114 protein-coding genes and 6 tRNA genes (1 of these 120 running past the window's edge) are annotated in these 110,706 nt (G+C 63.3%); 81 read left to right on the top strand and 39 right to left on the bottom strand.

The annotated features are described in order from the left end of the window. Positions 1-78, bottom strand: the beginning of a protein-coding gene (moaA, locus tag NG898_RS14630; protein ID WP_252692990.1) for a GTP 3',8-cyclase MoaA. It extends 1,044 nt beyond the left edge of the window; only the first 78 of its 1,122 coding nucleotides appear in the window; its start codon is at positions 76-78; its stop codon lies off the left edge, out of view. Between the two features lie 183 nt (positions 79-261). After that, positions 262-3,258: an Rne/Rng family ribonuclease gene (locus NG898_RS14625; RefSeq protein ID WP_252692988.1), complete on the bottom strand. Its 2,997-nt coding sequence runs from the start codon at positions 3,256-3,258 to the stop codon at positions 262-264. A gap of 724 nt (positions 3,259-3,982) precedes the next feature. Here NG898_RS14625 and NG898_RS14620 point away from each other — a divergent pair. From NG898_RS14620 to NG898_RS14605, 4 genes are read left to right on the top strand one after another with little or no spacing between them, the layout of a single operon-like run. Then, positions 3,983-5,017, top strand: coding sequence for an RluA family pseudouridine synthase (locus tag NG898_RS14620; protein ID WP_252693449.1), 1,035 nt, complete (start codon positions 3,983-3,985; stop codon positions 5,015-5,017). Then, a complete protein-coding gene (locus NG898_RS14615) occupies positions 4,998-5,657 on the top strand; it encodes an HAD-IA family hydrolase (RefSeq protein ID WP_045204403.1) in 660 nt (219 codons plus the stop codon). The genes NG898_RS14620 and NG898_RS14615 overlap by 20 nt, the downstream gene beginning before the upstream one ends. After that, on the top strand, positions 5,650-6,051 hold the full coding sequence (locus NG898_RS14610) for a Rieske (2Fe-2S) protein (RefSeq protein ID WP_252692986.1): 402 nt from the start codon (positions 5,650-5,652) through the stop codon (positions 6,049-6,051). Before NG898_RS14615 ends, NG898_RS14610 begins: the two co-directional genes overlap by 8 nt. Before the next feature lie 39 nt (positions 6,052-6,090). After that, entirely contained in the window at positions 6,091-7,203 is a 1,113-nt protein-coding gene (locus NG898_RS14605; protein WP_252693448.1) for a S49 family peptidase, read from the top strand. A 16-nt stretch (positions 7,204-7,219) separates the two neighbouring features. Here the strand turns inward: NG898_RS14605 and NG898_RS14600 are convergent, their stop codons facing one another. Then, a complete protein-coding gene (locus NG898_RS14600; RefSeq protein ID WP_252692984.1) occupies positions 7,220-7,951 on the bottom strand; it encodes an SAM-dependent methyltransferase in 732 nt (243 codons plus the stop codon). Positions 7,952-7,954: 3 nt separating this feature from the next. Continuing rightward, entirely contained in the window at positions 7,955-8,551 is a 597-nt protein-coding gene (locus NG898_RS14595) for a Maf-like protein (protein ID WP_252692983.1), read from the bottom strand. Between the two features lie 195 nt (positions 8,552-8,746). Here NG898_RS14595 and NG898_RS14590 point away from each other — a divergent pair, with 195 nt between their 5' ends. From NG898_RS14590 to nagZ, 22 genes are all read left to right on the top strand, one after another. After that, positions 8,747-9,283 (top strand): YceD family protein, encoded by a 537-nt coding sequence (locus NG898_RS14590; protein ID WP_252692981.1) that lies wholly within the window; start codon positions 8,747-8,749, stop codon positions 9,281-9,283. A gap of 116 nt (positions 9,284-9,399) precedes the next feature. Continuing rightward, entirely contained in the window at positions 9,400-9,579 is a 180-nt protein-coding gene (rpmF, locus tag NG898_RS14585) for a 50S ribosomal protein L32 (RefSeq protein WP_003268823.1), read from the top strand. A gap of 190 nt (positions 9,580-9,769) precedes the next feature. Beyond that, complete coding sequence (plsX, locus tag NG898_RS14580; protein ID WP_045204397.1) at positions 9,770-10,831, top strand: phosphate acyltransferase PlsX; 1,062 nt, start codon at positions 9,770-9,772, stop codon at positions 10,829-10,831. Positions 10,832-10,864: 33 nt separating this feature from the next. Beyond that, positions 10,865-11,845: a beta-ketoacyl-ACP synthase III gene (locus NG898_RS14575; RefSeq protein ID WP_112185277.1), complete on the top strand. Its 981-nt coding sequence runs from the start codon at positions 10,865-10,867 to the stop codon at positions 11,843-11,845. A gap of 32 nt (positions 11,846-11,877) precedes the next feature. After that, positions 11,878-12,807: an ACP S-malonyltransferase gene (gene fabD / locus NG898_RS14570; protein WP_252692979.1), complete on the top strand. Its 930-nt coding sequence runs from the start codon at positions 11,878-11,880 to the stop codon at positions 12,805-12,807. 14 nt (positions 12,808-12,821) lie between these two features. Next, positions 12,822-13,571, top strand: a complete 750-nt coding sequence (gene fabG / locus NG898_RS14565; protein ID WP_252692978.1) for a 3-oxoacyl-ACP reductase FabG — start codon at positions 12,822-12,824, stop codon at positions 13,569-13,571. Positions 13,572-13,757: 186 nt separating this feature from the next. Further along, positions 13,758-13,997: an acyl carrier protein gene (acpP, locus tag NG898_RS14560; RefSeq protein WP_004635650.1), complete on the top strand. Its 240-nt coding sequence runs from the start codon at positions 13,758-13,760 to the stop codon at positions 13,995-13,997. 113 nt (positions 13,998-14,110) lie between these two features. Then, positions 14,111-15,343: a beta-ketoacyl-ACP synthase II gene (gene fabF, locus NG898_RS14555; RefSeq protein WP_092971575.1), complete on the top strand. Its 1,233-nt coding sequence runs from the start codon at positions 14,111-14,113 to the stop codon at positions 15,341-15,343. A gap of 600 nt (positions 15,344-15,943) precedes the next feature. After that, entirely contained in the window at positions 15,944-16,543 is a 600-nt protein-coding gene (gene rpoE, locus NG898_RS14550; protein ID WP_004635646.1) for an RNA polymerase sigma factor RpoE, read from the top strand. A 107-nt stretch (positions 16,544-16,650) separates the two neighbouring features. Beyond that, a complete protein-coding gene (locus NG898_RS14545; RefSeq protein ID WP_252692976.1) occupies positions 16,651-17,283 on the top strand; it encodes a sigma-E factor negative regulatory protein in 633 nt (210 codons plus the stop codon). Positions 17,284-17,294: 11 nt separating this feature from the next. Further along, complete coding sequence (locus tag NG898_RS14540) at positions 17,295-18,392, top strand: MucB/RseB C-terminal domain-containing protein (RefSeq protein WP_252692974.1); 1,098 nt, start codon at positions 17,295-17,297, stop codon at positions 18,390-18,392. Positions 18,393-18,475: 83 nt separating this feature from the next. After that, positions 18,476-19,987 carry a DegQ family serine endoprotease gene (locus NG898_RS14535; protein ID WP_252692973.1) on the top strand — a complete coding sequence of 504 codons (1,512 nt, stop codon included), beginning with the start codon at positions 18,476-18,478 and terminating at the stop codon, positions 19,985-19,987. Beyond that, positions 19,984-20,259, top strand: a complete 276-nt coding sequence (locus tag NG898_RS14530; protein ID WP_252692971.1) for a glutaredoxin family protein — start codon at positions 19,984-19,986, stop codon at positions 20,257-20,259. Before NG898_RS14535 ends, NG898_RS14530 begins: the two co-directional genes overlap by 4 nt. A gap of 217 nt (positions 20,260-20,476) precedes the next feature. Next, entirely contained in the window at positions 20,477-22,276 is a 1,800-nt protein-coding gene (gene lepA, locus NG898_RS14525; RefSeq protein ID WP_232042407.1) for a translation elongation factor 4, read from the top strand. Between the two features lie 30 nt (positions 22,277-22,306). After that, positions 22,307-23,200, top strand: coding sequence for a signal peptidase I (gene lepB, locus NG898_RS14520; protein ID WP_252692969.1), 894 nt, complete (start codon positions 22,307-22,309; stop codon positions 23,198-23,200). A gap of 62 nt (positions 23,201-23,262) precedes the next feature. Beyond that, a complete protein-coding gene (locus NG898_RS14515) occupies positions 23,263-23,631 on the top strand; it encodes a DUF4845 domain-containing protein (RefSeq protein ID WP_252692967.1) in 369 nt (122 codons plus the stop codon). Position 23,632: 1 nt separating this feature from the next. Continuing rightward, on the top strand, positions 23,633-24,403 hold the full coding sequence (rnc, locus tag NG898_RS14510; protein ID WP_024976097.1) for a ribonuclease III: 771 nt from the start codon (positions 23,633-23,635) through the stop codon (positions 24,401-24,403). Positions 24,404-24,411: 8 nt separating this feature from the next. Next, positions 24,412-25,350 carry a GTPase Era gene (gene era / locus NG898_RS14505; RefSeq protein ID WP_004635627.1) on the top strand — a complete coding sequence of 313 codons (939 nt, stop codon included), beginning with the start codon at positions 24,412-24,414 and terminating at the stop codon, positions 25,348-25,350. A 30-nt stretch (positions 25,351-25,380) separates the two neighbouring features. Then, positions 25,381-26,202 (top strand): DNA repair protein RecO, encoded by an 822-nt coding sequence (gene recO / locus NG898_RS14500; RefSeq protein ID WP_252692966.1) that lies wholly within the window; start codon positions 25,381-25,383, stop codon positions 26,200-26,202. After that, positions 26,199-26,990 (top strand): pyridoxine 5'-phosphate synthase, encoded by a 792-nt coding sequence (gene pdxJ, locus NG898_RS14495; protein WP_012435233.1) that lies wholly within the window; start codon positions 26,199-26,201, stop codon positions 26,988-26,990. Before recO ends, pdxJ begins: the two co-directional genes overlap by 4 nt. Continuing rightward, positions 26,987-27,430 carry a holo-ACP synthase gene (gene acpS / locus NG898_RS14490; protein ID WP_252692965.1) on the top strand — a complete coding sequence of 148 codons (444 nt, stop codon included), beginning with the start codon at positions 26,987-26,989 and terminating at the stop codon, positions 27,428-27,430. The genes pdxJ and acpS overlap by 4 nt, the downstream gene beginning before the upstream one ends. After that, positions 27,427-28,476, top strand: a complete 1,050-nt coding sequence (nagZ, locus tag NG898_RS14485; protein WP_252692963.1) for a beta-N-acetylhexosaminidase — start codon at positions 27,427-27,429, stop codon at positions 28,474-28,476. Before acpS ends, nagZ begins: the two co-directional genes overlap by 4 nt. Before the next feature lie 75 nt (positions 28,477-28,551). On the opposite strand, the gene efp is transcribed toward nagZ, so the two are convergent. Continuing rightward, positions 28,552-29,121: an elongation factor P gene (gene efp / locus NG898_RS14480; RefSeq protein WP_252693447.1), complete on the bottom strand. Its 570-nt coding sequence runs from the start codon at positions 29,119-29,121 to the stop codon at positions 28,552-28,554. A 122-nt stretch (positions 29,122-29,243) separates the two neighbouring features. After that, positions 29,244-30,437, bottom strand: coding sequence for an elongation factor P maturation arginine rhamnosyltransferase EarP (gene earP / locus NG898_RS14475; RefSeq protein ID WP_252693446.1), 1,194 nt, complete (start codon positions 30,435-30,437; stop codon positions 29,244-29,246). Positions 30,438-30,528: 91 nt separating this feature from the next. Between earP and uvrC the strand changes: the two genes are divergently transcribed. The 12 genes from uvrC (at position 30,529) to NG898_RS14415 (ending at position 41,620) form a co-directional block, all read left to right on the top strand. Then, positions 30,529-32,502: an excinuclease ABC subunit UvrC gene (gene uvrC, locus NG898_RS14470; RefSeq protein WP_252692961.1), complete on the top strand. Its 1,974-nt coding sequence runs from the start codon at positions 30,529-30,531 to the stop codon at positions 32,500-32,502. 67 nt (positions 32,503-32,569) lie between these two features. Beyond that, positions 32,570-33,145: a CDP-diacylglycerol--glycerol-3-phosphate 3-phosphatidyltransferase gene (pgsA, locus tag NG898_RS14465; protein WP_232042414.1), complete on the top strand. Its 576-nt coding sequence runs from the start codon at positions 32,570-32,572 to the stop codon at positions 33,143-33,145. A gap of 135 nt (positions 33,146-33,280) precedes the next feature. Beyond that, a tRNA-Gly gene (locus tag NG898_RS14460) sits at positions 33,281-33,356 on the top strand. Positions 33,357-33,409: 53 nt separating this feature from the next. Continuing rightward, positions 33,410-33,485: transfer RNA gene (locus NG898_RS14455), tRNA-Gly, on the top strand. Positions 33,486-33,577: 92 nt separating this feature from the next. Beyond that, positions 33,578-33,651 (top strand) — tRNA-Cys (locus tag NG898_RS14450). A 240-nt stretch (positions 33,652-33,891) separates the two neighbouring features. Further along, a complete protein-coding gene (locus NG898_RS14445; protein WP_420803694.1) occupies positions 33,892-35,124 on the top strand; it encodes an MFS transporter in 1,233 nt (410 codons plus the stop codon). 394 nt (positions 35,125-35,518) lie between these two features. Then, positions 35,519-36,232 (top strand): response regulator transcription factor, encoded by a 714-nt coding sequence (locus NG898_RS14440; protein WP_252692958.1) that lies wholly within the window; start codon positions 35,519-35,521, stop codon positions 36,230-36,232. Continuing rightward, entirely contained in the window at positions 36,216-37,895 is a 1,680-nt protein-coding gene (locus tag NG898_RS14435; protein ID WP_252693445.1) for a FecR domain-containing protein, read from the top strand. Before NG898_RS14440 ends, NG898_RS14435 begins: the two co-directional genes overlap by 17 nt. Continuing rightward, positions 37,888-40,221, top strand: coding sequence for a CHASE2 domain-containing protein (locus NG898_RS14430; protein WP_252692956.1), 2,334 nt, complete (start codon positions 37,888-37,890; stop codon positions 40,219-40,221). Before NG898_RS14435 ends, NG898_RS14430 begins: the two co-directional genes overlap by 8 nt. 176 nt (positions 40,222-40,397) lie before the next feature. Beyond that, on the top strand, positions 40,398-40,601 hold the full coding sequence (locus NG898_RS14425) for a hypothetical protein (protein ID WP_252692954.1): 204 nt from the start codon (positions 40,398-40,400) through the stop codon (positions 40,599-40,601). A gap of 34 nt (positions 40,602-40,635) precedes the next feature. Next, a complete protein-coding gene (locus tag NG898_RS14420; protein WP_252692952.1) occupies positions 40,636-41,343 on the top strand; it encodes a response regulator transcription factor in 708 nt (235 codons plus the stop codon). Between the two features lie 25 nt (positions 41,344-41,368). Further along, on the top strand, positions 41,369-41,620 hold the full coding sequence (locus NG898_RS14415) for a GlsB/YeaQ/YmgE family stress response membrane protein (RefSeq protein WP_252692950.1): 252 nt from the start codon (positions 41,369-41,371) through the stop codon (positions 41,618-41,620). 306 nt (positions 41,621-41,926) lie between these two features. Here NG898_RS14415 and NG898_RS14410 read toward each other — a convergent pair whose 3' ends face one another. Beyond that, a complete protein-coding gene (locus NG898_RS14410) occupies positions 41,927-42,682 on the bottom strand; it encodes a FadR/GntR family transcriptional regulator (protein ID WP_252692949.1) in 756 nt (251 codons plus the stop codon). 89 nt (positions 42,683-42,771) lie between these two features. Here NG898_RS14410 and gudD point away from each other — a divergent pair, with 89 nt between their 5' ends. The 5 genes from gudD (at position 42,772) to NG898_RS14385 (ending at position 50,182) form a co-directional block, all read left to right on the top strand. After that, positions 42,772-44,142: a glucarate dehydratase gene (gudD, locus tag NG898_RS14405; protein WP_092971556.1), complete on the top strand. Its 1,371-nt coding sequence runs from the start codon at positions 42,772-42,774 to the stop codon at positions 44,140-44,142. 87 nt (positions 44,143-44,229) lie between these two features. Beyond that, positions 44,230-45,522, top strand: coding sequence for an MFS transporter (locus NG898_RS14400; protein WP_252692947.1), 1,293 nt, complete (start codon positions 44,230-44,232; stop codon positions 45,520-45,522). Positions 45,523-45,532: 10 nt separating this feature from the next. Next, a complete protein-coding gene (locus NG898_RS14395; RefSeq protein WP_252692946.1) occupies positions 45,533-47,944 on the top strand; it encodes a glycoside hydrolase family 31 protein in 2,412 nt (803 codons plus the stop codon). Positions 47,945-48,038: 94 nt separating this feature from the next. Then, a complete protein-coding gene (locus tag NG898_RS14390) occupies positions 48,039-49,247 on the top strand; it encodes a porin (RefSeq protein ID WP_252692944.1) in 1,209 nt (402 codons plus the stop codon). Further along, a complete protein-coding gene (locus NG898_RS14385) occupies positions 49,247-50,182 on the top strand; it encodes an aldose 1-epimerase (protein WP_252692943.1) in 936 nt (311 codons plus the stop codon). The genes NG898_RS14390 and NG898_RS14385 overlap by 1 nt, the downstream gene beginning before the upstream one ends. Positions 50,183-50,196: 14 nt before the next feature. On the opposite strand, the gene NG898_RS14380 is transcribed toward NG898_RS14385, so the two are convergent. Then, positions 50,197-51,111, bottom strand: a complete 915-nt coding sequence (locus tag NG898_RS14380) for a LysR family transcriptional regulator (protein WP_252692941.1) — start codon at positions 51,109-51,111, stop codon at positions 50,197-50,199. Positions 51,112-51,238: 127 nt separating this feature from the next. Here NG898_RS14380 and leuC point away from each other — a divergent pair, with 127 nt between their 5' ends. The 3 genes from leuC to NG898_RS14365 all read left to right on the top strand — a co-directional run bounded on the left by leuC (position 51,239) and on the right by NG898_RS14365 (position 54,753). Continuing rightward, complete coding sequence (leuC, locus tag NG898_RS14375) at positions 51,239-52,675, top strand: 3-isopropylmalate dehydratase large subunit (RefSeq protein ID WP_252692939.1); 1,437 nt, start codon at positions 51,239-51,241, stop codon at positions 52,673-52,675. Continuing rightward, the gene (gene leuD, locus NG898_RS14370) at positions 52,668-53,330 is read left to right on the top strand and encodes a 3-isopropylmalate dehydratase small subunit (RefSeq protein ID WP_252692937.1); all 663 of its coding nucleotides are present in this window, start codon (positions 52,668-52,670) and stop codon (positions 53,328-53,330) included. Before leuC ends, leuD begins: the two co-directional genes overlap by 8 nt. A gap of 100 nt (positions 53,331-53,430) precedes the next feature. Then, the gene (locus tag NG898_RS14365; RefSeq protein WP_252692935.1) at positions 53,431-54,753 is read left to right on the top strand and encodes a 2-hydroxycarboxylate transporter family protein; all 1,323 of its coding nucleotides are present in this window, start codon (positions 53,431-53,433) and stop codon (positions 54,751-54,753) included. 143 nt (positions 54,754-54,896) lie between these two features. Here NG898_RS14365 and NG898_RS14360 read toward each other — a convergent pair. Then, a tRNA-Lys gene (locus NG898_RS14360) sits at positions 54,897-54,972 on the bottom strand. Between the two features lie 39 nt (positions 54,973-55,011). Further along, positions 55,012-55,938: a LysR family transcriptional regulator gene (locus NG898_RS14355; RefSeq protein WP_252692933.1), complete on the bottom strand. Its 927-nt coding sequence runs from the start codon at positions 55,936-55,938 to the stop codon at positions 55,012-55,014. Positions 55,939-56,030: 92 nt separating this feature from the next. On the opposite strand from NG898_RS14355, the gene NG898_RS14350 reads away from it, so the two are divergent. Both NG898_RS14350 and NG898_RS14345 read left to right on the top strand, forming a co-directional pair. Beyond that, the gene (locus tag NG898_RS14350; protein WP_252692931.1) at positions 56,031-57,134 is read left to right on the top strand and encodes a YeiH family protein; all 1,104 of its coding nucleotides are present in this window, start codon (positions 56,031-56,033) and stop codon (positions 57,132-57,134) included. A gap of 148 nt (positions 57,135-57,282) precedes the next feature. Continuing rightward, positions 57,283-58,017, top strand: coding sequence for a DUF899 domain-containing protein (locus tag NG898_RS14345; protein WP_252692929.1), 735 nt, complete (start codon positions 57,283-57,285; stop codon positions 58,015-58,017). Between the two features lie 42 nt (positions 58,018-58,059). Here the strand turns inward: NG898_RS14345 and NG898_RS14340 are convergent. The 5 genes from NG898_RS14340 to NG898_RS14320 form a co-directional block, all read right to left on the bottom strand. After that, positions 58,060-58,150, bottom strand: a tRNA-Leu gene (locus tag NG898_RS14340). A gap of 79 nt (positions 58,151-58,229) precedes the next feature. Continuing rightward, positions 58,230-58,305 (bottom strand) — tRNA-Asn (locus tag NG898_RS14335). A gap of 109 nt (positions 58,306-58,414) precedes the next feature. Then, positions 58,415-58,744 carry a ferredoxin FdxA gene (gene fdxA, locus NG898_RS14330; RefSeq protein ID WP_004626101.1) on the bottom strand — a complete coding sequence of 110 codons (330 nt, stop codon included), beginning with the start codon at positions 58,742-58,744 and terminating at the stop codon, positions 58,415-58,417. A gap of 178 nt (positions 58,745-58,922) precedes the next feature. Beyond that, positions 58,923-60,617 (bottom strand): single-stranded-DNA-specific exonuclease RecJ, encoded by a 1,695-nt coding sequence (gene recJ, locus NG898_RS14325; RefSeq protein ID WP_252692927.1) that lies wholly within the window; start codon positions 60,615-60,617, stop codon positions 58,923-58,925. A gap of 12 nt (positions 60,618-60,629) precedes the next feature. Further along, positions 60,630-61,709, bottom strand: coding sequence for a hypothetical protein (locus tag NG898_RS14320; protein ID WP_252692925.1), 1,080 nt, complete (start codon positions 61,707-61,709; stop codon positions 60,630-60,632). A 71-nt stretch (positions 61,710-61,780) separates the two neighbouring features. Here NG898_RS14320 and NG898_RS14315 point away from each other — a divergent pair, with 71 nt between their 5' ends. From NG898_RS14315 to ftsB, 14 genes are all read left to right on the top strand, one after another. Continuing rightward, the gene (locus tag NG898_RS14315) at positions 61,781-63,031 is read left to right on the top strand and encodes a lipoprotein-releasing ABC transporter permease subunit (RefSeq protein ID WP_024976057.1); all 1,251 of its coding nucleotides are present in this window, start codon (positions 61,781-61,783) and stop codon (positions 63,029-63,031) included. Beyond that, a complete protein-coding gene (lolD, locus tag NG898_RS14310; protein WP_092971541.1) occupies positions 63,024-63,752 on the top strand; it encodes a lipoprotein-releasing ABC transporter ATP-binding protein LolD in 729 nt (242 codons plus the stop codon). The genes NG898_RS14315 and lolD overlap by 8 nt, the downstream gene beginning before the upstream one ends. An 84-nt stretch (positions 63,753-63,836) precedes the next feature. Continuing rightward, a complete protein-coding gene (locus tag NG898_RS14305; RefSeq protein WP_252692923.1) occupies positions 63,837-64,649 on the top strand; it encodes a TatD family hydrolase in 813 nt (270 codons plus the stop codon). Positions 64,650-64,658: 9 nt separating this feature from the next. After that, a complete protein-coding gene (locus tag NG898_RS14300) occupies positions 64,659-67,181 on the top strand; it encodes a DNA internalization-related competence protein ComEC/Rec2 (RefSeq protein WP_252692921.1) in 2,523 nt (840 codons plus the stop codon). A 103-nt stretch (positions 67,182-67,284) separates the two neighbouring features. Then, positions 67,285-68,769, top strand: a complete 1,485-nt coding sequence (locus NG898_RS14295) for a circularly permuted type 2 ATP-grasp protein (RefSeq protein WP_092971538.1) — start codon at positions 67,285-67,287, stop codon at positions 68,767-68,769. 65 nt (positions 68,770-68,834) lie between these two features. Next, the gene (locus NG898_RS14290) at positions 68,835-69,785 is read left to right on the top strand and encodes an alpha-E domain-containing protein (protein ID WP_092971878.1); all 951 of its coding nucleotides are present in this window, start codon (positions 68,835-68,837) and stop codon (positions 69,783-69,785) included. Positions 69,786-69,842: 57 nt separating this feature from the next. Next, on the top strand, positions 69,843-70,688 hold the full coding sequence (locus NG898_RS14285) for a transglutaminase family protein (RefSeq protein WP_252692919.1): 846 nt from the start codon (positions 69,843-69,845) through the stop codon (positions 70,686-70,688). Between the two features lie 83 nt (positions 70,689-70,771). Beyond that, positions 70,772-71,674: a proteasome-type protease gene (locus NG898_RS14280; protein WP_252692917.1), complete on the top strand. Its 903-nt coding sequence runs from the start codon at positions 70,772-70,774 to the stop codon at positions 71,672-71,674. 18 nt (positions 71,675-71,692) lie between these two features. Further along, on the top strand, positions 71,693-72,514 hold the full coding sequence (locus NG898_RS14275; RefSeq protein ID WP_252692915.1) for an alpha/beta fold hydrolase: 822 nt from the start codon (positions 71,693-71,695) through the stop codon (positions 72,512-72,514). A gap of 91 nt (positions 72,515-72,605) precedes the next feature. Next, entirely contained in the window at positions 72,606-74,270 is a 1,665-nt protein-coding gene (locus NG898_RS14270; protein ID WP_252692914.1) for a CTP synthase, read from the top strand. A gap of 21 nt (positions 74,271-74,291) precedes the next feature. Next, complete coding sequence (kdsA, locus tag NG898_RS14265; protein WP_092971533.1) at positions 74,292-75,146, top strand: 3-deoxy-8-phosphooctulonate synthase; 855 nt, start codon at positions 74,292-74,294, stop codon at positions 75,144-75,146. A gap of 93 nt (positions 75,147-75,239) precedes the next feature. Further along, positions 75,240-75,530 carry a DUF1330 domain-containing protein gene (locus NG898_RS14260; RefSeq protein ID WP_252692912.1) on the top strand — a complete coding sequence of 97 codons (291 nt, stop codon included), beginning with the start codon at positions 75,240-75,242 and terminating at the stop codon, positions 75,528-75,530. A gap of 54 nt (positions 75,531-75,584) precedes the next feature. After that, entirely contained in the window at positions 75,585-76,868 is a 1,284-nt protein-coding gene (gene eno / locus NG898_RS14255) for a phosphopyruvate hydratase (protein WP_045204335.1), read from the top strand. 91 nt (positions 76,869-76,959) lie between these two features. Then, positions 76,960-77,295, top strand: a complete 336-nt coding sequence (gene ftsB, locus NG898_RS14250) for a cell division protein FtsB (protein ID WP_252692910.1) — start codon at positions 76,960-76,962, stop codon at positions 77,293-77,295. 57 nt (positions 77,296-77,352) lie between these two features. Here ftsB and NG898_RS14245 read toward each other — a convergent pair whose 3' ends face one another. From NG898_RS14245 to NG898_RS14235, 3 genes are all read right to left on the bottom strand, one after another. Next, complete coding sequence (locus tag NG898_RS14245) at positions 77,353-77,763, bottom strand: hypothetical protein (protein WP_252692908.1); 411 nt, start codon at positions 77,761-77,763, stop codon at positions 77,353-77,355. A 104-nt stretch (positions 77,764-77,867) separates the two neighbouring features. Further along, a complete protein-coding gene (gene hslO, locus NG898_RS14240) occupies positions 77,868-78,881 on the bottom strand; it encodes an Hsp33 family molecular chaperone HslO (RefSeq protein ID WP_252692907.1) in 1,014 nt (337 codons plus the stop codon). Beyond that, entirely contained in the window at positions 78,878-79,405 is a 528-nt protein-coding gene (locus NG898_RS14235; RefSeq protein ID WP_004626140.1) for a gamma carbonic anhydrase family protein, read from the bottom strand. The genes hslO and NG898_RS14235 overlap by 4 nt, the downstream gene beginning before the upstream one ends. Positions 79,406-79,520: 115 nt before the next feature. Here NG898_RS14235 and NG898_RS14230 point away from each other — a divergent pair, with 115 nt between their 5' ends. Together NG898_RS14230 and NG898_RS14225 are read left to right on the top strand one after the other, a co-directional pair. Then, positions 79,521-80,363 carry a ferritin-like domain-containing protein gene (locus NG898_RS14230; RefSeq protein WP_252692905.1) on the top strand — a complete coding sequence of 281 codons (843 nt, stop codon included), beginning with the start codon at positions 79,521-79,523 and terminating at the stop codon, positions 80,361-80,363. A 79-nt stretch (positions 80,364-80,442) separates the two neighbouring features. Further along, positions 80,443-81,360 carry an alpha/beta fold hydrolase gene (locus NG898_RS14225; RefSeq protein WP_252692903.1) on the top strand — a complete coding sequence of 306 codons (918 nt, stop codon included), beginning with the start codon at positions 80,443-80,445 and terminating at the stop codon, positions 81,358-81,360. A 9-nt stretch (positions 81,361-81,369) separates the two neighbouring features. Here the strand turns inward: NG898_RS14225 and NG898_RS14220 are convergent, their stop codons facing one another. Genes NG898_RS14220 through NG898_RS14210 form a run of 3 tightly spaced genes read right to left on the bottom strand, consistent with a single transcriptional unit; the run spans position 81,370 to position 83,390 of the window. After that, complete coding sequence (locus NG898_RS14220; RefSeq protein ID WP_252692901.1) at positions 81,370-81,759, bottom strand: thiol-disulfide oxidoreductase DCC family protein; 390 nt, start codon at positions 81,757-81,759, stop codon at positions 81,370-81,372. Beyond that, positions 81,756-82,301, bottom strand: a complete 546-nt coding sequence (locus NG898_RS14215) for a DUF4166 domain-containing protein (RefSeq protein ID WP_252692899.1) — start codon at positions 82,299-82,301, stop codon at positions 81,756-81,758. The genes NG898_RS14220 and NG898_RS14215 overlap by 4 nt, the downstream gene beginning before the upstream one ends. Before the next feature lie 9 nt (positions 82,302-82,310). Next, a complete protein-coding gene (locus NG898_RS14210; RefSeq protein WP_252692897.1) occupies positions 82,311-83,390 on the bottom strand; it encodes an NAD(P)/FAD-dependent oxidoreductase in 1,080 nt (359 codons plus the stop codon). Between the two features lie 150 nt (positions 83,391-83,540). Here NG898_RS14210 and NG898_RS14205 point away from each other — a divergent pair, with 150 nt between their 5' ends. The 8 genes from NG898_RS14205 to NG898_RS14170 all read left to right on the top strand — a co-directional run bounded on the left by NG898_RS14205 (position 83,541) and on the right by NG898_RS14170 (position 90,662). Continuing rightward, positions 83,541-84,401 carry a 3',5'-nucleoside bisphosphate phosphatase gene (locus tag NG898_RS14205; RefSeq protein ID WP_252692896.1) on the top strand — a complete coding sequence of 287 codons (861 nt, stop codon included), beginning with the start codon at positions 83,541-83,543 and terminating at the stop codon, positions 84,399-84,401. Between the two features lie 13 nt (positions 84,402-84,414). Further along, positions 84,415-85,038, top strand: coding sequence for an L-threonylcarbamoyladenylate synthase (locus tag NG898_RS14200; RefSeq protein WP_252692894.1), 624 nt, complete (start codon positions 84,415-84,417; stop codon positions 85,036-85,038). 66 nt (positions 85,039-85,104) lie between these two features. Continuing rightward, the gene (locus NG898_RS14195; protein WP_252692892.1) at positions 85,105-85,770 is read left to right on the top strand and encodes a site-2 protease family protein; all 666 of its coding nucleotides are present in this window, start codon (positions 85,105-85,107) and stop codon (positions 85,768-85,770) included. A gap of 21 nt (positions 85,771-85,791) precedes the next feature. Next, positions 85,792-86,994, top strand: a complete 1,203-nt coding sequence (locus tag NG898_RS14190) for a tryptophan--tRNA ligase (protein ID WP_092971522.1) — start codon at positions 85,792-85,794, stop codon at positions 86,992-86,994. A gap of 10 nt (positions 86,995-87,004) precedes the next feature. Beyond that, positions 87,005-87,571: a class I SAM-dependent methyltransferase gene (locus NG898_RS14185; RefSeq protein WP_252692890.1), complete on the top strand. Its 567-nt coding sequence runs from the start codon at positions 87,005-87,007 to the stop codon at positions 87,569-87,571. A 118-nt stretch (positions 87,572-87,689) separates the two neighbouring features. After that, entirely contained in the window at positions 87,690-88,574 is an 885-nt protein-coding gene (gene dapA, locus NG898_RS14180) for a 4-hydroxy-tetrahydrodipicolinate synthase (protein ID WP_252692888.1), read from the top strand. A gap of 71 nt (positions 88,575-88,645) precedes the next feature. Further along, a complete protein-coding gene (bamC, locus tag NG898_RS14175) occupies positions 88,646-89,842 on the top strand; it encodes an outer membrane protein assembly factor BamC (protein WP_092971519.1) in 1,197 nt (398 codons plus the stop codon). A 34-nt stretch (positions 89,843-89,876) separates the two neighbouring features. Beyond that, complete coding sequence (locus NG898_RS14170) at positions 89,877-90,662, top strand: MBL fold metallo-hydrolase (protein WP_252692886.1); 786 nt, start codon at positions 89,877-89,879, stop codon at positions 90,660-90,662. Between the two features lie 156 nt (positions 90,663-90,818). Here the strand turns inward: NG898_RS14170 and NG898_RS14165 are convergent, their stop codons facing one another. Together NG898_RS14165 and NG898_RS14160 are read right to left on the bottom strand one after the other, a co-directional pair. After that, a complete protein-coding gene (locus NG898_RS14165) occupies positions 90,819-91,073 on the bottom strand; it encodes a hypothetical protein (RefSeq protein WP_252692884.1) in 255 nt (84 codons plus the stop codon). A gap of 238 nt (positions 91,074-91,311) precedes the next feature. Beyond that, positions 91,312-92,541 carry a ribosomal protein uL16 3-hydroxylase gene (locus tag NG898_RS14160; RefSeq protein ID WP_252692882.1) on the bottom strand — a complete coding sequence of 410 codons (1,230 nt, stop codon included), beginning with the start codon at positions 92,539-92,541 and terminating at the stop codon, positions 91,312-91,314. 11 nt (positions 92,542-92,552) lie between these two features. Between NG898_RS14160 and NG898_RS14155 the strand changes: the two genes are divergently transcribed. Further along, complete coding sequence (locus NG898_RS14155; protein ID WP_092971515.1) at positions 92,553-93,080, top strand: FKBP-type peptidyl-prolyl cis-trans isomerase; 528 nt, start codon at positions 92,553-92,555, stop codon at positions 93,078-93,080. Positions 93,081-93,129: 49 nt separating this feature from the next. Here the strand turns inward: NG898_RS14155 and NG898_RS14150 are convergent, their stop codons facing one another. Beyond that, a complete protein-coding gene (locus NG898_RS14150) occupies positions 93,130-94,206 on the bottom strand; it encodes a metallophosphoesterase family protein (protein WP_252692880.1) in 1,077 nt (358 codons plus the stop codon). Positions 94,207-94,210: 4 nt separating this feature from the next. Then, positions 94,211-96,790, bottom strand: coding sequence for a DNA mismatch repair protein MutS (mutS, locus tag NG898_RS14145; protein WP_252692879.1), 2,580 nt, complete (start codon positions 96,788-96,790; stop codon positions 94,211-94,213). Between the two features lie 243 nt (positions 96,791-97,033). Here mutS and NG898_RS14140 point away from each other — a divergent pair, with 243 nt between their 5' ends. Next, positions 97,034-98,323 (top strand): tyrosine-type recombinase/integrase, encoded by a 1,290-nt coding sequence (locus tag NG898_RS14140; RefSeq protein WP_252692877.1) that lies wholly within the window; start codon positions 97,034-97,036, stop codon positions 98,321-98,323. On the opposite strand, the gene NG898_RS14135 is transcribed toward NG898_RS14140, so the two are convergent. From NG898_RS14135 to NG898_RS14070, 14 genes are all read right to left on the bottom strand, one after another. After that, a complete protein-coding gene (locus NG898_RS14135) occupies positions 98,320-98,538 on the bottom strand; it encodes a helix-turn-helix transcriptional regulator (RefSeq protein ID WP_252693444.1) in 219 nt (72 codons plus the stop codon). The genes NG898_RS14140 and NG898_RS14135 overlap by 4 nt on opposite strands. A 96-nt stretch (positions 98,539-98,634) precedes the next feature. Then, a complete protein-coding gene (locus NG898_RS14130) occupies positions 98,635-99,288 on the bottom strand; it encodes a hypothetical protein (protein ID WP_252692875.1) in 654 nt (217 codons plus the stop codon). A gap of 16 nt (positions 99,289-99,304) precedes the next feature. Then, on the bottom strand, positions 99,305-100,102 hold the full coding sequence (locus NG898_RS14125) for a PRTRC system ThiF family protein (RefSeq protein ID WP_252692873.1): 798 nt from the start codon (positions 100,100-100,102) through the stop codon (positions 99,305-99,307). Then, positions 100,099-100,884, bottom strand: coding sequence for a PRTRC system protein A (locus NG898_RS14120; protein WP_252692872.1), 786 nt, complete (start codon positions 100,882-100,884; stop codon positions 100,099-100,101). The genes NG898_RS14125 and NG898_RS14120 overlap by 4 nt, the downstream gene beginning before the upstream one ends. A gap of 1 nt (position 100,885) precedes the next feature. Next, the gene (locus NG898_RS14115) at positions 100,886-101,611 is read right to left on the bottom strand and encodes a PRTRC system protein B (RefSeq protein WP_252692870.1); all 726 of its coding nucleotides are present in this window, start codon (positions 101,609-101,611) and stop codon (positions 100,886-100,888) included. A gap of 8 nt (positions 101,612-101,619) precedes the next feature. Next, complete coding sequence (locus tag NG898_RS14110; protein ID WP_252692868.1) at positions 101,620-102,666, bottom strand: PRTRC system protein F; 1,047 nt, start codon at positions 102,664-102,666, stop codon at positions 101,620-101,622. Further along, the gene (locus NG898_RS14105; protein ID WP_252692866.1) at positions 102,663-103,067 is read right to left on the bottom strand and encodes a PRTRC system protein C; all 405 of its coding nucleotides are present in this window, start codon (positions 103,065-103,067) and stop codon (positions 102,663-102,665) included. Before NG898_RS14105 ends, NG898_RS14110 begins: the two co-directional genes overlap by 4 nt. 12 nt (positions 103,068-103,079) lie before the next feature. After that, the gene (locus NG898_RS14100; RefSeq protein ID WP_252692865.1) at positions 103,080-103,655 is read right to left on the bottom strand and encodes a PRTRC system protein E; all 576 of its coding nucleotides are present in this window, start codon (positions 103,653-103,655) and stop codon (positions 103,080-103,082) included. A 23-nt stretch (positions 103,656-103,678) separates the two neighbouring features. Next, a complete protein-coding gene (locus NG898_RS14095) occupies positions 103,679-103,918 on the bottom strand; it encodes a hypothetical protein (RefSeq protein ID WP_252692863.1) in 240 nt (79 codons plus the stop codon). Beyond that, on the bottom strand, positions 103,915-104,466 hold the full coding sequence (locus NG898_RS14090; protein ID WP_252692861.1) for a deoxynucleotide monophosphate kinase family protein: 552 nt from the start codon (positions 104,464-104,466) through the stop codon (positions 103,915-103,917). Before NG898_RS14090 ends, NG898_RS14095 begins: the two co-directional genes overlap by 4 nt. Before the next feature lie 18 nt (positions 104,467-104,484). Continuing rightward, a complete protein-coding gene (locus NG898_RS14085; protein WP_252692859.1) occupies positions 104,485-104,700 on the bottom strand; it encodes a hypothetical protein in 216 nt (71 codons plus the stop codon). Between the two features lie 146 nt (positions 104,701-104,846). Continuing rightward, positions 104,847-105,005 carry a hypothetical protein gene (locus NG898_RS14080; protein ID WP_252692857.1) on the bottom strand — a complete coding sequence of 53 codons (159 nt, stop codon included), beginning with the start codon at positions 105,003-105,005 and terminating at the stop codon, positions 104,847-104,849. A gap of 183 nt (positions 105,006-105,188) precedes the next feature. After that, a complete protein-coding gene (locus NG898_RS14075; RefSeq protein WP_252692855.1) occupies positions 105,189-105,623 on the bottom strand; it encodes a hypothetical protein in 435 nt (144 codons plus the stop codon). Next, the gene (locus tag NG898_RS14070) at positions 105,607-106,362 is read right to left on the bottom strand and encodes a S24 family peptidase (protein ID WP_252692853.1); all 756 of its coding nucleotides are present in this window, start codon (positions 106,360-106,362) and stop codon (positions 105,607-105,609) included. The genes NG898_RS14075 and NG898_RS14070 overlap by 17 nt, the downstream gene beginning before the upstream one ends. A 382-nt stretch (positions 106,363-106,744) precedes the next feature. Here NG898_RS14070 and NG898_RS14060 point away from each other — a divergent pair, with 382 nt between their 5' ends. The 7 genes from NG898_RS14060 to NG898_RS14030 all read left to right on the top strand — a co-directional run bounded on the left by NG898_RS14060 (position 106,745) and on the right by NG898_RS14030 (position 110,623). Beyond that, positions 106,745-107,317 (top strand): phage regulatory CII family protein, encoded by a 573-nt coding sequence (locus NG898_RS14060; protein ID WP_252692851.1) that lies wholly within the window; start codon positions 106,745-106,747, stop codon positions 107,315-107,317. A gap of 11 nt (positions 107,318-107,328) precedes the next feature. Further along, on the top strand, positions 107,329-107,712 hold the full coding sequence (locus NG898_RS14055; protein ID WP_252692849.1) for a hypothetical protein: 384 nt from the start codon (positions 107,329-107,331) through the stop codon (positions 107,710-107,712). Positions 107,713-107,879: 167 nt separating this feature from the next. Beyond that, the gene (locus NG898_RS14050) at positions 107,880-108,119 is read left to right on the top strand and encodes a hypothetical protein (RefSeq protein WP_252692848.1); all 240 of its coding nucleotides are present in this window, start codon (positions 107,880-107,882) and stop codon (positions 108,117-108,119) included. A gap of 8 nt (positions 108,120-108,127) precedes the next feature. Further along, positions 108,128-108,328: a hypothetical protein gene (locus NG898_RS14045; RefSeq protein ID WP_252692846.1), complete on the top strand. Its 201-nt coding sequence runs from the start codon at positions 108,128-108,130 to the stop codon at positions 108,326-108,328. A 539-nt stretch (positions 108,329-108,867) separates the two neighbouring features. Further along, positions 108,868-109,356: a hypothetical protein gene (locus NG898_RS14040; protein WP_252692845.1), complete on the top strand. Its 489-nt coding sequence runs from the start codon at positions 108,868-108,870 to the stop codon at positions 109,354-109,356. A 297-nt stretch (positions 109,357-109,653) separates the two neighbouring features. After that, positions 109,654-110,076 carry a hypothetical protein gene (locus NG898_RS14035; RefSeq protein WP_252692843.1) on the top strand — a complete coding sequence of 141 codons (423 nt, stop codon included), beginning with the start codon at positions 109,654-109,656 and terminating at the stop codon, positions 110,074-110,076. Between the two features lie 109 nt (positions 110,077-110,185). Beyond that, positions 110,186-110,623 (top strand): HNH endonuclease, encoded by a 438-nt coding sequence (locus tag NG898_RS14030; RefSeq protein ID WP_252692841.1) that lies wholly within the window; start codon positions 110,186-110,188, stop codon positions 110,621-110,623. Positions 110,624-110,706 lie beyond the last annotated feature (83 nt).

Here is a 110,706-nt window from a genome sequence, read left to right as displayed (position 1 = left end):
ATTGGGGACATTGGGTACCGTGGCGCGATGGTGCTGCCCATCACGCAGATCGTAGAGGGGGATGACGGTTTCGGTCATGGTGTGGTGCGGTGCGTCAATCCGCAAAGCGGGACTGTTGCACTCGATACAACTTCGAGTGTAGCGCAGCCCCCGTTCCGCGCGAGCGGTGGGGTCTCATACTCGATATATCGCGCACAGGAAAAAGGGCGGCCGAAGCCGCCCTCAAGTGTTTGTCCCGGCGGTTACCCGCCGGTGTGCTGCTTACTGCTGGTCTGCACCAGCCGCCGGGCGGTTGGTTTCGACCAAAACCATCGGGCCGTGCTGGACCGGCGGCAGAGGCTTGCGCTCGCGCGGCACGCGCGGTGCCGTAACGGTGCGCGCAGCTTCTTCCTGCGAGGCGCGCAGCTTCTGACCGTCAGTGTGGACCCATGTCATGCCGGCGTTGTCCAGCACGCTCTGCAGCGTCTCGATCGGCAACGGAGAAGCCTTTGCGATCGTGCTGACCGGAGCCGGAACTTCCGCAAAGGCCGTCACGATGGCCTCTTGAGGCGCCTGCGCTTCCGCGGCGGCAGCGGTTGCAAGGGCGGGTTCCGTGGGCTGCACTTGCGGCAGGGCCGACACAGGTGCGACGGCTTCCGCATGCACCGGTTCGTGTACCACGGGAGCCGGGTTCTCAACCGGTGCGAACGATGTCGTCTGCACCGGTTCCGTCACGGTCGCGGGCAGTACCGGCTCGGCATGCATTTCGGCGACGGCTTCGTCTGCGCTTTCAGCGCCTTCGTTTTCGCCTTCACCTTCCGCACGGACGCCTTCCGCGCCCTCGCGGTCGCGGCGATAGCGGTTGCGGCCACGGCGGCCACGGCGGCGGCGCTCTTCACCTTCACCGTTGCCTTCTGCGCCCGGAGTCACGCCTTCGTCCACGACGCCTTCTGCCGGAGCAGCGGTGTCGAGCAGCGGTTGCGGCACTTGCGATGCGGCGGTTTGGTCGATCAGAGCTTCGGTGGCCACGGCTGCGGCTTCCTTGGCTTGTTGGTCGCGCTCGCCACGGCTTTCGCGCGGCTCGCGGTTTTCACGCGGCTCGCGTGGTTCACGACCCTCGCGGGCTTCACGCGGCTGGCGCTCGCGGCGTTCTTGACCACGCTCGCGGCGGCCTTGGCCCTGGTTCTGACCGTCGCCGCGCGCTTCCTGGCCTTGCTGCGGCTGACGGGCTTCTGCCGTCTCGCGAACACCGCCCTCGACCTGGGCCGGTTGACGGTTGCGATCGCGGTTGCCGCGCTGACCGTCACGTTGACCTTCACGCTGGACTTGTTGCTGACCTTCGCGGGCTTCGTTGCGCTCACGGCCCTGGCGGTTGCCGTCACGGCCGTTCTGGCCCTGACCTTGGCGCTCACCACGTTCGCCGCGCTGGCCACGGCCACCACGGTCCTGGCGATTGCCACGGCCTTGGCGGTTGCCTTCTTCAGCACGTTGCTTCGGCGTTTCGACGGGCGCTGCCACCACCGGCTCGGCCGGCTTGGCGCCAAACAGCGATTTCAGCCACGAAACAAAACCACCCTGGGCGGGCACCGGAGCCGGCGCCTGCGGTGCCGGAGCGGCTTCAGTACGAGCCGGACGCTCAGCGCGCGGCACCGACACGGGTGCCGGTTGGTCCGGCGTGATGCCCTTGACGGCGGCTTCCTGGCGCGGCTTGGCAGCTTCCTTGCGGGTGCTGTAGGCGGTGTCGGCTTCCAGTTCCTTGGCGGCCTCTTCGGCCATCTTGTAGCTGGCCTTGTCGTCGTCCAGGCGCGGATCGTCGTGGCGCAAGCGCTCCAGCTTGTAGTGCGGCGTCTCCAGATGCTTGTTCGGGATCAGCAGCACGTTGACCTTGAAGCGCGTCTCGATCAGGTTGATGTCCGGGCGCTTCTCGTTGAGCAGGAACGCAGCCACTTCCACCGGCACCTGGCAGTGGATCGCGGCGGTGTTTTCCTTCATCGCCTCTTCCTGGATGATGCGCAGCACCTGCAGGGCAGAGGATTCGGTATCGCGAATATGGCCCGTGCCGTTACAGCGCGGGCAAGTGACGTGCGAGCCTTCCGACAGCGACGGACGCAGGCGCTGACGCGACAGTTCCATCAGGCCGAAACGGCTGATCTTGCCCATCTGCACGCGGGCGCGGTCATGGCGCAGCGCGTCTTTCAGGCGGGTTTCGACGTCCTTCTGGGCCTTGCTCGACTCCATGTCGATGAAGTCGATCACGATCAGGCCACCGAGGTCACGCAGGCGGAGCTGGCGAGCGATTTCGTCGGCAGCTTCAAGGTTGGTGCGCGCGGCGGTTTCCTCGATGTCGGCGCCCTTGGTGGCGCGTGCCGAGTTCACGTCGATGGCGACCAGCGCCTCGGTGTGGTCGATCACAATGGCGCCGCCCGAGGGCAGCATGACCATGCGCGAGTACGCCGATTCAATCTGGTGTTCGATCTGGAAGCGCGAGAACAGGGGAACGTCGTCGCGGTATTTCTTCACCCGATTCATGTTGTCGGGCATCACCACGCTCATGAAAGCGCGGGCCTGATCGTAGATATCGTCCGTATCGATCAGGATTTCGCCGATATCCGGCTGGAAGTAATCGCGAATCGCGCGGATGACCAGGCTGGATTCGAGATAGATCAGCAGCGGGGCCTTGTTGTCGACGGCGGCGCCATCAACAGCCTTCCACAGCTGCATCAGGTAATTCAGGTCCCACTGCAGCTCTTCAGCCGAGCGGCCGATACCGGCGGTGCGGGCGATGATGCTCATGCCGTCCGGCACTTGCAGTTGCGCCATCGTCTCGCGCAGTTCCTGGCGGTCTTCGCCCTCGATGCGGCGCGACACGCCACCGCCACGCGGGTTGTTCGGCATCAGCACCAGATAGCGACCGGCCAGCGAAATGAACGTGGTCAGGGCTGCGCCCTTGTTGCCGCGCTCTTCCTTTTCAACCTGGACAATCAGCTCTTGGCCTTCAGACAGGGCGTCCTGGATGCGCGCGCCGCGCACGTCCACACCGTCCTTGAAATAGGCGCGGGCGACTTCCTTGAAGGGGAGAAAACCGTGCCGCTCTTCGCCGTAGTTGACGAAGCACGCTTCCAGCGACGGTTCGATGCGGGTGATGACACCCTTGTAGATATTGCCTTTGCGCTGTTCGCGCCCGGCGGTTTCGATGTCGATATCGATCAGTTTCTGACCATCGACAATGGCGACGCGCAGTTCTTCTTGCTGCGTCGCATTGAACAACATGCGTTTCATTGCAACCTCACTCCAATGCCGTGCAAGCACGGCGCTTCATGGAGCACGCAAAGGCGGAGCGGGTGGTCAACGAATTGCCGAGGTGTCGGCCAACAAAAAAGGCGCGACGGGGCACGAGTGAAAGAAATGAGGGCGTCACGGATGGCAGGGCGGAGTCCGCGGACGCGGTTGGCGTCCAGTTGCGCGTCCTGTCACTCGTGCCACGGGCCCGGTGCATTTGCAGGCGGGCCGGCGGCGGCGAGTCGCGTGAAGCGACCACAAAGAGCGAATTGACGGACGGCCTGTCCGGACGAAACCCGCGGCGGGGCGAATCGGGCGGCGTGCTGCTTTTTGGAGTTTTGCCGCCGGACCGCCATGGCAACGCGGTAACCGGATGTTCAGCCGGCCGGCACCAATCTGGTGCGGCAAGGGCTTCTTTCACCAAGCGGGCGCCGTATGGATGACCATGTGGCGCCCGCCTTTGAATTCTGTTCTACCAGCTGCTCGTTCTACGCTGGCCGACGTTGCCGACGTGATCTTTGGTTCACGTCCTGCGCGGTGGGACAGCGGTGCGTGCTGCTTTCGTGCCGATTAGTCGGCCACGTGATTAGCTTTGTAACACAAGTGGGCGAGAGATCGGCGCGTTCCGGACCGAAACGGTGGCTGTGTACAATACCTGTTGTTTCGTTCCGACCGGCTGTTGCTGGCGCCTAAACGACTGTCCAGCGAGAAAATTATATTGAAAATGAATGAGTTACGCCATCCATTTGATGGCCGCATTCAACAGGCCGGACGTGGCACACTCGGCGATGCACTCGACGGCAAGTCGGTCGCCTATGTTGAAATCGGCGAGGACGCTGAAGGTCAGCGCATCGACAACTTCTTGATGCGCGTGGCCAAGGGCGTGCCGAAAAGCCATATCTACCGCATCCTGCGTTCTGGTGAGGTGCGTGTTAACAAGGGTCGCATTGACGCGGAATATCGCCTGAAACTTGGCGATCTCGTCCGTATTCCTCCCCTCCGAATCGCCCAGCAGGCCGAAGCGCCGCGTGTAGTTCCTGCGGCAGAATTCACGATCCTTCACGAAGATACGCACTTGTTGGTGATCGATAAGCCCGCAGGGGTGGCCGTGCACGGTGGCTCCGGGGTGGCGTTCGGGGTGATCGAACAATTGCGCCAATCTCGCCCGGACGCGAAGTTTCTGGAGTTGGTGCACCGCCTCGACCGCGAAACGTCGGGGGTTCTGCTGCTCGCCAAAAAACGCTCTGCGCTGGTAGCACTGCATGAGCAGATCCGTGAAGGACAGTTGGACAAGCGGTACTTTGCGGCTGTGAAGGGCGTCTGGCCGCACAAGCGTCAACACATCAAGTCGCCCCTGCACAAATACACCACGCCCGAAGGCGAACGCCGGGTGCGTGTGCAGGCCGACGGGCAGGCATCGCACACGATCTTCAACAAAGTAAGGGTGTTTGGTCCCTATACGTTGCTGGAGGCCGAGCTTAAGACCGGGCGTACGCACCAGATTCGTGTGCATCTTGCGCACGCCGGTTTCCCTATTCTGGGCGACGACAAGTACGGCGATTTCGCCCTGAACAAGGCGCTGTCACGTGCGAATGCTTCGCCGCGACTGGCGCGGATGTTCTTGCACGCGCATCGCCTGCAGCTGACGCATCCGCAAAGCGGAGAAACCGTCACGTTCAATGCGCCGTTGCCGGCCGAGTGTGCCGATTTCCTCAACGCTTTCAAGGGCCCCGATTCTGATGCCGCAGCAGCGTTTTGACCTGATCGTCTTCGACTGGGATGGCACGTTGATGGATTCGACGTCGGCCATCACCCGCTCGATCCAGCTTGCATGCCGGGATCTTGACCTCCCGGTCCCGGACGATACACGGGCGAGCCATGTGATCGGTCTGGGCCTGCGGGATGCCCTTGAATACGCCGTCCCGACGCTCGATCCTGCCGATTACGGCAAGCTGGCTGATCGATATCGCTTCCATTACCTCAGCCGCGACGCCCACCTTGTGCTGTTTCCCGGCGTGCGTGAAATGCTGGAGGCTCTGCGCCGCGAGAACTATCTGCTGGCTGTGGCGACGGGCAAGTCCCGCGTTGGTCTGCAACGTGCGATGGAAGCGACGAATCTGACGGGCGTCTTCGACAACACACGCTGCGCCGATGAGACGTTCTCAAAGCCGCACCCCGCGATGCTGCTCGAACTCACGCGCGATCTCGGCATGGAGGTCGAACGCACGGTGATGATTGGCGACACGACTCACGATTTGCAGATGGCGGCCAATGCGGGCGCCGCTGGCGTAGCCGTCACATACGGCGCGCATCCTGCCGATGTGTTGGATTCGCTTACGCCGCTGTATAGCGCCAAGTCGGTTCCCGATTTACACAATTGGCTGACGCAACATGCCTGATATGGCGGAACAGATCCGTGTGTGCGAAAGCACTGCGCTGGAAGATGGCGGCCTTGGGGTCCGGTTTCAGGTGGAGGTGCGGGGGCGGCTCGTCAGCGCGTTTGTTGTCCGTTACGCGGGTGGCGTCCATGGTTATTTGAACCAGTGCGCGCACGTGCCGATGGAAATGGATTGGCAGGAAGGCCAGTTTTTCGAAAGCTCGGGCCTGTATTTGATGTGTGCAACGCATGGCGCCATTTACGAACCAGATACTGGCCGGTGCGTCGGCGGCCCGTGCCGGGGCTCGCATTTGTCCAAACTTGAGGTGGCGGAGCGCGACGGCGCAGTCTGGTGGCAGCCGGATGCGCTATTTCGGGTGCCCGTGTCCGCGCCGGAGCCAACGCCCTCCGCCTAGCAGCGCAGTTCTTCTTCTCGACCGTTTTTCTCCTTGTCTATGACCGACTCGATTCCGCCGAAAGGGCCAGACGACGCCCCAAATGAAGGTGCAGGCAAACCAGAAGCGCTGGAAGTCGCCCAGCACGCTGATCATCCGCTTGAGGCTGAATTGCGTAACCCGGCCGCAGGCAGGCCGGCCTCGGCATCTGCGCCAGCAGCATCCGCGCAGAGCGGCGGCTGGGAGCGTGAGGTGCTGGAAAAAGTCTTGATGGCAACCGTCCGTGAGCAGCGCGCCGCGCGCCGCTGGCGCATCTTTTTCCGCTTCGTGACGCTGGGCCTGATCGGGGTGCTTATTTACGCGTTCGCCAGTTTGGAAGGCGAAACCGTTAGTACGGGCCGCCACACGGCGGTTGTCACGCTCGATGGTGAAATTGCGGCCAACACAAACGCCAGCGCCGAGAACATCAACGCATCGTTGCAGGCTGCCTTTGCGGACGACAACACCGTCGGTGTGATCCTGAAGATCAATTCGCCGGGCGGCTCGCCGGTGCAGGCGGGCATGATCAACGACGAAATCCGCCGTCTTCGCGCCAAGTACAAGAAGATTCCGCTGTACGTCGTGGTCGAAGAGATGTGCGCGTCAGGCGGTTATTACGTGGCCGCCGCGGCAGACAAGATTTACGTCGACAAGGCCAGCATTGTCGGCTCGATTGGCGTGCTGATGGACGGCTTCGGCTTTACTGGGCTGATGGACAAGGTGGGCGTCGAGCGCCGCCTGCTTACGGCCGGCTCAAACAAGGGGATGCTTGATCCGTTCTCGCCCGTGTCGCCCCAGCAAAAACAGTATGCGCAGGAAATGCTCGATCAGGTGCACCAGCAATTCATCGATGTGGTGAAGCAGGGCCGCGGCAACCGTCTGAAGGACGATCCGACGCTGTTCACCGGCCTGTTCTGGACGGGCGCCAAGGCTGTGGATCTTGGCCTGGCTGATGCGATCGGCAGCTCGGACTTTGTGGCGCGTAGCGTTATCAAGGCGCCGGACGTGGTCGACTACACCGTCAAGGAAAACTTCGCCTCGCGTGTAGCGCGCAAGCTCGGCACGGCGATGGGGGCGGGCGCGGTGAAGGCGCTGGCCGCTACGGGCCAGCTTAAGCTGCTGATGAAGGAATAAAGAAGGAAGAGGCGCGCTATCGCGCCAGCAGCGAGAAGATCGCCGGCCGCTTGTGCAGGTTCATGCGGTCGGCGCGCCAGTCGCTCACGGGCAGTGTGACGACCTGCTCGTCGGGCAGCGTCAGGTCCACCGCAATCGAGAGCAGCGTACTCGGCGAGCAGCCAGCCTGAATGGCCTCGAGCAACGCGCCATTTCGGTACGGCGTCTCGATAAACACCTGTGTTTGCCCTGCAGTGCGTGAAAGCTGTTCCAATGCGCGCAGCTTGGTCTTACGCTCAGCGGCGTCGACGGGCAGATAGCCGTTGAACGCAAAGCTCTGGCCGTTCAACCCGGACGCCATCACCGCCAGCAGAATCGAACTCGGCCCCACCAGCGGCTTTACGCGCACGCCTCGCCGATGTGCGAGACGCACGAGATTTGCACCCGGATCGGCCACCGCCGGCACTCCGGCTTCCGACATCAGCCCAGCGTCCTGGCCGGCAACCACGGGAGCCAGCAGCGCTTCCAGTTCCGATTCCGGCGTTTTGACGTTCAGTTCGCGGATGGTGATTTCCTGCAGTGGGCGCGCCAGCGGCGTAGTCTCGGCCAGCTTTTTCAGCAACGCACGCGCCGTCTTGGCGTGTTCAGCGACGAAGTAATCGAGTCGCGCGGTGATTTGCTGCACGCCAGTCGGAATTACGTCAGGGAGCGGGTCAGCCGCATCGCGTGAGCCCAGCGTATTTGGAATGAGGTAAAGCGTACCGGCCATGGTTCAGGCGAAGAGCGGGTAGTGAACGTTGCGCAGCATGCTGGTCAGGGCGATCAGCGGCAGGCCAACCAGGGCGGTCGGGTCTGACGACTCCACGCGTTCAAGCAGGGCGATGCCCAGACCTTCTGATTTGGCGCTTCCCGCAACGTCGTACGGGTGTTCCAGGTGCAAGTAGGCGTCCAATTCCTCGTCGGAAAGATCGCGGAAGGTCGCCAGCGTGCGAATGTCCTCGCTCTGGTGTTGCCCCGTCCGCCCGTCGTACAGGCACAACGCTGAATGGAAAGTGACGGTGCGTCCACGCATCCAGCGCAGTTGTGCCAGTGCGCGGGCGTGGTCACCCGGCTTGCCGACCTGCTCACCGTCCAGCGTGGCGACCTGATCGGAGCCGATGACCAGCGCGCCGGGATAACTTGCTGCGACCTTCTCCGCCTTTTGCCGGGCCAGGCGCAGTGCGGTCTGGTCGGGCGACTCGTCCGGGGCGGGGGTCTCATCAATGTTCGGTACCACAATCTCAAACGGCAAGCGCAGGCGTTCAAGCAATTCCCGCCGATATGGCGAGCTGGAGGCCAGAATGAGCGGCGGACGCGATGCAGAAGTCATAAGTGCTTGAAGATGCAGTAGATTTTGAGCAAAACCTTTTGACGTCAGAGGTTTCTGCCCGCTATAATCCCGCGTTTCGCGGTTTGGCCGCGCAGTGTCGCAAACCGAGCGCCCAGGCGCAAGGTGTTGTCGGGCGCTGCAGGGCGGTCGATCCGGTTCGCGCACCAACAGCAACGCGTTTAGCAGGTTCGATTCGTGGATTTTCGTGCATTCGATCTTTTCGCGTTCATTCGCGCGGGTGAGCCGGCAAGCGGCGCAGTCAATCTGACCGATATGCCCCGCCTGCTGGCCGAGCAGGCCGCGGATGCTCCCGCTGATGCCAACACGCAATTCCGTTGGCAGTTGCAGGGTCTGGTGCGTGAGGAGGCTACCGCCGGTCAGTTGCTCCGCCAGCGTCTCTTCGTGGATCTGGAAGTGGATGGGGCGGTCTGGCTGCAATGTCAGCGGTGCCTCAAGGCTTACGAGCAGCCTCTGCCGGTGCGCACGCGCCTGGAAGTCATGCGCTCGGAGGCCGATGCCGATGCCGCTCCGCTGGATGACGATGAGGCTGATGTCATCGTCGGCTCGCGCAACTTTGATCTGATCACGCAGATCGAAGATGAGCTGTTGCTGGCGTTGCCAGTGTCGCCGCGTCATGCAGTCTGCCCGGATGAGGTGTTGCCGGAAGAGGCTGAAGCAGAAAAGAAGCCGTCGCCGTTCGCGGTGCTGGCTAACCTGAAGACCAAACATTAGGCGTGCGCGAGTATTTGCGCGCGCTGATGGCAGTACGTTTCACACGCCTACCGGAATGGCTACGCTCCGGCTCCGTGTGATGTGATAAAATCGATCAAATTGCTTAGGAGTCAGTCATGGCTGTTCAACAAAACAAGAAGTCGCCGTCCAAGCGCGGCATGCATCGTTCGCACGATTTCCTGACGACGGCCCCGATCGCCGTCGAGCCGACCACCGGCGAAGTGCACCTGCGTCACCACGTGAGCCCGAACGGCTACTATCGTGGCCGCAAGGTTGTGAAGACCAAGAACGACTGATGCGATTTGCCAGTTTTCTGGCAAGCGTGTTGGATTGGTCTGAACGCACAGGTTCATGATGCAAGCAAAAAAGCGGCAAGCCAATTTGCCGCTTTTTTGTTGAGCGAAATTCGGCAATGCGTGTACCGGTTTGTGTACCATACGCGCGCCAACGGCCGGAGCCGCACGTGAAACCGCAACTCAGACTCGCATGACCATCAAGCTTGCCATCGACTGCATGGGTGGTGATCACGGCGTTGGCGTGACAATCCCTGCAGCGATCCATTTTCTCGCCGCACACGAAGACGTCGAAATGCTGCTCGTCGGGCAGCCCGATGCCATCGCGGCGCAGCTCAAGCGACTCCACGCTACCGCGAACCCGCGCGTCCACATCGTTCCCGCCTCCGAGGTGGTGTCGATGGACGATCCGGTCGAGGTGGCGCTGCGCAAGAAGAAAGATTCTTCGATGCGCGTGGCCATCAATCAACTCAAGGAAGGCGCAGCTCAGGCGTGCGTTTCCGCTGGTAATACCGGCGCATTGATGGCGGTGTCGCGTTACGTTCTCAAGACGCTGGACGGCATTGATCGCCCTGCAATCGCTACCGCCATTCCGAACGAGAAAGGTGCCGGCACCACTGTGCTGGACCTTGGTGCCAACGCCGACTGCGAGCCCGAGCACCTGCTGCAGTTCGCGCAGATGGCCTCGGCGATGGTGTCGGTCGTTGAGCAGAAGCCTCGCCCGACGGTTGGCCTGCTGAACATCGGCGAAGAAGTCATCAAGGGCAACGAGGTCGTCAAGCAGGCGGGTGAGTTACTGCGCGCCTCCGATCTCAACTTCTTCGGTAACGTTGAAGGCAACGACATCTTCAAGGGCACGACCGACATTGTCGTCTGCGATGGCTTTGTCGGTAACGTGGCGCTCAAGAGCACCGAAGGCCTGGCCAAGATGATCGGTGAGATGCTGCGCCAGGAATTCAGCCGCTCGTGGTTCACAAAGCTGCTCGCCGTCGTGGCGCTGCCAGTGTTGACGCGTTTCAAGCGGCGCGTAGACCATCGGCGCTACAATGGCGCCGCGCTGCTTGGCCTGCGTGGTCTGGTCATCAAGAGCCACGGCTCGGCCGACGCCTACGCGTTCGAATGGGCCATCAAGCGTGCCTATGACGCTGCGGCCAACGGCGTGATCGCCCGCATTGCGCAGGCGTTCGAATCGCACCATGACGCAGCGGGCGCTGCGCCGGTCTCCACTTCCACTCCGGCCGCCGACGCTGCTTGAGCGTCGCTCCCGAGTCAGATCACCCCACCGCACATGACACGTTTCGCAAGGATCATCGGCACGGGCAGTTACCTGCCGCCCAAGCGGGTTACCAATGACGAACTGGCGGCCCAGTTGGCCGAGAAGGGTATTGAGACGAGCGACGAATGGATCGTCTCGCGCAGCGGCATCCGGGCGCGTCATTTCGCTGAACCCGATGTTACGTGCAGCGACCTCGCAGTAAAGGCCGCTGAACGCGCGATCGAAGCCGCCGGCATCGATCGTTCCGAACTCGACCTGATCCTGGTGGCGACGTCCACGCCGGATTTCGTGTTCCCGAGCACGGCGTGCCTGGTGCAGCAAAAGCTTGGTATTACCAACGGCTGCCCTGCGTTCGACGTGCAGGCTGTGTGTTCCGGCTTTGTCTACGCGCTGGCGACCGCCGACAAATTCATCCGCTCGGGCGCGTACCGCAATGTGCTCGTGATTGGTTCGGAAGTCTTCTCGCGCATCATCGATTTCAGCGACCGCACCACCTGCGTGCTGTTTGGCGATGGCGCCGGCGCTGTGGTGCTGCAGGCGTCTGACGAGCCCGGCATCCTGTCGACCGCACTGCATGCTGACGGCAGTCACGCCAACATCCTGTGCGTGCCGGGCAACGTGGCCGCAGGTGCAATCCAGGGCAGCGCCTTCCTGTACATGGATGGTCAGGCTGTCTTCAAGCTGGCCGTCACGGTGCTCGACAAGGTTGCCCGTGAAGCGCTGGCGGCAGCGGAGCTCGAAGCCTCTCAAGTCGACTGGTTGATTCCGCACCAGGCGAACATCCGCATCATGCAGGGCACGACCAAGAAGCTGGGTCTCTCCAACGAGCGCCTGATCGTGACCGTCGACGAGCACGGCAACACGTCGGCTGCCTCGATTCCCCTGGCGCTCGACGTTGCGGTGCGCGATGGCCGTATCCAGCGTGGTCAGCACGTGATGCTCGAAGGCGTGGGTGGCGGCTTTACCTGGGGCGCCGCGCTGCTGCGCTTCTGATCGACGAATTTCCAGAACGAACAATACGAGCCATGACATTCGCTTTCGTCTTCCCCGGCCAGGGTTCGCAATCGGTCGGCATGCTCAATGCGTTTGCCGATCATCCGGCCGTGGTGGCCACGCTGGCCGAGGCGTCCGACGCGCTGGGCCAGGACATCGGCAAGCTGATTGCCGAAGGCCCGGCTGAAGAACTGAACCTGACGACCAATACGCAACCCGTCATGCTGACGGCGGCTGTTGCTGTCTATCGTGCATGGCAGGCCGCCGGTGGCCCGACGCCGACTGTCGTGGCCGGCCATAGCCTCGGCGAGTATTCGGCGCTGGTCGCCGCGGGCGCCATCGCGTTCAAAGATGCCGTACCGTTGGTCCGTTTCCGCGCCAAAGCGATGCAGGAAGCGGTGCCGGTGGGCGAGGGCGGTATGGCTGCGATCCTCGGTCTGTCGGACGACGACGTGCGCGCAGCATGCGCCGAAGCTTCCGTCGCGGGTGTGGTTGAAGCCGTGAACTTCAACGCGCCGGCCCAAGTGGTGATCGCCGGTACCAAGGCAGCTGTCGAGAAGGCTTGCGAAATCGCCAAGGCCAAGGGCGCCAAGCGCGCGCTGCCGCTGCCGGTGTCGGCGCCGTTCCACTCGTCGCTGCTCAAGCCGGCGTCGGATCGTCTGCGCGAGTATCTCGCCAACGTGACGGTCAACGCCCCGGTGATTCCTGTCATCAATAACGTGGACGTGGCTGTGGTGAACGACCCGGCTGCCATCAAGGATGCGTTGGTGCGCCAGGCGGCATCGCCCGTGCGCTGGGTCGAGACTGTCCAGAAGATGAAGGCCGATGGCGTTACCCGCGTGGTCGAGTGCGGCCCGGGCAAGGTGCTGGCAGGTCTGGTCAAGCGTATCGACGGCGAGATCGTCGGCGACGCGATCTTCGATCCGGCGTCGCTGGAAGCAGTGCTGGGCCAACTCAAATAATCAACGGGATCCGTATGACCCAAGCATTGAACAATCAGGTTGCTCTCGTTACCGGTGCTTCGCGCGGCATCGGCCGTGCCATTGCGCTGGAACTGGCGCGCCAAGGTGCGACGGTGGTCGGTACGGCCACGTCGGAAGCCGGCGCGCAAGCCATCACCGCGTACTTTGCCGAAGCCGGCGTGAAAGGCTTGGGGGTGGTGCTCAACGTGAATGACGCCGCGCGCTGCGAGGCCGTCATCGACGAAACCATCAAGACGCACGGTGGCCTGAACATTCTCGTCAACAATGCGGGCATCACGCAGGACAACCTGGCGATGCGCATGAAGGACGACGAATGGGTGTCGGTCATCGATACGAACCTCTCCGCTGTGTTCCGTTTGTCGCGAGCTGTGCTGCGCCCGATGATGAAGGCGCGCGGAGGCCGTATCATCAACATCACTTCGGTCGTCGGCTCCGCTGGCAACCCGGGTCAGGCGAACTATGCTGCGGCCAAGGCCGGCGTGGAAGGCATGGCTCGCGCGCTGGCGCGTGAGATCGGCAGCCGTAACATCACGGTCAACTGCATCGCGCCGGGCTTTATCGATACCGACATGACCAAGGTCCTGTCGGAAGAGCAGCATACCGCGCTGAAGGCGCAGATTCCGCTGGGCCGCCTTGGCGCGCCTGAAGATATCGCCAGCGCGGTTGCCTTCCTGGCGTCACCGGCGGCGGGCTACATTACGGGCTCGACGCTGCACGTCAACGGCGGCATGTACATGGGATAAGGAAGCCGTCCCGGCGGCGGTCGTGCGAGGCTTTGCGCATAAGCAAAATTCTGTGCGATCGCTGATTTAACTGGCTTTTAGCATCATGATGGGCGCATTTTTTGCATGGATTCCGGCGCGGTTTTTCACCGCGCAAACCTGCTAGAATGCGCGCACTTTTTGTCGAATACTTCCCTGGAGGGTTAAATGGACAACATCGACGCACGCGTTAAGAAGATCGTTGCTGAGCAACTCGGCGTGGCCGAAGCGGACATCAAGAACGAATCGTCGTTCGTGAACGATCTGGGCGCGGATTCGCTCGATACGGTTGAGCTGGTGATGGCTCTGGAAGACGAGTTCGGTATGGAAATCCCGGACGAAGAAGCCGAGAAGATCACCACGGTGCAGCAAGCTATCGATTACGCGACCGCCCACGTCAAGGCGTAAGCGTCAATCGATCTCTTGACATCGCGGGCCACAGAAAGGGCGGTTGTCCGGTTTGACCGGGTGGCGCGTTTTCTGTGGCCTTTGTCGCTGATACAGAGTTGCAGGAAAGCATAGTGAGCCGTCGTCGCGTAGTGGTAACCGGCCTGGGGCTGGTCTCTCCGGTAGGGAACTCGGTCGCCGAGGGGTGGGCCAATCTGGTCGCCGGCAAGTCCGGGATCGCCACCATCACCAAATTCGATCCGTCGAACCTGGCCGTGCATTTCGCTGGCGAGGTGAAGGGTTTCAACGCTGAGGATTACATCCCGGCGAAGGAAGCCCGCAACATGGACACCTTCATCCATTACGGCATTGCTGCCGGCGTGCAAGCGCTGAAGGACAGCGGTCTGGAAGTGACCGAAGCCAATGCGGAACGTATCGGCGTGTTGGTCGGTTCCGGTATCGGCGGTCTGCCGATGATCGAAGATACGCACCAGACCTACGTCGACCGCGGTCCGCGCCGGATCTCGCCGTTCTTTGTGCCGGGTTCGATCATCAATATGATCTCCGGCCATTTGAGCATCATGTTCGGTTTGAAGGGCCCGAACCTTGCAGCCGTCACGGCTTGCACGACTGGCCTGCATAGCATTGGTCTGGCCGCGCGTCTTATCCAGGCGGGCGATGCTGACGCAATGGTGGCCGGCGGTGCCGAATCGACCGTTTCGCCGCTAGGCATCGGTGGTTTTGCTGCTGCCCGCGCGCTGTCCACGCGCAATGAGGATCCGGCCACCGCGTCGCGCCCCTGGGACAAGGACCGTGACGGTTTCGTCCTGGGCGAAGGTGCAGGTGTGATGGTGTTGGAGGAATACGAGTCGGCCAAGGCACGCGGCGCCACGATCTACGCGGAAGTCGCAGGCTTTGGCATGAGCGGCGACGCGTTCCATATGACGGCGCCGAACATGGACGGCCCGCGCCGCTGCATGCTGAACGCACTGCGCGATGCAGGTATGAATGCGGATCAGGTCCATTACCTGAATGCGCACGGCACCTCCACGCCGCTGGGCGACAAGAACGAATCCGAAGCCATCAAGGCGGCTTTCGGCGATCACGCCGGCAAAGTCGTCGTGAACTCCACCAAATCAATGACCGGCCACTTGCTTGGCGGCGCGGGGGGGCTGGAGTCGGTGTTCACGGTGCTGGCGCTGCACAATCAGGTGTCGCCGCCCACCATCAACATCTTCAACCAGGATCCCGAGTGCGATCTCGATTACTGCGCCAATACCGCGCGTGACATGAAGATCGACGTGGCCGTGAAGAACAACTTCGGCTTCGGCGGGACGAACGGTACGTTGGTGTTTAAGCGCCCGTAAGACAGAGCGGCACGTAGCCTCACGGCGCTTGCCGCTTCGCTTTTGCCTTGGTTATCCAGCACATTGTCTTTCCAGCGTCGTATCGGCTCCTGTGCGCGATCGGCCGGTTTGGCATAGCCGCTCTTGTTTGCTCGGTTGTGCTCTGGGCGATCAAAACATGGGGCGCCGCATTACCTTGGATTACCTGGGGCGCCATCGGCGGGTTGGCGGCGGCCGCGTGCCTGCCGTTGATGGTGAACCGTTCGCCGCTCACGATGGAACTGATGTGGCGCGCTCGTCTCAAAGAAGACGGGGAGCCCGGCCGAGCCGTGTGGCAGGTCCGATTGGAAGCGCCAGAAGCGGTCCAAAATGCGCCTCTGTTATGGTCGTGGCCGTTGGGTGAGCGCGTCTTGGTCCTCGGGGTCGCACGTCGCGGATGGTGTCCACAGATTTTCGTGCTGATGCCGCCGTGGTTTTCCGCCGGGACGCTACGTCGTATGCGAAGTCTGTTGCGCCTGGGGCCTCCGCGGGTGGTTTCTCAGGTATCCGGTGTGTCGTAGGTAAAATACAACGTTTCCAAGTCACATAAATTCAAGGCGATACACTGCAGGTGAAGAATCCGTGAGCGAACGCGAAGCCGACCAGATCCTCGTCGAACGCGTCCAGCAAGGCGACAAGCGAGCGTTTGAGCTGCTGGTGGTCAAGTACCATCGGAAGATCATTCGGCTCGTTTCGCGCCTGATCCGTGACCCGGCCGAAGTCGAGGATGTGGCACAGGATGCCTTTATCAAGGCCTACCGTGCGTTGCCCCAATTTCGGGGGGAATCCGCGTTCTATACGTGGTTGTATCGCATCGCCGTCAACACGGCGAAGAATTACCTGGCGACTCAGGGGCGGCGCCCGGAATCGTCCAGCGACATCGACACCGAAGAGGCTGAAACTTTTGCCGACGGTGAGCTACTAAGGGATATCAATACGCCGGACTCCATGCTGCACACCAAGCAGGTGGCCGAAACGGTCAACCGTGCAATGGAAGCGCTACCCGAAGAATTGCGTACCGCAATCACACTCCGGGAGATCGAGGGTCTGAGCTATGAGGAAATCGCTGAAGCGATGGAATGCCCGATCGGCACGGTCCGGTCCCGCATCTTCCGGGCGCGCGAAGCGATTGCCGAGAAATTGCGCCCCCTGCTGGGAACAGTGGAGGGCAAACGGTGGTAGCCAGCCGATATGACAAGCCGGCGGCCGCATGCGGCTGCAAACGGTGAAACCTCGGGAAGTCTTCTCTCGGATCGTTGATTGGACGTTGGAGTTTTTGGGGTCGGGAAATGGGTCAGGCTCAATTGCAAACGGCAGAAGTGGAGTTCGCACAACGCATCTCTGCCTTGATGGACGGTGAAGTTGCAACGCACGAGGTGTCGTTTGCCGTGGAACTCGCCACGGATGGCGACGGCGCGGCGCATTGGCGCGAATATCAACTGATCGGCGACGTGCTCCGGTCGGAAGATCTGCTGAACACGCGTTCCTCTGAAGATTTCCTCAGCCGGTTCTCGGCCAAGCTCGACGCCGAGCCGCATCTCTTGGTGCCGGCTGTAGCGCAGCGTGCCAAGGCCCAAGAGAGGCACCGCTTCCTGGTCAGCCCTGCTTGGGTCCGCCGGATTATGCCTACGACCGCCGTGGCTGCGGCGGTGGCGGCCGTTAGCTGGGTCGTCGTGCCGCAACTGCGCGGTACTGCCGATGGCGTTGATGGTGCCCCCGCATTGGTCGCCAAAGCGACGCAAGCTACCGGTGCACAGGCACTGACCGTGGCGGCCACTGACAATACGCCGATGATCCGCGACGCCCGTCTGGATGAATACCTGAGCGCCCACCGGCAATCAGCAACCAACGGTATGGTGGTTCCGTATCTGCGTGCAGTGGCCAATGGGGTGGCGAACACCCAGGACTCCAATCAGGAATAATGCGGGCATCCATGTCGAAGGTGTGGCACCCCGTTGCCGGGGCAGGCGCCCGCAAGCTGCAGGCCGTTCGTCGGTCGGTTTTTCTTCTTCTGTGTGTTTCGGCGCTGGCGACAGCTGCTCAGCCGCAGCCCGATCTCATGCCGCGCAAGGAGGCTGCCTCCTGGCTTGCCAAAATCCATCGCGCAGCGCTCAAGCAAAACTATGTCGGGACGCTCACGTACCAGCGTGGCACCGGCATGCACTCCACTCGTATCCAGCACTACGCTGATCTTTTCAACAACGAGTACGAGCGCGTCGAAGCGCTGGACGGCAAACAGCGCGAGATGTTGCGCCAGAATGATGTTGTCCGGAACCTGATTTACGACGTCAAACTCGTTGTGACGGAGAAGCAGGAGCACAAGGACAGCTTCCCCGCGCTGCTCGCCACCACCAACGGCGATGTGCTTGATCAATACGACATGCGCCACCTGCCGACCGAGCGCGTGGCAGGCATGGATTGCGAAGTCTTCCAGCTCGATCCGAAGGACGGCTACCGTTATGCCTACCGAATCTGGGCGGAGCGCAACAGTGGTTTGTTGATGCGCGCCCAGACCATCGGTGAAGACGGCAAGGTGCTTGAACAGGTGGCCTTCTCGCAAGTTGAGTTGGGTGTGCCGTCGGAAAAGCAGAAGATCGTCACTGCGCTCAAGAACCTGAACGGCTGGAATCAGTACGAGATCGTGACGCAGCCGACTAATCTGGCCGAGCAAGGCTGGACGATTGGCAACCCCGTCAAGGGCTTCCAGAAGATCCGTGAGGTGCGCCGTCCGCTGGGCGATATTGCGCCAGCCGGAAAGAACAGTTCTGGTTTCGAGGTCCAGCAAGTCGTGTTTAGCGACGGATTGGCAGGGCTGTCGCTCTTTATCGAGCCGGTATCGGAAAAGCGCACGCGTCGCGAAGGCTTTATCTCGCAGGGTGCCACGCATGTGATGGTGCGACGTGTTGCCGATTTCTGGCTGACGGTCGTGGGCGAAGTCCCCTTTGCTACCATCAAGCAGTTTGGCGCAGCAGTCGACTACAAGCCGGTGTCCGCCAACGCGACCAACAAGCCGGCCAACGCGCCGCAGTAGCCAAAGAGCCGGCATCTCTCTTGAGTGCGCGACGTGATCGCGCAGTACCATTTTTCTATCTGTTCTTGTTCCGGGGAGCTTTCATGCGTACCGCTCGATCCGTTCACGCCTTGCGTCTGCTGTGCGTTGCCGCCGCTGTGGCGGTTGGGAGCGCGCTGGCGCCAGCCCACGCACAGAACGCCACAGGCAGCGTGGCTACGGGCACGTATGGCCTGCCCGATTTTGCCGATCTGGTCGAGAAGGTAAGCCCCGCCGTCGTCAACATCCGCACGACCGAAAAGGTCCGTATGCAGCAGGGTGGTCCCAACGATGACGACATGGCCGAGTTTTTCCGCCGCTTCTTCGGTGTACCGATGCCGGGCATGCCCGGGCAGGGCCAGAAGCGCCGCAACGCGCCGCCGCAGCAGGAAGAGGAGCAGAGCCGCGGTGTCGGTTCCGGCTTCATCATCTCGGGCGATGGCTACATCCTGACCAACGCGCATGTGGTGGAAGGCGCGGAAACCATCTACGTCACGCTGATCGACAAGCGCGAATACAAGGCCAAGCTGATCGGCCTGGACAAGCGTACTGACGTGGCGCTCGTCAAGGTCGAAGCGAGTGCGCTGCCGAGCCTGAGGCTCGGTGATTCCGACAAGGTGCGCGTAGGCGAGTGGGTGCTCGCAATCGGTTCCCCGTTTGGGCTGGACAATACGGTAACTGCCGGCATCGTGTCCGCCAAGGGGCGCGATACGGGCGACTACCTGCCGTTCATCCAATCCGACGTGGCTGTCAACCCTGGTAACTCGGGCGGCCCGCTGATCAACCTGCGCGGCGAGGTGATCGGCATCAACAACCAAATTTATAGCCAAAGCGGCGGCTACATGGGCATCTCGTTCTCGATTCCGATCGACGAGGCGATGCGTGTGGCTGAGCAGTTGAAGGCGACAGGACGCGTGACACGCGGTCGCATCGGTGTGGCAATCGATAACGTGCCGAAGGACGCGGCGGAGTCGCTGGGTCTGGGCCGGGCGCGCGGCGCCTATGTCGGCAATGTCGAATCGGGCGGTCCGGCGGACAAGGCCGGCATTGAGGCCGGTGACATCGTCTTGAAATACAACGGCCGCGATGTCGAGAAGGCCGGTGACTTGCAGCGCCAAGTCGGCGAGACCAAGCCGGGCACGCGCGCTACGGTGCAGGTCTGGCGCAAGGGCGCAACGCGTGATCTGACCGTGACGGTCGCGGAGTTGCAGGCCGACACGAAGGTGGCCCAGCGTGCCAAGGGCGCGCAGCCCGATAACAGCCAGCAGGGTCCGGGCAAGCCGAACGCGCTGGGGCTGGTGGTGGCTGACTTGTCTGACGGCGCGCGTCGCGAGTTCAAGACCAAGAGTGGCGTTGAAGTGCAGGTCTCTGAAGGGCCGGCGGCCCGCGTGGGCATTCGACCGGGCGACCTGATCCTGCGCGTGGGTGATACCGATGTTGCCAACGCCAAGCAGTTCAACGAGGTGGTCGCCAAGCTCGACAAAAACCGTATGGTTGCTGTGTTTGTCCGCCGTGGCGATGCGACCCAGGTAGTGACACTGCGCCCGAGTGCGGCCCGTTCGGGTAGCGGCCAGTGATCGAACTGACGCTCTACGGACGCACGTATTGTCATTTGTGCGACGACATGAGGAACGCGCTGGAGCCGCTCCGGCGCGGTTTTTCTTTTGTGCTGCACGAAGTTGACGTCGACAGTGATCCGACGTTGGAGGCGCGGTTTGACGAGTTGGTCCCCGTGCTGATGACGGGTGCCCCGGAAGCACTGCCCGAAGACGCGCGTGAGCTGTGTCACTACTTTCTCGATGTGCCTGTCGTGCAGGCGTGGCTCGCAGCTCAGGCGGCGCATAACTGACGCAACGTCGCTGCCGCAAAAAGAGGCGCGGGAAGCCCCCTGAAATCCGGTAAAATCGCCCGTTAGCGCCGATTTTTGCAGCGCACGATTTTTGTGTCGCAAGTTCGGCTTGGAATCCAATACCTCCCGCCAGCGCAGCCAATGTGCGCCGGCCATGCCGGAACCGCCTCGCGCTCCCGGCAGACGCGCCCGGGATGGGCGCTTTTCGACGCATTCGATGGACAATATCCGCAATTTCTCGATCATCGCCCATATCGACCACGGCAAATCGACGCTGGCCGATCGCATCATCCAGTTGTGTGGCGGGCTCTCCGACCGCGAGATGGAAGCCCAAGTACTGGACTCGATGGACATCGAGAAGGAACGCGGCATCACCATCAAGGCGCAGACCGCCGCGTTGTCCTACAAGGCACGGGATGGCAAGGTCTATAACCTCAATCTGATCGATACCCCGGGACACGTCGACTTCAGCTACGAAGTCAGCCGGTCGCTGTCCGCGTGCGAAGGTGCTCTGCTGGTGGTCGATGCTTCCCAAGGTGTGGAGGCGCAAACCGTTGCCAACTGTTACACCGCCATCGAGTTGGGCGTGGAAGTGGTGCCGGTGCTCAATAAAATCGACTTGCCTGCGGCTGATCCGGACAACGCGATCCAGGAAATCGAGGATGTGATCGGCATTGATGCGACCGACGCGACGCGCTGCTCCGCGAAGACCGGCGTGGGCGTGGCGGACGTGCTCGAAGCGCTGATCGCCAAAGTGCCGGCCCCCAAGGGTGACCCGGCCGCGCCGCTGCAAGCGCTGATCATCGACTCCTGGTTCGACAACTATGTCGGCGTGGTGATGCTGGTGCGCGTGGTGAACGGCACGCTGCGCGCCAAAGACAAGGTCCTGCTGATGGCAACCGGTGCGCAGCACTTGGTGGAGCAGGTGGGCGTGTTCTCGCCGAAGTCGGTGCCGCGCGAATCCCTGTCTGCGGGCCAGGTAGGCTTTGTCATCGCGGGCATCAAGGAACTGAAGGCAGCCAAGGTCGGTGACACCATCACCCACGTGGCGCCGCGCAAGGCCGAGGCGCCGCTGCCGGGCTTCAAGGAAGTCAAACCTCAGGTGTTTGCCGGCTTGTATCCGGTCGAAGCCAACCAGTACGAAGCGCTGCGCGAATCGCTGGAAAAGCTCAAGCTCAATGACGCGTCGCTGCAGTACGAGCCGGAAGTGTCGCAGGCGCTGGGCTTCGGCTTCCGCTGCGGCTTCCTTGGCCTGTTGCACATGGAGATTGTGCAGGAGCGCCTGGAACGCGAATTCGACATGGATCTGATTACCACCGCGCCGACGGTGGTCTATCAGGTGCAACTGCGCGACGGCACGATGGTGCAGGTGGAAAACCCCGCCAAGATGCCGGCGGACCCGAGCAAGATCGAGGCGATTCTCGAGCCGATCGTCACGGTCAATCTGTACATGCCGCAGGATTACGTGGGTGCCGTGATTACGCTGTGCGAGCAGAAGCGCGGCTCGCAGATCAACATGAGTTACCACGGCCGCCAAGTCCAACTGACGTACGAAATCCCGATGGGCGAGATCGTGCTGGACTTCTTCGATCGGCTGAAATCCGTCTCGCGCGGTTATGCGTCGATGGATTACGAGTTCAAGGAATATCGCGTATCGGACGTGGTCAAGGTCGACATCCTGATCAACGGCGACAAGGTCGATGCGCTGTCCATCATCGTTCACCGTTCGAACGCCACATATCGCGGCCGTGAAGTGGCCGCCAAGATGCGCGAAATCATTCCGCGCCAGATGTACGACGTGGCAATCCAGGCAGCCATTGGCGCCAACGTGATCGCCCGCGAAAACGTCAAGGCGCTGCGCAAGAATGTGCTGGCCAAGTGCTACGGCGGTGATATCTCGCGCAAGAAGAAGCTCCTCGAAAAGCAGAAAGAGGGCAAGAAGCGCATGAAGCAGGTTGGTACCGTTGAAATTCCGCAAGAGGCTTTCCTGGCCATCCTGCGCGTCGAAGAAAAATAATCCAGACATCGCTCGGACGATCTCTCATCCATGAACTTCGCCCTGATTCTGTTTGTTCTCGTCGTCCTCACCGGCATTGCGTGGGTGGCTGACAAGCTCGTGTTCCAGCGCCAGCGTCAGACGGCCGCGGCCGCGGCACTGGCTGAATTTGATGCGCGTGCGCAGGTGCAGGCGCAGTACGGCGGCGGTGGCGACATCGGTGCCGCGCGTTTGCAACTGGCCGAGGACAAGCTGCGCCAGCCCTGGTGGCTGGAGTACACCGCCAGTTTCTTCCCGGTTATCGCCGCAGTGTTCCTGCTGCGTTCGTTCGTGATCGAGCCGTTCAAGATTCCGTCGGGCTCGATGATTCCGACGCTGCAGATCGGCGATTTCATCCTCGTCAACAAATACACGTATGGCATTCGTTTGCCGATCGTCAACAAGAAGATCGTCGAGCTGAACCAACCGCAACGCGGCGACGTGATGGTCTTTCGCTATCCGAAAGACGAATCGATGGACTACATCAAGCGCGTGATCGGCGTGCCCGGCGACGTGGTGAAGTACGACAACAAGCGCCTGACGGTGAATGGCCAACCGGCCACCTACGCACCGCAGTCCGATTACCTCGATGGCGAGCGCTTGACGTACTCGAAGCAGTATCAGGAGACGCTCGGCAACGTCACGCACAACATTCTGAATGACGCCGACCGCCCGGCTTATGTCTCCGGTCCGGACGATTTTCCGTTCCGCGAGAACTGCACTTACAATCAGACCGGCTTCACTTGCAAGGTACCTGCAGGTCACTATTTCATGATGGGTGATAATCGCGACAACAGCGCGGACTCCCGCTATTGGGGCTTCGTGCCGGACAAGAACATCGTCGGGAAAGCGTTCTTCATTTGGATGAATCTGGGTGACCTGAAGCGGATCGGTGCTTTCCATTGATCCGATAAGTGACGCAAAAAGCTCTTATTGAAACTCGACAATTGCACCACGGGGGAAATGCAATGCGGATTCGTCAGGCCGGTCTGAAACGCCCGTCGCGCGGGATTACGATGTTCGGCATCCTGATCGGCATCATTGTGCTGATCACGTTTGTGCTACCGGCCATTCGGTCCGTCCCAAGCCTGATTGAATACCAAGCCATCACGCGCGCCGTCAAGCAAGCGCGCGAGCGTGCAAGCACGCGCGAAGAAGTGGCCAACGCCTTTGACAAGCAAGCCGCGATCGACGACATCACGTCGATCAAGGGCGAAGATCTGGAGGTGTTGGATGGCGGTGGGTCTATTCAGGCGGTGCGTTTCTCGTACAAGCGACAGATCCCGTTGTATGGCCCCATCGGTCTGGTGATCACCTATTCGGGGACCCAGCGTTGACATGAGTCTGGATGCACTACAGCAACGTCTTGGCTACCGCTTCAGCAAACCGGAGTTGCTGCAGCAGGCGCTCACCCATCGCAGCCACAGCGCGATGCACAACGAGCGCCTGGAATTTCTTGGCGATTCAATCCTGAATTGCGCCGTCGCCGACATGCTTTACGGCATGTTTGGCAAGCTGGACGAGGGTGATCTTTCGCGTGTACGCGCGAATCTGGTCAAGCAGCAGGCGCTGTATGAGATCGCGCAGATGTTGCTGTTGCCCGATGCCTTACGTTTGGGCGAAGGCGAATTGAAAAGCGGTGGCTTCCGCCGGCCTTCCATCCTGGCTGATGCGCTCGAAGCGATTTTCGGGGCGGTGTTCCTCGACGGTGGCTTCGATGCTGCCCGCACCCTGATCCGCAAACTCTATATCCCGATCCTTGAACAGGTCGACCCGCGCACGCTGGGCAAGGATGCCAAGACGCTGTTGCAGGAGTACCTCCAAGGTCACAAGATTGCGTTGCCGCTGTATACGGTGGTTGCCACCCACGGCGCGGCGCATAATCAGCAATTCGAGGTCGAGTGCTCGATCCCGAAGCTGGAGATTCGTGTCTCCGGCAGCGGGGCATCGCGGCGCGCGGCCGAACAATCGGCGGCCAAGCTGGCCCTGGATGAAGCGCATCGCCTGGTGCCGCAGCTCGTCAAGCGCAGCCGCGCCGAGCGCACCGGCAAGACGCGCAAGCAAGCCACGCCGCCCGATCCGCAGTTGTCTCTCAGGTTGAAGGAATAATCAGGTAAATGAGCGACACCCCATTGCAGCCTCCGCAGCCAGAATCTGGTGTGCCGGAGGGGTTCCGCTGCGGCATGGTCGCCATTGTTGGGCGGCCGAACGTCGGCAAATCCACGTTGATGAACGCCTTGGTGGGCCAGAAAGTCAGCATCACATCGCGCAAGGCGCAGACTACGCGCCACCGCATCACCGGTATTCAGACGACCGATGACGCCCAGTTCGTCTTCGTCGATACGCCGGGCTTTCAGACGCGTCACGCCACGGCGCTTAATCGGTCGCTGAACCGCGCGGTCACCTCCACGCTTACGTCGGTGGATGCCGTGCTGTTCGTGGTTGAAGCGGGCCGCTATGGCCCGGACGACGAGAAGGTGCTCTCGCTGTTGCCCCGCGAGACGCCCGTGATCCTGATCGTCAACAAGGTCGACAGGCTCGACGCGTACACGCGCGCCGAGATGGTCGCCGTGTTCCTGCAGGACATGGCGCAGGTGTTTCCGTTTGCCGAAATCGTGCCGATGTCGGCGAAGAACCGCGACGACATCGACCGCTTGCTCGGCATCGTGCGCCCGTATCTGCCAGAAGGCGAACCGATGTACGACCCGGAAGCGCTGACCGATCGCAGCGAGCGCTTCCTGGCCGCCGAAATCGTTCGCGAGAAGGTCTTCCGCTGGACTGGCGACGAGTTGCCGTATTCCAGCACCGTCATCGTCGATAAATTCGAGACCGAAGGCCGCCTGCGCCGCGTATTCGTGACCATTCTGGTCGACCGCGACGCGCACAAGGCAATGATCATTGGTGCGAAGGGCGCCAAGCTCAAGCAGATCTCCACCGAAGCTCGCATGGACATGGAAAAACTGTTCGACGGCAAGGTGTATCTGGAGGTCTGGATCAAGGTCAAGAGCGGCTGGGCCGACAACGAAGCCGGCCTGCGCGCCTACGGCTACGAATAACCACTTAGCCGGGCCACTTCTATACGCTCGATGGCGGGACGATCCGATCCGATTCCGGACGAAGCCGCGGAATGGCTGGCCGAGGAAAGCGTAGCTGGCGCCGCGCCGCGCAAGAGCTTTCCTGCGGGGCGCTCCGAAACGCGCGTCGCTGCGCAGCCGGCCTTCGTGTTGCACAGTTACCCGTATAGGGAAACCAGCCTCATCATCGACGTCTTCACGCCCGACTATGGGCGCATGGCACTGGTCGCCAAGGGGGCCAAGCGGCCGCATTCGGCTCTGCGCGCGGTGCTGCAGACATTCCAGCCGCTGTCGCTATCCTGGAGCGGCCGCGGTGATGTGCGCACACTGACCCGCGCCGAGTGGGTCGGCGGCATGCTGCCGCTGGGCGGGGAGGGGCTGCTATCCGGTTTCTATCTGAACGAACTGCTCGTCAAGTTCGTCGCCCGCGAAGACGGCCACCCGGTACTGTTCGCGAATTACGTCGAAACACTCAACAAGCTTGCTCATGGTGAGCCCGCGGCCTTCACGCTACGCGCGTTCGAACGCGTGTTGCTACGTGAGACTGGCTTCGCTGCGCGGCTCGACCGCTGCATCGACGGTGAGCCCGTGCAGGCGGACGCCGAATACGTCTATCACCCTGAGCGCGGCATCCGGCGCACGCTGCCGAGTGATCCATCGTCCTGGCCTGTTTTGCGGGGCCAGACGCTGATCGACATGGAACACGACGATTACGCCTCACGCCCAACGACCGCGCAGCAAAGCCGCAGCCTGATGCGTTTCCTGCTGCATTATCATTTGCACGGCACGCCGCTTTCGACGCGCCAGATCCTGATCGACTTGCAGAAACTATGATCTTTCATGCCTCGCCGGGAATCATCGACCTGGGCATCAACATCGACCACGTCGCCACGCTGCGCAACGCGCGCGGCACCACTTACCCGGATCCGATCGCCGCGGCGCTGCTGGCTGAAGAAGCCGGCGCCGACCTAATCACCCTGCACCTGCGCGAAGATCGTCGCCACATCAAGGACGCCGATGTGCGTGCGCTGCGGCCGCAGCTGCGTACGCGCATGAACCTGGAGTGCGCCGTCACGCAGGAGATGCTCGACATCGCATGCGACATCGGCCCGCAGGATGTCTGTCTCGTGCCCGAGCGCCGTCAGGAAGTCACCACCGAAGGCGGCCTGGACGTGGTGGGTGGGTTCGCCAAGGTGCAAGCCGCTTGCAAGCAACTGGCCGATGCGGGCATCCGCGTGTCGCTGTTCATCGATCCGGACGCAGCACAGATCGAGGCGGCCGCCGCCGCCGGCGCGCCGGTCATCGAACTGCACACGGGCCGCTATGCCGAAGCTACGGACGATGCAGAGTTGCGGGCAGAACTTGTCCGCATCGAAACCGCGGTGGAAGAGGGCATCCGCTGGGGCGTGCGTGTGAACGCCGGCCACGGGCTCCACTACACGAACGTGCAGCCGATTGCGGCCATCGCCGGCATTCACGAACTCAACATTGGCCACGCCGTCGTTGCGCATGCGGTGTTTGCCGGCTGGCAGAACGCGGTGCGCGAGATGAAGGCGATCATGGTTGCGGCACGGTTGTCGTCCACGACGCCGGCCGCCGCACACCCGGGCGTGCCTGTATGAACGAAGGGGCCGCAGCCACCTCTGCGTCCGGTGCGATTTACGGCATCGGCACCGACATCATCCAGATCGAGCGTGTCGAAGGCGTGATGCAGCGGACCAACGGCCGCTTTGCCGAAAAGGTGCTCGGCCCCGATGAGCTGCGCGTCTACCATGCCCGCAAGGCCCGCTCCGAGCGGCGTGGCCTCGCGTTTCTTGCCACGCGCTTTGCCGCCAAGGAAGCCGTGTCCAAGGCCATCGGACTCGGCATGCGCTGGCCGATGACGTGGCGGGCGGTGCAGACGCTGAATTTGCCGTCCGGCCAACCTGTGGTGCGCTACAGCGGCGAATTGGCCGACTGGATCGTGCAGCACGGGCTTCATATCCAGATCAGTGTGACGGACGAGCGCGACTATGCAGTCGCCTTCGCCGTCGCCGAGTTGCAAACGAAATCCTCCGCATGACCCAAACCAAAAAGCAGAAGCACCCCGGCCCGATCGTTCTGGATGTTGCCGGCCTCGAGCTCGGTCCCGACGACGTCCGACGCATTGCCCATCCGCTGACGGGCGGCGTGATCCTGTTTGCGCGCAACTTTGAATCGCGCGCGCAATTGACCGCGCTTACGCAGGCCATTCGCGCGATTCGCAACGACGTGCTGATTTGCATCGACCACGAGGGCGGCCGCGTGCAGCGCGCCAAGACTGACGGCTTCACGCACCTGCCCGCCATGGGCGCGCTGGGCAAGCTGTGGGACACCGACGTACTGGCCGCCACGCGCGCCGCCACCGCTTGCGGCTATGTGCTGGCCGCTGAACTGCGCGCGTGCGATATCGACCTGAGCTTCACGCCCGTGCTCGATCTCGACTACGGCAGCAGCAGCGTGATCGGCGATCGCGCGTTCCATCGCGACCCGCGCGTGGTAACGATGCTCGCCAACCACCTGACGCTGGGCCTGCGCCTGGCCGGCATGTCGAACTGCGGCAAGCATTTCCCCGGCCACGGCTACGTCCAGGCTGACTCGCACATCGCCGTGCCGGTGGACGAGCGCCCGCTGGAGGCCATCCTCGCAGACGACGCGCAGCCCTACGGGTGGATGGGAATCGGCCTGCAGTCGGTGATGCCGGCGCACGTGATTTACTCGGCCGTCGATCCGAATCCGGCGGGCTTCTCCCGCTTCTGGCTGCAGGACATGCTGCGCGCGCATTTCAACTTTGACGGCGTGATCTTCAGCGATGACCTGAGCATGGAAGGCGCGAGCGTTGCTGGCACGGTCGTCGATGGCGCACGAGCGGCACTCACGGCCGGCTGCGACATGGTGCTGATCTGCAATGCGCCGGAAAAGGCCGATCAACTGCTCGGCGAATTGGATGTGCCGATGGGCAAGGCGTCGCAGCGGCGCGTGCGTCGGCTGTTCGGTGGTCGCGCCGTGAAGGACTGGGCGAAGCTGCAGCAGCAATCGGCTTACAAGCAGGCGCTGCGTACATTGCGCGAGGCAAAACTCATCAAGTAGCCTCGGAACGCCAAGAAGGCTGCTCGAAAAAGAAAAGGCTCCCGAGGGAGCCTTTCTTCTTGCTGCGACGCCAGCTTACTTGGCGCGGCTGCGGTACTCGTCGGTACGCGTGTCGATTTCGATCTTCTCGCCGATGTTGCAGAACAGCGGGACCATGATCGTGAATTCTTCGTTGTCGTTGATGCGAGCCGCCTTCAGAACCTTGCCCGACGACGTGTCGCCCTTGACGGCCGGTTCGGTGTAGACGATTTCGCGGACAACCGTGGTCGGCAGTTCCACCGAGATGGCGTTCTCGTTGTAGAACGTCACTTCGACCTTCATGCCGTCTTGCAGGTAGTTCAGCGCGTTGCCCATGGCGGCGGGCTCGACGTTGTATTGCTCATAGCTCACCGGGTCCATGAACACGTACATCGTGCCGTCGAAGTAGGAGTAATCGGCTTCCTTCTTGTCCAGGATGACTTGGTCCATCTTGTCGTCGGCGTTGAACACCGACTCGCCGCCTGCGCCCGTCAGCAGGTTTTTGTACTTCATCTTGACGACGGCGCCCGAGCGGCCCGAGCGGCTGTACTCGGTCTTGAGCACGACTTGCGCTTGGTCACCGATCATGAACACGTTGCCAGCGCGGAGTTCTTGCGCGATTTTCAAAGCCATTTCAAATTTCCTGAGAGTAAGAGGGTTCGATGCGCGCCAAGCAACGAAGCACCGCGCGATACCCTCCGGGCCGCGCGAACCAGGTCAGAGCCGGGGGTCGCATACAGATCAGCCCGCTATTTTACCTGTTTTTCGCAAAATGCCACCAAATTCGCGGCGAGATCGCCTAGTTGCATCAAGCTTTGCTCCCACGTGACGGCTCGTACGCGCAGGCGCTCCGCGGTGGCCGCAAAGTCCGCCCAATTGAGTGACGCCGGCGCACCATTCCAGGCGTGCCAGAAGGCGATCAGCGCTTTGGCATCGGCCTCTGCCAAGGCGGCGGTATAGCTCGCCAGAAAGGCGTCCAGCTTTGTGAGGTGTACGTCGTCGCTCTGAGGGTAGATGTGCCAGACAAAGGGCTTCAGCGCCCATTGGGCACGCACGAACGAGTCTTCCCCGCGCACGAAGTTGATATCGCAAGCCCAGAGCAGCGGGTCGTAATGCTCCTGTGGCACGAATGGCACGACGGCTACGCTCAGGTTGCCGCGCGTCCACCGAGCGCCTGTCTGGGCGCCACTGGCGTCACCCAAAAGCTCGGCGATCTGCCTGGCAGCCAAGCCCTCTGGAACTAGGCAGATGACCGGCTGTGGCGCTGCTTCCCACTGAGCGACCAGCATTGGCAGCGCCGGGTTGGCATAGGCGAACAAGCTCACGCGCAGGGCGTCAGGGTTATCGCGCATCAGGTCGTCGACGCCGAGGCGGTGCCACAACGCCTGCTGGGCGGCGGGGCTCGCCTCGAACGTCTTGCGTTGGGCACCAAGATGCGATTCCCGCAGGACGCCGCCAGTGTCGCGGGCGAAGCCGGGGAAAAAGAAGTGTTTGACGAGCGGCAGCCGCAAATGTGGTGACTGCATCGCGTGGTGCTCGGCCACCCAGTTTTCGGCGCTCAGGTATTCGAGGTTGATCCAGACCGGCGCCGATCCTTGGGATGCCCGCTCGGCCATGAGCGTCAGCATGGGCTCAGGGACGGCGCATGCGAAGGCGCCGATCACCACGTCATGCAGCGCGGGATGTGCGTCCGCAGCGAGCAGGCTGGCGACCTGCGCATCGTCGGCCCAGTGGCGAATATCTACGCCCGAGACGCGCTGCGCCTCGGCCTTTGCGTCAACAGCGGGGCAGATCTTTTCGAACGACCGGAGATCGTCCACCCACAGGCGGACGGTGTGGCCGTGCTCCTGTACAAGCTGGCGAGCCAGACGCCAGCAGACGCCAATGTCGCCGTAATTGTCGACGACGCGGCAGAAGAGGTCCCAGGATGTGATGGTGCGCATGCAGGAAGGCCCGCCGGGCAGCGAAGAAGATGGGCCGACATTGTAGTCGGCGGCTTGTTCTACACTGACGGCCTCTGATCCAGCGAACGCCATGTCGTCCGACCCCACGCAACCCCAGCCCCCCGAAACGCCCGAGAGCGTCGAGCCCAGCGCGCCTGCAAATGTGCCCGAGTTCGACGCAAAAGCGCACATCGCGCGCTTGCCGAACCTGCCGGGCGTGTATCGCTACTTTGATGCGCAGGGCAACGTGCTCTATGTGGGCAAGGCACGCGACCTCAAGAAGCGCGTGTCGAGCTACTTCAACAAAACGCTGCTTTCGCCGCGCATCGCGATGATGGTGGCGAAGATCGCGCGCATCGACACCACGGTCGTGCGCAGCGAGGCCGAAGCGCTGCTGCTCGAGAACAACCTCATCAAGGCGCTGGCGCCCCGCTACAACATCCTGTTTCGCGACGACAAGTCGTATCCGTATCTGAAGCTCACGCAGCACGCGTATCCGCGCATGGCGTATTACCGCGGTGCGACCGATCGCAAGCATCAGTACTTCGGGCCATTCCCGAGTGCGCATGCGGTGCGCGAGAGCATGCAGATTCTGCAGAAGGTGTTCCAGCTCCGCACGTGCGAAGACACCGTCTTCAACAACCGGACGCGGCCGTGCCTGCTGCATCAGATCCATCGCTGCAGCGGCCCGTGTGTCCAGGCGATCAGCCCGGAGGATTACGCGCGCGACGTCGCCAACGCGGCCGGTTTCCTGCAGGGCCGGCAGGACGAGGTCATGCAGACGCTGCAGGACAAGATGCAGCGCTACGCCGAGTCGCTGGCGTTCGAGCAGGCCGCCATCGTGCGCGACCAGATCGGCGCATTGTCGACGGTGCTCAAGCAGCAGTCGGTGGAAGAAGTGGGCCACGCCAGCGACATCGATATCCTGGCGGTTGCCATCAAGGGCGGCCACGCGTGCGTGAACCTCGCGATGGTGCGCGGCGGGCGCCATCTGGGCGACAAGGCTTACTTTCCCACGCACGTGGAAGAAGGCGCCGCCATTGTCGGCGTGGATGTGGAAGCCGACGGTGAGGCTGCGGCAGAAACATCACGCGATGCCGAACGCGTGGCCAGCGACATCCTCGAAGCCTTCGTCGCGCAGCACTATCTCGATCAGTTTGTGCCGCCGGTGCTGGTGGTCAGTCATCAGATTCACGCAACCGAGTTGATCGACGCGCTGGCCGAGCAGGCCGGGCGCCGCGTTTCGGTTGTGCGCCAGCCGCAGGGCGGGCGCCGCGCGTGGCTGGAGATGGCGGAAAAGGGTGCCGAGCTGTCGCTGATGCGTCGCCTTTCCGAGCAAGGCAGCCAGCAGGCCCGCACACTTGCGCTGGCCGAGACCATCGGCATTGATCTCGAAGACCTCGCCGCGCTGCGCGTCGAGTGCTTCGACATCAGCCACACCGCCGGCGAAGCCACGCAGGCCTCGTGCGTGGTCTTTCACAACCACGCCATGCAAAACAGCGAATACCGTCGCTACAACATCCAGGACATCACTCCGGGCGACGACTACGCGGCCATGCGGCAAGTCCTCACGCGCCGCTACCAGAAGATCGTCGAGCAGGCTGGCGAAGACACCCCCAACATGCCAAGCATTGTGCTGATCGACGGCGGCAAGGGGCAGGTGGAAGTCGCGCGCCAGGTCTTTGAGGAGCTTGGGCTGGATATTGGATTGCTCGTCGGGGTGGCCAAGGGCGAGGGGCGCAAGGTCGGCCTGGAAACGCTCATCTTCGCCGATGGCCGTCCGTCACTGGAGCTGGGGCAGGGCAGCGCTGCACTGATGCTTGTCGCGCAGATTCGCGACGAAGCGCACCGCTTTGCGATCACCGGCATGCGTGCCAAGCGGGCCAAGGCGCGCAATACGTCGCGGCTGGAAGAGATCGAAGGCATCGGCGCCAAGCGCCGGCAGCGGTTGCTGGCGCGCTTCGGCGGCTTGCGTGGTGTGATGGCAGCGAGCGTCGACGAACTCGCCACGGTGGAAGGTATCTCGCAGACCCTGGCCGAAGAAATCTACCGTCAGCTGCATTGATCGGCGACAATGCCCCATCTTGTCGCGTCGGTTTGCGCTTGCGCGGCGGTTGTCCTCTCGATTTGCCATGCCCTTCAACTTCCCGATCCTCCTGACCTGGTTGCGTGTGGCCATGATCCCGCTGGTGGTGGGCGTGTTCTACGTGCCAGATACCTGGATGGCACTGCCCGCCAAGAACCTCACGGCCGCGGTGTTCTTCATCGTTGCAAGCCTCACCGATTGGTTCGACGGCTTTCTTGCGCGCCGCTGGAACCAGACCTCCGCCTTCGGGGCCTTCCTCGATCCGGTCGCCGACAAGCTGATGGTGGCCGCCGCGCTGCTGGTGCTGCTGTCATTGGGCCGCGTGTCCGACGTCATCGCACTCGTCATCATTGGCCGTGAGATCACCATCTCCGCACTGCGTGAATGGATGGCGCAAATTGGCGCGTCGAAGAGCGTGGCCGTCAACTTCCTCGGCAAGCTGAAGACGACCTTCCAGATGATCGCGATTCCGTTGCTGCTGTTCGAGGGCCGCCTGTTCGACATGATCGATGCGCAGGTGTGGGGAACGTGGCTGATTTACGTGGCGGCGGTGCTTACGCTGTGGTCCATGGCGTACTACATGAAGCTCGCATGGCCGCAGATTCGCGAGCGCGCAAAATGAGCCTGTAAAAACTCTTGCGCAAAACTGTTGACGAGGACGATTCTTCTTTGCCATAATCTCGTTCTCGCGTTGCAGTGATGTGACGCAAACGGTCTGGCAGCACAAAGGTTGTACGGCAGTGCTGATAGCCAAAATGCGGGAATAGCTCAGTTGGTAGAGCGCAACCTTGCCAAGGTTGAGGTCGCGAGTTCGAGCCTCGTTTCCCGCTCCAGTTTGAAATGTGTGGCCGTGTTGATGTGATGGCACGGCGGCATAACCGGTTACGCGGGAATAGCTCAGTTGGTAGAGCGCAACCTTGCCAAGGTTGAGGTCGCGAGTTCGAGCCTCGTTTCCCGCTCCAATCCCGAAGGGAAGCCTTGCTTCCCTTTTTCTTTATCGGCACGGCAAACACGCGGTTCTTCATGAATTGCTACAATGCGGTGCTGAGCCCCTGGCGGGGTAGCAAAGTGGTTATGCAGCGGCCTGCAAAGCCGTGTACGCCGGTTCGATTCCGGCCTCCGCCTCCAGAATGCAAGAAAAAAGCCCCGACTGGTTCGGGGCTTTTTGTTTTTGCATCGTGCACGATGCGCGTGCTTCGGCCTAACGTCTCCGTCCTGCATTCCTCAGTTTGGACAGCGCGCCACCGCAGCGTTGGCGCAGAGCCAGACGGCATTGCCAAACAATCCCTCCTCGGTTAAGTGGTTGCATGAGAAAACTGGTTTGCCTAAACTCAAGTGGTTTTGATTTGAAACCAGTTGAGACAGCCGATGCCCTCTGATTGCGTTGCCGAACATTCGTCTACCGAGCGTGCCGTCCCCTCTGCAGCACTGCCCCGCGCGTGGGTTGTCATGCTGGCGCTTTGCGCAGCGGCTAGCGTATCGAACGTCTACTTTGCCCAGCCGTTGCTCGAACCATTGGCCCGTGAATTTGCACTTAGCGATGCATGGGCGGGCGGCATCATCGGTGCGACACAAGCGGGTTGTGCACTTGCCCTGGCGCTCGTCGTGCCGCTGGGGGATCGCTGGCCACGCAAGACGTTGCTATTGGTACAGCTCGTCTTGCTCACGCTGGCGTTGCTCGAGGTAGCCCTTACGCAGATGCGCTGGTGGCTGCTGCTCGGCATGTTCTCCGTAGGCTTGCTTGGCACCGCGATGACGCAAGGACTGATCGCCTGTGCCGCCGCGTTGGCACCATCGACAGAGCGCGGGCGTGTGGTCGGTGCGGTGCAGGGCGGGGTCGTGATCGGTCTTTTGCTCGCGCGTGCCGTTGCAGGCTGGATCGCGGATGCCGCAGGCTGGCGCGCCGTCTATACGGTATCAGCCGGTTTCTCGGCAGCGATGCTTTGTTTGTTGTGGCGCTCGTTGCCTGCGCCGCCGCCCGTGCTTTCTCCCATGAGATACACCGCGCTCCTGCGCTCGATGTGGCAACTCTTGATGACCGAACCTGTGTTGCAGGTACGCGGCCTGATCGGTTTGCTGATGTTCGCGGCGTTTAATGTGTTCTGGAGCGCGATGGCGCTCGCTTTGAGCGCTCCTCCCTATGCGCTTTCACCGGCGGGCATCGGTGCATTCGGTTTGGTTGGGGCGATTGGTGCGCTGGCTGCTGCGCGAGCGGGGCATCTGGCTGACCGTGGTTGGGCGCAGACGGCAACGGGCATCGCCCTGGGATTGCTGCTGCTCGCGTGGTTGCCGCTCGGTCTCGGGCTGCAGCATCTCGCGTGGCTGATCGGCGGCGTGATTTTGTTGGATTTGGGTGGCCAAGCCGTGCATGTGCTGAACCAGAGTCTGATTTTCCGCTTGCAGCCGGAAGCACATAGTCGGTTGGTCGGCGCGTACATGCTGTTTTATGCCGCAGGAAGCGGGCTGGGGGCGATGGCTTCGACCGCGGTGTATGCGTGGTCGGGGTGGTCGGGGGTATGCGTACTGGGGGCGGCTCTTAGCTCGGTGGCGCTGGGGTTCTGGGCGGCGACCGCGACTTGGGCGCGCGGTCAGGCGCGCTAGTGGAGGGCCTGCTTGTGAGGCGCGGGGTACGTATACCCGGTAGCCGCCGCCAGCCGGCGGGCCAGCCTCTATACTTGCTCCACACTCGCACCTTGTAATGGCGTGATAAAAAATGATAGAACGCCATGGAAACTCGGCTCTGCGCTTGGCTTTTCACAATTGTTTGCAATATGACAAGGGCGGCCTTTTAGCATGAGCTGGGCTCAAGCCGGTGTGCGACACATGCTGGCGGGGCGTGGGTAAGGTCTTGCGCGGGGGCACGTGCCGCGCCAATGGTGGCTGGTGGATCGAACAACGATGCACCGGTCCGGGACCCCGATCAAAACGACAAAGGGAGTGACCCGGCATTCCGCATAGCGATAGCCGGACCCGTTACGGGGAAAGGGCAGTCCAGATGGCGATACGAATTGCCTCGGTAGAAGACAACCAGGCGCAATCGGATTTGATCCGAGAGATCCTGGTTTCGTCCGGATACGAATGCGAGTGTTTCAGTAACGGGGATGCCTTCGTCAAGGCGCTGCGGGATCGCACGTTCGATCTGCTGCTGCTCGACTGGCAGTTGCCCGATATCAGCGGCATCCAGCTTGTGAGCTGGGTGCGGCAGACGGTCGGCCCGGCGCTGCCGGTGCTGTTTCTGACCAATCGATCGCTCGAAGATGACGTGGTGCGCGGCCTGGCTGCCGGCGCCGACGATTACGTCATCAAGCCGGTGCGTCGCGCCGAATTGGTGGCACGCGTCGGAGCGCTGCTGCGTCGTGCAGCGCCGCGCACGAGTGAATCGCTCGAACGCATTCGCGTCGGCCCGTATGCAGTGGATCCGGTCGGGCGCGTGCTGACGTTGAATGGCTCGCAGGTCGAGCTGTCGCCGCGCGAGTTCGATCTTGGGTTGTACCTGTTCCGCAACATCGGCAAGCTGGTGCCGCGCGAGCTGATCGAGCAGGCGGTCTGGGGGCGGAGCATTGGGCCGGATTCGCGCACACTGGCCACGCATATCTCCAAGCTGCGGCTCAAACTCGATCTCAATCAGAAGAATGGCGTGCGGCTGGTCTCGGTGTATTCGCATGGCTATCGCCTCGAAACCACGCAGGAAGATGGTGAAGCAAGCTGACGCAATCTGGGGTGGTTTGATTGGGCGCGCCGCGTTTGTCGGCGCGTTCGTTCTTTTTGGCGGCGTGTGGCAGCCGGCGACGGCTCAGCCTTCCGGCGCCGATGGCACCGATTTTCTTTATCGCGTGCAGCAGGGCGACACACTGATCAACCTTGCAGCGCGTTACATGGACAGCGTCGATGGCTGGCGCCTGCTGCAGCAGCGCAACCATGTGGTGGATCCGTATCGGTTGAAGCCCGGCTCGCTCGTTCGGATTCCGTTCGATCGCATTCCGGTGGTGCCGGCGACGGCGCAGGTGGTATTTGCCCGCGATGCAACGACCGGCGGCAAGCCCCTGCAAGCGGGCATGAGGCTCGCAGAAGCGTCGCAGATTGATACCGGCGACAAAGGCGCCGTGACGCTGGCATTTGATGACGGCACGCGCGTCACGGTGCCGCCGGGCAGCCACGTGGCGCTGTCGCGTGTGCGAGCGTTTGCGCGTGCCGGGCTGATCGACGTGCGCGTGCACGTAAAGCAGGGCGAGGCCGACTCCAATGTCTCGCCCAGGAAGAGCGGTGTGGGCCGGTACGAGATTTCCACGCCCGCGCTGGTGACGGGCGTGCGCGGGACGCGTTTCCGCGTGCAGGCGAGCGAAGCGGTATCGACGAGTTCCGTGCTCGAAGGCGAGGTGGCCACGACCGCCGGTCGCCAGAGGCAGGCGATCAAGGCCGGCTTTGGCGTGCAGGCATCGGATGGGCACCTCAAGCGCGCAGCGCTGCCTGCTGCGCCCAAGCTCGACGCCATCCCCCAGCTTGTGCAGACGCCGTGCCTGCGCGCAACGTGGCAGCCCGTCAAGGGCGCGGTCGGCTATCGAGCTGCCGTGGCGCGCGATGCCGCCCTGACCGAACTCAGCGCTTACCAATTGAGCAAGACGCCCGCAGTAACGCTCTGCGGCGATGAGGACGGCGACTACACGCTCGTCGTGCAAAGCATCGATGCGCTCGGGCTGACAAGCGAGTCGGCCACGCGGCCGTTCACCGTGCGCCTGCACCCGGAAGCGCCCTATACGATCCAGCCCGCCAACGGCCGGACTTACCGCAGCGGCGACGTGGCATTCGCATGGGCTGCCGTGTCCGATGCGGGCAGCTACGACATGGAAGTCGCAGACGCAGAGACCTTTGCCTCGCCGGCTGTCCAGCAGCATGCCGAAGATGTTCGTCTGACCAAGCCATTGACGGCCGGCACATGGTGGTGGCGTGTGCGCTCCGTGGCCGCAGACGGCAAAACAGGCCCGTGGAGCGATGCGCTGCGTTTTCGCGTGCTCGACATTCCGCCGGATGCCGTGCCGACAGCCGCAGTGGAAGCCGGCGACGATGGCAAGCTGCACGCTCACTGGTCTGCGCTGTCGCCGGAGTTGGCGGCATCTGGCGCGCGCACGCGTGTGCAACTGGCGGGCGACACAAGCTTCGCCAAGCCCATCGCTGACATTGTGAGCGAAGGCAATGAGGCCACCATTCCGCGGCCGCCGTCCGGCGTGTATTACATCCGCACCGGCGTAGACCTGGGCGATGCGGCATCGGTGGTCTACGCCAAGCCGCAGCGCATTGACGTCGGCACCTTCGTCGGTGACTCCGCGCGCAGCCCGGTGCAGAGCGGCGGCAGCAATCTCCTTCTCAATGACTGAACCCGTACCCGCCAAGTCGGATGTGCGCAGCCTGGGGCGGCGCGCGCTGGTGGAGTGGGGCGTGCTGGTGGTGTTGGCTGCGCTGCTGACGTTGGGTGCGGTGCGCTGGAGCGTGGTCGCGCGGCTTGACGCGGCGCTGTACGACACCGTCATCACGCTGCACGGGCATGCGCCGCGCGACGATATCGTCATCGTGGCCATTGACGACCAAAGTCTCGATGCCGTGGGACGCTGGCCCTGGCCGCGCGCCCGGCTGGCCGATCTGATTGCGCGCGTCGGGCAGGCGCAGCCGCGCGCCATCGGCGTCGATATTCTGCTGATCGAACCCGATCTTGCGCACCCCGAAGGTGATCGGGCATTGACCGCCGCCATCGAGCAGGCCGGACACGTTATCCTGCCCGCGCTGCCTGAGCGCACGGAGCACGGGCGCGTGTATCACTATCCGTTTCTCGGTATCAACGCGTCTATCGCGCATATCGATGCCGCCCCCGACGCGGACAGCGTCGTGCGTGGCATGTATCTGGCCGAGGGCCCGCGTGCGCATGTGCTGGACCATCTTGCCGTGCAGCTCGCGCGACAGGCGCTCCAACCGCCTGCCTCCATACCGACGCTGCCTGATGTGGAGACCGACGCTGGCGGTTGGACGCGACGGGCGCATATCCGCTTAAATTTCGCGGGGCCGGCCGGTACATACCGGCATGTGCCGGCGCTGGACGTGCTCAACGGTCACGTGCCGCCCGAGGCGCTTGCCGGCAAGCTGGTGCTGATCGGGGCGACGGCATCGGGCGTGTCCGATATCTTTGCGACGCCGCCTTCGCGCACGATGAGCGGCGTTGAAGTGCTGGCCAACGCCACGCAAACCGTACTCGACAGCAGCGCCATCCTGCCTGTGCCACCGGGCGTGTTCTGGGCGATGACGCTGCTTCCCTTGCTGATGACCGCGTTTGCCGTGCGTTGGCTCACGCCGCGCATGGCGCTTGCCGTGGCGCTGGCGGGTGCCGCCGTGTTGTTATTGAGCGCGATTGGCGCGCTGGTGTTCGGCAATCGCTGGTTGCCGCCGTTTGCTGCGTTGGTTGGCCCGCTGGTGCTGTATCCGCTGTGGAGCTGGCGCCAGCAGGAAGCCGCGTTGCGCTTCCTACGTGACGAGATGCAGCGCCTGGCGCGCGAGCCCGGCTTGTTGGGCGATACCGCGCCGCTCGCCCGCACTGGCCGTACCTTGGGCGCGCACATGGATGCCGTCGCCTCGCTCATTGACAAGCTGCGCGGGCTGCGCCGCTTCCTGGCCGATGCCCTGGAGAGCCTGCCTGACGCCACGGTCGTCTGCACGCACGACGGCGCGATCCGCCTGGCGAACGGCCGCAGCGCAGATCTGGCCGGCCAATTGCAGACGCCCGGCCAGAACCGCGCCGCCGCGTTGCGCGACCTGCCGACGCTGCTGGCGCGTGCGTTTTCCGACCCAGCCGCTGGCGAGTACTACTGGGCGCGCTGGCTGGCCAATCCCACCGGGCTCGAGCCTGTCGAGTTGCAGACACACGATGGCCGCTCGATGTTGATGCACGCCGCCGCGTTGCGGGACGAAGCGGGTCGCCCCGTCGATATCATCGTCAGCTTTGCCGACATCACTCCCGTGCGTCAGGCCGAGCGCCATCGCGAAGAAGCGCTGCGCTTCATCTCACACGACATGCGTTCGCCGCAGAGCGCCATCCTGGCTCTGATCGAACTGCAGCGCGATGCGTCGCGCGCGTTGGATCGTGACGTGCTGCTCTCACGCATTGAGCAACTGTCGTCGCGCACGCTGGAACTGGCCGACGCCTTCATCGACCTGGCGCGCGCCGAATCGCAAACACTCAAGCTGGTGGATGTGGACCTGGTGGGCCTGGTGCTCGACGCCGCCGACGAGGTCTGGCCGCTCGCGAATCGTCACCAGGTGGAAGTGCGCGTGGTGGCCGACATCGAAGCGGCCGTGCGGGCCGAGCCGCGTTTGCTCGTGCGCGCATTGGTGAATCTGCTCAACAACGCCATCAAGTTCAGCGCGGCGGGTTCTGTGGTCACCGTGTCGGTAGAACAGAACGAGGCGACGTTCTCGGTGGCCGTGGCCGACCAGGGTGCCGGTATTGCCCTGGCTGATCAGCCGCGCTTGTTCCAGCCCTTCCACCGCTTGCATGAGGACATGGCCAACGCGCCGTCCGGCAGCGGGCTGGGCCTCGTGTTCGTGAAAACGGTGGTCGACCGGCACGGCGGCCGCATTGCCGTGCAGAGTGCTCCGGGGCTTGGTTCCACCTTCACGCTGTCGCTGCCGCGCGTCGCGCATCGCCACGACGCCTGAGGCCATCGCGGTCTCGTGTGGCCTTTGCCACATTTCCTTTTCAATCATTTGCATTTTGGTATTGCGGCGGCCCTACAGTTCATTGGCCGACCCGCGCAGCATGCGCCGGTGACACACCGGTCGAGAGACGACGGCACCTTGGAAAACCGAGCACAGACACGCCCGAGGCGCCACGAATGTTGAGCCAGACTGCAACCGATGTTTTGAGCGAATGCGAATACGAACGCGTTCGCGCCCAACTGCATCAAGCCCTGCGCGGCGACGGGAACCCGCCGCAGGTCGAACGCTTCTGGCTGGCTGGTCGGCACGTATCCATGTGGCGCGGCGATGGTCGCGACGAGAGCAATGCACAACTGCACTATCGTCGCACCACCGCTTGACCGCGCCGCACGCAGTCAACTACGAAACCGAGCCATGAAAATCGGTCTGATCGACACGCACCTCGCCCGCCAGCAGGCGATTCACTCCGCGCTGCAGCCCACGCGCTTTGAATGTGTGCCGCTGTTTCTCTCCCGCCAAGTTTTTGAAGCCATTGATGTGCACGGCATCAACTTGCTGATGGTCGGCGCGCATGCGCATGACATGCCGGGCCTATCGCTCGTGCGTACCGTGCGCGAGCGCGTCGGCCCAGGTATGGCAATCGTCTACCTTGCCGATGGTCAAGCCGATACCGAGACGGCAGACGCACTCAACCACGGCGCAGACCTGTGCTTCCAAGGCGATATCCGTCCACCGGAGTTGCTCGCGCGACTTGATGCGTTGATCCGCCGCTTTGCCGTGAGCCGGGCCGTGAGAGCGTCGGAGATTCGCCTAGGGCCGTACACGCTCGATCGACAGAACCGTTCCATCCGCCTGCATGATGCTTCGGTGTCAGTACATGCGCGTGAATTTGAGCTCGCGCTGTTGTTGTTCGCGAATGCGGGGCGTGTGCTCTCGCGCGCAGACATCGAACTCGCGCTCTGGGGCCGCGAGCTGAGCCCATATTCACGCACGCTCGATACACATGTCTCGCGCCTGCGCAAGAAGTTGCGGCTTGGCACGGAGAACGGTCTGCGCCTGCGCGCCATCTACGGGCAGGGCTTTTGCCTGGAGCGCGTGATGGAAGCGGTGGCAACGCACTGACCGCCTTGACCACGGAGCCACTGCCATGCAATTGCTCTGTATCACCATCCTCATCGGCTTTCTGGCCGGGCTTGTGTCCCGCTGGATCACGCCAGGACGAGGCGTCAGCGGTTTCCTTCTCACGATCATGGTGGGAATTGCCGGCGCGCTGACAGCCGCATTTCTCGGCCAGTTGATGCGCTGGTATGAGCCTGGGCAGTCGGCGGGGTTTGTCGGGTCGGTGGCGGGCGCCGTCATCCTGCTGGCCGGTTATCACCTGATGGCACGCGATCGCTGAGTGCGGCGTTCGAAAGCATAAAAGCCCCGCGAGTCGGGGCTTTTTTATTGGTCGGGCAGGCGGCTCGAGCGGCGGCTGTCAAAAAGAAACGCCCTGATACTCGGGACAGCAGCATCAGGGCCAAGAAGGCCGCGGCTCTCTCTTCCGCGACCGGAGCGCACCCACGAGGGGTCGGTGCAAGCTCAGGTTACGTGGCTGAGAGCGAGGAAATGCAAATCTTTATCAAGAGCGCCCAACACGTTGGAGCGCGGAGCCGGCGATGTTGAGTAATAAGACGTCGTACAACTGCTTTCTCGTGGCGCCAATTCAGCCCGCCGTTGCGGGTGCTTGCGTGCTGGCGGCTTCGTGCGCGCGCCGCAGGCGTTCGCGGCTATTTGACAGGTGCATACGCATGGCAGCGCGCGCCGCTTCCGGGTCTTTGCGGGCGATGGCTTCAAAGACGCTGTGGTGCTCGCGGTTGACTGTGGCACGCAGTTCCGGAGCGTTCAGATAACCCACTTGCTCCAGTCCCATCCGCGTGCGAGGGATGAGCGTTTTGCCGAGCTGGGCGAGGGCGCCCACAAAGTGTTCATTGCCGGTTGCGCGCGCGATGCTCAGATGAAATTGCAGATCGGAGGTGGCGCTGTCATTGCCCTCCGCCTGGTCCTGCTCAATGGCTTCGAGTGCCATGCGCAGGGCGTCGATCTCGCCCGCGGAGATGCGCTGTGCGGCCAGGCCTGCGCATTCCGTCTCAATGGCAACGCGTAGTTCCAGCATGCTCAGGATGTCGTGCATTGTGGATGCGTCGCCCAGCGGGATGCTGTTGTCTGTGCGCGGCGGTAGGACGAAGCTGCCGATGCCGTGACGTGTCTCGATCAGCCCCTTGGCCTGCAGGCGCGAAATGGCTTCGCGTATCACGGTACGGCTCACGCCGAGCGCCTCCATCAATGCGGATTCCGTCGGCAGCTTGTCGCCAACGCGCAGGGATTCGTTTGCGATACGCCCCTTGACGTGGTCCACCACCACGTCCGCCAGGCTTTGGGTGCGGCGCACAAGCGTTGCGGGCGAATTGGGGGCGGGCATGCGGTCTCCGAATGGGGGGGCGGGTTTACCAGGGGTGGTTCGACAGGAATGTGTCAATTATAGTCCCGTTCCATGTTGTACGACGACTGATGACATACGTGATGACTATGAATCACCCTGCCTCTGGCACCCCAGTACACACGCCGCGCGTTACGCGCCTCCAGGTCATTCCCGTGGCCGGTCGCGACAGCATGCTGCTGAACCTGAGCGGCGCACACGGCCCGTTCTTTACCCGCAACATCGTCATTCTGGAAGACTCCGAGGGGCATACCGGCGTGGGCGAGGTGCCGGGCGGCGAGTCCATCCGCAAGACCATCGAGGACGCGACGCCCCTGGTTGTCGGACAACCGATCGGCGCATACAACAACGTGCTCAACAGCGTGCGCCGTCAATTTGCCGATCGCGATGCCAGCGGCCGCGGGTTGCAAACCTTCGATCTGCGCACCACCGTGCATGCGGTGACGGCGCTGGAAAGTGCGCTGCTCGACTTGCTCGGCCAGCACCTGGGCGTGCCCGTGGCGGCGCTGCTGGGGCAGGGGCAACAGCGCGACAAGGTGCCGGTGCTCGGCTACCTGTTCTTCGTGGGCGATCGCAAACGCACCGACCTGGATTACGCCGACGGCAGCGATGCCACGGACGACTGGACCCGCGTGCGCCACGAAGAAGCGCTCACGCCGGAGGCGGTGGTGCGCCTGGCCAAGGCGGCCCATGCGCGCTACGGCTTCAAGGATTTCAAGCTCAAGGGTGGCGTGCTGAGCGGCGATGACGAAATGGTCGTCACGACCGCATTGGCCGAAGCGTTTCCTGAGGCGCGCGTCACGCTGGACCCGAACGGTGCGTGGTCGCTGGCGGAGGCCATCCGCCTGTGCCGCGACAAGCACGACGTGCTGGCCTACGCAGAAGACCCGTGCGGCGCCGAGGGCGGTTACTCGGGCCGCGAGGTGATGGCCGAATTCCGCCGCGCCACGGGCCTGCCGACGGCCACCAACATGATCGCCACCGACTGGCGCCAGATGGGGCACGCCATTCAGTTGCACTCGGTCGACATTCCCCTGGCCGATCCGCATTTCTGGACGATGCAGGGCTCGGTGCGCGTGGCACAGATGTGTGACGACTGGGGCCTGACCTGGGGTTCGCACTCCAACAACCACTTCGACATTTCGCTGGCGATGTTCACGCACGTGGCCGCAGCCGCGCCGGGCAACATCACCGCGATCGATACGCACTGGATCTGGCAAGACGGACAGCGCCTGACCCGCGAGCCGTTCCAGATCGTGGGCGGCGAGATTGACGTACCGGCCGCACCGGGCCTGGGCGTCACGATCGACATGGCGCAACTGGAGAAGGCCCACGCGCTCTATAAGCAGCACGGCCTGGGCGCACGCGACGACGCGATTGCCATGCGCCAACTGATTCCCAACTGGCAGTTCGACAACAAGCGCCCCTGCATGGTGCGCTGACCGCTACGGCGGAAATCGAGGCGGCGCACGTCGTATCACGCCGCCTCGTACATCAGTAACCAATAAAAAAATATCGGAGACAACACCGTGAAGACCATCAAGGGCTTGCGCTGGTGGATCATCGTGCTGGTGTGCCTGGGCACGATCGTTAACTATCTGGCGCGTAACTCGCTGGGCGTGCTTGCGCCCACGCTCAAAGACGAGCTGGGGATGAGCACCCAGCAGTATTCCTATGTGGTTGCGGCCTTCCAGGTCGGCTACACGATCATGCAGCCGGTCTGCGGCTTTATCGTCGACCTCGTTGGCCTGCGTATCGGCTTTGCGTTGTTTGGGGTGTTGTGGTCGTTTGCCGGCGTGCTGCATGCAGGCGCAAGCGGGTGGCTGTCGCTGGCGGGTTTTCGCGCCTTGATGGGGTTGACCGAAGCCGCTGCTATTCCGTCCGGCATGAAGGCCGTGGCCGAATGGTTTCCGGACAAGGAAAAATCCGTTGCCGTCGGCTGGTTCAATTCGGGAACGTCGCTCGGCGCGATGTTGGCGCCGCCGCTGGTGATCTTCCTGCATCTGCGCTACGGCTGGCAGTCGGCATTTGTGGTGACTGGCGCCCTCGGCTTCTTGTGGGCCGCGTTGTGGTTCGCGTTCTATCGTTCGCCGAAAGACCATGCCGCGTTGTCCGACGCCGAGCGCGAAAAGATCATCGGCGGGCAGCTTCGCCCCGTCAGTGCCGAGCGCGGCAAGCGCCCGGTCAAGGATGTCGTCACGTCGCGTCGTTTCTGGGCCATTGCGCTGGCGCGCTTCTTTGCCGAGCCGGCCTGGCAGACGTTCAGCTTCTGGATTCCGCTTTATTTCGTGAATGAGCGCCACCTCGATCTGAAGGCGATTGCCATGTTCGCGTGGCTGCCGTTCCTGGCGGCTGACCTGGGTGGCCTGGCGGGCGGTTACCTGTCGCCGTTCCTGATCAAGCGTTTCCGCATTCCGCTGGTGTGGTCGCGTGTGTGCGGCGTGGTGCTGGGTGCGTTCATGATGATCGGTCCGGCGTGCGTCGGGCTCGTGGCGTCTCCCTATACGGCGATTGCGTTGTTCTGCGTGGGCGGCTTTGCGCACCAGATGATTTCCGGCCTGGTCAATACATTGTCTGCGGACGTGTTCGACCCGGAAGAGGTCGGCACCGCCAGCGGCTTTGCCGGTATGGCGGCGTGGATCGGCGGCCTGGGCTTCTCGCTGTTGGTGGGCGCACTGGCTGACAAGGTCGGTTATGGTCCGCTGTTCGGCCTGCTCGGCGCGTTCGATCTGATTGGCGCGGCGTTGCTGATTGTGCTGATTCGCGGTCAGTCGCATGAAGAACGTGCCGCGCGTCAGATGCGTCTCTCTGCTTCAAACTGAGTTGAAACCGATGTCCATGTTGCATCCCCCCCGATTCGAACTCCAGGCGCACGAAGGCAACCGGCTGCGCCTGGCCAGCAGCGCCGGCGCTGCGATTGAACTCTTCGTGCTGGAAGAAGACATCATCCGCGTGCTCGTGCTGCCGCAGGGCGACCTGCGCGGCCCTGCCACGTGGTCGATCGCCCCCGGCGGTGACGACACGCCGCTCGAAGGGCGCGACCGCCGCGACTTGAGCGGCTTCTCGCTGCCCGCATTTGCGCTGCACAGCGATGCCGACACGCTGCACGTGGAAACCAGCAAGATCCGCTTGAGCGTCGCCCTGGCAGGCGGTTTTTGCACATGGCAGATCCGCGGGGCTAGCGAATGGCAGACCGTGCTGAATGATCGCCCCACGCAGGCCTACAACTTTGGCTACTGGGACGAACAGGTCTACCACTACGTGCGCCGCGAACCCGGCGAGATGTACTTTGGCCTGGGCGAGCGCGCCGGCGGCATGAACCGTGCGCACCGGCGCTACGAGATGCGCAACATCGACGCGATGGGCTACAGCGCCCGCACGACCGATCCGCTGTACAAGCACATCCCGTTCTACGTGACGTGGCAACCGGAAAACCGCACCGGCTTCGGGCTGTTTTACGACACGCTGTCCGACTGCAGCTTCGACATGGGCCGCGAGCTGGACAACTATCACGGCCCCTATCGCTACTTTGTCGCCCCCCATGGCGATCTCGATTACTACTTCATCGCCTCGCCCGACACGCCGCTCGATGCCACGCGCCGCTTTACGTGGATGACGGGCCGCCCCGCCTGGATGCCGAAGTGGGGCCTCGGTTATTCCGGCTCGACCATGACGTACACCGACGCGCCCAACGCGCAGGAACAGATGGCCGAGTTCATCAAGGGATGCCGTGAGCACGACATCCTGTGCGACTCGTTCCACCTTTCGTCAGGCTATACGTCGATCGGCCCGAAGCGCTACGTCTTCAACTGGAATACCGACAAGTTCCCGGATGCGCGCGGCTTCGTCCAGAGCTATCTGGATGCCGGCATTCGCCTCTGTCCGAACATCAAGCCGTGCCTGCTGCGCGATCACCCGAAGTTTGAAGAAGCGAAGGAAGCCGGCCTGTTGATTTGCGATGCAAATGGTGAGCCGGCGTGGGTGCAATTCTGGGATGAGGTGGGCGCGTACCTCGACTTCACCAACCCGAAAACGCTCGATTGGTGGAAGGCCAACGTCAAGAGCACGCTGCTCGAATACGGCATGGCGTCGACCTGGAACGACAACAACGAGTTTGAAGTCTGGACGCCCGACGCGTTCGCGCACGGGTTCGGCAAGAAGGCGCCCATCCGAGAAGCCAAGGTGCTGCACACGATGCTGATGATGCGCGCCTCGCGCGAAGCGCAACTTGAGTTTGCGCCGCAGCGTCGGCCGTTCCTGGTGTCGCGCTCGGGCGGTGTGGGCATGCAGCGCTACGTGCAGACGTGGTCCGGCGACAACTACACGTCGTGGGAAACGCTGCGCTACAACCTGAAGATGGGCTTGGGGCTCGCGTTGTCGGGCGTCTCGAACATCGGCCATGACATCGGCGGGTTTGCGGGCCCGGCGCCGTCGCCGGAACTGCTGGTGCGCTGGGTGGCGTTTGGCGTGTTCATGCCGCGCTTCTCCATCCACTCGTGGAACGATGACAAGACCGTCAACGAACCGTGGATGTATCCGCAGGTCACCTCGCAAATCGCCTCGCTGATCAAGCTCCGCTATCGGCTGATTCCGTATCTGTACGAACTGCTGTGGCAATCCACGCAGGCCTACGAGCCGGTGCTGCGCCCGACGTTTGCCGAGTTCCCGCACGACCTCCGCTGCTACGCCGAGTGCGACGACATGATGATCGGCTCGTCGCTGCTGGTGGCGCCGACCGTGGACGAAGGGCAGACCGAGCGCACCGTCTATTTGCCGGCCGGCGCACGCTGGGTGTCGTACTGGAGCGGCGAGGCTTTCGACGGCGGACAAGCCATCACGCTGCCTTCGCCGTGGGACCAACCCGTCATGCTGATTCGCGAAGGCGGCGTGATCGCGCTGAACGCGGCGGAACAGCATTTCGACCAGCGCGCCGATCACCGCGGTTTCCTCGTCGTGCCCATGCACGGCGTTGGCGAGGCCACTGGCGGCTGCATTGAAGACGATGGTGAGACCGAAGCGTGGCGCAATGGGGAGCAGGGCCGCTGGAGCGTGCGCGCGGTGTCTGACGCGCAATCCATCACGCTGCACGTATCGCGCGAAGGCAAGATGCCGACGCAGGCCGACACGGTCGAAATTTACCTGCCCGCCGGTGATGCGCGACAGGTACAGACGCCGCATGCCCGCGTGCTGGAAACCGATGTTGCGGGTGGCTGGCGCCGCCTGACGTTGCAATTGCTGGCCTAGTGCCGCATCCTCGCTGCGCATCACGTTCCGGGTCCGCAGAGGCCCTGTGATGCGCGGTGTTCCCTTGGTGCAGGAGATTTCCGAGATAACAACGATGAAAGCCACACGAGCCAAACGTTCCCGTTCCCTCACGCCGGTCTATGCGTCGGTTGCGCTGCTTTGCGCGGGCGCTTCGATGCACGCCGCGGCGCAAACGTCGGTCACGCTGTATGGCGTGGTCGATAACGCCTTTGCCTATTCGAGCAACCAGGGCGGCCACTCCAACACCTACATCAATTCGGGCGCCTTGCTGGCCAGCAAGTTCGGCCTGTACGGCACGGAAGACCTGGGTGGCGGCAACACGGCGCTGTTCCGTCTGGAGAGCGGCTTCAATGCCGACACGGGCCAGCAAGCCCAGGCCGGCTACATCTTCAACCGTCAGGCCTACGTCGGCCTGAGCAACACGAACTACGGCCAGGTCACGCTGGGCCGTGCGTACACGCCGTACTTCCAGTACGTCGCATCGCTGGGCCCGACCAACGTGCTGACGGGTGCCACCGGCGCGCACCCCGGCGATGTGGATGCGTTGGATACCACGCTGCGCTTCAATAACTCCATCACCTACACAACGCCGGTGTGGGGTGGTCTGCAAGCCGGCCTGCAATACGGCTTTGGCGAGCAGGCCGGCAGCGTTTCGAACGGCAGCAGTGTGAGCACCGCGTTGCGCTACGACTATCAGGCCTTTTCGTGGGGCGTCGGCTATACGCGTCTGAAGAACGTGTCGACCGGCACGACGGCCGGCAACTTCAGCAACGTCGGGACGTTCGCCAACAACTCGCCGGTCAACTCCGGCTATGCCACGGCAGACTCCGCCCAGCTCATCGCTACGGCCGCGCGCTATACGTTCGGCAAGCTGATGGTGGGTCTGAACTACTCGAACGTTCAGTACAAGCCAGGCGCGCTGTCGCTGTTCACGCAGTCGGCCACGTTCAATACGGTGGGCGCGATTGCCACCTACGATCTGACGCCCGCATTGCGGCTCGCTTTTGGCTACAGCTACACGGCTGAGAAGGCACGTAACGGCATCAGCTCGCCGGCCAAGTACAACCAGTTCTCGATGGAGCAGTTGTATTCGCTGTCCAAACGCACCGCGTTCTATGCGATTCAGGCGTACCAGCGCGCCAACGGCCAGACGCTGCGCGCTTCCGGGACGAGCACATCCATCGTGGATGCGGTGGCGTCGGTGGGCGATTCGCAGAACGGCACGCCGTCGAACGGGCGCAGCCAGTTTGTGGGCATGGTCGGCATTCGGCATTCGTTCTGATGCATAGCCACACCTGGCTTGCGCCCGGGCCGGTGCACACGCTGCAGGCTGGCGCGTTGACGATGGTCGTCGCGCCGGCGGCAGGCGGCCGCATTGCCTCGCTGGCCTCAGCCGGTGAGGGCGGCCGGTGTGTCGACTGGTTGGCGCCGATGTCGCCCGATTGTCTGCGCGACGGCTTCGACGGGCTGGCATGGCCCAAGGCCGGGTGCTATCCGCTGTTGCCGTTCTCCAACCGCATCCGCGATGGGCGCTTCCATTGGGACGGCCGCGAGGTCCGTCTCGCGCCGCATCCCGGCCAGGCGCATGCCATGCATGGATTGGCGCATGCGCGTGCGTGGACAGTGAAGCAGGTGACACCGTCGTCGATTGAACTCGGCTTGCGCTATGTGCCGGAAGCAGACAACTGGCCCTGGCCGTTCACCGCCACGCAAACGCTGGTGCTGAGCGAATCCGGTCTGGATGCCGTCATAACCCTGCGCAACGACGGCGACAGCAGCATGCCGGCCGGTGGCGGCTTCCATCCCTATTTCGCACGCACGGCCGATACGCGTTTGCAGTTCGATGCAGCGACGATGTGGCCGACCGACGCCGGTGAAGTTGCCGTCCGTCGCGAGCCGATCACGTCGCGGGAAGATTTCCGTCACGCCCGCGCATTGCCGGATGCAGCGCTCAGTGTCTACTACAGCGAATGGCAGCAGCGTGCCGTGGTGTCATGCGCGGGCGGCGTGCTCACCCTGAGCGCCGATGGCCCGCTCGATCACTTCATCCTGCACGCGCCACACGCGCAGCCGTATTTCTGCCTGGAGCCCATTTCGCACGTGGCCGACGCGATCAACTTGGCGGCCAAGGGATGGGAAGGTACGGGCCTGCGCGCTTTGGCGCCGGGCGAGACGCTGCATATGCGCATGCAATTGCGCATCGAAACGGCGGCCTGAAATGCCACGCCGCGTTAGCGGCGCTCACCCGCCCACACCGCTTCTTTGCCGAACCACTCCGTCAAGAAGTCGATAAACGCGCTGACCTTGGCCGACAGATTGGCGCGTTCCGGATACACCGCAAAGATGTCCGCCACGGGCAGCGCCCAGTCCGCCAGCACTGGCACCAGCCGGCCGGCCCGCACGTGCTCGTGGATATCCCATTCCGATCGCATCAGGATGCCGTAACCGGCCAGAGCCCAGAGCACGCCAGTTTCGCCGTCGTTCGTGCTGAGCACGCCGCGCACCTTGATGGTCTCCTGTCGGCTGCCGCGCGTGAGGTACCAAGTACCGTAAGCCGCGTCGCTCTCGCGCAGAACGATGCATTGATGCGATTGCAGATCGCGCGGCACCTGCGGTATGCCTGCACGCCTCAGATAATCGGGCGAGGCGCACAGCATGCGCTTATTGCTCACGATCTTGCGCGCGACCATGCGTGAATCCGGCACCGTGCCGAACCAGATGCCGATATCGAACGCCTTGTCGGTCAGGTTGACGGAGCGGTCGGTCAGTTCAAGCTGCACCTCCACTTCCGGATACCGCCGCGCGAATTCCACAATGGCGGGCGCCACATGCCGCCGCCCGAAGCCGAACGTGGCGTTGATGCGCAGCAGACCCTTGGGCGTGCCCCGGCTGCTGGAGACAGTCTGCTCCAGCTCCTGCAGCTCTTCGAGCAGGCGTGCGCCGGTGGCCAGATAGATTTCTCCTTCGTGGGTGACGCTCAGCCGCCGCGTGGTGCGGTTCAGCAGCCGCACGCCCAGTCGCTTTTCCAACTGCGCCAGACGCGCGGTGATGGCGGGCGGCGTCACGCCAAGCTCGCGCGCCAGCGCCGCCAGCGAGCCCTGCTTGACGAGCTGGTTGAAAAACTCCAGATCCGATACGCGATCCATTATTCAGATGAAATGAAGAATAGATAAATTTTCGCGCCAATTATAAAACTGTTCTGCATGTCTACACTTCCTCTCGCCAGTGGCCCGGTTTCGATGGATACGACCGGCCACGCGAATTGGAGGAAGCATGGCGAAGACGCTGTATCAGAAGCTGGTCGAATCGCACACCGTTGCCCAGCTCGATGCGCAGAACGTACTGCTCTACGCAGACCTGCACATCATGAACGAATACACCAGCCCGCAAGCCTTTGCCGGCTTGGCGGAAGCGGGGCGCGCGGTGGCCGTGCCGGGCCAGCAGATGGCGGTGGTGGACCACATCATCCCGACGCATCCGGTGCGCGTGCGGGTCATCCAGGACCCAGCGTCGGCGCTGCAGGCGTCCAACCTAGCGAAGAACTGCCGCGAGCACGGCATCGTGCTGTTCGACACCAACGACGCGTTGCAGGGTATCGAACATGTGATTGCGCCCGAGCTGGGCATGATCCGCCCGGGCATGGTGGTGCTTTGCGGAGACAGCCACACGACCACGTATGGCGCGTTCGGCGCGCTCGGTTTCGGTATCGGCACGTCGGAGGTGGAGCACGTGCTGGCCACGCAGACACTGGTCTACCGGCTGGCGCAGGACATGCGCATCCGTGTGGACGGTGAGCTGCCCGTTGGCACCACGGCAAAAGACCTGATTCTGCATATCATCAGCCGCATCGGCGCGCAGGGCGCACGCGGCTATGTGGTCGAGTTTGCGGGCAGTGCGATTGCGGCACTTTCCATGGAAGCGCGCATGACCCTGTGCAACATGGCTGTCGAAGCCGGCGCACGCGGCGCCCTGATCGCGCCGGATGCCAAGGCCACGCGCTACGTGCTCGAACATGCACGCGATGTTGCGCACGCGTATGCGAGTGCAGCGCTGGCCGATTGGCGGCAGTTGTGCAGCGATGCGGAAGCCCATTTCGACGTCGAGCACGCCTTTGATGCAACCGACGTTGCACCGTACGTGACATGGGGTACCAGCCCCGATCAGGCGATTCCCATCACCGGCAAGATTCCGCAGCCCGAGGCGGCCAAGGACACAGCGGCACGTGCGGGTTCGGCTCAGGCATTGCGCTACACGGGCCTGCACGCCGGTACCGCCATCGAAGGCGTGCCCGTGCAACGTGTGTTCATCGGATCGTGCACGAATGCGCGCATTGAAGACCTGCGCGCAGTGGCGGGCATCGTCAAGGGCCGCAAGGTGGCGCCCGGCGTGCGCGCCATGGTGGTGCCTGGTTCAGGCGCTGTGCGCGCGCAGGCAGAGCAGGAGGGCATCGCCGACGTCCTGATCGCCAGCGGCTTCGAATGGCGTCAGCCCGGCTGCTCGATGTGCCTTGCCATGAACGACGACTTTCTCGCACCCGGCGAGCGCTGTGCTTCCACGACCAACCGCAATTTTGAAGGGCGCCAGGGGCGAAGCGGCATCACGCACCTGATGAGCCCGGCCATGGCGGCGGCCGCTGCCATCACCGGCCGCATCACCGACGTCCGCAAACTGCAAACGCATCCGGCGCAAGCGGAGGCTGCCCATGTCTGACACCAAACACATCCATGGCACGGCGGCACCGCTGCCCACGCCCAACCTCGACACCGATCAGATCATGCCCAAGCAGTTCCTGCGCGGCATCGACAAATCGGGGCTGGACAAGGGGTTGCTCTACGATCTGCGCTACGACGCCGATCACCAGTTGCGCGGCGATTTCGTGCTCAACCAGCCGACGTATCAGGGCGCGTCCATCCTCGTGGGCGGCAGCAACTTCGGGTGCGGCTCCAGCCGCGAGCATGCGGTGTGGGGGCTGCAGCAGTTCGGCATCCGCGCCGTCATCGCGCCAAGCTTTGGCGAGATCTTCTACAGCAACGCCATGAACAACCGCCTGCTGCTCGTGATGCTCGACGAGGCGGATGTGGAGCGCATCCTGGCGGACGTATCGGATGCCTCCACAAATCGCATCGCCATCGATGTGGAATCGATGACCGTGCGCAGCCACAGCGTGCAGGCATCGTTCGCATTGTCGGAGCGCCATCGCCACATGTTTCTGCACGGGCTCGACATGATCGGCGCGACGCTCGCGCGGTGGAACGACATCGACGCCTTCCAGCAGGCGCATTGGAAGGCGCGCCCGTGGTTGCGCGACATCGCGGCCACCACCCGCGCACGCCTAGCGGCAATGGCGCCAGGCAGCTGCCTCTGAAGTTTTCCCCACACGTTTTCGAAACCCCACACAGCGACGCCGGCGCTCACCCACCTCGCTTGAAGACGAGGCGCGCCGCGCGGCTGATCAGGAGACCATCATGGAAGCATCCATTCGGGCGCAGGAAGACACGCGCGTGGGCCTTTGGCGCACGCTCACTGGATACAGGATTGGGCCGTTGCCTCTTCCCGTGTACGCCACGATTGCCGTCATCACGCTGCTTGCTGCGCTCAACAAGAAACTGCCCAACGACATGATCGGCGGCTTTGCCGTGCTGATGCTGCTCGGTTTCCTGCTGGGCGAAATCGGCGGGCGGTTGCCGGTGTTCAAACACATTGGTGGCGCGGCGATCCTGTGCTTGTTCGTGCCGTCGGCGCTGGTCGGCTACAAGGTGATCGACCCTGAGATGCTGAAGGCGCTCACCACCACAATGAAGACGGCCAATCTGCAGTATCTGTACATCGCTTGCCTGGTGGCGGGCAGCATCCTGGGGATGAGCCATCGTGTGCTGGTGCAGGGCTTCATGCGGATGTTCATTCCGCTGCTGATCGGCACACTGGCGGCCATCGTGGCGGGGGTAACGGTCGGGCTGTTCTTTGGCTATGACCCCAAGCACACGTTCTTCTTCATCGTCATCCCGATCGTCGGGGGCGGTATTGGCGAAGGCATCCTCCCGTTGTCGATCGGGTACGCCGAGATTCTCGGCCGGCCGCAGGCAGAGCTGATTGCCATGCTGGTGCCGGCAGCGCTGCTGGGCAACGTTGTCGCCATCCTATCGAGCGGCGTGCTCAAGTCGCTGGGTGACAAGCGGCCGCACCTGACCGGCAATGGTGATCTCGTCAGATCGGGCAGCGACACCGATCTGCTGCGCAATGATCACACCGAGGCGCCGCTCAATTTGAGTCTCATGGGCGCCGGCCTGCTGATCAGCTGCGCGTTCTTCATCTTCGGCGCGCTGCTGTCGCGCTTCACGGGGATTCCCGGTCCGATCCTGATGATCATCAGCGCGGCGCTGCTGAAGGTGTCGAAGGTGCTGCCGCAGAACATGGAGCTGGGCGCTTACCAGATGTACAAGTTCGTCTCGACCAATCTGACGTTCGCGATCCTCGTCGGCCTTGGCGCGCTGTTCGTGTCGTGGAAGGAGCTGGTGGCGGCGTTCACGCCTGGCTATTTCGCGATCTGCGCGGCGACGGTGCTGGCGCTGGTGGCGTCAGGCTTCTTTGTCGGCAAATGGCTGGGGATGTATCCGGTGGAGTCCGGCATCGTGACCGCGTGCCATAGCGGATTGGGTGGCACGGGCGATGTGGCGATTCTCTCGGCGTCGAATCGCATGGGGCTGATGCCGTTTGCGCAGATTTCGACGCGTATCGGCGGGGCGGCGACGGTGGTGATCGCGACGATCCTGCTCAAGCTGCTGCATTAAGCAGGGGGCAGGGATTCTGGGGGAACCATCGGCCGGCGGCACGAGCGTCGGCCGATTTGTTTTCTGCGTACTGAAGCGAAAGCGCGTCGCAAATCGCGCAAATGAAAAAGGCCCGACAGTTGCCTGTCGGGCCTTCCATATTCTGGTGGGGCGTGAGTGACTCGAACACTCGACCTACGGATTAAGAGTCCGCTGCTCTACCAACTGAGCTAACGCCCCGCGAAGAAACGAGACTATATCAACCTTTTTTGGATCGCGCTAGTCCTTTGCGCGAATTTTTTTCGAATCGGTTGTGTGACCGCGTAGCACGTCGATGAATTGCGTGAGTCCGTGCGTTGGGTGCTTGTCGCGATGGCGCACGATCAGCAGCGGTCGGGCGATGCGCGGCAGGCCGCTGGCGACCTCGACCAAGCGACCATCGCGCAAGGCGTCGGCCACCACGTGGCGCGAGAGGCAACTGATGCCGTAGCCTGCCGCCACCGTACGCTGAATGGCTTCGGAATGGCCAAGTTCGAGCGCCACATGCAGCGGCCCGACCACCGAAGCAATGCGGCTATCAATCAGTTCGCGCGTGCCGGAGCCGGGTTCTCGCATCAGCCAGCCCGCTTCCCGCAGCGCTGCGTGTGAGACGGGCCCCGTTCCCTGCGTGAGCGGGTGCCCGGGCGCGGCCACGATCACCATCTCATCGTCGATCCACGTTTCGATTTCCAACGCCTCGCCGCGACACGTGCCTTCAATCAGGCCGATGTCGACCTCGAAACGCTGCACGGCATCGACCACGTCCTGCGTATTGCCGATCAGTACGTCGAGCTGGCTGTCGGGTGCGATCTCGTGCCGGAAGCCCGCCAGCAGGGCGGGCAGCACGTAGTTGCCGATCGTGCTGCTGGCCGCGAGCTTCAGGCGCACGTTTGGCTGAGCGGTTGCGTGTTCCAGCGCATCGGCATGATCCAGCAGCGCCTGCGCTTGTGGCAGAAGCTGCCGGCCCAGCGCATTCAGATGCAGGCGGCGGGCATGCCGGTCAAACAGCGGATGTCCGAGTGTGGATTCCAGCTCCGCCAGCGCTGCGCTAACGGCCGATTGCGACAGGCCAAGAGCTTCGCCGGCCGCGGTAGTCGTCTCACTGCGTGCGATGGTGGCGAAAACGGCCCATTGCCGGAGGGTGACGCGAGGCGCCTTGTTATCCATAAAAGTGGTTATAATTACAAAAATTACCTGTTTTACAGGTTATCACGATCCGCATATCGTTATGCGTATAACGAATAAGCAAGGCGGATGTGATGACGATTGCACAGAAGCAGTTGGCGCCCCAGGGCGTGACAGCGGGATTTGATGGGCGGACGCTCGCCAGTGTGGCGGTGTTGTTCGGCTGCGCGGGCGTCGCGGTGGCGCTCGGTGCAATGCCGTGGGCGGGGCATCTCGGCTTGAGCGCATTGACGCTTGCCATCCTGCTCGGCATGGCTGTGGGCCATGTGCCAGGGCACCAGCGCTGGCTGACGCCGGGGGCGATCCAGTTCGCCCGCCATACGCTGCTGCGTGCCGGCGTGATTCTCTACGGCGCCCGGTTGACGCTGGCGCAGATCCAGGATCTGGGTACTTCGGGCGTGGTGATTCCGCTGTTGGTGTTGGCTGTGACGATGCTGGCCGGCACGTGGATCGGCACGCGTTGGTTTCGCCTCACGCGCTCTCAAGCTGTGCTGGTGGCAGCGGGCAGTGCAGTATGTGGGGCGGCGGCTGTGCTGGCTGTTGCGCCAGCGGTGAAGGCCTCACCACGCGAAACGGCCGTCGCGATCGCTAGCGTGGTGCTGTTCGGCACGATCGGCATCTTTCTGTACCCGTGGCTGTACGCGCTCGTGGCGCATGCCGGGGTGGCCGTCACACCGGAGCATTTTGGCGTCTACATCGGTTCGACGATGCACGAAGTTGCGCAGGTGATTGCCGCAGCGCGTCCGCTCGGCGACGACGCCACCAACGCGGCGGTCGTCAGCAAGATGGTGCGTGTGCTGGCGCTGGCCCCGTTGCTGGTGGTGCTGGCGTGCACAACCCCCAGTGAAGCTCAGGGTCCTGCTTCGGCGTCTCCGGAGAAAGCGCTTCGCAAAGCCGCCGGCCACGCCTGGAAAGCCATGCCCTGGTTTGCGGTGGGGCTGCTGATTGTGACGCTGCTCAATTCCGCCGGTGCGATCCCTGCTGCATGGCATGCCCCCATCGACACCATCGACACTGCCATGCTGGCCTGTGCGATGTTTGCTATCGGCACGCAAACGCATGTGCCGATGCTGCTGAAGTCCGGTGTGCGACCGCTGCTGTGCGCTGCTGTGTTGTGGGTCGGGCTGGTAGGCGGCGGCGCGCTTATCAACGTGGGCGTGCGCTGGTTGGTGGGCTGATCCGGCACCTGAAGTTGCATGTGCAGAGACGGCTGATTCTCTTCGATGGCGCGCAAGTCGCATCCGGGTGGCGACTTGCGCGCCGCGGCTTTTCATTCGAGTGAGGCCGCCTAGTATGAAGTCCTGAGTCTTAGACAAAGGGGCGATCATGCAAACGCATCCCGTGGTTTCAAGAGATGAATGGCTCATCGAACGCCGAGCGTTGCTGGCGCGCGAGAAAGAGGCCATCCATCTGCGCGACGCCGTCAACGCCGAGCGCCAGGCGCTGCCGTGGGTCAAGGTCGACACGGAATACGTATTTGAATCATCGGAAGGCAAGAAGACGCTGGCCGAGTTGTTCGACGGCCGTAGCCAGTTGGTGGTCTACCACTTCATGTTCGGGCCCGACTGGGATGCGGGCTGCCCAGGGTGCTCCTTCTTCTCCGACCATGTTGGCGGCATGCTCACGCATCTGAATCACCATGACGTGACGTTCGTCGCCGTGTCGCGCGCGCCGATGGACAAAATCGCGGCTTACAAGAAGCGCATGGGCTGGCAATTCCCATGGGTGTCGTCGTTCGGCGCGACGTTCAATCACGACTATCGCGTGAGCTTCTCGCAAGACGAACTCGCTAGCGGTTCGGTCGACTACAACTACACCGCTACGCCTCGCGAAGAAGCTCATGACGAGCTGCCCGGATTGAGCGCGTTTTACAAGGACGAGGCGGGCGATGTCTTCCACACGTATTCGACCTATGCGCGCGGCTTGGAAGACATGGTGGGTACGCTGCTACTGCTCGATCGCGCGCCGCTCGGCCGCAACGAAACCGGCCCCTTGTCATGGGTGCGCCGTCACGACGAATACGAAGAAGCACCTAAGGTGCATGCGTGCTGCGCATCGTAAGACGCTGGAGGGGAAGGGTGTGAGGGGAGGCGAAGAAAGGATTGGTGCCCGAGGCCGGGATCGAACCGGCACGCGCCGATTAGGGCGCAGCGGATTTTAAGTCCGCGGTGTCTACCAATTTCACCACTCGGGCTTGAGGCGGGTGCAAACAATACACGAGACCGACGCCACAAATGAAAACGCCCCGCACGAAGCGAGGCGTTTTGTTATTTTGGCTCCCCGACCTGGGCTCGAACCAGGGACCTACGGATTAACAGTCCGGCGCTCTACCGACTGAGCTATCGGGGAATCGCTGCAACAGCGAAGAAATGAATTCTAGCTAGTTTCCGATCTGCCCGTCAACATCTTTTTTTCGATGCACTACAAAAAAGGTGCCGTGCAAGTTCACTCAACTAGTTCAGCCGCGGTCGAGGTACTGCTCCTTGTCCTTCACGTCCTTCCAGTCGTCGGCGTCGGGCAAGGGTTGCTTGGTCTTGGTGATGGACGGCCAGCCGGCTTGTGCAAGCTCGACATTGATGGCGATCCACTTCTGCTGATCAGCGGGCACGTCTTCTTCGGCATAGATGGCGTTGACCGGGCACTCGGCCACGCAGACGGCGCAGTCGATGCACTCGTCCGGATCAATCGTCAGGAAGTTCGGGCCTTCACGGAAGCAGTCGACGGGGCAGACGTCCACGCAGTCGGTGTACTTGCAGCGGACACAGCTTTCGGTAACGACGTGAGTCATTTCGCTTGGAGGTTGAAGCTAGGAATTCGTGGGGCGCGCGGTCATGGATGCTTGTGCGTTCCCATGCCGGCAATCCCGCATTGTAACGCACCGGCCGTGCCTGACCGCTGCGTCATCCGTGCGCCGTCAGACAGTTTTGGCATGTGTTTATGCGTTAGCGCAAGGTTTGACCAATCCGCTATTGCGCATGCTCGATCACCATCTGCACGCGCGTGATGCCGTTGAAGGTGTTGTTGTCGAGCCGGTAGGCCACATACGCCGAGGGGCCCAGCGGCTCTGCGTGGTTGAACCAGATCGCGTCGAAATGCTGCTTGCCGCGCCCGAGCTTGAGCTTCAGGTGCTTGTCTTTCAGCACGGCCTGCGACAGCACATCGAATTCGCCGCAGAAGCTTGGTGCCGGAAAGCCCTGACCCCAAACCTGGGTTTCGAGCAGCTCGACGAACTGCGGTGTGAAGCATTCAGGGTCGGCTTCGCCATCGGTTTCGAGCACGCGTGAGAGCAGCGCCTCGGTCAGCCATTCGCGGCCGACGGCCTCGAAGGTGGCGACGAATGCATCGAAACCGTCTTCACGCAGCGTGAGCCCAGCCGCCATGGCATGGCCGCCGAACTTCACGATCAGGCCCGGGCTGCGCTTGTGCACGGCGTCCAGCGCATCGCGCAGGTGGAAGCCGGGAATCGAACGGCCCGAGCCCTTGATGACGCCATCGTCGCCGGGCGCGAAGGTGAACACGGGGCGGTGGAATTTGTCCTTGATGCGAGAGGCGACGATGCCGATCACACCCTGGTGCCATGTCTCGTTGTAGACCGCGATGGTGTGGCGGCCGGCGCCATCCAGGGTATTCATGCTGTCGAGAATGGCGAGCGCTTCCTGCTGCATGCCGGCTTCGATCTCGCGGCGCTCGCGGTTCATGCCGTCGAGTTCGGCGGCGATGGCCATGGCGCGGTCGTAGTCATCGGTGAGCAGGCATTCGATGCCCAGTGACATGTCGGCCAGGCGCCCGGCGGCGTTCAGGCGCGGGCCCAGGCCGAAGCCGAGATCGAACGTCGACGCGCGACGCGCCTCGCGGCCGGCCACGCGGAACAGCGCGGCGATGCCCGGGCACATCCGCCCCGCGCGCATGCGCTTGAGGCCTTGCGCGACCAGCAGGCGGTTGTTGGCGTCGAGCTTGACCACGTCGGCCACGGTGCCGAGTGCCACCAGATCGAGCAGCGCATCCAAGCGCGGCTGATCCTGCGGAGTGAATACGCCGCGCTTGCGCAACTCCGCCCGCAGCGCCAGCAGCACGTAGAACATCACGCCCACGCCTGCCAGATTCTTGCTCGGGAAGCCGCAGCCCGGCTGGTTCGGGTTGACGATCACGCGCGCCTCGGGCAACTGCGCCCCGGGCATGTGGTGGTCTGTCACGACAACGTCGATACCCAGCGCATTGGCCGCAGCCACGCCCGCCACGTCGGCGATGCCGTTATCGACGGTGACCAGCACGTCTGGTTTCTCGCGTGCGGCGAGTGCCACGATTTCGGGCGACAGGCCGTAGCCGTACTCAAAGCGGTTCGGGACGATGTAGCTGATCTGCGCGCCGAGCATGCGCAAGCCGCGCACGCCGACGGCGCAGGCGGTGGCGCCGTCGCAGTCATAGTCGGCAATGATCAGCAGGCGCTTGCCGTCGGCGATGGCGTCGGCGAGGTAGCGCGCTGCATCGTCAATGCCCTTGAGTTGCGCGGGGGGCAGGAGGTCGGTCAGCTCGGTCGACAGTTCGTCGGGCCGGGCGACGCCCCGGGCGGCGAGGATGCGTGCGAGCACAGGGTGGATGCCGTGGCCGGCCAGCGTGGTGGCGGCGTTAGCGGAATGCGAACGGACAGCGATGCGGGTCATGCAGTATCAGGCTCAAGCGGCCATGGAAAGCGGGGAGAGCGCATCACGCAAGGTGCGTGGACGACTGAAGCGGCGCAGCCAGCCGAACGGGCCATTGGCGAGTTCGCGGCGGGTGACGCGGTAGTGAGCGTAGTGCGAGTCGCCGGTCAGCACGAGCGAGACGGCATTGATGCGGCCGTCGGCCAGCGCATCGGCGGCGGGGGTAAACCAGTCGCGGTCGTAAGCGCGCAGGGTTTCGATCCAGTCGTACCAGTTGGCGGAGAGATACGGCTTGCCTGCGTCGCCCAGCAGCGCGGCGGCGCTTGTGTCGTCGAACGGCACGGCGGCGAGCGTTTCCGCGCACAGCTCGGTGGCGTTGCCGGCGTGACACAAGCCGGCGAAGAACGGATCCGCGCCGATCATGCGTTCAGCAATCGGGCGGGCATCGACCAGCGCGCCCTGGCCGAACAGCCAGACCGAATTGACCGGCAGCAGCCCACGCGCCTCGCGCGCTTGGTTGACGGGGTGGTCGTACCACGTCATCTGAATTTCGTTCTGGAACTTGCGCCAGGCGCGCTCCTGCTCGCCTTTGTGCATCCAGATGTCGATGTTGTGGCCGGTGGCGCGCTGCGGGGCGGCGGCAATGAGGTCGCCAAAGGGCGAATCGGCGACGTACCAGCGCGCGGCGTGCGTGGCATCGAGCGTGATGCCCATTTCAGCGACCAGGGGGGCGATGGCGGCGCGCAGGGCGTCGGCGTCGGCGGCCTCCAGGCGGAGCTGGGCCGGGTCAAGCATCACCAGATGGTCCCGGGCGGCGTGGATGTGGACCGGCTGCAGGCAGGCCCAGGTGCGCGTGTCGGCGCTGCCGCCGTCCGCCAGACGCATGTACGGCGCCGACGGCAGCGGAGAAATGGGCAACCCGGCATGCGCAGCCAGCCAGCGCTCGTGCGGCAGCGTGGGCAGGTAGGCGTCGTCGTGGCGCTCGCGTTCTGCCTCGCGCGCACGAGCGAGCAACCTTTCCAGGCCTGGCAAGGTCAATTGACGGTAAGCGTCGTCGGCCACCTCGGCAGCGGGCGCGCAAAACGGGACAATCAGGGTGAGTTCAGGAATCATGGCTCCGAGATTGTAAACTTCCGGCTCGTCGGCCAGTGAGCCGGACAAATCACACCCACGGGGAACCCCCTTTGAAACTTCCATACGAATGGCAGATCGGCTGGCGGTATACGCGCGCAAGCAAGCGCGCCAGCCGCAACAGCTTCATCTCTTTCATTTCGCTCATCTCCATGCTCGGCATTGCGCTGGGGGTGGCGGCGCTGATCATCGTGCTTTCGGTCATGAACGGCTTCCAGAAGGAAGTGCGGGACCGCATGCTGTCGGTGCTGGCGCATATCGAGGTGATGGCGCCGAACAGTCTGCCGGACTGGCAGCGTACCGCCAATGAGGCGATGCAGAACAAGGAAGTCATCGGCGCGGCGCCATACGTGGGCGCGCAGGCCATGATCACGCGCGACGAGGCGGTGCGCGGCGTGCTGCTGCGCGGGGTGTCGCCGGCGGACGAGCCGAAGGTGTCGGACATCGCCAAGGACTTCAAGGCAGGCACGATCGACGACCTGAAACCCGGCGAATTCGGCATCGCCCTGGGCAGCCAGCTGGCCAACGGCCTGGGCGTGCACCAGGGGGACAAGGTCACGCTGGTGGCACCACAGGGCACCATCACCCCGGCAGGCGTGTTGCCGCGCCTGAAGCAGTTCACCGTGACGGGCATCTTCGAATCGGGTCACTACGAGTTCGACAGCTCGCTGGCGCTGGTCAATATGGAAGACGCCGAGCGCCTGTTCCGCCTGGATGGCCCGACCGGCGTGCGCCTGAAGCTGGTCGACATGGACCGCGCCCCGCAGGTGGCCGAAGCCCTGTCACGCACGCTGACCGGCGAGCTGTACATCCGCGACTGGTCGCGCCAGAACCGCAACTGGTTTGCCGCCGTGAAGACCGAGAAGAAGATGATGTTCATCATCCTCACGCTGATCATCGCCGTGGCGGCGTTCAACCTTGTGTCCACGCTGGTGATGACGGTGACGGACAAGCAGGCCGACATTGCCATCCTGCGCACGATGGGCGCGCAGCCGGGCTCGATCATGAAGATTTTCATTGTGCAAGGCGTGGCGATCGGGTTTATCGGCACATTGCTCGGCGTGGGCTTCGGCACGCTCATCGCTTACAACATCGACGTGATCGTGCCGTTCATCGAACGTCTCTTCCACGTGCAATTCCTGCCGCGTGACATTTACTTCATCAGCGAACTGCCCTCGGACCCCCGCGTGAACGACATTGCGACCATTGGCATCATTTCCTTCATCCTCGCGTCGGTGGCGACGCTGTATCCAAGCTGGCACGCCTCGCGCGTGAATCCGGCGGAGGCGCTGCGCTATGAGTGAGGCCGTCATGACTTCCATGGAAGCGCCGGCTGCCGCGCCGCAGGGCGTGGTGGTGCAGGCCGAAGGACTCTCCAAGTCGTTTCATCAGGGCGGTTTGAATGTCGACGTGCTCAAGGGCGTGGACATCCGCATCGGCGTGGGCGAGAAGGTCGCCATTGTCGGCGCCTCGGGCTCGGGCAAGAGCACGTTGCTGCATGTGCTGGGCGGGCTGGATGAGCCGACGTCGGGCCGCGTCTCGCTGCTCGGCAAGCCTTTCACCGCAATGAAAGAGCGCGAGCGCAATACGCTGCGCAACCAGGCGCTGGGCTTCGTCTATCAGTTCCACCATCTGCTGCCGGAATTCACCGCGCTGGACAACGTCGCGATGCCGCTGCGCATTCGTGGCGTGGAAGAGGCGCAAGCGCGTCACACCGCGCAAGCGATGCTCGAACGCGTGGGGCTGGGCCCGCGCACGGCGCACCGTCCGGGCGAGCTGTCCGGCGGCGAGCGCCAACGCGTAGCGATTGCCCGTGCGCTGGTCGGGTCTCCGGCTTGCGTGCTGGCTGATGAGCCCACCGGTAACCTCGACGACCACACCGCCGGTGAAGTGTTTGACCTGATGCTGGAACTTACGCGCACGCTAGGCACCAGCTTCGTCATCGTCACACACGATATCGAACTGGCAGGCCGCTGCGACCGCATTTTCCGCCTGCGGGAAGGCCATTTGCACCAAGAGCGTTGAGCCGGGCGGCACAATCGGAAAAGGCGGATTCCAGAATGCCGCGCTTTCCGGTACGTTGCCGCCTTTTCCAACGCAGAACGGACTATGTGGATCGACACCCATTGCCACCTCGACGCCAGCGACTTTGATGCCGACCGCGATGCGGTCGTCGCGCAGGCGCATGCGGCGGGCGTCAACCACATCGTCGTGCCGGCGGTTGCCCGCTGGAATTTCGATACGGTGCGGGCGTTGGCACATCGGCATGCCGGTTGCAGCTATGCGCTGGGCATTCATCCGATCTACGCAGCGCAGGCCAGTGACGATGACTTGCTCGAACTGCGCCGCCAGGTCGCCGCGTCGATGGACGACCCGCGCTTTGTGGCCGTTGGCGAGATCGGCCTCGATTTCTTCATTCCCGACTACGACGTTGCGCGGCAGACCGCCGTGTTCCGCGCGCAACTGAGCATCGCGCGCGAATTCGGCCTGCCCGTGCTGATGCACGTGCGCAAGTCTCAGGACCAAGTGCACAGCGCTGCCGCCAAGGCGGGTGTGCGCGGCATCGCGCATGCGTTCAACGGGAGCCCGGAACAGGCGCGTCGCTTTGTCGATTCCGGTTTCAAGCTGGGGTTTGGCGGCGTCTTTACCTTCTCGCGCGCCAATCGGGTGCGTCGGCTCGCGCAGGACATGCCGATCGAGTCGATCGTGCTGGAAACCGACGCGCCCGACCTAGCCCCCGCTTGGCTGGCCGACGATCAGTTTGGCGAGCAGGGCCGAGTGCGCAATGCACCCACGGAGGTCGCGCGCATCGCCGACGCGATGGCGCAATTGCGTGGCATCTCCATTGAGGCCCTTGCCGACGAGGTGCGCCGCAACAGCATCGAAGCCATTCCTCGCCTGGCAGCGCTGTTGCCAGTCTGACGGCCGCGCGTGCGTCTGTGGTTGATCGGCTTCGTTGCCGGCTGCATGGCATTGCAGATGCAGGCGACGCTGGCGCCGGTGTGGCAGCCGCTTGGCGTGCTGTTGCTCTGTCTGCTGCTGGCGGCTTTTCTGCGGCGTCGGCCAATGCTGCTTCCCGCGTTGCTGGTCGCCAGCACCATCGCAGCGGGGTTTGGCTGGAGCGATTGGCGCGCACAGCAGCGCATGGCAGTGGCCCTCAGCCCCGTGTGGGAAGGCAAGGACATCATCGCGACCGGGGTGGTTGCCGAGCTGCCGCAGAATGGCGATGACGCCACGCGTTTTCTCTTCCACATCGAATCCAGTAATGCGAGTGATGCCGTGCCGCCACGCGTGCGCCTGTCCTGGTATGGCGCACGAACCTGGGACAACGTAAGCGAGGAGGGCGCAAAGCCCGACCGACGTGCCGGCATCCCTGATCTGCAACCCGGCCAGCGCTGGCAACTGACGCTGCGCCTGAAGCGCCCGCACAGCCTGACCAACCCCGGCGGGTTCGATGGCGAATACGCGATCCTGGCCGACAACATCCGCGCCATCGGCTATGTGCGTACAGGCAAGCGCGCACGGAACATCCCGCTGGAAGAGGCCGGCACCGGTTTCGGCGTTGACGTAGAGCGCTGGCGTGCCAGCGTGCGGCGCCGCATCTTGGCCGCGTTGCCCGATGCACGCTACGCGGCGGTCATCGTCGCCCTCGTGGTGGGCGACCAAAGCGGCATCGCCCGCGACGACTGGGACCTGTTCCGCCGCACCGGCATCAGCCACCTCGTCAGCATTTCGGGCTTGCACATCACGATGATCGCCGGGCTGTTTGCTGCGTTGTGGATGGCGTTGTGGCGCCGGTCGTTCGGGTTGGCGCGTTGGCTGCGCACGCCGTTGCCGCTGCGCATGCCCACCCCGCGCGCAGGCGCCATCGCGGCCATGCTGGCGGCGCTCGGTTACTGCCTGCTTGCGGGGATGGGCGTGCCGGCGCAACGCACGCTGCTGATGCTGTCCACCGTCGCCATCGCCAGGCTGACCGATCGCAATGTACCGGCCAGCCTGTCGCTTTGCTGGGCGGCCGCCGTGGTAGCGGTGGTGGACCCGTGGGCGGTCATGTCTGCCGGGTTCTGGCTTTCGTTCGGCGCGGTGGCAATCATCTTTATCGCCGCGCAGATGGCGCTCGACGGGCGGCGCGATGACGAATTAGACGGCTGGATCGAACGCGCCCAGCGTGCATTGGCGGGCGGTACGCGGATCCAGCTTGCGATCACATTCGGCCTGTTGCCATTGACCTTGCTGTTGTTTCAGCAGACCTCGGTGGTTTCCACGGTGGCCAATGGGCTGGCGATTCCGGCGGTGAGTTTTGTGACGACACCGCTGGCGCTGATTGGCGCGGCGCTCCCTGACCCGCTAGCGCAACCGGTGCTGATGCTGGCCGAAGCGAGCTTCCGCTGGCTGGCCATTTGGCTTGAATGGCTGGCCCAGCCGCGCTGGGCGGTGTGGATTGCGCCGGTCGCGCCAGTGTGGGCGTTGGTGCTGTCGATGATTGGCGTGGCGTTATTGCTGCTGCCCGGCGGCATGCGTGCATGGGCATGGCGCGCTCAAGGTGCCTTGCTCCTCTTGCCGCTAGTGCTGGCGCGCGAGCCAGCGCCAGCGTCTGGTGAATTCCGGCTTGTCGCGTTCGATATCGGCCAAGGTGCGGCGGCATTGGTCGAAACAGCCAGCCATCGCCTCCTATTCGACACCGGCCCGCGGTACGGCGACCATGCGGATGCTGCCGCCCGCGTCATCACGCCCTACCTGCGCGGCCATGGCGCCGAATCACTCGACACGCTCGTCGTCAGCCACGAAGACAGCGACCACGCCGGTGGCACCGAAACGGTGATCGACGCGGTGCAAGTGCGCACCATGTTGGCGTCTTTGCCCCAAGGGCATGCCCTGCGCAGCGTGGCCGATGAGAACGGTATCCGCCTTACCGATTGTTTGGCTGGGCAAGCATGGACGTGGGACGGCGTCGTCTTTGAGGTGCTGCACCCGCTGCGCCTGTCCGCAGAAAGCGAGCGCGTGTCCAGCAACGCCCGTAGCTGTGTACTGCGCATCGCCAATGGCCGCCACGCTGCGCTGCTGACAGGCGATATCGAAGCTGCCCAGGAAAGCGCCCTCATCGCTGCCGAAACGCCGGAGCGACTGATGGCAGACATCTTGCTTGTGCCGCATCACGGCAGCAAGACAAGCTCCAGCGGCGCGTTTTTGGACGCAGTTTCTCCGCAGGTGGCGGTTTTCCAGGTCGGCTACCGCAATCGGTACGGACATCCGCACCCGCAGGTCTGGCAGCGCTACGTGGCGCGCGACATCGACGGTTTGCGCACGGACAAGACCGGTGCCGTCGTCATCGAGACCGACGGTAATGTGCTGGACGTCCAGACCGCGCGCACCATTCGGCCGCGGTACTGGTCTTCCGCGCAGGAAGTGGAACCCCTGGCAACGGCCACCGGCGCCTTCGACGCTCAGCCGTAAACTTGGTGGCATAACGGGTTGGCCCCATTGTGGGGGTCAAAACCGCTGTGCTATAAAAACCACGTGCCGCGTACACCGCGCGGCGCCGTCAGGGGAGAAAAGCATGGCAGTCCGGTTCTACGATGAAATGCTCAGCTGGCATGATGGGGACCGCAACCCCCATGCCGCCGAACCGGCCCCGGCAGCACTCGTCCAACAGGGTGAGGTACGCGGCCACTACGGACGTTTCGCTGAATGGCTGGGCGCGCAGTCCGCCACAACGCTGCAGAACAAGCGCGCCGAGGCAGATCTGATCTTCCGCCGTGTCGGTATCACTTTTGCCGTGTACGGCGACAAGGACGAATCGAACAGCGGCACCGAGCGCACGATTCCGTTCGATATCATTCCGCGCATCTTCCCGGCCAGCGAATGGGCGACGCTCGAGCGCGGCCTGCGGCAACGCGTTGATGCGCTCAACCGCTTCCTGCACGACATCTATCACGAGCAGAACATTCTGCGTGCCGGTGTCATTCCGCCCGATCAGATCTACAACAACGCCCAATACCGCCCCGACATGCTCGGCGTGGACGTGCCGCGCGACATCTACGCGCACGTGGCCGGCATCGATATCGTGCGCGCCGGCGAGGGCGAGTTTTACGTGCTGGAAGACAATCTGCGCGTGCCCTCGGGCGTTTCGTACATGCTGGAAAACCGCAAGATGATGATGCGGCTGTTTCCGGAGTTGTTTGCGCGCAATCGTGTGGCGCCCGTCGCGCATTACCCCGACATGCTGCTCGACATGCTGCGCAGCGTGTCGCCGCAGAACATTGCCGACCCGACGGTGGTGGTGCTCACGCCCGGCATGTACAACTCGGCGTATTTCGAGCACGCGTTCCTTGCTCAGCAGATGGGCGTCGAGCTGGTGGAGGGGCACGACCTGTTCGTGCAGGACGACCATCTCTACATGCGCACGACGCAGGGCCCGCAGCGCATCGACGTCATCTACCGCCGTGTAGACGACGACTTCCTCGATCCGCTGGTGTTCCGGCCCGATTCTTCGCTGGGTGCGGCTGGGCTGTTGTCGGTCTATCGCGCGGGCAACGTCACCATTTGCAACGCGATCGGCACCGGCGTGGCAGACGACAAGTCGATCTATCCGTACGTGCCGGACATGATCCGCTTCTACCTGGGCGAGGAGCCGATCCTCAATAACGTGCCGACGTACATGTGCCGTCGACCGGACGACCTGCAATACGTGCTCGACCACATGGGAGAACTGGTGGTCAAGGAAACGCACGGTGCGGGCGGCTACGGCATGCTGGTCGGCCCGGCCGCGACGCAGGAAGAGATTGCTGCTTTCCGTGAGGTGGTGAAGGCCCGTCCGGAGCAATACATTGCCCAGCCCACGCTGGCGTTGTCGACTTGCCCAACGTATGTGGAAGCCGGCATCGCGCCGCGCCATATTGATCTGCGGCCGTTCGTGCTGTCCGGAAAGGATGTGCGCATGGTGCCCGGGGGCCTCACGCGTGTGGCATTGCGGGCGGGCTCGCTGGTGGTCAACTCGTCGCAGGGGGGCGGGACGAAGGATACGTGGGTGCTGGAGCGCTGAACGCTCGCGCATTGTCGCAATTGGCAGTCGATCAATCGCATATCGAATACGTAGAAGGGAACGCAATGCTCAGCCGCACCGCAGACCACCTTTTCTGGATGGCGCGCTACACCGAACGCGCCGAGAACACCGCCCGCATGCTCGACGTGAACTACCAGACCTCGCTGATGCCGCAATCGGCCGAGGTGGCGGAGCAGGGCTGGTGGGCAATGCTCGATATTTCCGAACTCACCCGGGTTTTTGCCGACCGCTACGGCCTGCTTTCGCGCGACGACGTGATTGACTTCATGGTGCGCGACATGACCAACGCGTCGTCGATCATGAGCTGCCTGCGCGGCGCGCGCGAAAACGCCCGAGCCGTGCGCGGCTCCCTCACAACGGAGGTGTGGGAAACCATCAACACCACGTGGCTGGATGTGCAGCGCCTGATTGCCGAAGGCATGTTGCGCGACGATCCATCGCAATTCTTTGAATGGGTGAAGTTCCGCTCGCATCTGTCGCGCGGCGTGCAGGTCGGCACCATGCTGACGGACGACGCGTTCCATTTCATGCGCCTGGGCACCTTTCTGGAACGCGCCGACAACACTGCCCGGCTGCTCGATGTGAAGTTTCAGTCCACGCCCACGCGCGATGAAACCGCAGCGGAGCAGGGCGACTTCTACCATTGGGCCGCCACGCTGCGCTCGGTGTCAGGCTTCGAGGTCTATCGCAAGATCTATCGCAATGTCATCACGCCGACGCGTGTGGCGGAGTTGCTGATTCTGCGCAGCGACATGCCGCGCTCGCTGCTGGCCAGCATGGACGAAGTGGTCGAGATTCTTTCGACTGTGCGCAACAGTCAATCGGCAGAGACCGAACGTCGCGCTGGTAAACTGCACGCCGATCTGCGGTACGCCCGCATCGAAGATATTTTTGCGGTCGGCCTGCATGCTTGGCTGACCAACTTCCTGGAGCGGATCGGCGACCTGGGCAACGGCATCAGCCAGGATTTCCTGGTGCCGCTCGAGGTGGCCTGACGTGCAGGACAATGTGCATACATCGGGGCGCCACTTTCGGGTAGCGCCCGTGTCATCGTGAAATACCAAATTCGACACACGACGGTCTACCGTTATGCCGAGCCGCTGCGCCACAGCGTGCATGAGCTGCGGCTGACACCTCGCAGCGGCGAGCTGCAGCAGGTGGACAGCTGGCAGATCCACGCGCCCGGCAACCTCACGCGCGCCACCGACGGTTTCGGCAACGTCGTCCATCACTTCACCCTTGGCAGCCGTACGGATGACGTCATCATCGACGCGCGTGGCATTGTTGAGGTGTTTCCTGCGGGCGCGCCCGGCAGCCAACGGTTTGTCGATGCGCCGGGGCAAGGGCGCTATCGCGTTTCGCCGCTGTACTTTCTGAGTGCCACACCGCTGACTTCCGCGCCGCCGGAAATGATCAACTTTGCGCGAGAGCACAGGCTGGTGCAAGGCGACGCGGAATCTGCAGTGCGCCTTGCGCAAGCCATCGCTACGCGCGTGAGCTACAAACCGAACACCACCCACGTCGGCACGACCGCTGCGGAGGCGTTCGGCCTGGGCACGGGCGTATGCCAGGACCAGGCGCAGGTGATGGTCGCCTGCTGCCGGGCACTGGGCGTGCCGGCGCGCTATGTCAGCGGCTATTTCCACGCCGTGGGCGAAGAGGACCTCGCCAGCCACGCGTGGGCCGACGTTTGCCTCGACGCCGAATCGCACACCTGGTGCAGCATCGACGTCACCCACCAGTGCTTTACCGATGCCCGCCACATCCGATTGGCGGTCGGGCGCGATTACCAGTCTGCGGCGCCGGTGCGCGGGGTGCGGCAGGGTGGGGGCGCGGAGTCGCTGGATGTCAGCATTTCCATTGAGCCGTTGCCCGCCGAGGCTGCCCAAGTGAATTGAGCACCTCTTCCAAGCGCGCGGATGGGTTGCGATCGGCGCGCTAGAATGCCTTCAAACCACCGTTTCCGTTTGTTGCTTCGCCCATGACTTATTGCGTCGCCATGCGCCTGGACGCAGGCCTTGTATTCCTGTCCGACTCCCGTACGAATGCGGGCGTGGACGCCATTTCCACATTCCGCAAAATGACCGTCTTCGAGCGCGAAGGCGATCGTGTCATGGTGCTGCTGACGGCCGGCAATCTGGCGATCAGTCAGGCCGTGCGCCAAGTGCTGACCGAAGCGCGCGGCAAGCCGCGATCGCTGTGGACGGCACGGGACATGTTCGAGGCCGCCACGATTGTTGGCGAGGCCGTGCGCGACGTCTACGACCGCGACGCGGCAGCGCTGGCCAAAGCCAAAATCGACTTCAACGTCAGCATCGTCTTCGGGGGGCAGATCGGCGCAGAACGGCCGCGCCTGTTCAACGTCTACGCGGCAGGCAACTTCATTGAAGCCACGCCCGAGAACTGCTACTTCCAGATCGGCGAAGCCAAATATGGCAAGCCAATCATCGACCGCGTTGTCAGCCCGGGGCTGCCGCTGGACGAAGCCGCAAAGTGCGCGCTGATCTCGATGGATTCGACACTGAAATCGAATATTTCCGTGGGTTTGCCGCTGGATTTGCTGGTCTATGAGGCTGACTCCCTGCGGGTGACGCGCTTTGTCGCCATCGACGAAGAAAATCCCTATTTCGCGATGATTCGCGGCACATGGGGCAAGCGTCTGCGCCAGGTGTTTGCCGAAATCGACGATCCGGATTGGGAAACCGGCACTTCGCCGTCATACCCGCTGCGCCGCGAAGGCCATCCTTCCGCGGAGGTCGGACCCGTGCGCATCGCGCCGCCCGCCGCCGACGCGCCAGCCGTGCCGGAACGCGCGCCCGGTCCTGCGTTGGAGCAGGTTTCCACGATCCAGCGCGTGGCCGGCGGATCGCAGAAGTCGCACTGAACGGCACAGGGATCTGCGATGCGCGATGTGATGCTTTTTTCGCATGCCAACGGTTTTCCCGTGGGAACGTATCGCAAGATGCTGGGCGTGCTGAGTGACGAATTCGACATCCGCGCCGTGGAGCGTTTTGGGCATGATCCGCGATTTCCGGTGACCCGTTCCTGGCCCGGTCTTGTGAAAGAGTTGCTCGCCGAAATCGACGCGCAGCCCGAGCCGGTCTGGCTGGTGGGCCATTCGCTGGGTGGCTTCTTGAGCCTGATGGCGGCGCTGCGCCGGCCCGAGCGCGTGCGCGGCGTCGTGATGCTAGATTCGCCAATCATCGCGGGATGGCGCGCCAAGCTGCTGCGCGTGGCGCAATGGCTGGACATCGACGAGAGCCAATCGCCTGCTGCAGCGACGAAGAACCGGCGCCATCTGTGGCCCGATCTCGACGCCGTCTGGAGCCACTTCAAGGCCAAGCGCAAGTTCGATCGTTGGGATGAAGACGTGCTGCGCGATTATGTCGAGCATGGCACCGAGCCCACGGGCCGTGACCGCGAGCGCACACTGCGCTTCTCGCGCGAAATCGAATATCAAATCTATCGGACATTGCCGACCAATATGGGGCGCAAGGTCGCTGGTGGCACGGCGTTCCCGGTCAGCTTTGTGGCTGGCACGCGTTCGCGCGAGATTCGCCAAGTCGGACTGGGCGCAACCCGGCGCATCGTCGGCAGGAGGCTGCGCTGGATCGAGGGCAGTCATCTTTATCCGATGGAAAAGCCGCTCGAAACGGCCCAGTTGATCCGCGAGTTGATCAACGAAATGCGCGCCAACGCAGGCGCCATGCGGCACGCCGCATAGGCGAGGCTGCCTTGCGGCAAATTCCGCCGTTCTGTCACGGATCGATGAGGGGACCTTTGCTATAATCCGGCTTTCCCCGGCAAGCTAGGTCATGACCAAGTTCGTATTCGTTACCGGTGGCGTAGTGTCCTCACTCGGCAAGGGCATCGCCGCCGCCTCGCTCGCGGCCATTCTTGAGTCGCGCGGCCTCAAAGTCACCCTCCTCAAACTCGATCCTTACATCAACGTCGACCCGGGCACGATGAGCCCGTTCCAGCACGGCGAGGTGTTTGTGACCGAGGACGGCGCAGAAACCGACCTCGATCTTGGCCATTACGAGCGTTTTGTCTCGGCCAAGATGCGCAAGGCGAATAACTTCACCACCGGCCAGATTTACGAATCCGTGATCCGCAAGGAGCGTCGCGGCGAGTATCTCGGCAAGACGGTGCAAGTGATTCCGCATATCACCAACGAAATCCAGGCGTTCATCGAGCGCGGTGCCGCGGCGTCGCACGACGGTAAGGCCGATGTGGCGATCGTGGAAATCGGCGGTACGGTGGGCGATATTGAATCGCTGCCGTTCCTGGAAGCCGCACGTCAGATGAGCCTGCGCCTGGGTCGCAACCAAGTGGCGTTCGCACACCTGACGCTGGTGCCGTTCATTGCCAGCGCTGGTGAACTGAAGACCAAGCCGACCCAGCATTCGGTGCAGAAGCTGCGCGAAATTGGCGTGCAGCCGACCGCGCTGCTGTGCCGTGCCGACCGTCCGATTCCCGACGATGAACGCGCGAAGATTTCGCTCTTCGCCAACATGCCGCAGGACGCGGTCATTTCGGTGTGGGATGTCGACACCATCTACAAGATCCCGCAAATGCTCAACGAGCAGGGGCTGGATCGCATCATCTGCGAAGAACTGCGCATCGAAGCGCCGCCGGCAGACCTGTCGGTGTGGGCGCATATGGTGCACACGCTGGAAAATCCGCAGCACGAGATCACCATCGGCATGGTCGGCAAGTATGTCGACCTGACCGAGTCGTACAAGTCGCTGATCGAGGCGCTGCGCCACGCTGGCCTGCATACCTCGACGCGCGTCAATATCGAGTACATCGATTCCGAAGAGCTGGAGTCGGGCCATACGCAGGTGCTGGACACGCTGGACGCGGTTCTGGTGCCGGGTGGTTTCGGCAAGCGCGGTACGGAAGGCAAGATCCGCGCAATTCAGTACGCCCGTGAAAAGGGCGTGCCGTACCTGGGCATCTGCCTGGGGATGCAGTTGGCCGTGATCGAATTCGCCCGCCATCTGGCCGGCATGAAAGACGCCAACAGCACGGAATTCAACGACGAGACCGAACACCCGGTCGTCGCGCTCATCACCGAATGGCTGGATCGCGATGGCCGCGTGGAAAAGCGCTCGGCCGACTCCGACCTGGGCGGCACCATGCGTCTGGGCTCGCAGCGCGTGCCGGTGCAATCCGGCACCAAGGCAGCGGCAATCTATGGCGCGGAAGTCAACGAGCGCCATCGTCACCGTTACGAGGTGAACAACCACTACGTGCCGCAGCTGGAAAAGGCCGGGATGATCATCTCCGCGCGCACGCCGTCGGAAAACCTGCCGGAAATGATGGAGCTGCCGGCGTCGATGCACCCGTGGTTCGTCGGCGTGCAGTTCCACCCGGAATTCACCTCGACGCCGCGTGACGGCCATCCGCTGTTCAAGGCCTACGTGGAAGCCGCGCTGGCGCATCACCAGCAGAACACGCAACGCGCTGTCGCCTAAGCGCCGGCCTACGGGAACATCATGAAACTCTGCGATTTCGAAGTCGGCCTCGACAAACCGTTCTTCCTGATTGCCGGCACCTGCGTGATCGAATCCGAGCAGATGGCGATCGACACCGCCGGCACGCTCAAGGAGATCACGGGCGAGCTGGGCATTCCGTTCATCTACAAGTCGTCGTTCGACAAGGCGAACCGTTCGTCGGACGCCTCGTTCCGCGGTCTGGGCATGGAAGAGGGGCTGCGCATTCTGGCGGAAGTTCGTCGCCAGGTGGGCGTGCCGGTACTGACCGACATCCACGAGATCGACGAGATCAAGCCCGTGGCCGAAGTCGTGGACGTGCTCCAGACGCCGGCGTTCCTGTGCCGCCAGACCGATTTCATCCGCGCCTGCGCGCAGAGCGGCAAGCCGGTCAACATCAAGAAGGGCCAGTTCCTCGCGCCGCACGACATGAAGAATGTCATCGACAAGGCGCGTCACGCGGCTCGCGATGCCGGCCTGCCAGAAGACAACTTCATGGCCTGCGAACGTGGCGCTTCGTTCGGCTACAACAATCTCGTGTCGGACATGCGCTCGCTGGCGATCATGCGCGAGACGGGCGCGCCGGTTGTGTTCGACGCCACGCATTCGGTGCAATTGCCGGGCGGCCAGGGCACCAGCTCAGGCGGCCAGCGCGAGTTCGTGCCGGTGCTGGCGCGTGCAGCCATTGCCACCGGCGTGTCGGGCGTCTTCATGGAAACGCACCCTGATCCCGCATGCGCAAAATCAGACGGCCCGAATGCCGTGCCGCTGCGCCGCATGAAAGACTTGCTGTCAGTACTGAAAGAACTGGATGCGCTCACCAAGCGCAGCGGTTTCCTGGAAAATCAGTTCGACTGATTTTTTCCCGACGACCGGCGGCTCCACCAGCCGCCGATGTCGTTTTCGGTTCGGCTCAGTTCAGTTTTTGTTTCCGCATCCTGAGAGAGACACATGGCCGCTGGCTACATCCTCGCGTACGTGGACGTGACAGACCCCGTGCAATACGAGCAATACAAGACGCTGTCGACCAAAGCCATGCAAACGCACGGCGCCGAGCCGCTGGTGCGCGGCGGCAAGACCGAGCAGCTGGAGGGCGAGTGGAACCCTATCCGCATCGTCGTGCTCAAGTTCCCGAGCTATGACGCCGCCAAAGCGTTCTACGACAGCGAGGAATACCTGGCTGCGCGCAATGCGCGCTCCAAGGCTGCCAACATGAACATGATCGTGGTCGAAGGCGTTTAAGCCGGCCGTCGACCTCGTAGCGTTACCTGCTTTAAGACACCAAGAGGGATTTTCATGAGTGCCATCGTAGATATCATCGGTCGCGAAGTGCTGGACTCGCGCGGCAACCCCACCGTCGAATGCGACGTGCTGCTGGAATCGGGCGTGATGGGCCGTGCGGCGGTGCCGTCGGGCGCCTCCACCGGCTCGCGCGAAGCTATCGAACTGCGTGACGGCGATAAGTCGCGCTACCTCGGCAAGGGCGTGCTCAAGGCCGTCGAGCACATCAACACCGAAATCTCCGAGGCCATCATGGGCCTGGACGCGTCAGAACAGGCTTTCCTGGACCGCACCCTGATCGATCTGGACGGTACTGAGAACAAGAGCCGCCTGGGCGCCAACGCCATGCTGGCCGTGTCGATGGCCGTGGCCAAGGCCGCAGCCGAAGAGGCCGGCCTGCCGCTGTATCGCTATTTCGGCGGTTCGGGTGCGATGCAGATGCCGGTTCCGATGATGAACATCGTCAACGGCGGCGCACACGCCAACAACAGCCTGGACATCCAGGAATTCATGGTGATGCCGGTCGGCCAGTCGAGCTTCCGCGAAGCCCTGCGCTGCGGCGCCGAGATCTTCCACGCGCTGAAGAAGATTCTGGCTGACAAGGGCATGAGCACGGCCGTGGGCGACGAAGGCGGCTTCGCACCGAACTTCGCCAGCAACGAAGAGTGCCTGAACACCATCCTGTCGGCCATCGAGCAAGCTGGCTACAAGGCCGGTGAAGACGTGCTGCTGGCGCTGGATTGCGCCGCTTCCGAGTTCTACAAGGACGGCAAATACCACCTTGAAGGCGAAGGCCTGCAGCTGTCGTCGGAAGATTTCGCCAACTACCTGGCAAATCTGGCTGACAAGTTCCCCATCGTGTCGATCGAAGACGGCATGCACGAGAGCGACTGGGCCGGTTGGAAGACGCTGACCGAGAAGCTCGGCAAGAAAGTCCAACTGGTGGGCGACGACCTGTTCGTCACCAACACAAAGATCCTGAAGGAAGGCATCGAGAAGGGCATCGCCAATTCGATCCTCATCAAGATCAACCAGATCGGCACGCTGACCGAGACGTTTGCCGCCATCGAGATGGCCAAGCGCGCCGGATACACCGCTGTGATTTCGCACCGCTCGGGCGAAACCGAAGACAGCACGATCGCCGACATCGCCGTTGGCACGAACGCTGGCCAGATCAAGACCGGCTCGCTGTCGCGCTCGGACCGCATGGCCAAGTACAACCAGCTGCTGCGTATCGAAGAAGACCTCGGTGATATCGCCAGCTACCCGGGCAAGTCGGCGTTCTATAACCTGCGATAATCCGTCGCAGTTTCGCTCCGCATGACTGTGCGACCGCCGCTCTGGCGGTCGCATGGTATTTGGAGCCCGAGTACCGCCAACGCTTGTCTCTATGCGCCTGATTACGCTGTTCCTGCTGCTGTTGCTGCTTGCTATCCAGTACCCGCTTTGGCTGGGCAAGGGCGGCTGGCTGCGCGTGTGGGACATGCAGAAGCAGGTGACGGCGCAGAATCAGCGCAACGCTGAACTGAAGCAGCGCAACACCAAGCTCGAAGGCGAGGTGAAGGATTTGAAGGAAGGCACGGGCGCTATTGAAGAGCGCGCGCGCTATGAGTTGGGGATGGTGAAGGACGACGAAGGCTTCGTGCAGTTCGTCGCGCCGGCTCCGAAAACCAGCGAAACTCCGCCGCCGCCACCCCCTCCGGCGGGCCAGCAGACGCATCATTGAGTCTGCTATGCGAACGCGTCCTGCAGACGGGTTCGCCTTCAGGGCAACTTTGGGGATTTACCAGTAGTACGGATAGCCCCAGACGGGTGCCCCGTAGCTGACGCCCCAGCCGCCCCGGTGGCGCCATCCGCTGCCGTAATACACCGAATAGCCTCCGTAGTACGGATACGGCGCGTAGTACGGCGTGGCTGCATAGGCGCGTGCTTCTGCATCGCGTCGGATGGCTTGATCCGATTCCCGCAGCGCCTTGGCATTCAGCGCATCGAGCTTTTTGCGGTCTTCCGCCGACAACGGCGCGGTTGCAGTCTGCGTATCGTCGGACAGCCGGGCAGTGTAGGGCGTACCGCCAGGGCCACGTGGCACGGCAACGCAGGCCGACGCCAGCAGCGCCACACCAATCGGCAACGCCAGCGCGCTAGCGCGCGAGAGACTCAACGATCGCAAGAACGAGGAAGTGGGCTCAGACATGATGCGCTCCGCAGCAAGCGGCAGATGAAGAAACTGGCGACTTAGAGCGTGGGCGGCACCGATAAGTGCCGCGCGCCACGCGCACTTCATACTATGTCGCCGTGTCAGTGGCGCTGGTCGGACGCGCCCTGGATGCCTTGCGCGACGGTCTCCTGTGCGAAGAGCTGTGCACAATCCACAGCGTCGAAGCTGTAGTGCTGGCCGCAGAATTCGCAGTCGATTTCCACCTTGCCACGTTCTTCCAGAATGCTGTCGACCTCGGGTTGGCCCAGCGTACGCAGCATGGCTCCCACGCGCAGGCGCGAGCACGAGCAGCGGAAACGCGGGGTTTGCGGCTCGAACATGCGAATGCCGGCCGCTTCCATTTCTTCCCAGTACAGGCGCTTGATGAGCGTGTCGATCGGCTGCTCGAGCAGTTCGTCGCGGCGCAGCGTCTTGCCGAGCTGGCAAACGCGTTCCCACGTGTCGAGGTCTTGCTCCTGCACGTCCTTGTGCAGCGGCTGGCCGGTCTCGCCAACTTGTGCGGACACATGGCCAGTGCGGCCTTCCATGGCGCCGCCATACGAAGGCAAGCGTTGCAGCAACATGCCCGACGCGGCCTTGCCGTCGGCGGCCAGCCACAGGCGCGTGTCGAGCTGCTCAGAGCTTTGCATGTAGTGCTCGAGCACTTCGGTGATGGTGGCGAGCGGCCCGTTTTCGTCCGACAGCGGCACGATGCCTTGATACGGCTGCTGGCCCGGCAACTTGTCTTGCGGATCGAGCGTGATGGCGAAGCGTCCGTGGCCGTGCACGTTGACCATGGCAGCCAGCGTGGCATCGTCGGCAATCTCCGCGCCTTCGGCGATCTTGGCGGTGGCGCGCATCGACAGGTCGGAGTTGCACTCCACGACCAGCATGTGCACCGGGCCGTCACCGTGCAGTTGCATGACGAGCGCGCCGTTGAACTTCAGGTTGGCCGACAGCAGCGCGGCAGCGGCCATCATCTCGCCCAGCAGCGTGCTGACCGGAGCAGGGTAGCGGCGGCGGCTCAGCACCTCTTGCCACGTCCCTTCCAGGCGCACCAGTTCACCGCGCACGGGCGCGGCGTCGAATACAAATTTCTTCAGCTCGTCAGTCATCCATCGATCCGTTTCAGTTGCTGCTTGTACATCGCCTGACGCACCGCATATGTTTCGGTGTTCAGGTGCATTTTGGCGATGTCGTCTTCCGTCAGTTTGCGCACGGCCTTGGCGGGTGCGCCAAGAATGAGTGTGCCGTCTTCGAAGACCTTGCCTTCGGTGACGATCGCCCCCGCGCCCACCAGGCAGTTCTTGCCGATCACCGCGCGATTGAGCACCACTGCCTGGATGCCGATCAGCGAGCCTTCGCCGATCGTGCAGCCGTGCAGCATGGCCTGGTGGCCGATCGTCACGCGGTCGCCGATGTTCAGCGGGCAGCCCGGGTCGGTGTGCAGCACCGAGCCTTCCTGCACGTTGCTGGCCTCGCCCACGGTAATCGGCTCGTTGTCGCCACGGATGACGGCACCGGGCCACACGCTCGCGCGTGCTTTCAGCTCCACGCGGCCGATGACGGTCGCTTCCGGGGCCACATAGGCGTTTGCGTCAATGGTCGGGGCAACATCGCCGAGTTGGTAGAGGGCCATGCGATCGGTCTCCAGAATCTGCGTAGATGGGGAAAATGGGCGCGTCTTCAAGCTTGCCGGATGAGGCAGGCCGATGCGTCGAATTAAAATGGCGGAAAGTCCAAATTGTACGCTGATGACCGCTTCGCAGCCTTGCCCCAAAACGCCCACCGACACGCTGCGCCACGCTGCCTTGGCCGCGCTGTGCCTCACTGATCCTGTCAGCAAAGTGGACGCCACGCTGCGTCTGGGCGAGCGCGCCAAATGTGCCGACGACGCGAGCTGGGGCATTGATGAATCCATGGTGGCGCCAGAAGGCGGTGTCCCCGGTCGCCCAGACGCGCCGGTGCTGGTGCCGCCTTCCGAGGTTCCCCGCCGTCGTGCGATCGATACGCCGCGTGGGCGGGGCGCGCTGCTGCACGCGCTTGCGCACATCGAATTCAACGCCATCAACCTTGCGCTCGATGCCGTGTGGCGTTTTGCGGGGATGCCCGTGGCGTTCTACCAGGACTGGGCGCGCGTGGCCGCTGAAGAGGCCACACACTTTTCGCTGCTTTCCGCCCATCTGGCGACGCTCGATTGCCGCTACGGCGATCACCCCGCCCACGACGGCTTGTGGCAGATGACGGAGAAAACCGCCGCCGATCCGCTCGCACGCATGGCGCTCGTGCCGCGCACGCTGGAGGCGCGCGGGCTGGACGCCTCGCCGCCGATTCGCGCCAAGCTGGCCCAGGCCGGCGATATGGCAGCGGCGGGCATTCTCGACATCATCCTGCGCGACGAGATCGGCCACGTTGCGGTCGGCAATCGCTGGTATCGCTGGCTGTGCGAGCGCGCCGGCCTGGACCCCGTGCCGACGTATCGCAAGTTGGCCGAACAATACGGTGCGCCGCGACTGCGCGGGCCTTTCAACCTCGAGGCGCGCCGCCAGGCCGGTTTCGACGATGACGAAATTGCCGCGCTGGAAGCCTCGTTCTAAGCTCCACGGCGTAGGCCATCCGCCGCTATAATTCCCAGAAAAAGAACGATCGTTCGATTTCTATTGGGTAACGGAAACCATGGACTCCACCACACAGCCTGCCGCGCGCCAGGCCTCCCGCTCAACATATCTGCCCGTGCGCGGCTTGCGCTATCACGTCCGCGAATGGGGCGAACCCGGTGCGCCCATCCTGTTCCTGTTTCACGGGTGGATGGATGTGTCGGCGTCGTTCCAGTTTCTGGTCGATGCGCTGCGCGAGCGCTGGCATATCGTGGCGCCGGATTGGCGCGGCTACGGCCAGACCGCCCGGCCCACCGAGGGGCCCGGCGTCGAGAGCTATTGGTTTGCCGATTACGTGGCCGACCTCGAAGCCATCATCGATCACTACCAGCCGGAAGGGCAGGTGACGCTGGTCGGGCACAGCCTGGGCGCCAACGTGGTTTGCCTGTACGCGGGTATCCGGCCAGAGCGCGTGCGGCGCGTGGTGGATCTGGAGGGCTTCGGCATGTCGGCGTCGAAGGCATCGCAGGCGCCGCGCCGCTATGCGCGTTGGCTCGACGAGCTGAAGGACAAGCCGCGCCTGAATACCTACGCCACCGTTGAAGACGTCGCCGCGCGCCTGCAGAAGACCAACCCGCGTCTGCCGGCCGACAAGGCGGCATTTCTGGCGCAGCACTGGTCGAGCCAAAACGCCGAAGGGCGCTGGGAGATCCTCGGTGACCCGGCGCACAAGATCATCAATCCGCAGCTTTATCGGCTGGATGAAGTGATGGAAATCTGGCGCCGTGTGGCCGCGCCCGTGCTGCACGTCGAGGCCGTCGATTCCCCCACGCTGAAGGCCATCGCAGGCGACGTGCCGCTGGCCGAGTTCAAGATGCGCTTTGCTGCGTTTCCTGATTTCCGTGAGGTGCTGATTGCGGACGCGGGGCACATGCTGCACCACGATCAGCCGGAACAGGTGGCCGCGCTGATTGAGGAGTTCTGCTTGCAGCGCTGAGCGACAGGCTCAATCAAGAAAACGCTGTGCTGCGCCGGGCGGCGGAAGGATGCAAGTGTCTGACCGCCCAAACCACCGATAGCGATTGCGAGCAACACGGCGATACAACGCGTCGCGCAGCGTTGCCGGGACCAGCCAGCCAATCCATGCCAATCGCCACGGCCAGCCGAGCGCATGCAGGATGCGCAGGACGGCGGCGCTTTCACGCCATGCACGGCCGTCTCGCACGAACAGCACGGTATCCACGTCATCCGGATTCACGCCGGCCTGCGCGAGCAGCTGCCGGCCGGTTTCGCCCTGCATGGATGCGAAACGCAGCACGCCGTGGCGATCGTGTCGCAGCAGAAACTGGATGGAGTCGCTGCAAAGCAGGCAGTGCGCATCGTAGACAACGATCATTCGCGCTCCCCCGTTGTCAGGTCGAGATAACCTCGATACGCCGCAATCACGCCCAACAATGGCACGCTGGCGCGTACGTTGAAGTGGAAGCGGTCACCCTCGCCGGATTCCTCTGCCAACACGGCCGGCCGCAGCCACGCTGGGCAGGGGATACCGAGGAAGCGCAAACCTTCCAGGCGCATCCGCAACATGCCGTGCTCCGCCTCCAGCGCAAAGAACAGGCGCACCGCACCGAGCCGCTCCGTGATGCGCCCCTCATGCAGCGACAACGTTGAGCGCATCGTGTGGCGCGGGAAATGGCGCGTCCAGGTTTCTTCCGTGGCTGCTGCGCTGAGCGTGATTCGGATCGGGCCACGTGTTGATGTGCGCGGCGTGCGGATGCACCAAGCAAGCCCGCGTGCGAGGCGCGAGGCGGGCGGCTCTGTTTCAACTTCACCGTGCAGCGTCACTGCGCCGGTCATTCGGTGGAACGTCTGCACCGCCGGCGCCAGTTGCGCGTATCGCGGGCCGAGCACGGTTTCGTAGAGCGATGGCGCGCGCATGCGGACGACCTACTCGGCAGCCACATGCAGCTTCGTCTGCAGCCCCGCGTCGTTGCTCGAATGTGTATGCACGAGCGTCTTGTCCGGATTCGCGTAGCGGTACGCACGGCGCAGCGCCATCGCCACCTCGTGGAAGCCCGACAGAATCAGCTTCTGCTTGTTCGGATACAGCGCGATGTCGCCCGCCGCGAACACGCCTGGGCGCGAGGTCTCATACGCCGTCGTTTCCACCGTGATGCGGCCCGCGCGCATCTCCAGGCCCCAGTTGACAATCGGGCCGGGCTCGGAGACCAAGCCATACAGCGCGATCAGTTCATCGCAGGGCAGAACGATTTCGCCATCGCGCCCGCGGATGGCTGCGCCGGTGAGTGTGCCGTCGGGCGTGCTGTCCAGACGCGAAAGCATGCCCAGCACGAAATCCATTTCGCCGGCGGCCACGGCGGCGCGCATTTCAGCGACGCTCGCATCGGCGGCGCGAAAGCCCTCCCGCCGGTGCACCAGCGTCACGCGTGCGGCCACTTTTCGCAGCGCGAGCGCCCAGTCGAGCGCGGAATCCCCCCCGCCGGCGATGATGACGCGCTTGCCCGCGAAGCGCGCGGTGTCGCGCACGGCATAGTGCAGATGGCGGCCCTCCAGCGCGGCCGCTTCAGGCAAAGCCACGCGCTGTGGGGTGAACGCGCCGTTGCCTGCTGTGATGAGTACGGCGGCGCAGTCGAACACGTCGCCGGCGCTGGTGGTGACGCGAAAGCGCTGGCCGTGCTCGCTTTCCAGCGTTTCCACGGTTTCCGCGCGGCGACCGCAGAGAATGGGGTAGTTGAACGGCGCGCACTGGGCCATCAGCCGGTCGACGAGTTCCTGCGCCGTACACGAAACCAGCGCAGGGATGTCATAGATCGGTTTTTCCGGGTACAGCTCCGTGCATTGGCCGCCCGGGCGGTCCAATGCATCCACCAGCACACACGACATGCCGAGCACGCCCGCCTGGAAGGCTGCAAATAGGCCCACTGGACCCGCGCCCACGACGAGCACGTCGATGTGTTGCTCCACGGGCTGAGAGAGATCGGCGGGGGATGTGGCGGCGGAAGTCATGGCAAAGCGTCGAGAACGAAACAATGCGGCCACTATAGCCTGCAGCAAGCGGCGCACCGCGAACACCGCCAAGGGCAGTCGGGTCTTCCGAATGTCGTTCCTTGGTGGGGTGAGGCCCCCGGTTGCGCGCCGCAGCAGTAAAATGGCGGAATGCCAAACATCTCTGCCGCCTCCGCCAGAAATGCCGATCTGCACTGCCATTCCACGGTGTCGGACGGCATGCTAGCGCCGCAAGAAGTGGCCGCGCGCGCTGCCGCCCACGGTGTGACGCTCTGGGCGTTGACCGACCACGACGAAGTGGGTGGGCAGGCCGCCGCACGCGAAGCCGCAACGGCCTTGGGCATGGATTACCTCTCAGGCGTAGAGATTTCCGTGACCTGGGCGGGGCGCACGCTGCACATCGTCGGCCTGGGCATCGATCCGGACAACGCCGATCTGGTCCAGGGGCTGGAACGGACGCGCTCCGGCCGCTGCGCGCGCGCTGAAGACATCAGCGCCGCGCTTGCCAAGCTCGGCATCGAAGGCGCCTACGAGGGTGCGTTGGGCTACGCCGGCAATCCCGACATGGTCTCGCGCACCCATTTCGCCCGCTTTCTGGTCGAGCATGGCCACTGCCGCGACATCCATGACGTGTTTGACCGCTACCTGGGCGACGGCAAGCCGGGCTACGTGCCGCATCGCTGGGCGCGCCTGGCCGACGCGATCAACTGGATCAAGGGCGCGGGCGGTGTCGCGGTGATGGCGCATCCTGGGCGTTACACGCTGTCGCTGGTCGAGCACAGCGCTCTGTTTGATGAATTCAAAGCGCTGGGCGGCGAGGGCGTCGAGGTCGTCACCGGCAGCCATACGCCCGACCAATATGCGTTGTACGCCGACGTGGCCCGCCGTTACGGTCTGCTGGCGTCACGCGGTTCAGACTTCCATGGCCCGGGCGAGGGCCGCGTCGAACTCGGCACGCTGCCGCCGCTGCCCGACAACCTGACGCCGGTGTGGAGCCGGTGGATGTCCTGACCGCGCGGCTGCCATGTCCCAGTTCTTCCAGATTCACCCGACCACCCCGCAAGGGCGCTTGATCCGCCAAGCCGTGGAGATCATCCGCGGCGGCGGCCTGGTCGCGCTGCCCACCGATTCCTGCTACGCGCTCGCCTGCCATCTGGACGACAAATCGGCCGTCGAGCGCCTGCGCCGCGTCCGCGGCATCGACGAGAAGCACCACCTCACGCTGATGTGCCGCGACCTTTCGGAGCTGGCCACGTTTGCGCGCGTCGACAACAAGCAGTACCGCGTGCTGAAGGCGGCGACGCCGGGGCCCTTCGTCTTCCTGCTAGAGGCCACCAAGGAGGTGCCGCGCCGACTTTCGCACCCGTCGCGCAAGACAATCGGCCTGCGTGTACCGGAACACGCGATTCCCCTCGCGCTGATGGCCGAACTGGGTGAGCCGCTGCTCTCCGCCACGCTGCAGCTGCCCGGCGACGACGAACCGCTCAACGAGGCAGAGGCCATTCGGGATCGGCTTGAAAAGCAGCTCGAACTCGTCATCGACGGCGGCCCGGCCCCGGCAGAACCGACTACGGTCATTGACTTGACGAGCGGCGAGCCTGAACTCGTGCGCCAGGGACGGGGTGATCCGGCCCGTGTGGGCCTGTAGGCGAGGCCTTGGCGCGCGCTTCGGTGGCGCCGTGCCGTGGCGCGCGCTTGCTACAATAGCCCGCCTATGGACCCCACACTGATCCAAAACATCGCGGTTTACGCGATTCCCGTGCTGTTTGCCATCACGCTGCATGAGGCGGCGCATGGCTATGTCGCCAAGCATTTCGGCGACGATACGGCCTATGTCATGGGCCGCATCAGCATTAATCCGCTGCGGCACATCGATCCCATCGGCACGATTGCGATGCCGTTGCTGCTCTATTTCGCAACCAAAGGCGCTTTCGTGTTCGGCTATGCGAAGCCGGTGCCGGTGCGTTTCGGCCGTCTGCGTGATCCACGCTGGCATGGCATGTGGGTGGCACTGGCTGGGCCCGCCACCAACTTTGTCCAGGCGATCTTCTGGGGCGTGCTGGCGGTTGGGTTCGCGGTGGGCGGGGTGAACGAGCCGTTCCTGATCGGCATGGCGCGCGCTGGCATTCTCGTCAATATGGTGATGGCGGCGTTCAACATGTTTCCGCTGCCGCCGCTCGATGGCGGGCGCGTGCTGGCAGCACTCTTGCCGCCGCGGATGGCGCTCGGTCTGTCGCGTATCGAACCGTTCGGCTTCTTCATCGTGATGGCGTTGATCATTTCCAACGTCATCACCAATGTTTGGATGCGCCCAATCATGGCGCTGCTGTTTCAACTGCTGCAGTGGATTCTGAGCCCGCTGCAGATGCTGTTTTCCTGAGTCTTCAACTCCATTTCCCACATGTTTCCTGACCGCGTTCTCTCCGGCATGCGTCCGACCGGTGCTCTGCACCTGGGGCATTACCACGGCGTCTTGAAAAACTGGGTCCGGCTGCAAGCCGAGTACCCGTGCTTCTTCTTCGTCGCCGATTGGCATGCGCTGACCACGCACTACGAGTCGCCCGAGGTGATCGCGGAATCGGTATGGGAAATGTTGATCGACTGGCTCGCTGCCGGCGTCGATCCGACACAGGCTACGCTGTTCATCCAGAGCCGTGTGCCCGAGCACGCCGAGCTGTTCCTCCTGCTCTCGATGGGCACGCCGCTGGGCTGGCTTGAGCGCGTGCCGACATACAAGGATCAAATCGAGAAGCTCAAGGAGAAGGACCTTTCCACCTACGGCTTCCTCGGCTACCCGCTGCTGCAGGCCGCCGACATCTTGATCTACCGTGCCGGTTTTGTTCCGGTGGGTGAAGACCAAGTGCCGCACGTCGAGATGACGCGCGAAGTTGCGCGCCGCTTCAACTACCTCTATGGCCGCGAGCTGGGCTTCGAAGAGAAAGCGCTGGAAGCGGCCAAGAAACTCGGCGGCAAGCGCGCCAAGCTGTACCTGGAACTGCGCACCGCGTACCAGGAGCGTGGCGAAGATGAGGCTCTGGAGCAGGCGCGCGCGCTGCTGGCCGAGTCGCAGAGCCTCTCGATGGGCGACCGCGAACGCCTGTTCGGCTACCTGGAAGGTGCCCGCAAGATCATCCTGCCCGAGCCGCAGGTGCTGCTGACCGAGGCGTCGCGCATGCCGGGTCTCGACGGCCAGAAGATGTCCAAGTCGTACGGCAACACGATCCGAATGCGCGAGGACAAGGAAACCGTCGAGAAAAAGGTCCGCACCATGCCGACCGACCCGGCCCGCGTGCGCCGCACTGATCCGGGCGACCCGGACAAGTGCCCGGTCTGGCAATTGCACCAGGTCTACTCCGACGCCGACACGAAAGAGTGGGTGCAGAAGGGCTGCCGCAGCGCCGGCATCGGCTGCCTGGAGTGCAAGCAACCCGTGATCGAGGGCATTCTGCGCGAACAGCAGCCGATGCTCGAACGCGCGCAGAAATACATGGACGATCCGTCCCTGCTGCGCGCCATCATCGCCGATGGTTGCGACAACGCTCGCAAGGTCACGCAAGAGACCATGCGCGAGGTGCGCGAGGCGATGGGTCTGACGTATAGCTGACGGGCCGGTGATGTCTGCTGTCGCATTGGATCCGCACACGCTGGCTGCGCCATCGCCGTGGGTGGCGCGTTGGGCGGCTGAACTGCCTGCCGGCACCTCCGTCCTGGATGTGGCTTGCGGCAGCGGTCGCCACGCACGTTGGCTCGCTGCACGCGGCCTGCAGGTAACGGGCATCGACCGTGATGCGGCGGCGCTTTCGGGCCTGGCGGGCATCGCTCAAACCATCGTCGCCGACATCGAAGGGAACCCGTGGCCGTTGCCCGCTGGTGCCACTTTCGATGCCGTCGTCGTTACGAATTACTTGCACCGACCGCTCTGGCCGCGCTTGCTGGCGGCGGTCGCGCCGGGCGGCCGCCTGATCTACGAAACCTTTGCCGTCGGAAACGAAACCGTCGGGAAGCCGTCCAATCCGGCGTTCCTGCTGGCACCCGGCGAACTGCTCGACGCCGTGCGCGGCCAGTTGCGGGTGATCGGCTACGAGGATGGCTTTCTCGCGTCGCCCCGAGAAGCTTACGTGCAGCGGGTTTGCGCGGTTCGAGAGCCTGCGGGGACGGTTGCGCCGCGCTACGCACTTTGAAGTTGCTGAGGACGGCGGCTTACCCGTCTCTTGGCGGGTCTCAGATGTGGCGAATCCGTTCTGACGATCCGGTACAATCCGACTGTTTACGTTCACGCTTTTGTCTGCTTTCGAAACCATGATCCAGATTTCCGGCAGTCTCGTCGCCATCGTCACGCCCATGCACGAGGACGGCAGCCTTGATTTCCCGTCCCTGCGCAAGCTCATCGATTGGCACATCGCCGAAGGCACCGACGGCATCGTGATCGTCGGCACCAGCGGTGAATCGCCGACGGTGTCGGTGGAAGAGCACCGTGAGTTGATCCGCGTGGCGGTCGAGCAGGCCAACAAGCGCATCCCCATCATTGCGGGCACCGGCGGCAACTCCACAACTGAGGCGGTCGAGCTGACGGCCTACGCAAAGCAGGTTGGCGCAGATGCCTCCCTGCAGGTCGTGCCGTACTACAACAAGCCGACGCAGGAAGGGATGTATCTGCACTTCCGCAAGGTGGCCGAGTCGGTTGATCTGCCTGTCATCCTGTACAACGTGCCGGGCCGCACGGTGGCCGATATGACGGTCGAAACCATGCTGCGTCTGGCCGAAGTGCCGGGCATCATCGGCGTGAAGGAAGCCACCGGCAACATCGACCGCGCTGCACACCTCATCAAGGGCGCTCCGGACTCGTTCAAGATTTACAGCGGGGATGACCCGACGGCCATTGCGCTGATGCTGCTGGGCGGCCACGGCAACATTTCCGTGACGGCCAACGTAGCGCCGCGCGCCATGCACGAGCTGTGCGTGGCTGCCATGCGCGGCGACGTGGAAACGGCTCGCCGTATTCATATGCAACTGCTGTCGGTGCACAAGAATCTGTTCGTGGAGTCGAACCCGATTCCCGTCAAGTGGGCGCTCCAGGCCATGGGCAAGATGGAAGGCGGCATTCGCCTGCCGTTGACGCCGCTGGCACCCCAGTATCACGAGGTTGTGCGCGCATCCCTGAAGGATGCCGGGCTGCTCTCCTGATTGTTTCAAGGTCCCCTCCAGACGCTTCTGGGCCCTTAAGCCATCGTTCTCATCTGAAGGATCGCAAGTCAATGAAACTGCACCAAACCCGTCGCGGGGCTGTGGCGACGTCCGCTCAACTGTTGCTGGCCGCACTGTCGGTTGCCCTGATTTCCGGTTGCGATACCGTCAATGAGGTGATGCAGCCGGACCGCATCGATTACAAATCGCAGGCCAAGAAGGGCCCGACGCTTGAAGTCCCGCCCGACCTGACCGGCATCCAGGCCGACCGACGCTATGCCGCACCGGACACGGGCACGACCACGCTGTCGGCCTACACGTCGACTGCGCCCAAGGTCACGACGCCTGGTTCGGGCACCGACAACGTGCTGCCCGCCGTGTCCGACATGCGCATTGAGCGCGATGGCAATCAGCGCTGGCTGGTCGTGAAGACCACGCCGGACGCCCTGTGGCCGCAATTGCGCACGTTCTGGCAAGAACTCGGCTTCCTGCTGGTGATCGACTCGCCCGAGACCGGCATCATGGAAACCGACTGGGCCGAGAACCGCGCGAAGATTCCGCAGGACATCATCCGCCGCACTGTCGGCAAGGTGTTCGATGGCCTGTACTCGACGTCGGAGCGCGACAAGTTCCGCACCCGCATTGAGAAGGGGCCGAATGGTTCGGTCGAGGTCTACATCTCGCACCGCGGCGCCCAGGAACAACTGGTCGGTTCGTCCAAGGACCAGACCGTGTGGACTCCGCGTCCGGCCGATCCGGAACTCGAAGCCGAATTCCTCTCGCGCCTGATGCAGCGTCTGGGCGCCAGCAAGGAAGCTGCGCAGCAGAAGCTTGCGCAAACACAGGCTGCGCACCCGGTGCAAGACGGCACGAAGGCTGAACCGGCGCCGCGTACCGGCCCGTCGTTGCTGACGCAATCGAATGGCCAACCGGTCCTGCAGGTGCCGGAGCCCTTCGATCGCGCTTGGCGTACCGTGGGCTTGGCACTGGACCGCGTGAACTTCACCGTGGATGATCGCGACCGCTCGCAAGGCGTGTACTTCGTCCGCTATGCTGATACGCGTGCTGAAGCCAACGCACCGGGCTTCTTCTCGCGCCTGTTCTCGGGCACGAAGATTGAAGACCTCAAGCGCGCCAAGCGTTACCGCGTAGTTGTGAAGGACGCGGGCACGTCGTCGACGGTTCTGGTGCAGAACGACGATGGCTCGGCGCAGACCGGCGACATCGGCAAGCGCATCCTGTCGCTGCTCGACGAGCAACTGCGGTAATCGGCGTTATGCAGTACGGCTGCCTGGGTGGGCGATGACACTGAGATTCGCCAGCCTTGGCAGCGGCAGTGAAGGGAATGCGCTGCTCGTCGAATCGGCGAGCGGTGCGACATGCACGCGCATTCTGCTGGATTGCGGATTCGGTATCCGCGAGACTGTGCGGCGGCTCGAACGCCTGGGCTGCACGCCGGAATCTCTCAACGCTATCCTTGTCACGCACGAGCATAGCGATCACGTTGGCAGCGCCTACGCGGTTGCCTCCAAATTCAATATCCCGGTCTGGACCAGCCACGGCACATATCGCGCGACCGAAAACCTGCGCGGCGCCGGCCGTGCGGCCGTGCGTTTCTGCCGCGCCGACGATGTGTTCTCCGTCGGCGATCTGCAAATCTTGCCTTACACCGTGCCGCACGACGCGCGCGAGCCGCTGCAGTTTGTTTTCAATGACGGTGCGAGGCGCCTGGGTGTGCTGACCGATGCCGGCATGTCGACGGAATACCTCTGCACCCGTCTAGTGGGCATGCATGCCCTCGTACTCGAATGCAATCACGACCGGGAGATGCTGGCCAATTCAGCCTATCCGTGGTCATTGAAGCGTCGTATCGGTGGAGATTTTGGCCACTTGGCCAATGACATCGCCGCCGCGATCCTCACGCGCGTGCGCCACGACGCGTTGCATACGGTGGTGGCTGCGCATCTGTCCAAGCAGAACAACACGCCGTTATTGGCTGCTGAGGCGATCGCCGTGCCGCTGGGGGCTAGTGTGGATGACGTGCCGATTGCGGATCAGGAAGAGGGGCTGCTCTGGCGCACCGTTTGAGGGCGCTAGGTTCGATCGAAACGGCTTGTAAGATTCAGAAACAACTTTGAATGGCGGATGGGCCACGTAGTTGCAGCCAGAATGCTCCAGCGCCAGATTGCGCTCATGAAAAAAGCCGACCCGGAGGTCGGCTTTTTTGTCTCGCGAGAAGCGCGATTATTGCTTAGCAGCCGGAGCCGAAGCGTCAGCAGCCGGAGCCGATGCAGCAGCGTCCGAGGCAGCCGGAGCAGCAGCGGCGTCCGAAGCAGCCGGGGCGGCCGGAGCAGCAGCAGCGTCCGAAGCAGCCGGAGCAGCAGCGGCCGGAGCTGAAGCTTCCGGAGCGGCGGCCGGAGCGGCAGCTTCTTCCTTCTTACCGCAAGCAGCCAGAGCCACAGCAGCCATCAGCGAGGCGATCAGGAGAGACTTTTTCATTTTTTCGATCCTTAAACTGAATATGGAAAGCGGACAACAGAAAGGCGATGAATAATTACCGGTAATTATCGCTCAGGTACTACACCTTCTTCTATGCTGGCAGCCGAGTTGCACGAGGGCTGCTCGGCCTGCAAGCTAGCGTCGGATTATAGCGAGCTTTACCTACCCTGTGTAGCGGAGTCGGGGCTGACGCACGTGCGATTCAGACGCTTTTGTAACGATCTGTTTCAGCGCGGAATTATCGCTGCGCGGGGCCGGCCAGCCTAAGCCAGCCTTCTTCGTACCATGCATGCAGCGTATCCATCAGATCCGGTAAGCCGGCCGCCGCATCAACAGAAGCACCGCTTGCACGACGTGCGTCCGCCAACGCGGAGAGCCACGCAAGCAGCGTTCCCGAAGGCTCGAACGTATCGCCGTTGATCCAGAACCGGTGCGCGTCATACAGTGCCTGCGTGCGGGCGTCGAGCACGATGCCTTCCTTGCGCGCCCGGGCTGTGAAGCGGGCGAGTGGCAACCGGGGCTGCGTGACGAAGTCGACGTGATCCTTTGGCTCGGAAAGGTACGCGCCGAGGAATTCACCGACGAGTTCGGGCGTCCAGCGCAATGCGTTGAGCTTCTGAGCAAGCGCCTTGACCATGGCAGCTGGCAGCTCGCCGGGGCGGGCCGTGGGTTTCTGTTCGGGGTCGGCGTAACGGCCTTCGAAGTTGGGATCGTCTTCCAGCGTTTGCGACAGGAAGCCCAAGAAGTGGCCGGCCAGCTCGCGGTACGAGGGTGAGCGGAAACCAATCGAGTACGTCATGCAGTCGCCCTCGGCCACGCCATCGTGTGCGTAGTGCGGGGGCAGATACAGCATGTCGCCGGGCTCGAGCACAAATTCCTCTTCAGGCTGGAAGTTGGCCAGGATTTTGAGCGGTAGATCGGGGACGAGTGTGAGATCGTCCTGGGCGGAAATGCGCCAGCGGCGTTTGCCGTGGGCCTGCAGCAGGAACACGTCGTACGAATCGAAGTGCGGGCCGACGCCGCCGCCGTCGGTGGCGAAGCTGATCATCACGTCATCGAGCCGCGCGTCAGGAATGAATCGGAAACGCTGCATGAGCGCCTCGACTGCCGGCTCGACGAGGTTTGCGCCTTGCACAAGCACCGACCAGTTGCGCGTCTTGCGGGAAGGCAGCGGACGTTCGTCGAAGGGGCCGTGGTTGAACGACCAGCGCCCGCGCGATTGCGCGATCAGACGGGACTCGACGTCGGGACGCGTAGCCAGGGCAAGTACACGTTCTGGTGATAGTGGAAAGTGCAGTGCACGCATCTCTTCCGGAGAGAGCGCTTGCCGGATCAGCAGAGGCTTTTTCTGCCAGTGCGTGCGCATGAAATCGCGCGGTGAAAGCCCGCTCAGGAGTTGCGCCGGACGCTCTATCGGAAGGGCGGGTTGGACGCCGCCCTCGGCAGCGTATAATGGGACTTCGTTCATGGAGTGCGCAATTGAAAATCGCGAAGAATACGGTGGTGTCGGTGGCTTACAAACTGTCCGACGCGCAGGGCAACGTCATCGAGGAATCCGATGAGCCGATGGTGTATTTGCACGGCGGCTATGATGGCACGTTCCCCAAGATCGAGGAAGCGCTCGACGGCCAGGAGCAAGGCTTCGAGACAAAACTGCAGCTTGAGCCGGATGACGCCTTCGGTGACTATGATCAAGAACTGATCAAGATCGAGCCGCGTGATCGCTTTCCGGAGCCGCTCGAAGTTGGCATGCAGTTCGAAGGCGTGCCCGAAGATGGTGACGAGGAAGATGCCATCGTCTACACCGTCACCGACGTGGCGGAAGACAAGGTTGTGCTGGACGGCAATCACCCGCTGGCCGGCATGGCGCTGCGCTTCGAGCTGCGGGTCACCGAAGTTCGCGAAGCTACGGCTGAAGAAATCGAGCACGGCCACGTGCACGGTGAAAACGGCCTCGAAGTCGTGGACGAGGATGAAGACGACGACAAGCCGCACACGCTGCACTGATCCGGCAAGTCCATCGAGATGCGAGAACGGGAGCTTCGGCTCCCGTTTTTTATTGCACCGGCGCTGGCGTGATTTCCGGCGCCGGCGCGGGAGTGTTGTCGAGACGGCGGCGGCGGATATGGAACAGCGGTGTGCGGCCCGGCGTGACGGACACTTCCAGCCAGCGATCGAGCACTGGCGAACCATAAGTGCGTGCGCGCATGACGTGCGAGTCCGGGCGCCCGTCTTCGTCCTTGAGCGGGCGGTCGAGCATGAAGGTCTGGCTGGCGCCGTGGATGAGTAGGACGGCACCGTCGTAGTCGCGCGTGAGCGTTCGCAACTGGCGCTTGAGTGCCAGGTAACCGTCATGCGAGCGGCGACGCAGCAAGCCGTCGAGCAGGTTGGGCGCACGGCGCCGTTCCCACCCGTCTTCGAAAAGCGGATCGGCCTGCATCATGATGACCACGCCGGCCATCTTGCGTTGATGTGCAACGGCAAAGGCGCGCGCTAACCATTGGCGATTGGCTTCGAGGCGATCCTCGTATTCGCCGTTGCGCCCGCCCGCGATCTTGTAGTTGTTGTTGTCGCCGGGCACGTTGAGGGTGACGAACAGCACGTCGCTCATCGTCCAACGCGTGTTTTCGCGGTAGCTGCGGAACTTGGCCTGATCGGACTGGCGCATGACGGTCATGGTGCGCTGGCCGAGCGTGTTGTCGTCTGGATAGAACAGCTCGCGCAGGCGCAACAGGCGTTCCACCGGGTCGAAGCTGCCGGCGGCGGGGCGCTGGCAGTCGCTCCAGTCGTGGTCGCCGGGGATGTAGATGACCGGTGCGATCAGGCTGTCGAGCAGGTCATGACGTGCTTCGAGCAGCGTGTCGGAGCACGATTCATCGCGGCCCTTGAGGTTGCCCAGGTGGACGACAAAGGCCGGATGTTCAGCGTCGATGGCGTCCAGCAGCGCGCGCGCCGGAGCGACATCTTCGGCGCGCTCGGGCACATTACCGATCACCGTAAAGGTGAAGGCGGCAGGCGCGTCATTTGCGGGCTTTGCGGTCTTGGACGCCGCCAGCGCAGCCCCCGGCAGCAGCACCGCCAGTGCCAAGGCGATGCATGGAAGCATGCGGGTAGCTGCGCCGGGCCGGGTCATCGGGTCAGGCGGACGGGCTCGCCAGCGCCTTGAGGCGATACAACGCATCGAGCGCTTCACGCGGCGTCATGCCGTCGGGGTCGATCCCGGCGAGCGCATCCGTCAGCGCGCTGTCGGGCGCTTCGTCGTTGGCGTCGTCTTCGTCCTCAATGGGTGCTTCGGCGGCGAGTGCGAACAGGTCGAGCTGGGGCGTGGCGCCGGTGTCAGCGGAATGCTGCTCCAGCCAGGCGAGACGTTTGCGCGCGGCGCGAATGACGGGCTGCGGCACGCCGGCCAACTGCGCGACCTGCAGGCCGTAACTCTGGCTGGCCGGGCCCTCCTGCACGGCATGCAGGAAAACGATGCCGTCACCGTGTTCGACGGCGGAGAGGTGCACGTTGGCAGCCTGCATAAATTCTTGCGGCAGTTGCGTCAACTCGAAATAGTGCGTGGCGAACAGCGTGTGGCTGCGATTGTGCGACAGCAGGTGGCGCGCAATCGCCCAGGCGAGCGCCAAGCCATCGAACGTGCTCGTTCCGCGTCCGATTTCGTCCATCAGCACGAGGCTGTTGGGTGTGGCGCGGTGCAGGATGGCAGCGGCCTCGGTCATTTCAACCATGAAGGTGGAACGCCCGCCCGCCAGATCGTCGGCGGCGCCGATGCGCGTGAAGATGCGGTCGATCGGGCCGATGACGGCCGCTTCCGCCGGCACAAATGCGCCCACGTAGGCGAGCAGCACGACCAGCGCGGTCTGCCGCATGAAGGTCGATTTACCACCCATGTTCGGGCCGGTGATCAGCAGCAGCTTGCGCGCGTCCTGCAGCACGCAGTCGTTGGCGACGAACTGTTCGACTTGTTGTTCGACCACCGGATGGCGGGCGCGCGTCAGCTCAATGCCGGGTGCATCCGTCAGCATGGGACGCGACCACGACAGCGCATGCGCACGCTCGGCCAGCGTCGCGAGCACATCAGCCCGCGCCAGCGCGGCGGCAATGCGCTTGAACTCGGCCAGATGCGGCAGCAGCTTCTGCAGCAACTCTTCGTAGAGGACTTTCTCGCGCGACAGGGCACGGTCCTGCGCGGACAACGCTTTGTCTTCGAACGCCTTCAGCTCGGGCGTGATGTAGCGCTCGGCGTTCTTCAGCGTCTGGCGGCGGCGGTAATCGTCCGGCACCTTGGCGGCCTGGCCGTTGGTGACCTCAATGTAGAAGCCGTGTACGCGGTTGTATTCGACGCGCAGATTGGCGATGCCGGTGCGCTCGCGCTCGCGGGCTTCCAGATCGACGAGGAACTGCCCGCAGTTTTCCGAGATGTCGCGCAGCTCGTCGAGGTCGGCGTCGTAGCCGCGGGCGATGACGCCGCCGTCGCGCACCATCGCTGCCGGCTCTGCCATCACGGCGCTCTGGAGCAGGGCGTGCGCGTCTTCGGGCAGGGTGAGCGCGGCGTACAGCTCGGCTAGCAGCGGTGCCGCATCGCTTTGCGGCAGCTCTTCGCGAATTTCAGGCAGGCGCGCAAGCGTGTCGCGCAACGAAGACAGATCCCGCGGGCGTGCCGACAGCAGCGCCAGCCGCCCGGTAATGCGCTCCACATCGGACAGCGTGCGCAGCGTCGCACGCAACGTTTGCCAATCGCTGCCGAGCAGCACCTCGATCGCCTGCTGCCGTGCTTGCGGCACGGCACGATCCCGCAGCGGATGATGCAGCCAGTGGCGCAGCAGGCGGCTGCCCATGCTCGTGGCGCAAGTGTCGAGCAGCGAGAACAGCGTCGGCGATTCCTGCCCGCGCAGCGTCTCCGTCAGCTCCAGATTGCGGCGTGTGGCGGTGTCCAGGCCGATGAATTCGCTTTCATGCTCGACGGTCAGGCCGATCACGTGACGCAGCGATTGGCCTTGCGTGGCCGCTGCGTAATTCAGCAGCGCGCCAGCAGCCGCCAAGGCTGCCGTTAGCGTTTCCGCGCCAAAGGCGACGAGGCTCGCCACGCCGAGTTGTTCGCGCAGGCGGCGGGTGCCGGCTTCCACGTCGAAGTGCCAATCGGGCAGGCGCGTGCGGGCGACATCCACCTGGATGGTGTTGAGCGTCGCATCGTCGGCCAGCACTTCGGCGGGGCGGATGCGTTCGAGTTCGCGGTCGAGCTGGTCGGGGCTGCATTCCATCACGCGCAGTTCGCCGCCGACGAGGTTGAGCCACGCCAGACCCATCAGCGGTGCCGTGCCGCGTTTGCCAGGCAGGTGCGCGATGGCCAGCAGATGGTTGTTGACCTTGTCGGACAGCAGCGCGGCGTCCGTCAAGGTGCCCGGTGTGACGACGCGCACGACCTTGCGCTCGACCGGTCCCTTGGTCGTGGCGGGGTCACCAATCTGCTCGCAGATGGCAACCGATTCGCCCAGCTTGACCAGCTTGGCGAGGTATTGCTCGGCAGCGTGGAACGGGATGCCCGCCATGCGGATCGGGTGCCCATTGGAACTGCCGCGTGCGGTGAGCGTGATGTCGAGCAGGCGCGAGGCTTTTTCGGCGTCTTCAAAGAAGAGCTCGTAAAAGTCGCCCATGCGGTAGAAGACAAGCGTGTCCGGATGCCCCGATTTCAGCCGTAAATATTGCTGCATCATCGGGGTGTGCTTGCTTAAATCCTGCTCCGCAAAGTCTTGAGTTTTCTGGCTAACTGCCTGAGAACCCTTGCTGGACATGGGTTCTTGGGCGGTGCCCGAGTTTTCTTGGATAACGTCTACACTCATCTTCGCTCGCCTACACTTGGCGTTTCAGCGTAGCTTTTTCGCGTATCATGCCTCAATTCCTACGCCGTCCCTTCGGGGTGGTGTAGCGGCCAAACCTACGCTGAAGAAAGCTACGCCATGTATTTTGATGCACGTGCTGCCAAGGCCTTGAAACCCGGGCAGCATCTGACTCTCGACTCGCAGCCCGGGCTGCGCCTCGTCTGCAGCGCTACGCGGCGGACCTGGATCTACCGATACAAATCTCCCGTTGATGCGCGTATGCGCCAAGTGAAGATTGGCGAATGGCCGGCCATGTCTCCGGCAGCTGCGATCGTCGAATGGGAAAAGCTACGCCAGGCGCGCGATAGCGGCCGCGACATTGCAAACGAACGGCGCAATAGCCGCACAACGGCGCGGGCGGTCTCAAACGGCGAAATTGTACCGGACCACATTCCTTACACGGTTCGACGCATGTGTGACGACTATCTGGTTGGGCACGTCGAGCGCCACCGCGCGCTGAAGGGCGCAAAAGAAATTCGGAGGATGTTCGATACGATGCTCGAGCCGATTGCGCACATGCTGCCCGAGCAGGTAACTCGGTCGGTGGCATTTGATCTGATCAACTCGTACGCCCACATCCCAACGCAGGCAGGGAAGCTCCGTACTGAATTGGGCGCGGCCTGGACGTATGGCCATGATTCTGGGCGGCTCAGCGAGGGCGTGCCTAACTGGTGGCGTGAGGTGATGCGCGGTCGCCTTCGCAGCGTCGGCCGACGTATTCAGGGCAAGACGATGGGGACGGCGAAGCGCGTGCTCACAGATGTCGAGGTAGGCGAGCTTATCCGTTGGTTGCCCAATTTCCCGGCCTTGATCGACGACGTGTTGACCCTCTACCTCTGGACGTGTGCTCGCGGCGCCGAGATCGTCAGCATGGAAGCGGAGGAGGTTACAGAGGAGGCGGACGGGCTGTGGTGGACTGTGCCCCACGCCAAGACAAAAAACGTAAAGAACGAGGGTGCCACCGACCTGCGCGTACCACTGGTTGGTCGCGCAGAGGCGGTCGTGCGTAGACGCTTGGCGGTGGCGCGGAAGGGGTATCTTTTTCCGTCGCAGGCCACGGGTCACACAGAGCAAAAGGTGATCAGCCACGCAGTGTGGAATCGCATGTCCTACTGCAAGTCACACCCGCAGCGCCAGCGCGCAAGGCTCCCTGTCGAGTACTGGGCACCACACGATTTGCGGCGGACCGGGCGGACGATGCTGGCCGCTATGGGATGCCCGATGGAAGTCGGCGAATCAATTCTTGGGCATATGCTCCCGGGCGTCGAAGGTGTGTACAACCGGCACACCTACGACAGGGAGCGGCGAGAGTGGCTGCTGAAGCTTTCCGAGCACCTCGAGAAGTGCGCGGCCACGCCGAAACGCTAGACACGGCGGCCGGTGTTCTTTGGGGGTAGCAAGTCCGAGATTGGACGGCCTTCGGCCCACTCTTCCACCTCCCGTAGGAGCCAACCGACCCGACGCGCTGAGATTTTGCGAGGTTTGGGGAACGCATCTTCGCGGACGAGCTGCTGCACACTGGTTTCTGAAAGCGAGACAGCAGCAGCAACTGACTGCAGATCCAGGTAAATAATTGGCTTCATTTTTCGTGCGGTGCGAGCTCCGGAGCTTTGCGTTGCATTCTTTTGGGTGGGGATATGCAGTTGTACGAACGACATCAAGAATGGATTGCTGCGCTACTAATGGGGCTCGCCGGCGGCATAGGGATCGCGACCACTTGGCATTTCGATCCTCGCAAAGATTTCTGGGACGTGGCTTCGGCTGCGGGCACTGTCGGGGCCACTCTCACTGCTCTCGGCATTGCACTGGCAGGCAATTGGCGTCGGCAACGGGAGCAGCGCGAGGCAGCCAAATTGGTCGCCGCTCGGATTGGTGTCGCCGTGGAACACTCCGCCGTCTATGTTGGAGTCGCGCTGAATTGGCTTCTGCGCCTTGAAGAGGGCGGGCCGTTCTTGCTCCGCACCTTCCACGGCTTCCGTGCAAATGTTGAGCGGGCGCAGGTGGCTCATGGTGAGAGTGACTTCCTTGCGCTGGTTCCTCTTCCTAACCAATGCGCGCATCGCCTCGCTCAGGCGGCATCTTTGTTGAACGCCCTGTTGCGGCACGTGGATTCGGCAGTGGAAATCTTTGACGACGGGCGGATAGATCACGCCTACTTCGGCGATGCCCGTGCAAGCTTCATTCGCGCTTGGCGACAATCGCTTGAGCAGAGTGGTGGACTGCTGCAAGCTGGACTTCGCGAATGCGTTGAGGCTGCCCTCAACGGTCCACCGCAGCCCCGCGAAGGGGATATTGCCTGAGCGAATGTGGAAAGCGCTGTCTGGTATGTTCATGAGTTTTTTCCGTGAGCTAATTCTGATTCGGTACGCGAATCGATCTCATGGAGCCAGTTGCTAGATTGACAAATGCTCCATGCCAAGTAAGCCGTCCATGCCTAAAAAACTCCCATAAGATGGCCAGCGCCGGCGTGACGATGGATTGATTGACGAACAGCTCCTGCCGCGCAAGCGCTTCGGCCAGGCCGCACGAAGGCGTGTCGTCCTCCGGCTCACTGGTGTCGACGAGCTCGGGCAGCATGGCGTACGGGTAGGGCAGCGGCACGCTGCCCACGGGGTTGAAGCGGGCGTTGTGTACCTCGTTGCCTTCTTCGTCTTCGATAACAGTGATCGGCGTTTGACCGAACACCACCTGACCATCGCTGGCGCGGTTGCCGAGATCCAGCACGTAGGTATTCAGCCGATTCGTGAGGCCCCCATCGATGGACTTGCGAGCGGCCTTGCTGTCAACGCACACAATGAAAATGGCCGGCCGTGCCGCTGGATAGGCGTCGTGCTTGCGTTCGAACTTGCGTGGGTGCGCACGCCAGTCCAGCCCGAAGAAGTGGTTGATGCGCTGGGTGTGCACGCATGCCTTGAATTGACCGACGTCGGCCGGGCTGAACAGCTGCCGCCCGATATTCGCCTCGCTAACCGTGTCAGGGTCGAAAACCTCCACGTCGAGGCCCGGGTGGCCCAGCGCACGAATGGCGTGGTCGAGTCGGGCAAGACCGGTCAGCATTTGCGACCCGTTGCCTCCGCAGCCGATCAGCACAATGTGCACGCACTCAGACAGCATGCGTGCCGGCGTGATGTGGACCGCGTTCTTCATGCGCCATCCCCGATGACTGCGGCAACGGGCACGTTTAGCGGCAGGAACATGCCGAGCGCGCACAGGCGGAATTGAATGGACGGGGTTTTGCCGTCGGCCAAGTTCCCCACCACGCAGGAGATCTTGACCTCGCCAGCGTCATCCTCGTTGTCGGTCGGGCTGAAGAATGCGGCTTCATGGCCGTGGCTGTGTAAGTCGAGAACTAGAGATTCGTGCGGCGCAAGAGCGGGGCGCTCGTAGGAAATGGCGCCGGGGGAGGTCTTGGTAATACTCAGATCGCGGTACCGCAGGTCGCCGGTGGCGCTGTCCCAGATCACCCAGGCAGCATGCTCGTTCGGTGCCGCCTCGCTTGCAGCCTTGATGAAGTTGCGCACGAGCTGGAAAGTTGCGCCGAGACGATCGAATACCAGCTTTACGGTGGGCTTTACCGTGCCATACGGCGGACGCACGGTCTGGCCATTGAGCGGCGCCACCGGCTGGATGAGGTGCAGCCACGGGCGGCGCACTTCGACGAACAGGCCTTCTGCCGTTGCCAGGAAACGGTGGCCAACCTCCTGCAGCTCTTGGAACGCGGCGAATCTCGGCACGGCCACCGTCGGTGCGCTGTCCCACAGCTTGGAGTCGAGCTCGTATTTCTCGTCGGCCTGGTCAGCGGCGATCGGGTTGCGCAGCGCCTTGGCGACCTTGTCAGCGGCGGCTTTCGCGAAATCGTCCAGCGCGCCAGCGATGAGCTTGAGGCCTTCCTGAGACGAGGCGTGGAATTGTTGGATGATGGCTTGCATGTCAGGCTCCGGAGGAAATGCGCGTGATGGCCTGCTCCAGCGTTTCCTTTTGCGGCAGCAGGGCGGTTTTCGGGAATTCGGTAATTTCGGGGTGATCGAGCAGGTGCGCCCATAGCGCGCGGCCTCCGCCCTTGTAGCCCGTGATGCGCGCGTGGTTCGGGTGGGTGAAGCGGCTACGGAAGAAGGCTGCCTCGTACGTGGGCATTGCATCCGGCGTCGGCTTGTCTGGCAGCGACACGTTGCCCGTGCAGATTTCGCCGGTTTTCCAAACGTTGAAGTAAGGCGCGACGCGCAGGGCTGTGCGCGGTTCGGGGCGCTCGCTTTTGTCTAGGGCGAACACGTACCAGTGCAGCTCGCGCACGATGAATACGAGCGCCGGGTGCGCGGTCACGCCATGACGCTGGCCGATCGGCGCGTCGGACTGGAACCACGTGGTGCGGGTCGCTGCCGGGCACCACCAGGCCAGGGTGTGGGGCGCGACGTACAGCAGGCGCGAATCGACAAAGCCGCGATACGCAGTCTGTGCCTGCGCTGCTTCGACAAACCGGCTAAGTTCGGCCAGTTCGAGCGCGCGCCCGGGCAGTAGATGCGGGCCGGTGGGCAGCAGCTCGACGTCGTGGACGGTCGCGTACACCGTGCTATCGGGCGAGGCGCCGTCGTAGAGCATCACGGCGTGGCGCAGCTTGAGCTCGCCGGTGTTGCCGGTCGCAATGGTGACTTGGCTCATGGGTGCCCTCACTGCACGCGGATCTGCTGGCGCAGCGGATTCTGCGTGGCCAGCAGGTCGAGGAGGTTTTCGACGCGGCGCGCGAGCCCGCCGTTGGCCCGCATTTTCTGCAGCCAGTGGGCGGCGTCGTGGCTGTCGAGCGGGAAGATCTTGACCGTCGCGGCGTCCGTGTATTCGGCCTGGGACACCTGTTGAATGAAATCGTCGGCCAGCCGGATCGTCAGGTCATTCGGGTGCCATTGCAGGACGACAGTCCAGCAAATGGAGTCACTGTCGGCGTCAAGCGTCCCGCAGTCGGCGTAGCCGCCCGCGGCATTAGTTGCGCAGGCGTGCTGCCAAATCGCGTCGACGGCGGCAATGACCTGCTCGGCCAGGCGGTCCTTGCGCGCGGCGAGGCGCACTTGCCGATCAGTCAGAACCCGCTCGGGGTGCACGGCCCATTCCGGCACGTGCTCGAAGAAGTCTAGGCGCGTAGGGCCTTCGTACGCTTCCTCGGCTTGCTCGCGCGTCTCGAATTTCCCTTCCGCGAAGAGCCACTCGATGGCCTCGTCTTCGTCGTCGCATCCGTGCCAGTGGACCCAGCTTGCCTGATAGAACGACTCTCGCGGCGTGAGCACGTTGGGCAGGAAGCGCAGCGCGTCATACAGCACGGCCAGCACGGTTTGCCCTAGGCCGTTGCGCACGGCCTCGAGGCGCTCGAATGCGGCCCCGATGAAGAGTTGCGGCACGGCGAGCGGGTGATCTTCCTCGGCGCCGATGAACAGCCATAGGTGTTCTGGCGGCTCGGGCCGCGTGCTCCAGCTGCTGAAGGTCGACCGCACGTGCAGGTTCCAAACGAGCAGCCGTGCGCCGGCCGTAACGTCGTTCCAGTGGCGCTGCAGCGTGCGCTTGAGCAAGGCGGCCGGGCTCGCTGGCTTCGGCTGTGCGTCCTGCAGCGTCAGGGCGCCGCCGTCCAGCAGAGCGAGCAGCGCGGGCGTGTGCCACGCTTCATCGCGGTTTTTGTAAGCAAAGCGGGTCGGCACGCCGTCCAGGCGTGGGAGGGCGAGAGCGCTCATGCCAGCACCTGCAGCGACGTGGAGGTCGGTATCAGCGCCGCATTGCGCGTGCGGCCGTGTGAGCTGCGGTAACGCTGCGTCGTCTCGCGGAGAATCTTTGCCGCAGGCTGATTCAGGTGGCTGCTGGCGATGAGGTTGTCGCGCGGCGTGCTGCAGAGCGTACCGTTCGTAATCTTCTCGCGTAGGGCAGCCAGATCGTTGCCCTTTGTACCGACGGCGCGGCGGAACGAATACACCTGCTGTTCGCCTTCGATGGCCGGGCCGTCGATTTCGGCGTTCAGAATTTCTGGGTAGGTGTTGGCGTAGAAGTCGCGCACCTGCTCCAGCGTGAAATTCGGCGACGGGTCGGCCAGGCGCACGCCGTTGTAGCGGAATTCCCGGGTCAGTCGGTTGGTCTGCATGTGGCGCTCCTGTCAGATCGGGAGGTCGAGGCCGGTGTGGCGCGGGTCGGTGCTGGCCGGTTCGGCCGCTGGTGCATCGCCGGTACCCGAGGTATCGGCGCCATCAGAATCGACGAGCGACATTTGGCGCGGGTCGACGGCAGGCGGCTCTCGGTCGCTGCCGTCCGTCGTCTCGGAGGCAGGGGCCTCGGTGCCCCCTGTGCCCGCATTCTTGGCAGCCTCTGCGGCTGCCTTCTCTGCGTTGGTTGGCCGGCCGGGACCGCGCTTCGGCGGCGTGTCTGCGGTTTGAGCTTTCTTGGTTGCCGCCTTCGGCGCCTCGAGTGCAGGCGTTCCCTTTTTGCTGTTGGCATTCGCAGCGGCGCGGGCCTGGTCGAGCAACGGTAGCGCGCTCGGCTCGAAAATCTGCACGGCCTCGGCAAAGCCTTCGTCGATTTCCTGGGGCGTACCCACGAGCACCAACGGGTGCACACCCGGGCCGTTCTTGCTGGTGCTGGTGGCGTTGACGGTCACGCGGAGGTTGTCGCCTTCGGAAGCGACGGAAATGAGCAGCGACGCAGCGCGCGCCAGCTGGTGGAGTTCGGCAAACATGGGTTCTCCTAGACAGTTCAGATTCAGGCTGCAGCACGCAGGCCGGGACGCGCATTCGCTGCGTTGATCGCGGCCATGCGCAGCGGTGCACGTTGTTGGAGCGCGGATTGCAGGCGCTGGTAAAGCGCCAATTCCGCGAGGCTGCCGGCCGGGGCACGAGAGTTGGCGTAGTCATCCTCTGCAACTGCGGCGGCGCGCCAGATGGCGAGTTCGGCCTCAAGCGCGGAGACGCGCTGCTCGAGGAAAGTGGTGCTGGCGCTCATGCCTGCACCTGCGCGAAATGCTGGTCTTCGACAAGGCGGTCGAGCTCGTCGAACAAGTCTTCGGGGCGGCGGTCGTTTCGAATTTCCCAATCGCCAACGCAAACCGCAATCCCCAGCTCGCTGCTGTGCTCGACAACGCGGCGGGCAGCGTTGCGGCGAAGGTGAACAATCACGCCACGGTGCTTGCGGATCATTGAGGCTTCGTTTTCCTCGCGCACGTCAGAGATCACAAGGGCGCGCCCGAGCGTGACGTGTTCGGCCAGCACCTTGTCTTCGGCCAGGCGTACCCAAATCTCGGAATGGACAAGGCGCCGGCCCCACTCGGTACCCAACGACTGCATGAGTTGACGTGGTGACTTTTCGATGCCCGGCAGAATCTCCTCTTTCCGGCCGTGTTCGAAATCCTTCGGCTCCAGCGGCAGCGCTGCCAGCAACATCGCGCGGATTGGGTCGGCAAACGCAATCTGCCGGAACCCATGGGCGGCGCGCAGATAGCCTGCGGCCGTGTCTTTGCCAACGCCGGCGTTGCCGGCAAGTCCGATCAGCATGTCGGTGCTCCAGGTGGGTCAGTCGAGGTCGTTGGCCTGCAGCTTTTTCAGGTCAACGGCGGGGGGAAAACGGGGGCGTGGGGCTTTGTGATGCGCCCTGCGATGCGCGCGCAGCGACCGTGCGAGCTGTCGCCGAATGGCCGGTATGCCGACCTGCTCCTCGGCGCGGCCGCTGCCCTGCACGCGTACGAATTCGGCGATCAGATCGGCACGAGAAAAGCGCACGCGGCTCATAGCGGGCCGGTGATTTCCGGTGCTAGGGCGCCCGCAAAGCCAAACAACACCAGGAGCAGGGCCAAAGCCAGTGCGGGGCGTTCAGCGAGCGGGCCGTGGGCGAGACGGGTGATAAGCGGCCGGGCGGAGTTATGTCGCATAGCGCTTCACGCCTGACGTTGCGCAATCGGGCGCACCGGCTGTTCAGCTGCGGCTGCACGATCGAAATACAGTGCGAGGGAGTGAACGACGATTACGAAGACGACGGCCACGGCGTAGATCAGGACGCCTTTGGCGGTTGCGCTGAGGCGCGGGCGGGTTCGCATGGTTTGCTCCGGCTGTGTGTTGACAGGGCAATTACACCAAACGGTGTTGTATGTGTCAACACCAAATGGTGAATTTCAGGGCGCAGTGGTGACAGCGAATTAAGACCGACGGAAAAAAAGCCCGCCGGAGCGGGCTTTGTGCGTGGCTACCTAACGAAGAAGGCGGCCCCTGCGTTCGATTGTCTAGCTGTCCACCCAGTGGAAGAGAGGCGAATCCCCTTGGAGGTGCCGCAAGACTTTGCCGGAGGGTTGCAGAAGCAAAACGTACGGTTGCTCACCTGTGTAGCCGCCGTAACTGTTCTTTGCGTTGATGCCCACCACGATTGCGTATCCCGCCCAGCCGATCCCGCCACCATGGATAAGACCGTTGTTCATATAAGCCCTACGAGGGCTGCCGAATCTGTATCTGGCTGATTCCGGATCTTTAAGGACGGTCGCGAAATACTCCTTGATGTAGTCCTCGTAATACGCTGCTTTCGGAGGCGATCCATACCAGTAGGTCGGTCCTGGCGCCTCGAACGAAGAAGCGCACGCTGCGAGCACAGGTGCGGCAGCCAACATCAATAGGAAGTGCCGGCGATTAGACGGCATGCCATCCCCCTCAAAGTCGGTTGTCATTCCAGATCGCCCGGCCGGCGATCATCGTGCGGTCATCCGGTGGTAGGAGCTTGTCGGGGTGGGCGGTCTTGTCAGGGTTGTCGCTGCGCATGATCCACGCCTGGCCGCCAATGGCAGGGTGGTAATCGCGGATTAAGCGCTTGAGCACCAAGCCACCCTCGGGCGTGCAGATGGCGTACACCTTCCCGTCTTTCGGTTCCTTGTCCGCCGTGTTGATCAGCACCACGCAGCCGTCCTGAATAAGCGGCGCCATGCTATTGCCTGACGCATAAATGATTCGGGCCGTTTTCTCGGTAACTCCGAAATCCTTGAGGCTGGATCGCTTAAAGGCTAAGCCGCCCTTCACGACGACGTGGTCGACAAAGCGACCCATCCCACAGGCAGCCGCAATATCAAGTTGGGGCACAAGGGCGAAGTCGGCGTCCGACGGTGTCGGCTCTTCCTCGAGTGCCGGTGGTGATATCGCGGCATCTTCCGCATCAAGCCATAGCGGAGCCCGCGTTGCGTCCCAAGCTTTCTCTATTGCGCGAGCGACCTTTTCGCCAAAGGACTTTCGACCGGCGAGCATGTCATTGATTTGACTGGCCGGTTTTCCCATTCGCTTTGAGACCTGGGCAAGCCCGTACTCGCTGACGAGTCGCTCCAGATTCTTGCGTCGCGTTGTGGCTACTTCACTCATCCGGCCATTACAGCATGCGTAAACCAATTGGTGAATTCCCCATAAGGTGTTGCCAAACATTCACCGTTCGGTGTATGTTTCGGTGAATGGACAAGCTCAAGAACTTTCTGAGGTCGATCCCCGCAGTGGAGCGACAAGCCTTCGCTGCCCGTTGTGGGACTACGTGGGCCTTCCTTCGAAACGTGATGTATGGCCAGCGCACGCCGAACGAAAAGCTATGCGTGGCCATTGAAAGAGAGAGTCGCCGGAAAGTTACTCGGCTCGACCTCCGCCCGGATGACTGGCACTTGATCTGGCCGGAGTTAAGCGGTCCCACGTCGCTACGAAGCATTTCCGAAGACATGCGGGGTGCTGCCTCCGCGTAGTAGCCACTTCCATTCGTTTCTCCGTCTGTAACCGATCTGCGGGCATCTGCCTGCGGAGGGCAACGTTTTGTCTTGATGTGCTGGATCGTAAGCGTGCGCACCTCAAAACAAAACGGTCGAATTTCTGGAGGTTTACCGTGACCCTTTTGTATTCCGATGTAAGCGAGCACGAGGCGCTGTATAACGCGGCGCGAAAGTATCCCCGAGGGATCGAAGGACTGGCCGATGCATTGTCGGCGCGTCTGAACAAGCGCATTTCCCCGAACGTTCTCCGGAACAAGCTGCGCCCAGGCATCGATACACACCACGTCACGCTCGAGGATTTCTCGATGGTGCTCGAGCTTTGCGAGGAGGCACGCGTGGACGCAGCAATGCAGCCCCTCGACGCACTTTGCTGGAGGCACGGCCGGGTGGCAGTGGAAATCCCCGAGGCTGATCCGCAAGACCCCAACCCGGCGCGCACCGTCTGCCAAGTCATGGCGAAGATCGGCAACGTTGCAGAGACGGTCGCGCGCGCTGCAGAGGATGGCGTCATCACAGAGGCCGAGCTCGAAGTGATCGAGGGCGATTTCTTTCGTGCACAGGCAGCGCTGGCAAGCTGGCATGCAGCGATTCGCGCGCAGGCCGAGGCGCAGTCGAGCAAGCGCTAAGGAGAGGGCGGATGGCAACCACCAAATCGACCCTGGCGGCCCAAGCGCGCAAAGAGCGCCACGTGCGCAAGAAAATCGAGTCGCACCTCGAAGGGAACCCCGGCGAGCGATTCAGCGAAACGCAGATCGGCCGTCGGTTCGGCCTCACTGGCGGCGCCGTAAAGCGTGTCATGGCTTGGCTGATGGCGCATAACCCGCGCATCGTCACGTGCGGCGGCTGTATCCGCCACTACCAGGCACTACACATCAGCGGGCCACGTCGACGCGGCGACGGTGATCTGCGTGGGTACACCGACAAGCTATTCAGTGCGGCTGAGCTGAGCATGTCGCTGCGCGGTGCGCGCTGGCGTCTCGATCGACCTGCCGGCTGGCGACCGGGGCAAGCCACTGCATGACGCAACGGCAGGCTGGCGCAAACACACAGGGACTGCGGTTCGGCCCCGAGTTCAACTGCTGCAAACCGGCCCGTGTGGCTGCTGGCCTTCCATGCGACAGGCCCACGCAGCAGTGCTGCGCGTGGCACCACATCCGCCTAGTGGTGCGCCACCGAGGCGAGTCCCCCTTGATTCAGTTCGCAGAGCACTTGCTGACCAAATGTCAGTGGTCCCTTGGCGAGGTGTTCTTTTCCTTCAATGCGGCCGGCGAGTCTTCCTCGCTGGCCGTGGTGTGCGCCAGGCAATGGCGCGCCATACCGACGGCGGCCGATCGTGCCGCGTATCGCAACCAGATCAACGTCGCAACGTCGCCGGAATTTCTCGCGACGTTCGACGTGCTTTGTGAGGCCGTGACCGGCCTGAAGTGAGGTTTTCTATGGATTACGCAATCGTGCCGCGGCAAACGCTGATCGACGAGGCGGTGGCGGCATTCGAGGCCGGCAAAGGCATTGATTCGTGCCCGTACATGGCGGGTTCGCATCATGCGCGAGCTTGGTGTGCTGGATTCCGTATGGCGCTGGGTGTGCTGGGTTTCCGCCAGACGCGGGCATTCATGCGCGAGCGGGGGTGGGTATGAGCGCGGGCTTCCTCACGAGTAACGCCGAGTGGCAAGCGCTGCGCGCAGTGGACCACCTAGCGCGCGATCTCTACCTGGCACTGCGCCGCTGCATGGATTTTCGTACGGGCATCGTTGGTGGCCCGCACAAGGCCATTTCGTGGCAGGCCCTGCGCGAAGACTGCGAGGTGCCAGGCCGACCTGGTGTGCGCCATTTTCGACCGACTGAACAGGCCTTGCGGCGCCGCGTCGAGCAGCTCGAGAAATGCGGCCTAGTTCGGCGCATCAGCGTTGGGCTGTGTCTTCAATTTCGCATGCTGATGGCGAAGACGGATTCGTGTGTCCAGAAAAAAGCCGGAGGGGGCGCGAGAGGGGAAAAAAAGCCGAAGCAGCCCAATACTGACGCGGCTGAGCGGCGGTTATCCACATCGCGAAGTTCGCGAAAAGCCGACACACATCCGAACCCCGGTAAAACCTCTAATCCTTCCTCACCTTCCTTTTCCAATTCGGCGGAGGAGGACGAGCGAGAAATCGCCCCACGCCCTCCGGTCGATGCAGTGATGCATGAGGGCGACGCGATGCACACGCACCAGCCCTCAGAGCAACGCGAGCGCGACGCCGATGCGGCAGGGGATGGCCCTGCGGGCCAGCTTGCAGAGGGTCAACATGACGCGGAGCCAGCGTGGTCGCCGGTGCTGGCGTGGCCGCGCCGCATTCCGTTGCATGAGCGAGCGGCCGTGGCACACCAGCTTTCCGTGCTTCCCCATGGCGTGCGCCAGCGCGTGCTCGACGAGTGGGACGGTGCGATGGATACCGGGCAGATCGTGCGCCCGTGGTTGTTCTTCGAGAGCGTTGTCGGCCGGGCGAGCAGACCTGGCTGGCTGCCTGAGCACGCCGACCGAGTGGCCGAGCGTCGCAAGCAGGCGAGTGCGGTGGCATCGCTGGTGGAGCGGCAACGTGAAGGGCCGGTAGCAGCGAGCGCGGCTCCGGTCGGTTCGCTGGCGGTCGAGCGCCTGCGGAAGCTGGTCAAACCGCGAGTCACGCGATGACGCCAGAGCAAGCATTCGCCGAGGCAGTTGAGCAGATGCCGCGTCGCGCGTCCGGCACCGACGCCTGGAGTTCGCGCGCGGTGTTCTGGGCCGCCGTCCGCGCGGGCGCAGCGACGCTTGCTCAGCCGTGGGCCGACGTTCACGACCGATGGGCGCAGCTTTGGGCTGTCGCGTCGGAGGAGCACTTGCCGCCCATCCCTGGAGCCGCGCACATCGGTGCGCCGCCTTCGCTGGCAGCAGCTGAGCGCGGGCTCAGCGAGATCAAATCCATGGTTGGCCTTAACAGGGGGAAAGGGCATGTACACCGCTAATCCGGCACCGCCGCGTGCATCCGCGTTGCAGGGCTACCCTTACGACGCGCTCGACGATCTGCTCTACGACTGGTTCTTGTGGGAATGCACGTACAACGCAACGCGCGGTTTCTCGTCAGTCGACAAGACTTGCGCCGCATCCGGTAGCTCACGGCAATGGGAGAGCACCGACGCCATCCTCGAAGACAGCGTCTGTGCATGGCAGATGAAGCAGCTCGACGCCTGCGTTGACGAGCTGTCCGGCGATCACCAGCTCGCCATCCGCGTGCAGATGCGGAACCGTCGCGGCCCGGAGGTGTGGCGCAACCCGCGTGCACCGGTCCGCCAACACGAGGTGTACGCGCAGGCGAAGGCTGCGCTGCGTCCGATCCTTCATCGGCGCGGTGTCGAAGTTGAGGTCGAGTGTTGACATCCTCAAATCGCAAGCCTATATTCCGCCCCGTGGGACGACGCACGTCCCTACCAAACGCAAAGCCCGACCCTCAACCGGTCGGGCTTTTTTCATTTCTGCGCCCACCATGCCAGCACGCCCATCCTCAATCTGCCGGCAAGCCGGCTGCGGTGTGACGATTTCGCAGCCGGGCTACTGCGACAAGCATCGGCGCCCAGCAGGTGGTTGGCGTGCCGATAGTGAGCGAGGCTCCCGGCACGCCCGAGGTTACGGTGCCGAGTGGGATCGCATCCGGGTGCGCATCCTCGCGCGGGCCGGCGGCCTGTGCGAGTGCGACGAGTGTACGTCGCTGGGTCGCGTGCGCCTCGCTACCGAAGTCGACCACCGAGTGCCGAAGGCGCAGGGCGGTACCGACGACGAAGAGAATCTGCGTGCGATCAACGTCGACTGCCACAAGGCGAAGACACTGCGCGAGCGGCGCAAGCCGAAGCCCAAGAACACATCCAGTGCGCCGACTGCCCGATGGGTCGCCGGTGCCTTCCTGCTGCCGCGATCGCGGCGCTGAGCGCGGCGGCGCACGGTTGGTGGGCCGCCGCCGAGGGGTGGGGGTGTCGGAATTCTGGGGGCCGGGGTGCCCGGGAGCGTCCG

Origin of the sequence: Ralstonia mojiangensis (assembly GCF_023955645.1) — a bacterium.
GTDB lineage: Bacteria > Pseudomonadota > Gammaproteobacteria > Burkholderiales > Burkholderiaceae > Ralstonia > Ralstonia mojiangensis.
Note: the sequence above shows the minus strand (reverse complement) of the source record. Positions and strands in the feature narration are given on the sequence as shown.

Excerpts from the sequence above, each read along its gene's own strand:
- NG898_RS14625 (WP_252692988.1), bottom strand. The coding sequence starts at position 3,258 with ATGAAACGCATGTTGTTCAATGCGACGCAGCAAGAAGAACTGCGCGTC.
- NG898_RS14620 (WP_252693449.1), top strand. The coding sequence starts at position 3,983 with ATGAATGAGTTACGCCATCCATTTGATGGCCGCATTCAACAGGCCGGA.
- NG898_RS14615 (WP_045204403.1), top strand. The coding sequence starts at position 4,998 with ATGCCGCAGCAGCGTTTTGACCTGATCGTCTTCGACTGGGATGGCACG.
- NG898_RS14610 (WP_252692986.1), top strand. The coding sequence starts at position 5,650 with ATGCCTGATATGGCGGAACAGATCCGTGTGTGCGAAAGCACTGCGCTG.
- NG898_RS14605 (WP_252693448.1), top strand. The coding sequence starts at position 6,091 with ATGACCGACTCGATTCCGCCGAAAGGGCCAGACGACGCCCCAAATGAA.
- NG898_RS14600 (WP_252692984.1), bottom strand. The coding sequence starts at position 7,951 with ATGGCCGGTACGCTTTACCTCATTCCAAATACGCTGGGCTCACGCGAT.
- NG898_RS14595 (WP_252692983.1), bottom strand. The coding sequence starts at position 8,551 with ATGACTTCTGCATCGCGTCCGCCGCTCATTCTGGCCTCCAGCTCGCCA.
- rpmF (WP_003268823.1), top strand. The coding sequence starts at position 9,400 with ATGGCTGTTCAACAAAACAAGAAGTCGCCGTCCAAGCGCGGCATGCAT.
- plsX (WP_045204397.1), top strand. The coding sequence starts at position 9,770 with ATGACCATCAAGCTTGCCATCGACTGCATGGGTGGTGATCACGGCGTT.
- NG898_RS14575 (WP_112185277.1), top strand. The coding sequence starts at position 10,865 with ATGACACGTTTCGCAAGGATCATCGGCACGGGCAGTTACCTGCCGCCC.
- fabD (WP_252692979.1), top strand. The coding sequence starts at position 11,878 with ATGACATTCGCTTTCGTCTTCCCCGGCCAGGGTTCGCAATCGGTCGGC.
- fabG (WP_252692978.1), top strand. The coding sequence starts at position 12,822 with ATGACCCAAGCATTGAACAATCAGGTTGCTCTCGTTACCGGTGCTTCG.
- acpP (WP_004635650.1), top strand. The coding sequence starts at position 13,758 with ATGGACAACATCGACGCACGCGTTAAGAAGATCGTTGCTGAGCAACTC.
- NG898_RS14545 (WP_252692976.1), top strand. The coding sequence starts at position 16,651 with ATGGGTCAGGCTCAATTGCAAACGGCAGAAGTGGAGTTCGCACAACGC.
- NG898_RS14540 (WP_252692974.1), top strand. The coding sequence starts at position 17,295 with ATGTCGAAGGTGTGGCACCCCGTTGCCGGGGCAGGCGCCCGCAAGCTG.
- NG898_RS14535 (WP_252692973.1), top strand. The coding sequence starts at position 18,476 with ATGCGTACCGCTCGATCCGTTCACGCCTTGCGTCTGCTGTGCGTTGCC.
- lepA (WP_232042407.1), top strand. The coding sequence starts at position 20,477 with ATGGACAATATCCGCAATTTCTCGATCATCGCCCATATCGACCACGGC.
- lepB (WP_252692969.1), top strand. The coding sequence starts at position 22,307 with ATGAACTTCGCCCTGATTCTGTTTGTTCTCGTCGTCCTCACCGGCATT.
- NG898_RS14515 (WP_252692967.1), top strand. The coding sequence starts at position 23,263 with ATGCGGATTCGTCAGGCCGGTCTGAAACGCCCGTCGCGCGGGATTACG.
- rnc (WP_024976097.1), top strand. The coding sequence starts at position 23,633 with ATGAGTCTGGATGCACTACAGCAACGTCTTGGCTACCGCTTCAGCAAA.
- era (WP_004635627.1), top strand. The coding sequence starts at position 24,412 with ATGAGCGACACCCCATTGCAGCCTCCGCAGCCAGAATCTGGTGTGCCG.
- recO (WP_252692966.1), top strand. The coding sequence starts at position 25,381 with ATGGCGGGACGATCCGATCCGATTCCGGACGAAGCCGCGGAATGGCTG.
- pdxJ (WP_012435233.1), top strand. The coding sequence starts at position 26,199 with ATGATCTTTCATGCCTCGCCGGGAATCATCGACCTGGGCATCAACATC.
- acpS (WP_252692965.1), top strand. The coding sequence starts at position 26,987 with ATGAACGAAGGGGCCGCAGCCACCTCTGCGTCCGGTGCGATTTACGGC.
- nagZ (WP_252692963.1), top strand. The coding sequence starts at position 27,427 with ATGACCCAAACCAAAAAGCAGAAGCACCCCGGCCCGATCGTTCTGGAT.
- earP (WP_252693446.1), bottom strand. The coding sequence starts at position 30,437 with ATGCGCACCATCACATCCTGGGACCTCTTCTGCCGCGTCGTCGACAAT.
- uvrC (WP_252692961.1), top strand. The coding sequence starts at position 30,529 with ATGTCGTCCGACCCCACGCAACCCCAGCCCCCCGAAACGCCCGAGAGC.
- pgsA (WP_232042414.1), top strand. The coding sequence starts at position 32,570 with ATGCCCTTCAACTTCCCGATCCTCCTGACCTGGTTGCGTGTGGCCATG.
- NG898_RS14445 (WP_420803694.1), top strand. The coding sequence starts at position 33,892 with ATGCCCTCTGATTGCGTTGCCGAACATTCGTCTACCGAGCGTGCCGTC.
- NG898_RS14440 (WP_252692958.1), top strand. The coding sequence starts at position 35,519 with ATGGCGATACGAATTGCCTCGGTAGAAGACAACCAGGCGCAATCGGAT.
- NG898_RS14435 (WP_252693445.1), top strand. The coding sequence starts at position 36,216 with ATGGTGAAGCAAGCTGACGCAATCTGGGGTGGTTTGATTGGGCGCGCC.
- NG898_RS14430 (WP_252692956.1), top strand. The coding sequence starts at position 37,888 with ATGACTGAACCCGTACCCGCCAAGTCGGATGTGCGCAGCCTGGGGCGG.
- NG898_RS14425 (WP_252692954.1), top strand. The coding sequence starts at position 40,398 with ATGTTGAGCCAGACTGCAACCGATGTTTTGAGCGAATGCGAATACGAA.
- NG898_RS14420 (WP_252692952.1), top strand. The coding sequence starts at position 40,636 with ATGAAAATCGGTCTGATCGACACGCACCTCGCCCGCCAGCAGGCGATT.
- NG898_RS14415 (WP_252692950.1), top strand. The coding sequence starts at position 41,369 with ATGCAATTGCTCTGTATCACCATCCTCATCGGCTTTCTGGCCGGGCTT.
- NG898_RS14410 (WP_252692949.1), bottom strand. The coding sequence starts at position 42,682 with ATGCCCGCCCCCAATTCGCCCGCAACGCTTGTGCGCCGCACCCAAAGC.
- gudD (WP_092971556.1), top strand. The coding sequence starts at position 42,772 with ATGACATACGTGATGACTATGAATCACCCTGCCTCTGGCACCCCAGTA.
- NG898_RS14395 (WP_252692946.1), top strand. The coding sequence starts at position 45,533 with ATGTCCATGTTGCATCCCCCCCGATTCGAACTCCAGGCGCACGAAGGC.
- NG898_RS14390 (WP_252692944.1), top strand. The coding sequence starts at position 48,039 with ATGAAAGCCACACGAGCCAAACGTTCCCGTTCCCTCACGCCGGTCTAT.
- NG898_RS14385 (WP_252692943.1), top strand. The coding sequence starts at position 49,247 with ATGCATAGCCACACCTGGCTTGCGCCCGGGCCGGTGCACACGCTGCAG.
- NG898_RS14380 (WP_252692941.1), bottom strand. The coding sequence starts at position 51,111 with ATGGATCGCGTATCGGATCTGGAGTTTTTCAACCAGCTCGTCAAGCAG.
- leuC (WP_252692939.1), top strand. The coding sequence starts at position 51,239 with ATGGCGAAGACGCTGTATCAGAAGCTGGTCGAATCGCACACCGTTGCC.
- leuD (WP_252692937.1), top strand. The coding sequence starts at position 52,668 with ATGTCTGACACCAAACACATCCATGGCACGGCGGCACCGCTGCCCACG.
- NG898_RS14365 (WP_252692935.1), top strand. The coding sequence starts at position 53,431 with ATGGAAGCATCCATTCGGGCGCAGGAAGACACGCGCGTGGGCCTTTGG.
- NG898_RS14355 (WP_252692933.1), bottom strand. The coding sequence starts at position 55,938 with ATGGATAACAAGGCGCCTCGCGTCACCCTCCGGCAATGGGCCGTTTTC.
- NG898_RS14350 (WP_252692931.1), top strand. The coding sequence starts at position 56,031 with ATGACGATTGCACAGAAGCAGTTGGCGCCCCAGGGCGTGACAGCGGGA.
- NG898_RS14345 (WP_252692929.1), top strand. The coding sequence starts at position 57,283 with ATGCAAACGCATCCCGTGGTTTCAAGAGATGAATGGCTCATCGAACGC.
- fdxA (WP_004626101.1), bottom strand. The coding sequence starts at position 58,744 with ATGACTCACGTCGTTACCGAAAGCTGTGTCCGCTGCAAGTACACCGAC.
- recJ (WP_252692927.1), bottom strand. The coding sequence starts at position 60,617 with ATGACCCGCATCGCTGTCCGTTCGCATTCCGCTAACGCCGCCACCACG.
- NG898_RS14320 (WP_252692925.1), bottom strand. The coding sequence starts at position 61,709 with ATGATTCCTGAACTCACCCTGATTGTCCCGTTTTGCGCGCCCGCTGCC.
- lolD (WP_092971541.1), top strand. The coding sequence starts at position 63,024 with ATGAGTGAGGCCGTCATGACTTCCATGGAAGCGCCGGCTGCCGCGCCG.
- NG898_RS14305 (WP_252692923.1), top strand. The coding sequence starts at position 63,837 with ATGTGGATCGACACCCATTGCCACCTCGACGCCAGCGACTTTGATGCC.
- NG898_RS14295 (WP_092971538.1), top strand. The coding sequence starts at position 67,285 with ATGGCAGTCCGGTTCTACGATGAAATGCTCAGCTGGCATGATGGGGAC.
- NG898_RS14290 (WP_092971878.1), top strand. The coding sequence starts at position 68,835 with ATGCTCAGCCGCACCGCAGACCACCTTTTCTGGATGGCGCGCTACACC.
- NG898_RS14280 (WP_252692917.1), top strand. The coding sequence starts at position 70,772 with ATGACTTATTGCGTCGCCATGCGCCTGGACGCAGGCCTTGTATTCCTG.
- NG898_RS14275 (WP_252692915.1), top strand. The coding sequence starts at position 71,693 with ATGCGCGATGTGATGCTTTTTTCGCATGCCAACGGTTTTCCCGTGGGA.
- NG898_RS14270 (WP_252692914.1), top strand. The coding sequence starts at position 72,606 with ATGACCAAGTTCGTATTCGTTACCGGTGGCGTAGTGTCCTCACTCGGC.
- kdsA (WP_092971533.1), top strand. The coding sequence starts at position 74,292 with ATGAAACTCTGCGATTTCGAAGTCGGCCTCGACAAACCGTTCTTCCTG.
- NG898_RS14260 (WP_252692912.1), top strand. The coding sequence starts at position 75,240 with ATGGCCGCTGGCTACATCCTCGCGTACGTGGACGTGACAGACCCCGTG.
- eno (WP_045204335.1), top strand. The coding sequence starts at position 75,585 with ATGAGTGCCATCGTAGATATCATCGGTCGCGAAGTGCTGGACTCGCGC.
- ftsB (WP_252692910.1), top strand. The coding sequence starts at position 76,960 with ATGCGCCTGATTACGCTGTTCCTGCTGCTGTTGCTGCTTGCTATCCAG.
- NG898_RS14245 (WP_252692908.1), bottom strand. The coding sequence starts at position 77,763 with ATGTCTGAGCCCACTTCCTCGTTCTTGCGATCGTTGAGTCTCTCGCGC.
- hslO (WP_252692907.1), bottom strand. The coding sequence starts at position 78,881 with ATGACTGACGAGCTGAAGAAATTTGTATTCGACGCCGCGCCCGTGCGC.
- NG898_RS14235 (WP_004626140.1), bottom strand. The coding sequence starts at position 79,405 with ATGGCCCTCTACCAACTCGGCGATGTTGCCCCGACCATTGACGCAAAC.
- NG898_RS14230 (WP_252692905.1), top strand. The coding sequence starts at position 79,521 with ATGACCGCTTCGCAGCCTTGCCCCAAAACGCCCACCGACACGCTGCGC.
- NG898_RS14225 (WP_252692903.1), top strand. The coding sequence starts at position 80,443 with ATGGACTCCACCACACAGCCTGCCGCGCGCCAGGCCTCCCGCTCAACA.
- NG898_RS14220 (WP_252692901.1), bottom strand. The coding sequence starts at position 81,759 with ATGATCGTTGTCTACGATGCGCACTGCCTGCTTTGCAGCGACTCCATC.
- NG898_RS14215 (WP_252692899.1), bottom strand. The coding sequence starts at position 82,301 with ATGCGCGCGCCATCGCTCTACGAAACCGTGCTCGGCCCGCGATACGCG.
- NG898_RS14210 (WP_252692897.1), bottom strand. The coding sequence starts at position 83,390 with ATGACTTCCGCCGCCACATCCCCCGCCGATCTCTCTCAGCCCGTGGAG.
- NG898_RS14205 (WP_252692896.1), top strand. The coding sequence starts at position 83,541 with ATGCCAAACATCTCTGCCGCCTCCGCCAGAAATGCCGATCTGCACTGC.
- NG898_RS14200 (WP_252692894.1), top strand. The coding sequence starts at position 84,415 with ATGTCCCAGTTCTTCCAGATTCACCCGACCACCCCGCAAGGGCGCTTG.
- NG898_RS14195 (WP_252692892.1), top strand. The coding sequence starts at position 85,105 with ATGGACCCCACACTGATCCAAAACATCGCGGTTTACGCGATTCCCGTG.
- NG898_RS14190 (WP_092971522.1), top strand. The coding sequence starts at position 85,792 with ATGTTTCCTGACCGCGTTCTCTCCGGCATGCGTCCGACCGGTGCTCTG.
- NG898_RS14185 (WP_252692890.1), top strand. The coding sequence starts at position 87,005 with ATGTCTGCTGTCGCATTGGATCCGCACACGCTGGCTGCGCCATCGCCG.
- dapA (WP_252692888.1), top strand. The coding sequence starts at position 87,690 with ATGATCCAGATTTCCGGCAGTCTCGTCGCCATCGTCACGCCCATGCAC.
- bamC (WP_092971519.1), top strand. The coding sequence starts at position 88,646 with ATGAAACTGCACCAAACCCGTCGCGGGGCTGTGGCGACGTCCGCTCAA.
- NG898_RS14170 (WP_252692886.1), top strand. The coding sequence starts at position 89,877 with ATGACACTGAGATTCGCCAGCCTTGGCAGCGGCAGTGAAGGGAATGCG.
- NG898_RS14165 (WP_252692884.1), bottom strand. The coding sequence starts at position 91,073 with ATGAAAAAGTCTCTCCTGATCGCCTCGCTGATGGCTGCTGTGGCTCTG.
- NG898_RS14160 (WP_252692882.1), bottom strand. The coding sequence starts at position 92,541 with ATGAACGAAGTCCCATTATACGCTGCCGAGGGCGGCGTCCAACCCGCC.
- NG898_RS14150 (WP_252692880.1), bottom strand. The coding sequence starts at position 94,206 with ATGACCCGGCCCGGCGCAGCTACCCGCATGCTTCCATGCATCGCCTTG.
- mutS (WP_252692879.1), bottom strand. The coding sequence starts at position 96,790 with ATGATGCAGCAATATTTACGGCTGAAATCGGGGCATCCGGACACGCTT.
- NG898_RS14140 (WP_252692877.1), top strand. The coding sequence starts at position 97,034 with ATGTATTTTGATGCACGTGCTGCCAAGGCCTTGAAACCCGGGCAGCAT.
- NG898_RS14135 (WP_252693444.1), bottom strand. The coding sequence starts at position 98,538 with ATGAAGCCAATTATTTACCTGGATCTGCAGTCAGTTGCTGCTGCTGTC.
- NG898_RS14130 (WP_252692875.1), bottom strand. The coding sequence starts at position 99,288 with ATGAACATACCAGACAGCGCTTTCCACATTCGCTCAGGCAATATCCCC.
- NG898_RS14125 (WP_252692873.1), bottom strand. The coding sequence starts at position 100,102 with ATGAAGAACGCGGTCCACATCACGCCGGCACGCATGCTGTCTGAGTGC.
- NG898_RS14120 (WP_252692872.1), bottom strand. The coding sequence starts at position 100,884 with ATGCAAGCCATCATCCAACAATTCCACGCCTCGTCTCAGGAAGGCCTC.
- NG898_RS14115 (WP_252692870.1), bottom strand. The coding sequence starts at position 101,611 with ATGAGCCAAGTCACCATTGCGACCGGCAACACCGGCGAGCTCAAGCTG.
- NG898_RS14110 (WP_252692868.1), bottom strand. The coding sequence starts at position 102,666 with ATGAGCGCTCTCGCCCTCCCACGCCTGGACGGCGTGCCGACCCGCTTT.
- NG898_RS14105 (WP_252692866.1), bottom strand. The coding sequence starts at position 103,067 with ATGCAGACCAACCGACTGACCCGGGAATTCCGCTACAACGGCGTGCGC.
- NG898_RS14100 (WP_252692865.1), bottom strand. The coding sequence starts at position 103,655 with ATGTTTGCCGAACTCCACCAGCTGGCGCGCGCTGCGTCGCTGCTCATT.
- NG898_RS14095 (WP_252692863.1), bottom strand. The coding sequence starts at position 103,918 with ATGAGCGCCAGCACCACTTTCCTCGAGCAGCGCGTCTCCGCGCTTGAG.
- NG898_RS14090 (WP_252692861.1), bottom strand. The coding sequence starts at position 104,466 with ATGCTGATCGGACTTGCCGGCAACGCCGGCGTTGGCAAAGACACGGCC.
- NG898_RS14085 (WP_252692859.1), bottom strand. The coding sequence starts at position 104,700 with ATGAGCCGCGTGCGCTTTTCTCGTGCCGATCTGATCGCCGAATTCGTA.
- NG898_RS14080 (WP_252692857.1), bottom strand. The coding sequence starts at position 105,005 with ATGCGAACCCGCCCGCGCCTCAGCGCAACCGCCAAAGGCGTCCTGATC.
- NG898_RS14075 (WP_252692855.1), bottom strand. The coding sequence starts at position 105,623 with ATGACAACCGACTTTGAGGGGGATGGCATGCCGTCTAATCGCCGGCAC.
- NG898_RS14070 (WP_252692853.1), bottom strand. The coding sequence starts at position 106,362 with ATGTTTGGCAACACCTTATGGGGAATTCACCAATTGGTTTACGCATGC.
- NG898_RS14055 (WP_252692849.1), top strand. The coding sequence starts at position 107,329 with ATGGCAACCACCAAATCGACCCTGGCGGCCCAAGCGCGCAAAGAGCGC.
- NG898_RS14045 (WP_252692846.1), top strand. The coding sequence starts at position 108,128 with ATGGATTACGCAATCGTGCCGCGGCAAACGCTGATCGACGAGGCGGTG.
- NG898_RS14040 (WP_252692845.1), top strand. The coding sequence starts at position 108,868 with ATGCATGAGGGCGACGCGATGCACACGCACCAGCCCTCAGAGCAACGC.
- NG898_RS14035 (WP_252692843.1), top strand. The coding sequence starts at position 109,654 with ATGTACACCGCTAATCCGGCACCGCCGCGTGCATCCGCGTTGCAGGGC.
- NG898_RS14030 (WP_252692841.1), top strand. The coding sequence starts at position 110,186 with ATGCCAGCACGCCCATCCTCAATCTGCCGGCAAGCCGGCTGCGGTGTG.